This window comes from Ruegeria sp. AG1, assembly GCF_056541705.1.
In genome coordinates this window covers 336651-451143 of the sequence record NZ_JBQFYU010000001.1, presented here as the reverse complement: position 1 = coordinate 451143, position 114493 = coordinate 336651, and the positions used below count along the sequence as shown (strand labels likewise).

The window sequence follows — 114493 nt, the reverse complement described above, 5'->3', positions numbered from 1 at the left end:
GTAGGTGCCATCAATACGAGACGCGACCCCCCAAACTAAAAGTAACCAATTAAGATTGTTGACGAATAATCGGGGGTACGCCAGCAACGCCCTTCAAAACACACGCCTCAAGTAATCGCTTCAGAAAGAGCTGGACTGTTGCCGTCAACCACGCATCACTGAACCCACGCCCGAGCCATTCGGGCGCTCCTCGGTACCGGGGTTCGGCATCTAGCCAGCCCCAAATCAGAGGAGACAATACATGTCCAAGCGGAAGCAAACCAAAATTGACAAAGTGCAACACTTGTTGCGCCGCCCGAGCGGCGCCAGCCTTGAGGCGCTCTGCAAAGCAACGGGATGGCAGCCTCATTCGGTCCGAGCAGCTCTAAGCGGTCTGCGGAAAAAAGGCGTCACAATTGAACGGCGGACATCCGACAAACCAAATGGACCATCCACATATCATCTGGCGGCGGGAACTGGAGAAGCGTCATGACCAAGACGAGCGATGTCGCCGATCTCGCCGCCATGGGTCGATCGGATCTGGTCACGCTTTGGCAGCAACTGTTTGATCAACCAGCCCCCGCCATGCTCAGCCAACCCTTTCTGCGCCGCTTTATCGCCTTTGAGATGCAGTCCCGCCGTCATGGCAGGCTACCCCGCCAGGTCAAAGCCACGCTGGAAAAGGGCTCTGGGAAGAAACCCCGGCCTACATGCCCTGCCCTAAAACCCGGCGGGCGCCTGCTACGCGAGTGGAATAGTGTGACCCATGTAGTCGACGTTACAGAAGACGGCTTCACTTGGAACGGTCGGTCCTATCGCTCACTCTCGGCCATCGCCCGAGAGATTGCCGGCGCGCATTGGTCAGGGCCGCGTTTCTTTGGGCTCACCGGCAAGGCGGCCAAATGAGCCCGCGCCGTAAAATCCGATGCGCCATCTACACGCGCAAGTCCTCAGAAGATGGTCTGGATCAGGACTTCAATTCGCTGGATGCGCAATATGAGGCCTGCGCGGCCTATGTCGCAAGCCAGCGACATGAAGGCTGGACCCTGTTGTCCGGGCGCTACGATGACGGTGGCCTGTCGGGCGGCACCCTAGAGCGACCCGCCCTTCAGCGCCTTCTTGAAGAGATCGATGCCGGGCGTATTGACATGGTGGTGGTCTACAAGATTGACCGGCTGACCCGGTCGCTTGCCGACTTCTCTAAGCTGGTCGACCGGCTGGAACAGGCAAACTGTTCTTTTGTGTCCGTCACGCAGGCCTTCAATACCTCATCTTCCATGGGCCGGTTAACGCTGAATGTGCTGTTGTCCTTTGCTCAGTTTGAACGGGAAGTCACCGCCGAACGTATTCGCGACAAGATTGCAGCGTCGAAGAAGAAGGGGCTTTGGATGGGTGGCAACCTGCCTCTGGGCTATGATCGCCACCCCGATCCGAAGGCAAGAACGCTGGTGGTGAATGAAGAGGAGGCCAGAACGGTCCGGCATCTCTTTGGGCTTTATGACGAGCTTGGTTGCCTGCGCAAAGTAGAAGAACGGGCAACGGCAGAAGACCTGCGGTCAAAACGGGTTGTTCGGACAGATGGCAGTGTGAAGGGGGATTGTCCGCTGTCACGGGGTCAAATCTATTACCTGCTGCGCAATCCGGTCTATCTCGGAAAAATCCGCCACAAGGATAAGATCTGGGACGGACAACATCCGGCGATCATCGATCAGGACATCTGGGACCGGGTGCAGGAAAAAATGCGACAGGCCTCCAACCGCTCGCGGGCACGCGGCGACTCCGATGCGCGCCAACACTCCACTGACCCCGGGGCCTGGCTCACCGGTCTGCTGTATGACGAAACTGGTGATCGGTTGACGCCGACCCACACCACGCGCAAAGGCCGACGGTTGCGCTACTATATCTCCAATCGACTGATCTCAGGCGGCAAGGATATCTCTGGCTGGCGACTGCCCGGCCCGGCGCTGGAACACGCCGTCATGGATGTCATCGTCAGACATTTGCAAGACGCCGCCGCGGCGCACCAAGTACTGGCGCAACCGGAGGCCGGGTCAGCCGAGCCAGTTCAGACTTCAGTTGCAAATTTAGTAACCCGGCTTCAACGCCAATGCGGTCAGGTCGGCGCTGCTCTTCTAGCCAAAGCCAAACTTGCACGAGGACAGATCGACCTCGAATTTAACCCCAAAACTCTGGCAAGCGCACTTGGCGTCGCGGCCGATCATCTGCACCCGGATCTCACCCACGTCACTGCATCTTTCGATCTGCGCCGCCGCGGCGTCGAGGCCAAGGTCATCGCCGGAGACATGGCACCCCAACCTGATCCCCACCTCCGGTCCATGCTGATCCGCGCCCATGGCTGGGCCCGTGATCTGAAGGCCGGAGTTCAACTGATGGAGATTGCCCGCCGCGAAAGCGTCCCTGACGCCTTCATCCGCACCCGTGCTCAGCTCGCCTTTCTCTCACCAAAGATTCAAACGGCGATTCTCGACGGGAGCCAGCCGCCCGAACTCACACTCAAGCGTCTGGTCAGCGTGACCCACCCACTTGAATGGTCCGAACAGGAACGCCTGTTCGGCTTCTGACATCTCCAGCTCCTGCGTCCCTGATACAGACTTCGCCCTCCCTGATCCGGCGGAACAATTCCCTGTTCGCACGAGGAAATTCCCTGTTCCACCTTTTAGGGAATTTGCAACATAAACCTCTGAGAAACATACAGTTCTGATAGAAGAAATGACGGAAGTCAGTCCCGGTTTGCGAAAATTCCCTGTAAATTACAGGTTATCAGGGAAATCCAGCCCAAAGCGACCCCGCTAAAATGCGACACTGAGACTCGCGCCTGAATTGTCCTCTGAATGTACGGTTTGCTTCGTCTCTGATTGAAAGCGCATGCGCCAACGCGCGGGAATTGCGTAACAATTCCGGATCAGAAAATACAACTGAAGTGAGACAGGTATGAGTGGCGGGGAGACAGGGATTCGAACCCTGGGGACGCTCTCACGCCCAACGGTTTTCAAGACCGCCGCATTCGACCACTCTGCCACCTCCCCGTCGAGAGCAGGGTCTAAGGCCAACTGAAATCAGAGGCAAGTCGAAATCGGGAAATCTTGCCGAAGCCCAAGCAGCGGACTTTCCATAGAACCATACCCACGTTATGATCCGCATGAAAGACCGCAGCAGACTGGCGCGAAGAACCGGCTGGCTGACGGTGGGGCTCGGGGAACGAGGCCCCTTCAGGCAAGGGATGACAAAATGAAGCGAGCGACTGAGATCCGCCCAGGGCCAAAACGGCTGGCGTGCTTGGCTGTAGCCTTGGTGGTGTTGTCGGGTTGCGAGGAAACGCTGGCAACCGCAGAAAAACCCGACGAAAATACCAGCAAGAACGAACTTTTCCCTCAATCCTCCGGCGACACACAGCGCGATGTCGAAGCACCGGACGTGTTCCAATTGACCGAGGCCGGATTGTGGGACGGCCGCCCCTCGCTGGGCGGGATCTGGGTGGCCCACCCGGATGTGACTCAGCCCGAGCGGGTGATCATCAAGAATGCCTCAAACAACAAATCCGTAACCGGCGCTTTGTTCCGACGTGAACGCAACCTGCCCGGCCCCGCCTTGCAAGTGTCATCTGCAGCGGCGGAGCAGCTAGGTATCCTAGCTGGCGCGCCAACCAAGATCAACGTGGTGGCCTTGCGGCGAGAAACCGTTGAGGCGCCGCCCGAGCCCGAGGTCGCTGAGGCCGAGACCGCGCCCGAAGCAAGCACCGAGACCGCCGCCGCCAGTGACGTGGCCGAGGTCAATACATCCGAGGCCACCTCTGAGACGGGAAAACCGGCCAAGCGCAAATGGTGGCAGAAAAAAGCCCCTGCCGCAGCGGCGACTGCAGGCGTTGTGGGCGCAGCCGCTGTTGCCTCAGACGCAGCCGAAGATGGGGCCGAGGCCGCCATAACTAGTGACGTGGCCGAAGTTGATGCGCCCGAAGCTACCTCCGAGACGGAAAAACCGGCCAAGCGCAAATGGTGGCAGAAGAAAGAACCCACCGCCGCGGCGACCGCAGGCGCTGTAGGTGCAGCCGCTGTTGCCTCGGACGCAGCCGTGGATGGCGCCGAGGCCGCCGTCGAGGCCACCGCAGAGATATCGGCGGCCAGCACGTCTCCGGCTTTGACCGATGCACCGGTGGTTGCGCCTGCGGCAAAACCGACCAAGCGCAAGTGGTGGCAGAAAAAAGATCCCAACGCGATCACCGAAACTACGCTTGACCCGATCGAAGGGGCCGCAGCCGCTATCGACGCCGCAGAGCCGACGCCTGTCGCCGCGACGGCCGCCACGACATCTTCTCTTTCGAAACCCTTTGTTCAGGTTGGTACGTTTGGTGTTCAGTCCAATGCAAACAGCGCCGCCGCCAAGATCCGCAGAAACGGCATGTCGGCCGAGGTGCGAGAATTGAAGACAGAAAACAACACCGTCTGGCGCGTGCTGGTCGGACCCGCCGCCACCCGCGCCGAGCGCAAGGCCATCCAGAACGACGTGAAAGATCTGGGCTTTGGCGACGCGTTCACCGTGGCCAACTGAGAACAGGAGGCACCTTATGCTATCCGCATTGCGAACATCCGTTTTCACCCTCGGGATGGCTGTTCTGGCCCTGCCCGTCCACGCGTTCGACACCTCGGCGCGCGCGGCATATGTAATGGATCAGACCACAGGTACCGTGCTTCTTTCCAAAGACGCTGATCAGCCGCTTCCGCCCGCATCCATGTCCAAGCTCATGACGCTTTATGTCGCGTTCGAAGCCCTACGCGATGGGCGTCTGACTTTGCAGGAGACATTGCCTGTCTCGGAACATGCCATGAGCTATGGCGGATCGACCATGTTCTTGAACACGCAGGACCGTGTGACCGTCGAGGATCTGATACGGGGCATTATCGTACTGTCTGGCAATGACGCTTGCGTGGTGATCGCTGAGGCGCTCAGCCCCGATGGGACCGAGGCCGGATTTGCCCGCTATATGACCCAGCGCGCGCAGCAGATGGGGATGAAAAACTCAAACTTTGCCAACTCCAACGGCTGGCCTGCTGCCGGGCATATGATGTCCGTGCATGATCTCGCCGTCCTCGCAGATCGGCTGATCACGGATTTTCCCGAATATTACCCTCTGTTCGCTGAAGAAGAATTCGAGTTTGACGGGCGCGCGCCTTCGAACAAGCGCAACCGCAACCCGCTGCTACGGCTGAACATTGGGGCCGACGGCCTGAAAACCGGCCACACGCAAGAGGCCGGCTACGGCCTTGTCGGATCGGCCAAACAAGGCGACCGCCGGGTGATCTTTGTTCTCACCGGCTTAGACAGTACCGCTCAGCGGGCAGAGGAGGCTGAGTCCGTGGTTAACTGGTCGTTTCGAAATTTTGTCGAGAGGACAGTTGCCACCGAAGAAGCGCCGATAGCCGAAGCCAAGCTGTGGATGGGTGAGAAAAAGACCGTGGGTCTGGTGCCCGACGGCGACCTGAATGTTTTGTTCCCGGTTCTGGGCACCCAGAATATCGAAGCCGAGGTTGTCTATGACGGCCCCATCAACGCACCTGTTGCCAAAGGTCAGCAACTGGCCGAGCTCGTGATCAAGCCCGAAGGCTTGCCCGAAATCCGCCGCCCTCTGTTCGCGGCCGAGGATGTCCCTCTAGGCGGCTTCATGGTGCGCATGATGACGGTCGGTGGCATTGTTCTGAAAGACGTTATTAATAACCCGCTGGAGTCGATGTGACGCAACGCGGGTTATTCCTGAGCTTTGAAGGCATAGACGGATCAGGCAAATCAACTCAGGCCAGGATGCTGGCCGAGTCCCTCCGCAATGCGGGCCATCAGGTCGTGCTGACGCGTGAACCCGGCGGGTCACCGGGGGCCGAAGAAATCCGCCGCCTTGTACTCGAAGGCGACCCTGACCGATGGTCGGCGGAAACCGAGTTGTTGCTGTTCACCGCAGCCCGCCGCGATCATCTGGAACGGACAATCGAACCGGCCCTCGCCGCGGGCCAGGTGGTGATCTGCGACCGCTTTGCCGATAGCACAAGGATGTATCAGGGCCTGTCCCGTGGAGACCTGCGGGCGGTGGTCGATCAGCTCCATGACCTTATTATCGGTCGCGAGCCGGACATGACCCTGCTGATCGACATGGATCCGGAGACAGGCCTGTCTCGTGCCAAAGGGCGACAGGGCACCGAGGAGCGGTTCGAAGATTTCGGCCCTGCCCTACAAAAACAGATGCGCGCAGGGTTTCTGGCGCTGGCCGATGAGTTTTCCGACCGGTTTCGCGTCATCGATGGCAATCGCGACATGGACAGTGTCGCCCAGGATGTGAGAGATATCGTCGAGGCAGCCTTGCGATAGACGATGAGCGACGACACCCCAACCCCAGATCAAGCGCCCGGAGCGCCGCATCCGCGTGAGACCGCGCAGCTGTTCGGGCAGGACACGGCCGAGCAAGCGTTTCTGAGCGCCTACAACTCAGACCGGCTGCACCATGGTTGGCTTCTGACCGGCCCGCGCGGGGTCGGTAAGGCCACGCTGGCATGGCGGATCGCGCGATTTCTGCTCGCCACCCCTCCGGCGGATGACGGAGGGCTGTTTGGCGCGCCTCCGCCCCCGCAAACGCTGGAGATCGACCCTGACCATCCGGTTTCGCATCATATATCTGCTGGCGCAGAACCGGGGCTGGCGGCGATCACCCGGTCGTTGAACGATCAGGGGCGATTGCGGAATGAGATCGTGGTGGATGACATCCGCAAGCTGGGCAAGTTTTTCGGCCTGTCCTCGGCAGATGGCGGGCGACGTGTGGTCATTGTGGACGCGGCTGATGAGATGAATGTCAGTGCTGCGAATGCCCTTCTGAAAATGCTGGAGGAGCCACCGGCGCGCACCACGTTGCTGCTGATCTCGCACCAACCCTCGCGCCTGTTGCCGACCATCCGGTCCCGTTGCCGCACCTTGCGTCTCTCACCGCTGGGCCCTGAGGATATGCAGGCCGCTTTGGCGCAGACCGGGGCGGAGGTTCCCAGCCAAACCGATCACCTTGCCGCTCTGGCCGCTGGGTCGGTGGGCGACGCGGTTCGTCTCATCAATCTGGGCGGGCTTGAAATCTATGCCGAGTTGATCGCCATTCTGGGCACCTTGCCCCGAATGGACCGTCAGCGCGCCCTTAAGCTGGCCGAAGCCGCCGCCCAGCGCGGCGCGGCCGAACGTTTCGAGCTGTTGCTGACCCTGATCGACGTGGCACTATCTCGTCTGGCAATGACCGGCGCAACAGGCGCAGCCCCCTTACCGGAAGCCGCCCCCAACGAGGCGGAAACTCTGACCCGGCTTTCGGCCTCACCTCATCAGGCCCGCAACTGGGCCGAGGTGGCAGCAACGATCACCGCCCGAGCACGTCATGGTCAGGCGGTGAACCTTGACCCTGCCGCGTTGGTCCTAGATACGATGTTCAAGATACAAGAAACCTCCGGTCAGAGCAGATGAGCAACACCCCCCAGATCACCGATAGCCATTGCCATCTGGACTTCCCCGATTTCGAAGGGCAGCTGGACCAGATCATCGCCAACGCGGCCGAGGCCGGTGTGACCCGTATGGTCACCATCTGCACCCGCCTGCGCAACGAACCCGGCGTGCGCGCCATTGTCGAGGCCCACGCACCGATCTTCTATGCCGCCGGCACCCACCCGATGAGCGCGGCGGAAGAACCGATGGCGACGGTCGATGAACTGGTCGCACTGGCGCAGCACCCCAAGTTCGTGGGCATCGGCGAGACCGGGTTGGACTATCACTACACCGCCGACAGCGCCGAGGTACAAAAGCAATCGCTGCGCATTCATATCGAGGCGGCCCAGCGCACCGGCCTACCTCTGATCATTCACGCCCGCGCAGCCGATGACGACATGGCGCGCATTCTGACTGAGGAATACCGCAACGCGCCCTATTCCTGCGTGATGCACTGTTTCTCATCCTCGGCCGAGCTGGCAAAAGCTGCCCTTGACCTGGGGTTCTACCTGTCTATGTCCGGAATTGCGACTTTCCCCAAAAGTCAGGAGCTACGCGATATCTTCGCTATCGCCCCGGTAGACCGCATTCTGGTCGAAACCGACGCCCCTTATCTTGCCCCGCCCCCATACCGCGGCAAACGCAATGAACCAGCCTATTCCGCTCACACTGCCCGCAAGGGGGCTGAGGTGTTCGGCATGGACTACGCAGATTTCGCCGCACAGACACAGGTAAACTTTGACCGCCTGTTCTCAAAAGCGGCACAGTATAAGGCTGCCGCATGACACAGCTGCGCTGCACCATTCTGGGCTGCGGGTCCTCGGGCGGCGTACCGCGCCTTGGGGGGCATTGGGGCGATTGCGATCCCGATAATCCAAGAAATATCCGCCGTCGCTGCTCGATGCTGGTCGAAAGAGACGGGCCAGAAGGCACGACCTCGGTCCTGATCGACACCTCGCCAGATATGCGCAGCCAGCTTCTGGATACCGGAACCGGGCGGCTCGACGGGGTGGTTTATACTCATTCTCACGCCGATCATGTGCACGGCCTTGATGATCTGAGAATGATCGTCTTCAACATGAAAACCCGCGTGCCGGTCTGGGCGGATGGCGACACTCAGAACGCCCTGCTCGGAAGGTTCGGATATGCATTCATCCAGCCCGAAGGCTCCCCTTACCCGCCGATTCTGGAGCTGAAATCCATTGACGGCCCGTTCGAGATCGACGGGCCTGGAGGTCAGATCCCCTTGCGCCCGTTCCGCGTGAACCATGGGTCAATCGACTCGCTGGGGTTTCGGATGGGCAAGCTAGCCTATCTGCCCGATGTCGCCGAAATCTATGACGATGCCTGGGTTGAGATGGAAGGGCTGGATTGTCTGGTCATCGACGCCCTGCGCCGCGCGCCGCACCCTACCCATGCGCATCTGGAAAAAACGCTAGGGTGGATTGAGAAACTTCAGCCCAAACGCGCCGTTCTGACCAATATGCACATCGACCTGGACTATGCGACGGTCGAGGCCGAAACCGCCGATCACATCGCCCCCGCCTATGACGGGATGGTGATCGAGCAAGCGCTGTAAGGCCCTGCCGTTTGTGGCACACATATCGCCAGAACCGGGGGCGATATGCTTCAAAGCCTGATTGACGTTATCCTGCCGGTCTTTCTGGTGATTGGCGCAGGCTATGCTGCGACCCGTTCGGGCTATTTCAAAGAGGTGCATGTCGACGGGTTGATGCGCTTCACGCAGGGCTTTGCTATTCCCTGCCTTCTGTTTCTGGCTATCGCCCATCTGGATCTGAGCGCCAGTTTCGACCCTCGGCTTCTGGCCAGTTTCTATTCCGCAGCCGGACTGTGTTTTACTGCGGGACTGTTCGGGGCACGGCTGATCTTTGGTCGTGATTGGGAAGACTGCGTCGCCATCGGCTTTTGCTGCCTGTTTTCGAACTCGGTCCTTCTGGGCCTGCCTATTACCGAACGCGCCTATGGCCCAGAAAGCCTGACGGGCAATTACGCCATCATCGCCTTCCACTCACCGTTCTGCTACGGCGTCGGGATCACTGTGATGGAGATCGTGCGCAATCGCGGCCATGGTGGCACAAAAATGGTGCGATCGGTTCTGTCTGCGATGTTCAAGAACGCGTTGATCCTTGGTATCGCGCTTGGCTTTGTCGTCAATCTGTCCGGGCTGGTCATTCCACAAGTGGTGGATGAGGCGCTGGAACTGGTGACTCGTGCTGCCCTACCCGGAGCCTTGTTCGCGCTGGGCGGCGTGCTTGTGAAATACAAACCCGAAGGCGATCTGCGCACGATCGCATATGTTTGCGGGATTTCTCTGATGTTGCACCCAAGCCTCGTGTGGCTGTTCGGAACATCCACAGGGCTGCCGCAAGACCTGTTCCGCTCCGGAGTGCTGAACGCAGCGATGGCCCCAGGTTTCAACGCCTATATTTTCGCCAACATGTACGGGCGCGCCAAACGGGTCGCGGCCTCGTCGGTGCTGATCGGAACCGCCGCTTCAATCCTGACCGTCTGGCTTTGGCTGACAGTTTTGGGCTAACACGCGCCTTGAAATAGAGAACCCGCGACACACTTACCGCTTAGGAACAGGAGTCCGGAATGCCGCACGCCATCATCGTTGCCCATGGTCAGCCCTCAGATCCGGAACCAGCTGAGGCATCGCTGGCCACGTTCGCCGCTGAGGTGAACGCGCTTGCGGCCGATGTGTCGGTCCATTCTGCCACGCTGGCCAATCCCGACGCACTTGAAGAGATGATGGACAGCCTGCCCCACGACACGGTAATTTACCCTTTGTTCATGGCCAAGGGATGGTTTGTGACCAGCGCCTTGCCCAAACGTATCGGGGATCGCAACTTGCGAATTTTGAGCCCGTTGGGAACGGACCCCATGCTTCCCGATCTTGTCAGCGACGCGTTGAAATCGGCCCTGAAGGAAAACGACTGGAGCGCAACTGCTTCCGATCTGATCATCGCCGCGCACGGCTCAGGCCGCAGTAGAAATCCCTCGGCCGTCGCAAAAGATTTTGCCGAGCACCTGTCGCATAGAATGGCGTTCCGCTCGATCCGCGTCGGATTTGTCGAGGAACCTCCGTCAATTTCCGATGCTGCCAATGGAGCGTCAGAGCAGTCGCTTTGCCTGCCCTTCTTCGCCTGTCGCGGAGGACACGTTCTGGAAGATGTCCCAGAAGAGCTGGAAAAGGCTCATTTCCGCGGCACTGTCCTGCCAGTGATCGGCGAATTGCCCCCGATACAGCGCCAAATCGCGGACACTCTGCAAGCGGCGTTTTCCACGGCCTGATCTCAGGACTGCGCCTTGAGGAGCGTGGAATAGAGCCGGTGGCACGATCTCCCCTCTCGCTTGGCTTGATACAGCGCGAGGTCCGAGGCCTGCAAAACATCCTCGGACCTCGGATTGTCAAAATGCGTAGACAAGGCCGTGCCGACACTTGCGGAGATACGGCAATCCTTGTCCTGAAAACTCATCGGTTGGTTCAGCCTTTCGATCAACCGTTCTGCGATCGCCGAAAGCCTGTCCGTGTTGGACAGGCCTTGAAAGATGATAACGAACTCATCCCCACCGATTCGTGCCACCGTGTCATCGTCTCGGGTTTCTTCGATCATGATCCGGGCGGCCTGCTGCAAAACGAAATCCCCAGCAGCATGTCCTAAACGGTCATTCACGGATTTGAAGTAATCCAGATCAATATGCATCACTGCAAATGGCGCGTTAGACGCGATCATCTGTCCTAGAAGGCTGTCCATCGCGCGCCGGTTTTTCACTCCGGTCAGAGTATCGGTATAAGCCTGCTCCTCTGCTGCGAGCATTGCGCCCTGTAGCCTGAGGTTCAGCGACCGAGACGCATCCATCGCGGCCGATTTCGCCTCAACCAGATAGAGAAGTTCGATCGCCAGATCAGTGCCGGAAAAATCAGCGCTGGTCAGGGCATAGTCGCGCACCGCGTCGAGGATCGAGATACCAAATGACAGGTTGATAACCGCCCCTTCCCCGCCCGGCAGCGGTGCGACAAGACCCTTAAGGGCCGTGCGCGGCTCATCATGAAATCTTAGGTGTAGATTCGCCCCGGCCGCCGCCATAAGCGCCGGCATCGTTGTTACCGTGCGGGGACGAACCATTTCGAAAATATCTAAAAAACATTGCCCCTCCATAACGCAGTTCGGGCGCAGCTTCTGCAATGTCGGACCGACGCGGAGGATGCGACCATCCTGGTCAACCAGCAGAAACATTGGACATAGGGTTTTCAGCAGTTCTGCAAGATCATCCATCCGCGTCATGCGCCCCGTGCCCCCAGATCGAATTGCCGTCCCTCGGCAAACGAGCTTTCGACAAGCAGGATCGAGATCACCTCAGCCTCGCCCTTCTGCCCGTCATGCGACAACATCACCAAAGCACCGTAATCATCTGCCATCGCACGCAAAACACCGACCATTGCGCTGGCATATCCGGGCAGCCCGGGCCCACAGATAAGCTGGAATTCGGTCTGCGAAAGCTCTTGCAATTCGAGGGCCGGAAGAGACAGATCGGAAACAGCCAACCGCACCCGATCCGCCAGATCATCAAGGGAATGGAGGAATTCGACATAAGTCACGCCGCCAAATCGCAACAGGCGGCGCAGCCCTTCGGTATTGGGATGTGAGACCAGATAGGTTCCTACGTCTTCAAGAATCTCGGGTCGCGGCCGGGCGAGCTCCGTACTGAGCGCATCCAGCAGAGAGGCCGTGATCGCGTCATCGTAGGTCAACATGGCCTCAAACTCGGAAAACCCCAATCCGGCCGAATCTGTCACGCGCTGCCAGCACGGCCGCCCGTAGGTTGCGCATACAAACGACTGTATTGCCCGATTGATCAGACCATGCATCAGATGCCTCAGATTGGTTGCATCCGTACTGTGGCCTGACACTCCTTAACAAATAGCCAAGAACCGCCGCTGATCAGCGGAAAGACCCATTAGTATCAAAACGATATCAAAAGTCCGTCGGTGCCCCACCTTCGGCTTTGCGGCGGGTGACGAACTCAGCCAGCTCCTCGCGAATACCCTCATCCAGAGGGGGTGCTTCGAAACTTCCGATGATCTCTTTGAAGATGTGATGCGCGCGCTCAGCGGTCCAAATACCTCCTGCGATCTCCCAGCCTTCGTAGTTCTTCCAGTCGCTCAGAAACGGTTGATAGAAGGCGGTCGTGTAGCGGTCCTGAGTGTGCTGAATGCCAAAGAAATGCCCGTCATTCCCGACCGCACGGATAGCGTCCAGGGCGATTTCATCCGGGCCGGTCGCGGTGAGATCATGATTCATATATCTCTGAATTTGCTGAAGGATTTCACAATCCATAATGAACTTTTCAGGACTTGCAATCAGCCCGCCCTCAAGCCATCCCGCAGCGTGATAGACCATGTTGGTCCCCGATTGCACCGACGCCCAGAGCGAGTTTGACGTCTCCCACACCGACTGCCCATCCGGCACATTCGCCGCACAGACGCCTGACGATCGCATCGGCAGACCATAGAAGCGCGCCATCTGGCCCGTCATCTGAGTGGCCCGCATATACTCTGGCGTCCCGAAAGCCGGGGCCCCGGATTTCATATCCACGTTCGAGGTAAAGGTTCCAATCACGCAGGGAATCCCCGGCCGCACATATTGGAACAGAGCGACAGCACAGAGCGCTTCGGCCAGAGATTGCGCCACCGCGCCAGCGATGGTGACAGGGGCCATCGCTCCGGCCAGGGTAAACGGCGTGACAACGATCGCCTGACCGCGCCGTGCCAGACGCAGGCAACCATCAATCATCGGGTGGTCGTGCTTCAGCGGTGAGGTCGAGTTGATGTTAGTGTACATCCGCGGCGTGGCCTCGAACTCTTCATGACTCAGCCCGCCCGCGATGCGGACCATCTCCATCACATCCTCGACCCGCTCTTTACCCAGCGAGTAGGCGTGCATCGCCTTATCCGTCAGGGTCAGCTTGTCATAAAGCACATCCAGATGGCGGATGCTGGCGTGAATATCGACCGGCTCAACCGGGTAGCCGCCGGCAAAATGGATGCAGTTGAAATACTGTGTCAGCTTCAGCAGGTTACGGCACATCTCGCGGTTGCCGGGAACTTTGGTTCCGATCTCCATATCCCAGTAATTCGGAGGGGAGGAGACGTTGCCGAACAGGATGTTCCGTCCACCAATCTCAATCGTCCGGTCGGGATTGCGCGGCGTGATCGTGAAACGGCTCGGGGCTTTTGCCACCATCTCCATCACGAAATCACGGTCCATCCGTACGTTGTCACCGTCTATCTTACAGCCTGCCTCACGCAAGATTCCGATCGCTTCTTCGTTATAGAACTCGACCCCGATCTCTTCGAGAATTCGCATGGCACCGTCGTGGATTGCCTCGATCCCGTCCGGACCCAGAGGCTCGGTCGGCGCATCGATATTGACCGGAGGGTTCCACGGCATCTGATCAATAGCCGCACTTCCCCTGCGCTCGGCAGCGCCAGCGCGCCCTCCGCTACGACGTCTGCGCGATTTGGTTCCGGCCATGTTCGCCTCCGTGCCAGTTGCCTGCTCTCAAGCAAGCCCGGGAAAGCGGGAACAGGCCGTTCCATCTGCGACAGATTTTGTCGTTTACGAGCCTTGAACCGCCGGAAACGGGTTCTGCAGATCTAGTTATCCGCCAACCAAGCCGGGATATGACCAATATCGGGCAAGACAACATCCGCCATCGGCGCAAGAACGTCGGCTTTGGCGAGACCGGTGAGGACTCCGATCGTGGTCATCCCTGCCGCGCGCCCGGCCTGCAAGTCGTGCAGGCTGTCGCCAACCATAGCGATGCGATCCGGCTGCACGCCGATATGCGCAGCGAAGGCCAGCAATTGGCCTGGGCCAGGCTTGAACCCGTGACCACTGTCATAACCGGCAATGAAGTCGAAATGGTCTTTGACGCCAACCGACTCCAAATGCTGAAGCGCCGGGTGCTCGCTGTCATTTGTGGCGACCCCCAGCTTGAGGCCGGCTTGTTTCAACGCATCCAGGAACGGCCCCAAAGGCACCGCCTGAGCTTGGGGCGCGGCTGCGGCCTCGGCATTCATCAACTCGATCAAGGCGTCACGCGGCATGCCATCGACATGCGGCAACATGGCTTCTGCGATTTCCTCAACGGTTCCCGCAATCACGACGCTATCAGGAGAATAGGTCTCGGTCTCAAGGTTGAAGCCGATGATCCGACCCAGCTCCGCCGCATGGTTCGAGTCATTCTCGGCCAAGCGCAACAACATGGTCCGTCCGAATGTGCCCCAGGTGTTGGCGAAGTCAAACAGCGTGCCGTCCTTGTCGAACACGATCGCATCTATTGGCATGAAAAGCTCCTGCAGAGTCAGGTCCAGTGAACGTCGGAACCACCCGACAACACCGCTTGTGCCTGAGCGGGTTGATCATACGGCACCGCCGCCGCGTCACAAAATGCCATGATCCACGAATCGTCAAGCATCAGGAAATCCAGAACCGAGGCCAGAAACTCGGGCTCACCTGCCCTGTCGCGCAGATCATTCGCCGCGGCGCCGGTCGAGCCGAGGAAAATGGGCAAAAGCTCCTCATTGCCGACCAACCATCCGAGGGCATTCAGAGCAAGAGTTTGGGCGGAATCTTCGGAAATCGACATAAACTGGCCTCGGTCCCCTGTCTTGGAAAGGGTTTGTTAACCAGACTCATAAACACTTTGTTCACGCATGCAATCAATGGTGAGCAACTATGTCCGTGCAGGGAACCATCCTTGTTTTAGATGGGGTATCTACAAACCGCATCATGCTGAAGGTTCAGCTGACGGCGGCGTGGTACCACGTGGTGCAAGGTGAGAAATTGGAAGGCCTCACCGCGCTCTTGCGGCGTGTGCGGCCTGATCTCGTGTTGACCGCACAAACGCTGCCCGACGGCACAGCGGCGGATGTCAAAAGCCTGATCACGGAAAATCCGGCCTTGGGCGACGTGCCCGTCGTGGCCCTGACCGCCCAGAATGACAAGCAAGCTCGATTGCGGGCTTTGGCCGATGGTCTGGATGATGTTCTGACCCACCCGTTCAAGGATACACTGCTGCTGGCCCGTATCCGCAGCCTCTTGCGCGCGCGCGCCGACACGCAGGACCTGCAATTGCGCGAGGACCCCCAGTCTCTTGGCCTGGCCGAGCCGGAGACCCCGCACGTTGCAGCCCCCAAACGGGCCCGCGTTGCGGTATTGGCGCAAACGCCACGCAACAGCGCGCTTTGGCAAAAGGCGCTTTCCGGGCAATCCCGCTATGCCCTGACCTCACACCACCAATCGGATCTTCAGGCCTTGCTCTCAGGCCCCGTCCCGGATGCAATCGTGGTCGAGCTGGATGCAGACCGGTCCGCGCTAAATATCCTGGCCGACCTCAGATCACGCGGGGCCACGCGTCATACGGTTCTGATTGGGGTGTTGAGCGACAACAACGCCGCCCGCGCGTCCGAGGCGTTGGATCGAGGGGCAGATGCCGTCTGCCTCGGCGGGTTCTGCGCAGATGAGATCGTCTTGCGGCTGGACAACCAGATTGCCCGCAAAAGCCGGATGGACAGGATGCGGGATTCGCTGAAGAAAGGGATTGCCGAGTCTTGGATCGACCCTCTGACCGGGTTGCAGAACCGCCGCTATGCCATGCGCGCCATCCAGCAGATTGCACAGCAATCGGCACAGACGGGGCGGGGTTTTGCCCTGATGCTTGCCGATCTGGATCATTTCAAGGCGATCAATGACGAATACGGTCATGCCAGCGGTGATTGCGTGCTGACCCAAGCGGCGGCACGGATGCAACAGGTCGTCGGTAAGGCGGGATTTGTCGCGCGCATCGGCGGAGAGGAATTCATGATCGCCATTCCGAACATCTCGCGCGCCAAGGCACTGACAATGGCAAGCACCCTGTGCGAGGCGATTTGTGCAGTACCTTTCCGCCTGCCCGATCAGCGCACACCGATTGCCGTAACCATCAGTGTGGGCCTGAAAATGTCTGCTCCGGCCTATCTGTCACAAGACGAGGCCGAACCCGTCGAGCAGTTGATCAAATCCGCTGACAAAGCGCTATACGCGGCCAAACAGGCCGGGCGCAACCAAGTGCAGATCAGGCAAAGCGCGGCCTGATCGCCTCAGTGCTTTTTCTTGTGACCGCGCGGGCCGCGTTTAACGACTTCTTCCAGACGAGTCGCATAGGTCTGGCGTTCTTCGTCGCTCATTTGTGTGACCAGAACCAACCATTTCTCTTGAAGCGCCGCCTGCAAGTCCGCGGTCGCCTGCGCCTGCTGCTGCAGCAATCGTGTGACGGATTCGGGATCGAAGGGAACGGCCCGCAACGCCTCAGTCACAACCATGAAGTCCTGAGATCGCCCCTTGGCCCCTTTGCCGTGCAGGCCGGATAGCTCTCCCCTCAGGGATTTGCGGTCCTCTTTTGGCAAGGCACGGTACAATGCGGGCCCAAAGCCCGGCGGTGCCTTGGCGTGATCGCTATTCTTCAGCCGCAATACGCTGCCGACAGCGACCCCGATGATCAACAGGTTGATCGCCAGAGAGAGAGTCAGAACGATCGGCATCCAACGGCGCTTCGGTTTTGGATCAGTGCTCATTCCGTACTCTCCAGAAAACTGGTGTCAAATCCAAGGTCGGCCGCCAGAACGCTGCCATCCGTTGTGCCGAACAGGCCGACCGTATCCGGCAGAACGGCAGGTGCAAAAAACCCAATGAAAATCCCGGTGACGCTGGCGGCAGCCAGACCGCTAAAGCCCTGCCATCCACCGATATTCTCCAGAAGGCGTGACCACAGGGACCGTTCAGGGCGCGCGTGTTTCGCCAATCGCCTTAGCCGAGTGGTCTCAGCGTCTGTCTGGATACGCACGGCAAGATCATCCGGCAACTCGGGTCGGTCCTTGCGCGCCTGAGCAAACAGGTTTTCCAGTTCCATGTCGTCATCAGCCATCGTCATACCCCAGTTCTTCCCGCCGTCCGGCCAATATGGCCGACAAAGCCCGCTTTCCACGCGCAGTCAAGCTCTCAACCGCTTCTACCGACAGGCCCATGACCCCGGCAATCTCGGGGTTGGACAGTTCCTCAATATGCCTCAACACGACGGCTTGTCGCTGTCGGTCGGGCAATTGCATAAGCGCGACCTGCAACGCGTCATGGCGCGCCGTGTCCTGCATTTTCTCAACCACGCTGGCCGCGTTGTCGGGCGGCTCAACCTCCTCGGGCAGCTGCTCGAGCGTCTTTTTACGCTTACGGTCCAGACACAGGTTCAGCGTCACCCGATAGAGCCAGGTTGACACTTTGGCCGTGCCCGGCACCCATTTGGGGGCCATCTGCCACAGCCGCATCATGGCATCCTGCGTCACATCCTCGGCCTCGGCCCGATTCCCCAGCATGCGCAGAGAGACCGAGTAGCAACGCGGGCCCAGCCGGTCCGTCAGGATCCGCGCCGCCCCGGCATCGCCATCGGCAAACATCCTCAGCAACCTATCGTCACCAAGGTCGTCCGCGACGCACCCCGCGCCGCGAACGTCTTGAGGGTGGGAGGTCAGATCCTCCATCCTGCATCAGCTATCGTCAGCGTCCGATTTCTGGCGCTTCTTGTGATGCTTGCCCATCTTGTCTTTTGCATCGGCAAATTCCTGTTCCGAGATACCGCCGCTGCTATCCGCGTCGATCCGATCAAACATCTTGTCAGCCCGGCGCGGTTTGGGCAACTCATCGGTGCTGAGAACCCCATCGCCATTCGCGTCATGTTTCTCGAACATCTTGGTCACACGATCATTGGCCTTCTGCTGGGCCGCAGCCTGCATCTCCTCGACGCTCAACTGTCCATCGCCGTTAGTATCAGCCTTTGTGAAGCGCTGTGCGCGATGAGCCTGCATCTCTTCTTTCGTGATCTGACCATCCGCATTGGCGTCCAGTTCCTGAAACGAGACAGGCTCACGATCCTTTGGGCCTGCTGCCAGGGCCGACGTACCTGTGATCGCCACTGCCGACAGAACGATTGCCGGGATGAATTTCGAGTTCTTCATATCGGTTTCCCCATATTGGCGCGACCTGATTGCCGCTGCTCATATCCATTCAAACGCGGCACCAGCGGGTTTCCGTCGAAAAAAGTTTAGCGAAGGATCAGCAGGTCACGAACGCTTGCCCTACCCAAGCGATGCAAAGCGACGCACCCCCCTTTTCTATTCCGGCAAACAGGCCCATTATCCGCCAAAGATAGATGCGCGAGTTACATTATCATGGATCAAACGATCACCCCCGCAGTGGAAGAAGAGCGCGAAACATGGCCTGCTTTGATCAAAGGCTTTCGTTGCAAATGCCCGAAATGTGGTGAAGGCAAGCTGTTGCACAGCTACCTGAAGGTCAACGACAGCTGCTCAAATTGCGGGCAAGAGCTGTTTCACCACCGCGCAGATGATGGCCCCGCCTATCTGACGATTCTGCTGGTCGGGCACCTGTTGGCGCCTGCTTTGCACGTGTCATACGTGCATTGGCGCCCGGATCCGTGGACCATGGCCATCGGGTTTTCCATCGGCTGTATAGCGCTGTCGCTGTTCCTGTTGCCCCGCCTGAAAGGGGCGGTCGTAGCCTATCAATGGGCGCGGCGCATGCATGGGTTCGAGAAAGCCGCGTGACCGCAGCGGGCACCAGCATGAGCGTCGACAAGACCGCCATCCGCAACGCGGCAACCGTCATCGTATTGCGGGACCGTTTTACCGCGCCCTCGATCCTGATGGGGCAACGCGGGGCCAAAGCGGCGTTCATGCCGAACAAATTCGTGTTTCCAGGCGGCGCGGTCGACCCCGAGGATGCAAGCATCCCACTGGCCGCCCCGCTGCCTCAACTCTGCTATGATCGCTTGGCCGAGCAAGCCGATGCTGACCTACAGCAGGCGCTTGCCGTCGCAGCCATTCGAGAGTTGTGGGAGGAAACCGGGATGGTCCTCGGCCAGCCTGGTGAATGGGAGGGCGATGCTCCGTCGGATTGGACCAGCTTTGCGGCTTTGGGATTCAAACCCTCGGCCGAGGCGCTGCAGTTTGTGTTCCGCGCCGTTACCCCTCCGGGTCGGCCTAGACGGTTTGATGCGCGGTTCTTTCTGGTCGATGCACAGGCGATTCACGGAGATCTGGACGATTTCAGCCGCGCCTCGGATGAGTTGTCGCACCTGCAATGGGTAAAACTAGATGAGGTCCGCAACTTCGACCTGCCCTTCATCACCGAGGTCGTGCTGGCCGAGATCACGGCTCGGGTCACCGACCCGACACCGCCATCTTCTGTCCCGTTCTTTCTGAACAATGATGAGGCCAGCCTGTTCCAAAGGCTCAGGGGGTACCCCATGCCCGAGGTTGATTGACCCCAACCTTATTTCATGCGGCTGATCACAACCGTGACTTCAGGCTTTTTGCCGATCTCAGCTTTGGCCGTCTGACGCACGATCCGGCGCATGGCCTCTTCCAGCTTGTCATCGTCGCGCAGGGTCTTGGCCTCGGCCCGCATCAGAAACTGGTTCAGGTCTTCCTCAAGCACCTCAACAAGCGCCGCGCGAGAGGTTCCGATCTCCGGCAGGCCCATCGTATCGCACCATGGCTCACCCAGAGGCTCGTCCTCTTCATCCAGAATGACGGTCACAGTCACGTGGCCGTTCAGCGCCATGCGGATTCGGTCGCGCACAACCCCGTCCAGCGCCCCGACCTTGACCGTGCCATCCAGATAGGTCCGCCCGGTTTCGACATAGTCGACAACCTTCGGCGCGTTGCCGGTCAAATCCAGCATGGTCCCGTTGACGGCCAGAACACCCGTACGTCCACCAGCCTCGGCCAATTTGGCATGTTCACGCAGGTGGCGATGTTCGCCATGCATCGGGATCACCATCTGCGGGTCGATCAACTCATGCACCTTCTCTAGATCAGGCCGGTTGGCATGGCCCGATACGTGATAAAGGCCCGAGCTGTCATCCACCACATCCACGCCCTTTTCGCTGAGCTGATTGATGATGAAAATCACACCACGCTCATTGCCGGGAATGGTTTTCGAGGAGAACAGGAACAGATCGCCCTCTTTCAACTCGATGCCGCGGTATTTACCACGAGCCAGCTGCGCGCTGGCGGCACGGCGTTCGCCCTGACTGCCGGTCACAATCAGCATCAGGTTCTGACGCGGAAGCTCTACGGCCTCTTCGGCATTGATCACTTTGGGGAAATCCGACAAAATGCCGGTTTCCGTTGCAGCTTCGATCATCCGGCGCATGGCCCGGCCCAAAAGCACGACCGAACGCCCGGCCCGCTGGCCAGCCTCGGCCAAGGTCTTAACCCGCGCGACGTTCGAGGCGAATGTGGTCGCCACGACCATACCTTCAGCGCTTTCGACAAGCTTGGTGATCTCGGGTCCGACCTCGGACTCTGAGCGTCCGGGGTGGTTTGAGAACACATTTGTGCTGTCACAGACTAGGGCCTTCACGCCGGATTTGGCGACATCAGCCCAGAGATCGGGGGCAAACGGTTCGCCCACCACCGGGTTTGTGTCCAGCTTGAAGTCCCCCGAATGCACGATCCGCCCTTCGGGCGTGTCTATCACCAGCGCGGCGCTTTCGGGGATCGAGTGCGATACTGGCAGAAAGCCAACGGTGAATGGCCCGGCTGAGACCTGCTCGGGCCAAGCGGAGGCCGTGCGGACGGCGTCTTCAGGGTGGCCGTGTTCTTCCATCTTACGACGGGCAATATTGGCGGTGAAGGCGCGCGCATAGATCGGCGCCCCCAGCGCTTCATAGCAATGCGCCACGGCGCCCACGTGGTCTTCGTGCGCGTGGGTGACAAAAACCGCCTCAAGCCGGTCAGCGCGTTCCTGCAGCCATGAGATATCGGCATGGATGAGGTCTACACCCGGCGTCGTGTCCATGTCAGGGAAGGTCACACCCAGATCGACGAGGATCAGACGTTCCTTGCCCGGCGCGCCGTAGCCATACACATAGGCGTTCATGCCGATTTCACCGGCCCCGCCCAGTGGCAGGTAGATCAGTCTTTCGCTGCTCATTTTGAGCCATTTTCCTTGTTATAGCGATGGATCACGGTCAGCCCGTGCATCGTCAGATCATCTTCGATTGCGTCGAACCCCACGTCGGCCTGATCGAACAAGGGTGCGAGCCCTCCGGTTCCAACGACTTTCATCGGCATTCCGTATTCGGTCTTGATGCGGGCGATCAGCCCCTCGATCAGACCGGAATAGCCCCAATACACGCCCGATTGGATACAGCCAACCGTATTCGTACCAATCACCTTTTCCGGGCGGGTAATGTCGATATGTGGCAGGGCGGCGGCCCCTTGGTGCAGGGCCTCAAGGCTCAGGTTTACGCCCGGCGCGATGACGCCTCCGACATAGGCCCCATCAGAGGCGACGACGTCAAAGTTGGTCGCGGTTCCGAAATCGACAACCACAACGTCTCCGCCATGACGGTCAAAGGCCCCCACTGCATTGGCGAGGCGATCAGGCCCCGGCACCGTGCCTTCGTCAATGCGTGGGGCGACAGGCAAAAGGCAATCCGGTTTACCCACAACTAGCGGACGGCAACCAAAGAACCGATCCGCAAAGATGCGCAGATTGAAAACCACGCGCGGCACGGTCGAGGCGATGACAACATCGGTAATGTCAGCCTCGATCCCGTAGTGTTTCACCAGTGTGGAATACCAGGTGAAATAGGCATCCGCCGTGCGCGAATGATGGGTCGAGGTGCGCAGGGTACACAGAAATGTCTCACCATCCCAGATCGAGAAAACGGTATTTGTATTGCCGCAGTCGATGGCCAGAAGCATCTGAGCCCCCTTCAGAAAAACACGTCCGCCGCAGGAATGCTCACACGGCCTTTGGCGGTGTTTAGGACAAGGTTGCCCCCCGCGTCTACCGTTTCGAAGGTACCAACCGTTTCCGACGTGGCGGTACGGGCGGTAATGACCTCACCCAGCCGCGCTGCGCGGGCCAACCATGCCGTGCGGATCGGTTCAAAGCCGTAAGTGACGAATTGGGTTTCATAGCCGGCATAAGCGATGGCGAGTTCGGTCAAAAAATCCTCAGGCGTGACATGCGCACCGGTTTCCGAAAGCAGAGAAACCGGGCGAACGGCACCCGGCTCAACCGCGTCTGCGCCAGGGGCTTCGGTCAGATTGACGCCGATCCCAATCGACAGATGTGAAACTCCGCGCCCCTGCCCCGTGCTTTCCAGCAATATCCCCGCAAGCTTGCCGCCGTTCAGCAAAACATCATTGGGCCATTTTAGCGACAAACCTGACGCTCTGCCGGTCACAGCGACACAGGCATCGAACAAGGCCAAAGCCGCTACGAAGCTGCGCAGAGCCGCACTCTCCGGATCACCTTGAGGGCGCATCAGAAGGGTCGAGGCCAAATTGCCCTTGGGATTGGCCCAAGCCCGCCCTCGCCTGCCGCGCGCTGCGGTCTGGTGATGTGCCATGATCCACACGGGGCCTTGCGCCGTGGGTGCAAGACGCGCGGCTTCGTTCAGCGTGCTGTCCACCTCTTGCAAAATGTGCAGGCCGTACCCGTCAGGCCAACTGCTCATGTCAGTAAGGCCCGCTTGCGTGGGTGCGCAGTTGCATCGTGTTGGCGGCTTTCATCAATTGACAAGCGTGGCTGCAGCAGCGGACGCAGCGCCCTCGACACCGAACTGGTAGAACACGCCGATCAGCATCAAAGCCGCCGATCCCATCAAGGCCACCCACAATACAGGGTTTGAACGCGTTTCGATGGGTTCTTCATTCTCGGCACCGAAATACATAAAGAAGACGATCCGCAGATAGTAGAACGCACCGATGACCGAGGCGATGGCCGACACGATCACCAACCCGGTCAGACCCGCGCTGACACCCGCCTGCCATACACCGAACTTGGCAAAGAACCCAAGCATGGGCGGTACACCCGCCAAGCTAAACATCAGGATCAGAACGGCCAGAGCCTTTCCCGGATCGCGCTTGGAATACTGCCGCAAGGCGTCGATGTCGGTGACCGGTTTGCCGTCGCGCTCCATCATCAGGATGAAGGCGAAGGTGCCGATATTCATCGTCACGTAGATCGCCAGATACATCAGCATGGCTTTCACGCCCGGCTCGGTTCCCGCAGCCAGACCGATCAGCGCATAGCCCATATGGGCAATCGAGGAAAACGCCATCAGACGTTTGATGTCACGCTGGCCAATGGCGGCAACCGCGCCCAACAGCATGGACAGAACCGACAGCAACACGATCACCTGCTGCCAATCCTTCACGATGCCTCCAAACGCGTCATGCAGCAGGCGCGCGAACAGCGCCATCGCAGCCACTTTCGGAGCTGTTGCAAAGAAGGCTGTGATCGGGGTCGGAGACCCTTCGTACACATCCGGGGTCCACATGTGGAAGGGCACGGCCGAAACCTTGAAGGCCAGACCCGAGATCAGGAAGATCAGACCAAAGAGCAGACCGATCGAGACGTCTCCGGCTTGAACAGTGGCGATGATGCCCGAGAACAGCGTGGTGCCGGTGAACCCGTAAACCAACGACGCGCCATAGAGCAGCAGGCCAGAGCTAAGCGCACCTAGAACGAAATACTTCAGACCCGCTTCTGTGGATTTAGCACTGTCCCGGCGCAGCGCCGCCACGACATAGAGCGACAAGGATTGAAGCTCCAACCCCATGTAAAGCGACATCAGATCGCCCGCGCTGACCATCATCATCATCCCGACTGCAGCCAATGCGACCAGCACAGGGTACTCAAACCGCAGCAGGTTGCGGCGGGCCATGTAGTCCTGGCTCATGACCAGAACGGCAGCGGCGGAAAGTAAGATGGCAACCTTGGAAAACCGCGCAAAGCCGTCATCCACGAACATTCCATTGAACGCCACGTTGGTCCCGTCACCGTTGCTTGAGATCCAAATCGCCAGAAGCGTCATTAGACCTGCCGTGGACCAGACCAATGCCGGAGCCAGCTCGTCCTTCTTTGTGTAAACGGCACCGATCAGAGCAGCCATCGCATATACGGCCAGAACGATCTCTGGCAGGATTATCGTCAGATCAGCCTGGATCATGTCTCCAAAGCTCCCTTAATGCGAAGCGGCCGTCTGGGTCGCAGCTTCAGCCGCGGCCAGAGCCGTATCATAGTTCGAAATCAGTGCAGCGGTCGAGTTACCGATCACATCGGTCACCAGCGACGGGTAGACGCCCAGCAGGATGGTCATCACGATGAGCGGCGCAAAGATCAGCCGCTCACGCGAGCTCATGTCGGTCATCGCCTTGAGGCTTTCCTTGATCAGATCGCCGAACACGACCCGACGGTAAAGCCACAGCGCATACCCTGCCGAGAAGATCACGCCGGTCGCAGCCACTGCGGTTACCCAGGTGTTGACCTGGAATGCGCCCATCAGGGTCAGGAATTCGCCGATGAAGCCCGAGGTTCCCGGCAGGCCGACATTGGCCATGGTGAACAACATGAAGACCAACGCATAGGCGGGCATCCGGATCACCAGACCTCCGTACGCGTCAATATCACGGGTGTGCATCCGGTCGTAGATTACGCCGACGCACAGGAACAGCGCGGCCGAGATAAAACCGTGGCTCAGCATCTGGAAGATCGCGCCATCAATACCCTGCTGGTTCGCCGCGAAAATCCCCATGGTCACAAAGCCCATGTGCGCGACCGATGAATAGGCGATCAGCTTCTTCATATCCTCCTGCACCAGCGCCACGAGCGAGGTGTAGACAACGGCGATGGCTGACATCCACAGAACCAGATCGGTCATCACCGCCGAGCCAACCGGGAACATCGGCAGGCTGAAGCGTAGGAAGCCATAGCCGCCCATTTTCAACAGGATCGCCGCCAGCACGACCGAACCCGCCGTCGGGGCCTGCACGTGCGCGTCCGGCAACCAGGTATGCACCGGCCACATCGGCATCTTCACCGCGAAGGATGCAAAGAATGCCAGGAACATTAGCGTCTGCATCCCGCCGACGATGTAGACGCCCATCACGCTAAAGCTTTCGGACGAGAACTGATGGGTCATCAGCGCCTCGATATCCGTAGTGCCAGCATCCGCGTACATCGCAACCATCGCCACCAGCATCAGCACCGAGCCGAGAAAGGTATAGAGAAAGAACTTGAAGCTGGCGTAGATGCGATCCTTACCGCCCCAAATGCCGATGATCAGGAACATCGGGATCAGGCCTGCCTCGAAGAACAGGTAGAACAGCACCAGATCCAGCGCCATGAACACGCCCAGCATCAGCGTTTCCAGCAGTAGGAACGAGATCATGTATTCCTTGACCCGTTCGGTCACGTTCCAGCTGGCCAGAATGGTCAGGGGCATGATGAAGGTAGTCAGCAACACGAACAGCACGCTGATGCCATCGACGCCCATCTTGTACTTTAGACCCATCAGCCACTCACCCTCTTCCACCATCTGGAAGCCGGTGTTCGAAGGATCAAAGCCCGTGTAGATGCCAATCGACACAAGGAAGGTAACAGTGGTCGCCAACAGCGCCACCCACTTGGCATTCCGCTGCGCCGCCGCATCATTTCCGTGCAGGAACAGAGCCAGAATACCCGCAGCAATGGCCGGAATGAAGGTCACGATCGAGAGGATATTGTCCATTACTGCGCCCCTCCGCCGATCGACATCCAGGTCACAAGGGCCGCGATGCCCAGCACCATCCAGAAGGCATAGGTAAAGATGTACCCGGTCTGCGCCTTGCCTGCGAGGCGGGTGAAGAAGGGAACAACGCCCATTGCTACTCCGTTCAGGAAGCCATCAATTGTGTTGCCATCGCCGCGCTTCCACAGAAGGCGGCCAAGGGCCAGAGTGGGTTTGACGAAGACCGCATCATAGATCTCGTCAAAGTACCATTTGTTCAGCAGGAACAGGTAAAGCGGGCGCTGGTTTGCAGCCAGACGCGCGGGCAGCGACGTGTTTACGATATAGAACCAGTAGGCCACGACAAACCCAAGCAGCATCGCCACGAAAGGCGATACCTTAACCCATTTCGGGACGGCATGGGCGTCATCCAGCACGGTATTGTCCGGTGCGATATACAAAGCGCCCTCACCCGGTTCGCCCGCGAAGACATAGTGATGATCTCCGTGGCCGTCTTTCTTGCCATGCGCCTCATCTGCATGATCATCCCCGTGCGCCTCATCCGAGTGGGCATCGGCATGATCGTCACCGTGATGCTCTTCGGCGGTACCATCGGCAACATGCTCGGCATGGGTCGCTTCGTCATGACCTTCACCATGCGCTGAGGCCTCGGCCACCGGGATCCCGTAGAACTTCCCGACCTTGTCCGTGTGACCGAAGAAGTTGCTGTACCAGATCATCCCTGCAAAAACCGCGCCCAGCGACAGAACACCCAGAGGGATCAGCATCACCTTCGGGCTTTCATGCGCGTGTTCATGGGTATGTTTGTCCCCACGCGGCTCGCCATAGAAGGTCAGGAAAATCAGACGCCAGCTGTAGAACGAGGTGAAGACCGCAGCGATAACCAGCATCCAGAAGGCATAGCCCGTGCCGCCCGCAAAGGCGCTTTCAATGATTGCATCCTTTGACAGGAACCCGGCAAAGCCGAAGGTGGTCAGCGGGATACCGACACCCGTGATGGCCAGCGTTCCGATCATCATCGCCCAGAACGTATAGGGAATTTTCTTCCGCAGCCCGCCGTATTCGGTCATTTCCTGCTCGTGATGCATCGCATGGATCACCGAACCAGCCCCGAGGAACAAAAGCGCCTTGAAGAAAGCGTGCGTCAGCAGGTGGAACATCGCCGCCGAGTACATGCCGACGCCTGCGGCCACGAACATATAGCCCAGCTGCGAACAGGTCGAATAGGCGATGACGCGCTTGATGTCGGTCTGCACCAGACCCACGGTCGCCGCAAAAAACGCAGTCGAGGCCCCAAGGAAGGTGATGAAACCGGTCGCACCTGGCGCGAACTCCATCAGCGGCGACATGCGGCAGACAAGGAAGACACCCGCCGTAACCATCGTCGCGGCGTGGATCAAGGCCGATACAGGCGTCGGGCCTTCCATCGCGTCCGGCAACCATGTGTGCAGGATCAACTGCGCCGATTTCCCCATCGCGCCGATGAACAGAAGGACACAGATCACCTCAACCGCGTTCCACTCACCCCAGAGAAAGCTGAGTTGCATTTCCGACAGGTCTGAGGCCGAGGCAAAAATATCCGAGAAGTTGATGCTGTCAGTCAGCAGGAAGATCGCGAAAATCCCCAGCGCAAAGCCGAAATCGCCAACCCGGTTGACGATAAACGCCTTCATGGCCGCCGCATTGGCGCTGGACTTGCGATAATAGAAACCGATCAGCAGGTATGAGGCGACGCCCACGCCCTCCCAGCCGAAGAACATCTGTACCAGATTGTCGGCAGTCACCAGCATCAGCATCGCGAAGGTGAAGAAGGACAGATAGGCAAAGAAGCGCGGCTTATAGCTTTCGCCCTCGCGCCATTGCGGGTCGTGATCCATGTAGCCGAATGAATAGAGGTGCACGAGCGCCGAGACAGTCGTCACCACGATCAGCATGATCGCGGTCAGGCGGTCCAGACGAATGGCCCAGCTTGTTGAAAGCGAGCCGCTCTCGATCCAGCGCAGGATTTCGATCTGTTGGGTCTGACCATCGAAAGCCAGGAACACGATCCACGACAGCAGACAGGCCAGAAACAACAGGCCCGTCGCAGTCCACATGGCGGCTTTCTCACCGATGAACCGCCAGCCGAACCCGCAGATCAGAGCGCCCACGAGCGGGGCAAAGAGGATGGTGGTTTCCATAGTTCTCTCAGCCCTTCATCATATTGACGTCTTCAACCGCGATAGTGCCACGGTTGCGGAAGAAGCAGACCAGAATGGCCAGACCAATCGCCGCCTCTGCCGCCGCAACGGTCAGCACGAACAGCGTGAACACCTGCCCGACCAGATCGCCGAGGAAGCTGGAAAACGCCACAAGGTTGATATTCACCGCCAGCAGCATCAATTCGATGCTCATAAGCAGGATGATGACGTTCTTGCGGTTCAGGAAGAGACCGAAGATGCCGATGACAAACAGCGTCGCCGCGACCGTAAGATAGTGTTCAAGTCCGATCATCTTCTCAAAGTCCCTGCCCCGGTTTAACGTCCTTCAACTCCATCGCCTTGGCCGGGTCGCGCATCATCTGGCCGACGATATCCTGACGCTTGATGTCTTGACGGTGGCGCAGGGTCAGTACGATGGCACCGATCATGGCCACCAGCAGGATCAGGCCCGCCAGTTGGAACAGAAGGAAATATTGATCGTAAAGAATAACGCCCAGCGCTTCGGTGTTGTGGCGGTCGCTCGGGACAGGTTGCGCCAGATTGGCCTCAACGGCTTGCGCGCTGTCCCATGCCCCGAACGCCATGATGAACTGCATCAGAATGACCAGACCGATCAGCAAAGCCAATGGCATATAACGCGCCATCTCGGCCTTCAGCTCGGCAAAGTCCACGTCCAGCATCATCACCACGAAAAGGAATAGCACCGCGACCGCGCCCACGTAGACGATGATCAACAACATCGCCACAAACTCGGCCCCCAGCAGTACGAACAGCCCAGCCGAGGACAGGAAGGACAAGATCAGCCACAACACCGAGTGCACCGGCTGACGGCTGATCACCGTGAACAGTCCGCCGGTGATGGCGCTGATGGCAAACAGGTAGAAGGCAAAGACGGTCATTGATCCTCATCCTCGTTGTCGCCCATGACCTCCTGCGCCAGATCCAGCGCACGGGTCATGGCCGGAATGCCAGCAAAGACGGACATCTGACCGATCGTTTCCACGATCTCTTGTTTCTTTGCGCCCGCCTCAAGCGCATGGCGCACGGTCTGCCGTACGGCCGAGTCTGCCTGAGCGCCCTGACAGGTCAGCCCGGCCAGCGTCAGCAGCAGACGGGTCTTGGCATCCAGCCCGTCCTTGTTGACGGTGTTGCCGAACATCATTTCCATGACCTCTTTGGGCATGGTCGGCCATAGGTTCTCAAACCCCTTTGGCGAGAAATTCTCCATCGCCGGGTTCATTGCCTTGGCCATGTCCTGTGCTTGCTTCATCATCAGCTCAAACGGATTTGTCGGAGTGTCACTCATCTGTACGGCGCATCCATTTCCAGATTGCGGGCGATTTCGGCTTCCCAGCGTTCACCGTTGTCGAGCAGTTTTTCCTTGTCGTAAAACAGCTCTTCCCTTGTTTCTGTGGCGAATTCGAAGTTCGGACCTTCTACAATTGCATCGACCGGGCAGGCCTCCTGGCAGAAACCGCAATAGATGCATTTGGTCATGTCGATATCGTAGCGCGTGGTGCGACGGCTGCCGTCTTCGCGCGGTTCGGCGTCAATGGTGATGGCTTGCGCCGGGCAGATCGCCTCGCAAAGTTTGCAGGCGATGCAGCGTTCCTCGCCGTTAGGATATCGACGCAAGGCGTGCTCGCCGCGGAACCGAGGCGATAGAGGGCCTTTTTCATGCGGATAATTCACGGTGGCCTTGGGGGCGAAGAAGTATTTTAGCCCCAGCTTCATGCCGACCCAGAAGTCTTGCAGCAGGAAATACTTGGCAGCGCGGGTGTAGTCGATTTGGGTCATCAAGATGCCTCCACCTTGGATACGGCAGCAGTATGCGAAATGCGTAGCTTCGTAAACTGATCATCGTCGGCGTCACTTGCGACCTCGTGGTCGTGCCATCGCCGGACATAGTCCGTCTGCAAAGCGCGATTCCACGGGTGCGCCTGCGCTCCCTTGCGGACCTCGTAGTAAAGATACACTCGTTGGTTGGGAACTTTGCCGCGCATACGTGGTCGTTTACCGGTCAATGCCGGATCTGCGATCTCAAGTTCCTTGTCCCGTGGCATTTCAGGCAACATCACGCAGTCTAACACCTCGAACCCACAACCATGTTTCCAATAGCCGTACACGAGTTCCGGCCCGAACTGATAGAAACCGTGCGCGAACCAGTTGTTGCCGGGTGAACAGGCAGACAAAACTCCGACCGGAGCCAGCAGAGTGTTGAGGTTGTTCATGCAGGTGGCTACGTCGAAGATATGCTCGGTCGTACCGCCGTCATAGATTAGATCATATTGGCCAGCCCAACCCTCCGGTACCGGTGCATTGAGGTCGTGTATCAAACTCGCGCCTTCAAAGTCGGAAATGTCCAGAGATTCAACAGACGTTGCGCCCAATGCCCGAAAGAACGTCTCGGCATATCCATCTTCTTGCTCAAGGTCTGCAAAACGCAGATCGAACTTTGTCTCGCTAAGCACCCGGTCTAGGGCAGACTTGAGCCGATCCTTGACCTGAATACGGTGCCGACCCAGCATCAGAACGCGGTGGCCCACTCCATGTGTGTCCGCGTGGCGGATCAGCTTTTTGGCGGCGCTATAGTCAATACCCACGTGCTTAGCCTCCTACGCTCCAACGTGCGAATGCGCCCCAGAACCAGTCGAATTTTGCCGCGAAGGCCACGAACACTACCCAGGCCAACGAGAAAGGAAGGAATACTTTCCAACCCAGACGCATCAACTGGTCATAGCGGTAGCGGGGTGTGATCGCTTTTACCATCGCGAAGAGGAAGAAGAAGAACGCCATCTTCGCGACCATCCATAGCACACCGTCAGGCAGGCCCGGGATCGGCGACAGCCAGCCGCCGAAAAACAGCAGCGTGGTCAGCGCGCACATTAGAAAGATGGCGATGTACTCGCCCGCCATGAACAGCAGGAAGGGCGTGGCCGAGTATTCGACCTGATAGCCTGCGACCAGTTCTGATTCCGCTTCGGGCAAATCGAACGGGGGTCGGTTGGTTTCCGCCAGCGCCGAGATGAAGAACAGGAAGACCATCGGGAAATGCGGCAACCAGTACCAGCTGAAGAAACCGAACGAGCCATCCTGTGCACGGACGATGTCGCCAAAGTTCATCGAGCCCGTCGAGATAATCACGCCGATGATGATCAGGCCGATTGACACCTCGTAAGAGATCATCTGCGCCGCAGAGCGCAACGAACCAAGGAATGGGTACTTTGAGTTCGACGCCCAACCGCCCATAATCACGCCATAAACCTCAAGCGAGGATACGGCGAAGACATAGAGGATCGCCACATTCAGATCAGACAACACCCAGCCGTCGTTGAACGGGATCACGGCCCAGGCGATCATTGCCAGCACGAAAGAGGTCAGCGGGGCAAGGATGAACACGGTGCGGTCCGCGCCTGCCGGGATGACGACTTCTTTGACCACATATTTCAACGCGTCAGCGACTGTTTGCAACAGACCGTAAGCGCCCACCACATTGGGCCCCCGGCGCATCTGAACAGCCGCCCAGATCTTGCGGTCACCATAGACAAGGAACAACAGCGAGATCATCACAAAGGCCACAACGGCAAGCACCTGCGCCAGGACGATCAGGGCGATGCCGCCCGGTGTGTTAAAGAAATCAGCCATTGGTCCTCACACCGTGGGTCGTCGGGGAAATCTCTGCGGGACGCATCATTCTGCAGCCATCCTGTCTGTGTTTTTCGCCTGCGCCGACAGCTCGGCCATCAGTTGCGAGGCTCGCGCGATCGGGTTGGTCAGGTAGAAATCCTTAACCGCATTGTGGAAACTCGCCTTGCCCAGTGAACCAGCCTCAAGCGGCTGCACCTCGTTCTCGATCACCTCGTCGATACGCGCCAGATGCGGCACCGCCTCGATCAACGCGGTTCGCAATTGCGCCAAAGAGTCGAAGGGCAGAGTTGCCCCTAACTCGGCCGAGAGTGCACGCAGGATAGCCCAGTTTTCCTTGGCCTCACCCGGTGCGAAACCCGCACGCATAGCCAGCTGTGGGCGGCCTTCGGTGTTGACGAACAACCCGTTTTCCTCGGTATAGGCGGCGGCAGGCAGGATAACATCAGCTCGGTGCGCGCCACGGTCCCCATGGCTGCCCTGATAGATGACGAATGCGCCGTCTCCGATTTCGACCTCATCCGCGCCGAGGTTATAGATCACATCAGCCGCGCTGATCGCGTCCATACCGCCCGCGTTGGTGGCATCCAAATCCATCGCGCCCACGCGCGCGGCAGCAGTATGCAAGATGATCAACCCACTTTCGGTATTGCTTGCAATGGCTTGCGCGGCGGCCAGAACAGCGGCGCCATCTGCCTCTTGCAGCGCTCCTTGCCCTACAATGACCAAAGAGCGTTTTGCTTTGATCTCATCATTGCCGCCCATCTCGACGACCTTTTGCAACGCTCCGCGGTCGTCGCCCATGTGGTGGTATTCATAGGTCAGATCGGCCGCCGGACCAACCAGAGCCACCTCGGCCCCATGCGCCCAAGCCTTACGGATACGAGCGTTCAGAACCGGAGCCTCATCGCGCGGGTTGGTACCGATCAGCAGAATGCGCTCGGCCATGTCGATATCTTCAATCGCGGCGGTCCCGGCATAGGCTCCACGGTTGCCCGCAGGCAGCTTGGCCCCGTCTGTACGGCATTCGACAACACCGCCTTGTCCTTCGATCATCTGTTTCAGCGCAAAGATCGCCTCAACCGGGGCAATATCACCGACGAGACCCGCCGGTTTTTCGGCCCCTTTCAGCGCTTCAGCGGCTTTGGTCAGCGCCTCGGGCCACGAGGCCGGGCGCAGCTTGCCGTTTTCGCGCACGTAAGGACGGTCCAAGCGCTGACGGCGCAACCCGTCCCAGACGAAACGGGTTTTGTCGCTGATCCATTCCTCGTTCACGCCGTCATGGTTGCGCGGCAGGAACCGCATCACTTCACGCCCTTTGGTGTCCACGCGGATGTTCGACCCCAAGGCATCCATCACGTCAATGCTCTCGGTCTTGGTCAATTCCCACGGACGCGCGGTGAAGGCATAGGGCTTCGAAGTCAGCGCCCCCACGGGGCACAGATCAATGATGTTACCCTGCAGGTTCGAGTGCAGCGTCTGGTTCAGGTATGAGGTGATCTCGGCATCCTCGCCCCGCCCCGTCTGACCCATCTGAGTGATGCCGGCGACCTCGGTCGTGAAGCGTACGCAGCGCGTACAACTGATGCAGCGGGTCATCGCGGTGCCGACCAGCGGCCCCAGATCCAGATCGTCAACGGCGCGCTTGGCTTCTTTGAAGCGCGAACCCGAAACACCATAGGCCATCGCCTGATCCTGCAGGTCGCACTCCCCCCCCTGATCACAGATCGGGCAGTCCAGAGGATGGTTGATCAGCAAAAACTCCATCACCCCTTCGCGGGCCTTCTTGACCATGGGCGAGTTCGTCTTGACCTGAGGCGGTTGCCCTTCCGGCCCGGGACGCAGATCCCGCACCTGCATTGCGCAGGAGGCCGCAGGTTTCGGAGGGCCGCCCACGACCTCAACCAGACACATCCGGCAGTTCCCCGCAATCGAAAGACGTTCGTGGTAGCAGAAGCGCGGCACCTCGACCCCGGCCTCTTCACAGGCCTGGATCAGGGTCATGGCACCATCGACTTCGATTTCCTGCCCGTCGATATTGATCTTGCGGAGGTCAGACATCGTCAGTTCGCCCTCAAATAAACGCCGATGGCGCTGTTTCTGTCGATTTCCTTCCGTCCCAACGTGCAGAAGGAATTCGGGTTCTCGTAGGTCACGCCGTTGGAGGCCAGATAAGCCTCACCCTTGGCGCGCATCCGGTCTTTTTCGGCGTCAGACTCGACATAGGCCCGGATCTCTTGGTCCGAGTAGCCGAGGCTGTTCGCCTCGGACCGCAGTCCCCACATCACGTTGATCGCTTTCAGCTTCCGCCCGCTGATCGAGGGGCAATAGTCCGAAATCTCTTTCGCGACCGCAATGTAGTACAGTTCATTGTCAATCTGTTTCACCTCACGCAGAGGCGGCTTGGCCTCGGCGATCGCTGGGATCATCAGCGCAAGACCGATGGCAAGTGTTTTCGCATAAGACATGACAGGTCCTTTCATCTTGGATCGACCAAGATGGGTGTCGCCCTGTCTGCTATGCAATAACAGACCGCTGGCCCTGCCGTGATATGCGGAAAACAGCCTCATGGTCTTTGGCAGGTTCCCGCAAAAGTCAGTTTGTCGTCGCTGATGCGCAGGTTCTGCGGTTCGGTATCCGGGCCAACCTTCCAAACAATGCGCGACGAGCCGAAGTTCTGGATGCAGAATTTGGTGCCTTCGAACCGGCCCGCCTCACGCGCGCCGTCAAGCGAAGCTGACACGTTGTTCACGACCACAGTGAACTCGGTCGGGGTGCTGCGCTTGTCGACCGACTTGGCCTTGGCGCGGAAAAACTGCCCGTCAAACAGCACACGGTCCTTGGACGAGGAGACGGTGCAAGCCGAAATCAGCACAAGTCCCGCAAGGCCAGCCAAGGTTGAGAGTTTCATTGTCTTCACTTTTTTTATTCCCGTCAGATGGCTGGCATCTGGGCGGCTACGCGCGCGATCAGAATGGTGCGTCATCCCGTTCACTCCGCTGCGACCTGAGCGCAACGGTTGTCGCACCACTTGCTTGCTTGTTTCAAATCCGCCCATCCAAAGGCGTGTTCACTTGGACCTTCCTGGCGCAGACGCTCTAGCCGCGCCATGGCTTCATCCAGATCCGGCTGGTGCCCCGCGGGCACCCACCACATGACGAAATGCTGATCCCCCAGCAGTTCAAACCACTCCTGACGGCGGTCGTAGAACTGTTTATGTATGGTGCCCCAGACAAATGTCTCAAGGCTCGCGACGTCTTCCCAGACGGTCAGGTTGGCGACAAATTGAGGATCGTCCCCAATCGCGTTTTCTGTATTCCCGGTTCCCGGCTCGCCCGAGCCTTCCATCATCCAAACAAAGCCCGGCATCCGCTTGCCCAAGCCATTGACCTTGTCGAGATTGGCCATGAACTCAGCCACCCGAGGGTCATCCGTCAGGGCCAGCAGGCGGCCAATATTCAGTTCGGCCAGATGATATCCGTCGGGCTGCCTGATCATTCCGCTGCCATCGCCCCCATGCGGCCTGATTTCTGCGCCTTAATACGGTCCTCGATCTCTTCGCGGAAATTGCGGATCAGGCCCTGAATCGGCCAGGCCGCCGCATCGCCCAAGGCGCAGATCGTGTGGCCTTCGACCTGTTTGGTCACGTCAAACAGCATGTCGATCTCTTCCAACTCGGCCTCGCCGCGCGCAAGGCGGTCCATCACCCGCATCATCCAGCCGGTGCCTTCGCGGCAGGGTGTACACTGGCCGCAGCTTTCGTGCTTGTAGAATTTCGACAGCCGCCAGATCGCCTTGATGATGTCGGTGGACTTGTCCATCACGATCACCGCCGCCGTCCCAAGGCCCGAACCCAGCTCACCTCGCAGGTAGTCGAAATCCATGATCGCATCGCGCATATTCTCACCGCGCACGCAAGGAACGGACGATCCACCCGGAATGACGGCCAATAGGTTATCCCAGCCGCCACGAATGCCTCCGCAATGGGTTTCGATCAGCTGCTCGAACGGGATCGACATCGCCTCTTCGACGACGCAAGGGTTGTTCACATGGCCCGAGATTGCAAACAGCTTGGTGCCCGCGTTGTTCTGACGGCCAAAGCCTGCGAACCAGTCCGCGCCCCGGCGCAGGATGGTCGGCACAACGGCGATGGACTCCACGTTATTCACTGTGGTCGGGCAGCCATAGAGGCCCGCGCCAGCCGGGAATGGAGGCTTCATGCGCGGCATACCCTTTTTGCCCTCAAGGCTTTCGATCAGCGCTGTTTCTTCACCGCAGATGTAAGCGCCCGCGCCGTGATGCAGGAAGATGTCGAAATCCCATCCCGAACCAGCCGCGCTCCTGCCCAACAGCCCGGCGTCATAGGCCTCATCAATCGCGGCCTGTAGCGCCTCGCGTTCACGGATGTATTCGCCACGCAAGTAGATATAGCAGGTGTGCGCATTCATCGCGAAAGAGGCAATCAGGCAGCCTTCGATCAGGGTATGCGGATCATGGCGCATGATCTCGCGGTCTTTACAGGTACCCGGCTCAGATTCATCCGCATTCACGACCAGATAAGACGGGCGGCCATCGCTTTCCTTGGGCATGAACGACCATTTCAGACCGGTTGGGAAGCCCGCGCCACCGCGCCCACGCAGGCCCGAGTCTTTCATCGTCTGGATGATCCAATCCCGGCCCTTTTCGATCAGACCAGCGGTGCCATCCCAATGACCTCGGGCCTGCGCGCCGCGCAGAGTACGCTCGTGCATCCCGTAGATGTTGGTAAAGATCCGGTCCTGATCCTTCAGCATCGCGTGTTACCCTCAGCTGTCCTGACGCATGCGCCAGAGTTGAAATATGTTGACGCCCGCATAGATGAACCCAGCCAAAGCGGCGAAATCAAATAGCAGCGCATAGCGCCCCGGCATTCCAATCGCGGGGCCGATGAACAAGGTCATGCCAAGCCAAACCACCATCGTTACGGCGATGACGATGCCTATATGTCGACCCTTGCGGGCTATGGCTTGCTCTTTGTCCTTGTCCATCTCGTCCTTGAGCCCTTTCAGGGGCGTTTAGTCTTCATAAGTGCCGTCTTCCTTGGCACGTTTGGCGAATTCGGTCTCATCCCCAACGGCCAGCTTGGCCGCTTGTTCTATCCAGCCATCGCGTTCAATCCGGCCCTTGAACTTCAGGCGCGCGTCCACCCAGGCCACATGCTCGGGCGTCCAGGCCGCGATCTGATCATAATGGAAAAAGCCCAAGTCATTCAGCGTCTCTTCCAGTTTCGGCCCCACGCCTTTGAGCATCTTTAGGTCATCAGGAAGTCCCCCACGCGCCTCGGTCAGCGTTCGGGGTTTGTCTTCCTCGACCTCATTCGCTTTGGCCTCAACGGCCTGTTTGACGGCAGGCTTCGGTGGCTCAGGCGCTTTCGGCGGTTTCGCCGCCGCCGAGGCCCCGGCCTGTTTGCCGTCTTTCCCCAGCCAAGGCGTGAGGATCGGAACCTCAGTCCCATCAATCCGCTTGACGGTATCGCCCAGTTCGACCGCCAAGGCCACGCTGGCATTATGTTCCAGCTTTCCGGCCTCATGTTCTGTCAGGCTGCTGAGACCTTTCAAAGGCTCGGCCGCATATCGCCCGTTCTGAGGGCCGGGCGTAGGCACCTTCCCCGCTGCCAGATCGTCTATGATCTTGCCAAAACTCTCGGCGGTCAGGTCTTCGTAGTAATCCTTGCCAATTTGCGCCATCGGGGCATTCGTACAGGACCCGAGGCATTCCACCTCTTCCCAGCTCAACTTGCCATCGGCGGATAGCGCATGCGGCTTGGCGGCGATCTTTTCCTTGCAGACCGCAATAAGATCCTCGGCACCGCAAATCATGCAGGAGGTCGTGCCACACACCTGTATATGCGCCACCGAGCCGACTGGCTGCAGTTGGAACATGAAGTAGAACGAGGCGACCTCAAGCACTCGAATATAGGCCATGCCCAGCATGTCGGCGACGGATTCAATTGCCGGGCGAGACAGCCAGCCCTCCTGCTCTTGCGCGCGCCAAAGCAGAGGGATCACCGCACTGGCGTGGCGGCCCTCAGGGTATTTGGTGATCTGCGCTTCGGCCCATTTCTGGTTGGCAGCGGTGAAGGCAAAGCTATCAGGTTGTTCGGGATGAAGACGGCGGAGCATTAGCGGTCAATCTCTCCAAATACGACGTCCATGGTGCCGATAATGGCAGCGACGTCCGCCAGTTGGTGGCCCTTGGCGACGTGATCCATGGCTTGCAGATGCAGGAAACCTGGTGCGCGGAGTTTGGCGCGATAAGGCTTGTTGGTGCCGTCGGCGACCAGGTAGACGCCGAACTCGCCCTTCGGGGCCTCGACGGCGGCATAAACCTCACCCGCGGGGACGTGGAAACCTTCGGTGTAGAGCTTGAAGTGATGGATCAGGCTCTCCATCGAGGTCTTCATGTCCGAGCGTTTCGGCGGGGTGATCTTACCGCGAGCCAGAACGTCGCCTGGGCATTCGCGGATCTTAGCGATGGCCTGTCGGATGATCAGCAGGGATTGGCGCATCTCTTCCATGCGGCAGAGATAGCGGTCGTAGCAGTCGCCATTCTTGCCGACGGGGATCTGGAATTCGAACTCGTCGTAGCACTCATAGGGCTGCGCACGGCGCAGGTCCCATGCAAGGCCCGAGCCACGGACCATCACGCCCGAGAAGCCGTATTTCTGAATGTCATCCTCGGTCACCACGCCAATATCGGCGTTGCGCTGCTTGAAGATGCGGTTTTCTGTCAACAACCCGTCGATGTCGTCGAGAACAGCGGGGAATTCGTGGCTCCATGCCTCGATATCGTCCAGCAATTCCGGCGGCAGGTCCTGATGGACACCACCGGGGCGGAAATAGGCGGCATGCAGGCGGGCCCCGCAGGCGCGCTCATAGAACACCATCAGCTTTTCGCGTTCCTCAAAGCCCCACAGCGGCGGGGTCAGCGCGCCCACGTCCATCGCCTGCGTGGTGACGTTCAGCAGGTGGTTCAGGATGCGCCCGATCTCGGAATACAGAACCCGGATCAGCGAGCCACGGCGCGGCACCTCGACCCCGGTCAGCTTTTCGATCGCCAGACACCAGGCATGTTCCTGATTCATCGGCGCCACGTAATCCAGACGATCGAAATACGGCAGGTTTTGCAGATACGTCCGGCTTTCCATCAGCTTTTCGGTGCCACGGTGCAGCAGACCGATATGCGGATCGCAGCGTTCGACGATCTCTCCGTCCAACTCAAGCACAAGACGCAGAACCCCATGCGCCGCAGGGTGTTGCGGGCCGAAGTTGATGTTGAAGTTGCGGATCTTCTGTTCTCCGCTCAGCGCATCCGTGCTGCCGTCATCGTATCTTGAGCCGTCCATCACCGCCCCCGCTTTTTCTTCGCTTCAGCCCGCACCCGGACCTTCTCGGCCTCAGCCGCCTTGGCTGCGGCGCCGGCAAGCAGCACCCCAAGAGCGCCCAAAATGATCAGTTCCCCCAGCATCTCAGCGACGCTCCATCTCTTGCAGCTTCATAGCCATGATCCACAGTAGGATCAGCGTTCCAATCGGGATGACGCAGGCAAACGCCCAGAACTTCTCAATCCCGAAATGCGGCAGCAGTTTCAGCATCGGGATGATCGTGGCGATCGTGAAAGCGATCCAGATCAGGAACTCCATGGCTTACGACTCCTGTTTTTCATCCCCCGGAAGAATGTAGTTGGCACCTTCCCAAGGGGACATGAAATCAAACTGACGGTATTCCTGTACGAGGCTGACGGGTTCATAAACCACGCGTTTCTGCGCCTCGTCATAGCGGACCTCGGTATAGCCGGTGGTCGGGAAATCCTTGCGCAACGGATAGCCGCGGAACCCGTAGTCGGTCAGGATGCGCCGCAGGTCCGGGTGGCCCGAGAATAGGATGCCGAACATGTCGAAAACCTCACGCTCGAACCAGTTGGCCGAGGGATGCGTATCGACGATCGAGGGCACCATGTCTTCTTCACGGATGGAAACCCGCAGGCGAATGCGTTGGTTCTGGTACATCGACAAGAAGTGATAAACCACGTCGAACCGCTTGGCCCGTTCGGGGTAGTCCACGCCCGTGATATCGACCAGCGTAGAGAACTGGCAGGAGCGGTCGCTTTTGAGGAATTCGATGAATTCGACAAGGTTCGACGGCGCCACATCCACGTTCAGTTCACCATGGGTGACATCCCAGGACAACACACAGTCGGACCGTTTCAGTTCCAGATGCGTACCAAGTTCTTTGAGTGCTTCGCTCATCCGCCCTCCCCCTTAGCGCACGATCGTGCCGGTACGGCGGATTTTGCGTTGCAGCTGCATCAGACCGTAGAGCAGCGCCTCAGCGGTCGGAGGGCAGCCGGGGACGTAGATATCCACTGGAACGATACGGTCACAGCCGCGCACGACGGAATAGGAATAGTGGTAGTAGCCGCCTCCATTCGCGCAGGAGCCCATCGAGATCACATAGCGCGGCTCGGGCATCTGGTCGTAGACCTTGCGCAGCGCAGGGGCCATCTTGTTGGTCAGCGTCCCGGCCACAATCATCACATCGGACTGGCGCGGCGAGGCACGCGGCGCGATGCCAAACCGTTCCGCGTCATAGCGCGGCATCGAGGTGTGCATCATCTCGACCGCGCAACAGGCCAGACCAAAGGTCATCCAATGCAAAGACCCGGTCCGCGCCCAATTGATGATGTCTTCGGTCGAGGTCAGCAGAAAGCCTTTGTCCTGCAGCTCAGCATTGAGGGCCTGGGTGGCGACTTCTTTGTCGACGCCGGCGGTATTTGCACCCGTCATCACTCCCATTCCAAGGCCCCCTTCTTCCATTCATAGGCAAAGCCGATGGTCAAAACGCCTAGGAACACCATCATCGACCAGAACCCTACATCGCTGATGTCCTTGAAGCCCACGGCCCAGGGGAACAGGAACGCAATCTCGAGGTCGAAAATGATGAAAAGGATCGAAACCAGATAGAAGCGCACATCGAACTTCATCCGGGCGTCATCAAACGCGTTGAAGCCGCATTCATAGGCGCTGACTTTTTCGGGATCGGGGTTGCGAACTGCCAGAACAACAGCTGCCAGAATCAGGACAATTCCCAGGCCGATGGCTACGGCCAGAAACACCAGAATAGGGAGATACTCCCGCAGCAGGTCTTCCACGTCTAGCTCCTTTCCTGCGCATCCCCTTTCGGAGGGCGCCGTCAATTGGCGTGTTGACTCGACTTTCTCTAGCCCCACGCGGTCAGAGGGTCAACCGAACACAAGCGCGCACCACGTCATTCATCCCCTTGACAGACCTTCGGGAATCACCCCGATTTCGCCTCAGCGGACAATAGACGCCCAAAGTTAATCTTTGTTGTTCCACTTGGGTTTACGTTTTTCAAAGAATGCTTCGATGCCTTCGCGTGCTTCCGGCGTTTCCCATCGGGCGACCAACGCCTGGATGGTATGGTCAATCACACTGTCGTCAAGACGCGGACCGAGGTTTTGAACCAAGGCCTTAGCTGACGCCACAGCCCCCGGTGCACAGGACAGGTAGGGGGTGATTTCATCTTCGACGGCGCGCGTCAGTTCATCGCCTGGCACCACTTTCGCCAAAAGGCCAAGCTCCACAGCCTCGGCTGCATCAAACAGACGCGCCGACATGAACACGCGCCGCGCGCGGGCCTCACCCATCCGCGCGATCACGTATGGCCCAATCGTCGCTGGGATCAGGCCCAGCCGGGTTTCAGTCAGGCCCATTTTAAGGGTGTCAACGCCAACCGCCACATCGCAGACCGAGGCCAGCCCGACGCCACCGCCAAATGCGTTGCCTTGCAATGCACCAATCAGAGGTTTGGGCATCTCGTTCAGCGCCTTCAGCATTTCCGCCAGCTTGCGCGCCTCGGCAAATCGGGTCTCGGCATCCGCAGCCATCTGATCGCGCATCCACCCCAGATCGCCCCCGGCGCAAAAGCTTTTGCCGGACCCGGTCAACACAACAACGCGCACCGCCTCATCGCAGCCCAGCTGCGCCGCGGCCTGAGTCAATTCGCTGATCATCAGCGCCGACATGGCGTTGTGCTTTTCGGCGCGCGACAGGGTTAGTGTCGCAACACCTCGGTCATCTGTGACGACCGCAATCGTTTCAAACATGTCAGCCTCTCATTGCCTGCGCCATCTGCGCGGCTTCGTCCAAAACTGCTGCGTCCAGACCGGTCTCATATCCAAGCCGCTCCAGATGGGCAGCGACGGCCTCAGTCACGACATTGCCAGCCGCGCCGGGTGCATAAGGGCATCCGCCCAAGCCACCGACCGCAGCGTCAAACACCCGCACGCCCAGCGCCAGCGAGGCATCAATATTGTCCATGGCTCGCCCGTTGGTGTTGTGGAAGTGGCCCGCAAGCCGAGTAACGGGCACCCTATCGCGCACCGCCAGCAGCATATGCGCGATCTTGTCCGGGGTTCCCTGCCCGATCGTGTCGCCCAGCGAAATCTCATAGCACCCGTGCGCGAACAGAGCGTCCGCGACCTCAGCCACTTTTTCCGGCGGAGTTGGACCATCATATGGGCAATCGGTCACGCATGAGACATAGCCCCGGACCGGCAGGTCGATATGGCGCGCGGCCTCAAGGATCGGCGCGAACCGTTCAATGGATTCCGCGATGGTCGCGTTGATATTGGCTTTCGAGAACCCCTCGGAAGCTGATGCAAATACCGCGATCTCATCCGCTTTGGCCGCCAGCGCGTCTTCATAGCCGCGCATGTTCGGCGTCAACGCCGCATAACGCACGCCCTCAGCCCGTTTGATCCCAGCCAGAACCGCGCCGCTTCCTGCCATTTGGGGCACCCATTTGGGTGATACGAAACTGGCAACCTCAATTCGGTTGAACCCGGCGCCGCTAAGGCAATCGACCAGCGCCACTTTCTCGGCCACTGGAATCTCGCGCTTTTCGTTCTGAAGCCCGTCTCTTGGCCCGACCTCGAATATCTCGACCCGTTCTTTCATCAACGCATCCCTCCCCGGCTTCTTTTCGTTTTACATTCGGATGGCCCGACTGTGCCACGCAATGCACGGCCCGAACAGATCAATCCTCAGCTAAGCGAACCAGGGCCGCCCCTGCCTCTACCTGTGCACCAGCGTCAGCCAACACCTCGGCCACCACACCGTCGCGCGCCGCAAGCAGAGAATGTTCCATCTTCATGGCTTCCAGAATCGCCAGCCGGTCGCCCTCCTTCACCGCCTGCCCTGCCGAGGCAAAGACGGCCTTGACCAGTCCCGGCATCGGAGCCTCGATCACGTTGGTATCTCCAGCAGCGCTGGCATCGCGATCCAAGGGGTCAACGATTTCGAACACCTGCCCATAATCTTCAAACACGGTGATCCGAGGCCCAGCGACGGAGACATTGGGCATGCGCTGCCCATCAACGACCCAACCACCGTTGTGCTGCGCAGTCACCGGCGCGCCATTCACCGTCCAGAGCTGCCGGTGCGGGCTTTCGACCTGAACATCCAGATCAAGGATCTCTCCATCGCGCATCAGCTGCACGGTCCGGTGCAACGGTCCCCACAGGGTGAAGCCTGTCTCTGAGGTCGTCTCTGTCAACCCCAGCGCTGTCATCGCCGCGGCCACAACCGAGGCATTGGTCGTGCCTGGCGTCCTTACCAGATCCTCCAGATCGCGCCCGATCAGACCCGTATCCACATCGCCCGAGGCAAACCCACCATGGCGTGTCAGAGCGCCAAGGAAGGCCAGATTGGTCACCGTCCCGGCAACCTCGGTTTGACGCAGGGCGCGATGCAAGCCCTCAAGCGCGACCGCGCGGGTCGGGCCGTGCACGACGACCTTGGCGATCATCGGATCATACCAGGGGCTGATCGTATCCCCCGCCCGCACGCCACTGTCCGCGCGGCACTCAGGCGGAAACTGCAGATGGGTGAGGGTCCCCGTCGCCGGCAAAAAGCCCTTAGGCACATCCTCGGCATAGAGCCGCGCCTCAAACGCGTGACCATTGATCGACAGGTCATTCTGCTGCCTCGGCAGGCTTTCACCCGCTGCAACGCGCAGCTGCCATTCGACCAGATCAACGCCCGTAATCGCCTCGGTCACCGGGTGTTCAACTTGCAGGCGGGTGTTCATCTCCATGAACCAGAAGCGATCCGGCCGCAGCCCTTCGGATGCATCGACGATGAACTCAACTGTCCCGGCCCCTTTGTAGCCGATCGCTTCTGCCGCACGCACACCGGCCTGCCCCATCGCCTCGCGCATCTCAGGCGTCATGCCAGGGGCCGGCGCCTCTTCAATCACCTTCTGATGTCGCCGTTGCAGCGAGCAGTCCCGTTCAAACAGATGCACCGCATGGGTGCCATCGCCAAAGACCTGAACTTCGATATGCCGAGGTTTGGCTACGAATTTTTCAACCAGAACCGCATCATTACCAAAGGCAGTCTTTGCCTCACCGCGCGCGCTGTCCAGAGCGTCTGAGAAAGCTTCGGGCGTCTCGACCAACCGCATTCCTTTGCCGCCGCCGCCCGCAACCGCCTTGATCAGAACGGGGTAGCCGATGGTCGCGGCGGCCTCGGCCAGATGAGCGGGGTCCTGATTGTCACCGTGATATCCGGGCACAACGGGAACGCCTGCCTCCTCCATCAAAGCCTTGGCCGCATCCTTGAGACCCATCTTACGGATCGCATCCGCCGATGGGCCGATGAATGTCAGCCCTGCAGCCTCAACCGCATCCACGAAATCCGGGTTCTCGGACAAAAACCCATAGCCAGGATGGATCGCCTGCGCCCCGGTCTCGAGCGCCGCCTGGATGATCACCTCTCCCTTCAGATAGCTCTCCGCCGGAGCGGCCGCACCAATATGCACCGCCTCATCTGCCATCTGCACATGCTTGGCCGAGGCATCCGCATCCGAATAGACAGCTATACAGGACACACCCATTTTTTGAGCGGTCTCGACAACGCGACAGGCGATCTCGCCCCGGTTCGCAATCAAGATTTTGTTGAACATGGCCTACCCCTCAACCGTCAGATCTTCGACCAGCCGGAACCGCTCGCAGAGCAATTCCATTTCGGGATCAAACCCACCATTGCGCTCAAAGTAACAGCGATGATTTTCGCGCCATCCCTCAAGCGTCTCATTCTCACCCTCGGCAAGCGCGAAATCTTCGGTCACATCGCAATACCGACAGATCGAAACCTCAACTGTTTCGATCACCAGCGCGGGACGATCATGCCAGTCCAAAGCGATATCGCGTCGCCCCACGACGGGAGTGTCTGCACTACCTTCAGGATAGTCTCGCAAGGCACCGCAGGTCGCGGTTTTCCTACCCGCGCGCACCAACGACAGCAGTTCAGCACTCAACAAGGCACTGTCCCCAAACTTGAAGGTCTGTGCGCCGGGATAGCGGGCGATCACTTGCTTTAGATTGTGGCTCATACTTCGCCCTCAACGGTTTCAATAGTTGTCTTGCGGAGCGACGTTGCCTCGGGCATCGGCAAATCAGTCAGAATGCCTCCGTACGGAGGGACCTCTTTGCCAGTGAGGCAAGCGCGACTGCGAATCCCCGGCTTGCCGATTGCAAGAACCGTCGCCTCACCAATATCCGTTTCAAACCGATCGCCTTCTGCGGGCTTTCCCACCACTGCTGTTAGCCACAGTACGGTTCCCTTCCCTGAAATGGAGAACACATCCTCTATCGTAGCAGAGAACGCCATCGTCACATCCTGAACACGCCGAAACGCGTTTCCTCGATCGGGGCGTTCAAAGCGGCACCCAATGACAACGCCAAGACCTCTCGCGATTTGCGCGGGTCGATGATGCCATCGTCCCACAACCGAGCCGAGGCATAAAGCGGATGAGACTGTTCCTCGAACATGTCCAAGGTCGGGCGTTTGAATTCGGCCTCTTCCTCGGCGGACCATGTACCGCCCTGCCGCTCGATTCCGTCGCGCTTGACGGTAGCCAGAACGCCCGCCGCCTGCTCTCCGCCCATCACGGAAATCCGTGAGTTCGGCCAAGTCCACAGGAACCGAGGCTGATAGGCCCGACCGGCCATACCATAGTTTCCGGCCCCGAAGGACCCTCCGACAAGCATGGTGATCTTCGGCACCGAGGTGGTTGCCACCGCCGTCACCATCTTGGCCCCATGCCGCGCGATGCCCTCGTTCTCGTATTTGCGTCCGACCATAAAGCCGGTGATATTCTGCAGGAACACCAGCGGGATGCGACGCTGAGAACATAGCTCAACAAAATGCGCGCCCTTCTGTGCAGCCTCGGAGAACAGCACGCCGTTATTGGCGATGATTCCAACCGGGCAGCCTTTGACATGGGCAAAGCCAGTTACCAGCGTCTCGCCAAAGCGCGGCTTGAAATCATCGAACCGAGAGCCATCGACCAGACGCGCGATCACCTCGCGGATGTCATAGGGGGTGCGCAGATCAGCGGGAACAACGCCGAGGATCTCCTCGGGGTCATAAGCTGGGTCTTCTGGGCTGGCCCAATCTACCGTCTGCGATTTGCGCAGGTTCAACGACCCAACCGCCCGACGCGCCAAAGCCAGCGCGTGTGCGTCATCCTCGGCCAGATAATCCGCTACGCCGGACAAGCGCGTATGGACATCACCTCCGCCCAGATCTTCGGAACTCACAACCTCGCCGGTCGCCGCTTTCACCAGAGGTGGTCCAGCCAGAAAGATCGTGCCCTGTTCTTTCACGATGATCGTCACGTCCGACATTGCGGGCACATAGGCCCCACCCGCCGTACAAGAGCCCATCACCACAGCGATCTGAGCAATCCCCTTGGCGCTCATCCGCGCTTGGTTATAGAAGATGCGGCCAAAGTGGTCGCGGTCAGGGAAGACCTCATCCTGATTGGGCAGGTTCGCACCCCCGCTATCCACCAGATAGATACAGGGCAGATGGTTCTCTTCGGCAATCTCCTGCGCGCGGAGGTGTTTTTTGACGGTCATTGGATAGTATGTGCCGCCCTTCACGGTGGCATCGTTGCACACCACCATGACCTCGCGCCCCTGTACTCTGCCAATGCCAGCGATCACCCCGGCACAAGGCGCGGCATCGCCATACATTCCATGAGCCGCCGTCGCGCCGATCTCCAGAAACGGAGACCCCGGATCGAGCAGGTTCGCCACCCTACGTCGAGGCAGCATCTTACCCCGAGAGACGTGCCGCGCACGGGATTTTTCGCCGCCTCCCATCCGGGCCGCTTCCGCCGCGGTCGAGATTTGCGCCAGCGCGTCGAGATGGGCTGCGCGGTTGGCTTTGAAACCCTCGGAGGTTGCTATTGCCTTACTAGTGAGCTTCACTCGCTCTCCTCCCTCTGTTCTACCCAACCGGCCAAAGACACTGCTCCGAGGTATCGCCCGAAGGACACCAATGCAGCACATTCCGTTTCAAGGTTTGGTGTTTCACAACGACTGGCAACACTTGTTTCCTTCACAAGCGCCAATCGCTTCTCATAGAATTGTTTCTGAGTAGGCAGAGCATCCAAGCTTTCCGGAAGCGCATCAATGATGGCGCTGGACCGATGCGAGAAACCTTTCGCCAGGTCGACGTAGCAAGAATGGCTATCTGTAGAGAACCGGCAATAGGTGGTGATCACCGCTATGCAATCTTGCGTTTTTCCGGCCTGATCCAGTTTGCCTTCTGCGCTCGCAAGGCATCGTTCTGTCCATGCATAAGGGTTACCTTCGTCGGCCATGCTCTTGGCCGGCAATGCAGCGCAGGCAACGGCAACCAGCACCGCAAAATCTAGGTTCTTCATCATAGCCCGACCTCTTGAGCCGCCCACGCCTTCAATTCCTTCCGGATGACCTTTCCTGTCACCGTCATCGGAAGCTCCTCCAGAAATGCAACCTCTCGCGGATAGGAGTACTGCGCCAGACGGTTCTTGACCCAGTCCTGCAACTCCGGCCCTGAGGCCTCAGCGCCCGGTTTTAACACCACATAGGCCTTGACGATCTCGGTTCGCAGCGGGTCGGGCTTGCCGACCACGCCGACCGTTGCCACCGCCGGGTGGGTCAGCAGGCAATCCTCGATCTCAGCCGGGCCGATGCGATATCCGGCTGAGGTAATCACGTCATCATCGCGGCCCACGAAGCGCAGATAGTCGCCATCCCATACGCCTCGGTCTCCGGTAATCAGCCAATCACCCCGGAATTTCTCAGCAGTGGCATCAGGCCGGTTCCAGTATTCCAGCAGCATTGAGGCCGAACCGCGCCGGATGGCCACGTCACCCTCGTCCCTCGTGGGTGCACCATCCTCATCAATCACCGAGACCTCTTGGCCCGGAACTGGCTTGCCGATACAGCCGGGGCGCACCGGGAAATCCTCGGCGCAGGACGAGACGACCATGTTGCATTCGGTCTGGCCGTAGAACTCGTTGATCGTCAGTCCAAAGGCCTGTTGCCCCCACGCCAGCATCTCGGCGCCCAGAGGCTCGCCCCCTGACGCGACCGAACGCAGGCCGGGGATGCTCTGATCCGCAGCTTTCAGCATTCGCAGCGCGGTCGGAGGGAAGAACACATTGCGCACGCCGCCGCGCGCGATCACATCGGCGCAGGCCTCGGGAGTAAATTTGTCCAGCCGGCTGGCCACCACGGGTATGCCCAGCGCGAGGCCCGGCATCAGGACATCGAACAGCCCTCCGATCCAGGCCCAATCCGCCGGGGTCCAAAGGCAATCCCCCGCGCGCAAGTGGTTATGGCTGATCGAAACGCCGGGTAGATGGCCGGTCAACACGCGGTGCCCGTGCAAGGCCCCCTTGGGGCTGCCGGTTGTGCCCGACGTATAGATCAGCACGGCGGGGTCTTCGGGGCCGGTATCCGCGAAGGGCAGCTCTGGGCCGGGTTGGGCGACCTCGGCGGCGATCATAGGCTCGGCCAGATCACCCAGCAGCCCGGCGCCCTCGGCATCCGTCAGAACAATCCCTGCCCCGGCATCCGCCACGCGGGAGCGCAGCGCGTCCTGTTTGAACAGCTTGAACAGAGGCACCGAGATCGCACCGATCTTCCAGATCGCCAGATGCGCGGCCGCACACCAAGGAGACTGGCTGAGCAGAACGCCAACCCGGTCACCGGCCTGAACCTCGGGCAAGAGTGCCCGCGCAAGCCCATCGGCCATCTCGTGCAGCTGACCGTAAGTTATCGGCCGCTCATCGCCCTCTGTCAGATCGACCAAGGCGACCTGTTCGGGTGGATGGGTCAGACACTGGCGCGCCATGTTCAGCCGATCGGGGACATCCCAGCCACCCGCCGAGCGCAAACCCGGTATGCGCAGATCGCCTGACATCAAAATTTTCCTTTATTTTCGGGGCCTGCAGTTATGTCACACTTGCCGGGTGCGCTCACGCAAATTTGACTCAGATCAGAGAGCGCAGGCAGCGCCCGTGCAAAACAGCGGTCATCAACTGAACCAAAGGCAGAACAATGACCAATAAACTCGCCGCTTTGACCCTCTCCACCGCGCTGGTCGCGCTGGCTGGCCCCGCACTCGCCCAATCGCAAGGTGACTGGACCGTTGGTTTCGGTGTCGGCTACCTGGACCCTAAATCTGACAACGGAACGCTGGCCGGATTTGACGCGGAGGTCGACGACGACACCCGTCCGATCTTTACCGTCGAATACTTCATCCGAGACAACCTGGGTATCGAATTGCTGGCCTCCACGCCGTTCGAACACGATATCACCTTGGGTGGCAGCACCGACGCCGGCAGCACCAAGCACCTGCCCCCCACCTTGTCGCTGAACTACCACTTCCCGACCAACAGCGCGTGGAAGCCCTATGTCGGCGCGGGCCTCAACTACACTATCTTCTTCGAAGAAAGCTCTCCGCTGGGCGACCTGGAACTGGACAACTCGTTCGGTTTGTCGCTTCAGGCTGGTTTGGACTATCAGATCACTGAACAAGGCGCTGTCCGTTTGAATGTGCGTTGGTTCGATATCGACTCGGACGTCAAACTGAACGGTGCCGATATCGGTACCGCGGAAATCGATCCTTGGCTGGTCGGCGTATCCTACGTCCATCGCTTCTGATCCTTTGATCGAAACGCCCCGCAGTTCCCTCGGCTGCGGGGCGATTTCTTACCCCAGTATTTCGCCCATCAATTCCCGACCGATCAGCATGCGGCGGATTTCGCTGGTCCCGGCCCCGATCTCCATCAGCTTGGCATCCCGGAAGATCCGGCTGACCGGAGCGTCCGACAAGAACCCCGCCCCGCCCATCGCCTGCACGGCCTGATGCGCCTGCGTCATCGCCGCCTCAGAGGCATAGAGACAGCACGCAGCCGCGTCTTGACGAGTCACATCCCCACGGTCACACGCCTTGGCGACCTCATACACGTAAGCACGGGCCGAGTTCATCGCAGTGTACATATCTGCGATCTTGCCCTGCATCAGTTGGAACATGCCGATGGGTTTGCCGAACTGCTTGCGCTCGGCCAGATAGGGCATGATTTCATCCAGACAGGCGGCCATGATGCCGGTTCCGATCCCGGCCAGCACGACACGTTCGTAGTCGAGCCCGGACATCAGAACGGCAACACCCTTGCCCTCTTCGCCCAGAACATTCTCAAACGGTACTTCTACGTCTTCAAAGATCAGTTCTGCGGTGTTGGACCCACGCATCCCAAGCTTGTCGAAATGGGGTGAGGTCGAGAATCCCGTCATCTCTTTCTCGATCAGAAACGCGGTGATCCCTTTCGATCCCGCATCCGGGTCGGTCTTGGCATAGACGACCAGAGTATCCGCATCCGGCCCATTGGTGATCCAATACTTGTTCCCGTTCAGGCGGTAATGATCATTGCGCTTCTCGGCGCGCAGCTTCATCGAAACCACATCCGATCCAGCCGAGGGTTCGGACATCGCAAGCGCGCCCACATGTTCGCCCGAGATCAGGCGCGGCAGGTATTTCTGCTTTTGCTCTTCCGTGCCGTTCAGCTTGATCTGGTTCACGCAGAGGTTGGAATGCGCACCATAGGATAGCGAGACCGAGGCCGAGGCCCGCGCGATCTCCTCAATCGCGATGGTATGGGCCAGATAAGACATGCCAGCGCCACCATATTCCTCGGGCACGGTCACGCCCAACAGGCCCAGCGCGCCCATCTCGGTCCAAAGCTCATTGGGGAACGCGTTCGACGCATCGACCTCGGCCGCCATCGGCTTGACCCGCTCCTGCGCCCAACGATGCACCATCTCGCGCAGCGCATTCACGTCCTCGCCCAGATCGAATTGCATACTCGCCATGAACATTGACGCTCTCCTCTCAGCATTAATGAACAAGTGTTCAATAACTGGATACCAGCGAATCTGCGGCGGGTCAATCATTCCGGGCACGCCGAACCCAACACGCAAAACGCCGCCCGAACCGGGGCGGCGTTTCCCAAAAATCAAGCGTGCGCTGCAGGCGCACTCAATTGGATCACGATTGGTAGACGGCTCCGACCTCAGCCCGGATGATACGGGCGATCAGCTGGCAGTCTTCCAGCGAAAAGGTCAAAGGTACGCGCATATCCATTATCCCCGCCAGAACCCGGTCCGAGGCAGGCATCCGCTCACTCTCGGCATAGCGCCAACTGTCATAGCGTGAGGTAAACCCGGTGGGCTCCGCGCCACCGAACCATTTCAGCTCGACCCCGCGACTGGCGCAGCGGCTGATCACCTCAGCAATCCGCTCTGGCAGCCAGTCGAGCAACAGGAACTGGATCGAGGACCCAACATAGGTCTCCGCCTCGGGGCGCTCGACCATCGTCAGGCCGGGCGTTCCCCGCAGACCGTCTTCAATGGCCTGATACCGTTCGTTCCACCGGCCAACCTGCCGATCCAAATCCCGTAGCTGAGGGCGCAAAATCGCAGCGCGCAAATTATCCATACGGCCCGAAACGTTCGGCGTGGTGTACTTGATCCGCTCAAACACCTCTGGCCCCGGCGCAGCCAGATGCCGCTCGTAGAGCATGTAGGACCCCGACAGCATTGTGGCTTTGGCCGCAAGTTCCTCATCATCGGTAACCAGCAGACCACCCTCGCCCGAGTTCACATGCTTATAGGTCTGGCACGAATAACACCCGATGGCTCCTTGCCGACCCGAGAGTTGCCCGCGCCACGCGGCCCCCATCGTATGGGCGCAGTCCTCGATCACGACAACGCCTGCCGCATTGCAGAGCTGTATCAACCGGTCCATGTCGCACAGATGGCCACGCATATGGCTGAGCATCAGAACCCGCGCCTGATTCAGCTTGGCCTCCAGATCCTCCAGATCAATGGTCAGGTTTTCGGTCACGCCCACAAAAACCGGTTTGGCCCCGACCGAAGCAATCGCCCCCGGCACAGGGGCCAGTGTGAACGCGTTGGTCAAAACCGGCTCGCCGGGCTGCACACCCACGGCCCGCAAGGCAGTCGCCAAAGCATAGCCACCCGACGACACGGCAAGACAATATTTTGCCCCCGTCTGTGCCGCGAATTCCTGCTCCAGCAGCGCAGTCTCGCCCAATTCGCCAGGCACGACGTTGTAGCGATGCAAACGTCCGTGCCGCAGAACGGCCAGAGCGGCCTCGACCGCCTCGTCCGGGATGGGTTCTTGTTGGGTGAAGCTGCCGGTGAATGTCTCTGTCATAGGCTAGTTCTGGGGCTCCATCCGGTCCGGGTCAAGGGATCAAGCCGCCGCACCGATTAACTCAGCCACAAGATCGGGCAGATCGTCGAAATGATGCAGCAGCGCCTCGGGCTCCAAAGCGGCCATATCGTCGCCAGAGGGCCCGAAAGTAACCAGAACCGAAGGCACCCCGGCCGCTTTCGCGGTATTGCGGTCGGTATCGGAATCCCCGATCAGAACGCACAGGTCCGGATGCCCACCTGCACGCCGCGCGGCCTCGCGCAGCGGCTCGGGGTCAGGTTTGCGCACCGGCAGAGTGTCCGCCCCGACCAACGAGGCGAAGTGATCCATCACACCCATCTGGCTGAGTAATTGATACGCCAAACGCTCAGGCTTGTTGGTGCAGATCCCAACGCCATAGCCTGCGGCTTTCAGGGCCTCTACCGCCTCCAAAGCGCCGGGGTAGAACTGAGTGTGGGTGTCAATGTCCTGCGCGTAGGCCTCAAGCAACACCGGGTAATACGCATCGACCGTGCCTTCATCATAGGCCCCGACGCGCTTCAATCCGTGCGTCAGCATCATGCGCCCGCCACGCACGGCGATGCCCGCATCCTGGCCGTGAACCAGAACATCCCCATGCCCCATCACGCGAAAACAATGGTTTGCAGCGGCCAGCAAATCGCCTGAGGTATCCGCCAAAGTGCCGTCCAGATCGAAGATGACCGTGCGCATTGCGCCTCCTTGCTCGGCAGGTTTCCGCCATGTCCTGTTGCAATCGGCAATCTTGTTTGATGGCCGAACGGCTTGCGCCTTTGCCCTCAGCGGATAAAACGGACGGCAACAAAACACAAAGAGAAAACGATTTCATGACCACTGCCCTTGTCATCCTTGCCGCCGGGAAAGGCACCAGGATGAATTCGGACATCCCCAAAGTCCTGCACCCGATCGCTCAGGTTCCGATGCTGGTTCACGCAATGCGCGCCGGTTCGGTGCTGTCGCCCGAGCGCACCGTGATTGTCACGGGCCACAGGGCGGAGGCCGTCGCCAAGGTCGCACAGGCCGAGGATGCGGCCGCACAGATCGCAGTGCAAGAAGAGCAACTAGGCACCGCCCATGCCGTCGCGCAGGCGCGCGATGCGTTAGAGGGGTTCGATGGAGATGTCGTGGTCCTATACGGCGACACACCGTTCCTTCAATCCGACACACTCGAGCGGATGATCGAAGCGCGAGCGCAGAATGATTTGGTGATTCTAGGCTTTGAAGCAGCCGACCCGGCCCGCTATGGCCGACTGGTGATGAACGGGGATACTTTGGAGCGGATCGTCGAGTTCAAGGACGCCTCTGACGAAGAACGCGCGATCACCTTCTGCAATTCCGGCCTGCTGGCCTGCAACGCGGCCACCCTGATGTCCCTGATTGACGCCGTAAGCAACGACAACGCTTCAGGCGAATACTACCTGACGGATGTGGTCGAAATCGCCCGCTCCCGCGATCTGAGCGTGACCGCGGTTGCCTGTGACGAGGCGCAGACGCTGGGCGTGAACTCTCGCGCAGATCTGGCCGCAGCGGATGCGGTGTTTCAGACCCAAGCACGGGCCGAGTTGCTGGACTTGGGGGTCACGCTGATGGCCCCGGAAACGGTCTACCTTGCCGCCGATACGGTGATCGGGCGCGATACGGTGATCGAACCAAATGTGGTCTTCGGCCCCGGCGTGACCGTCGAAAGCGGCGCAACGATCCGGGCGTTTTCGCATCTGGAGGGCTGCCATGTCAGCCGAGGGGCCATCATCGGTCCCTACGCCCGCTTGCGCCCCGGCGCGGAACTGGCGGAAAACGCGCGCATCGGCAATTTCGTCGAGATCAAGAATGCCGAGATCGCCGAGGGCGCAAAGGTCAATCACCTCAGCTACATCGGGGATGCCTCGGTCGGGGCGGGTTCGAATATCGGTGCGGGGACGATTACCTGCAACTATGACGGCGTGATGAAACACAAGACCACGATTGGTGAGGGTGTCTTTATTGGCTCCAACACCATGCTCGTAGCCCCCGTTAGCGTAGGCGATGGTGCAATGACGGCAACCGGTACGGTCGTGACCAAAGACGTGGAAGCCGAGGCGCTGGCCGTCGCGCGCGCCAAGCAGGAGAACAAGCCCGGCTACGCCCGCAAATTGTTTGATATGTTAAAGGCGAAAAAGGCTCGCCGCGATAAAGAGGCCTGAGTTTATGTGCGGAATTGTAGGTGTATTGGGACAGCATGAGGCTGCCCCCATTTTGGTCGAAGCCCTGAAACGGCTGGAATATCGCGGCTATGACAGCGCCGGGATTGCGACTGTCAACGATGGCGCTTTGGGGCGCCGACGTGCTGTCGGCAAACTGGTGAACCTGAGCGACCTTCTGGTCCACGATCCCCTGCCCGGCAAATCTGGGATTGGGCACACCCGTTGGGCGACGCACGGCGCGCCCTCGGTCACCAACGCGCATCCGCACAAAGCTGGGCCTGTCGCAGTCGTCCATAACGGCATTGTCGAGAATTACCGCGAACTGCGCGCCGAGCTGGCCGAACATGGTGTGGATTTCGTGACTGAGACCGACACTGAAACCGTGGCCCTGATGGCCGCGCATTACCTGAATACTGGTCTGTCCCCAGTCGAAGCGGCCTTCAAGACCATCGACCAGCTGGAAGGCGCATTTGCGCTGGCCTTCCTGTTCGATGGTCAGGGCGACCTAATTGTGGCCGCGCGCAAAGGCTCTCCGCTGGCGATCGGCCATGGAGAGGGTGAGATGTATGTGGGTTCAGACGCGATTGCCCTGGCTCCGCTGACAAAAAAGATCACCTATCTTGAAGAAGGCGACCGCGCCGTTCTGACCCGCACTTCGCTGGAGATACGCACCGAGGCCGGTGAACTGGCCAATCGCGAGATGCGCAAGATCAAGCTGGATACGGCCCGCGCCGACAAGGGCGAACACAAGCACTTCATGGCCAAGGAAATCGCCGAGCAACCGGTGGTCGTGGCCGAGGCGATCCGCTCATACCTGCCCACCGGCGGTGACCGCGTGGTTCTACCCGAGACCGATCTGGATTTCACCAAGCTGGACCGCCTGACCATGGTCGCCTGCGGCACGGCCTTCTATGCCTGCCTGACGGCGAAATACTGGTTCGAGCAGTTGGCGAAAATGCCGGTCGAGGTCGATATCGCCAGTGAATTCCGCTATCGCGAACCTCCGATCACTGACCGCACGCTCGCCTTGTTCGTCAGCCAGTCGGGCGAAACCGCCGATACGCTGGCCGCGCTGCGCTATTGCGAGGGTAAGGCCGACAAGATCGTTTCGGTCGTCAATGTTCCAGAAAGCTCGATTGCGCGGGAAAGCGATATCGCCCTACCCATCCATGCGGGGGTTGAGATCGGCGTCGCCTCGACCAAGGCCTTCACTTGCCAGCTGAGCGTGCTGCTGATGCTGGCGCTGAAAGCTGCGGCAGATCGTGGAACCCTGAGCGATGAAGAATTGGCCGATCACGCCTCCGCCCTGCGCGGCTTGCCCTCGGTCCTGAACGCCGCTTTGGATCAGAACCGCGCCATCCGCAAATCCGCCCAGCGCCTGTCCGAGGCGCGTGACGTGCTGTTCCTGGGCCGTGGCCTAATGTACCCGCTGGCGATGGAAGGCGCGCTGAAACTGAAGGAAATCAGCTACATCCATGCCGAAGGTTATGCGTCGGGTGAGTTGAAACACGGCCCCATCGCGTTGATCGACAAGCATATGCCCGTGGTGGTCATGGCCCCGCGCGACGCCGTTTTCGACAAGACCGTCTCGAACATGCAAGAGGTGATGGCGCGCAAGGGCAAGGTGATCCTTGTCTCGGACGATGACGGCATCGTTGAGGCTGGCGATGATGTCTGGAGCACGATCCGCATGCCCCATATCCACACGAACCTAACCCCGATCCTCTACTCGGTTCCGGCGCAGTTGCTAGCCTATCACACAGCTGTCGCCAAGGGGACGGATGTGGACCAGCCGCGTAACCTCGCGAAATCTGTGACTGTGGAGTAAGGCATGGCCAAGCAATTCCCCCATCTGGACGATGCGCATCAGAAATTCATCAACGAGCAGCACATGTTTTTCGTGGGCAGCGCTGGGGTTGAGGGGCGGGTCAATATCTCACCCAAGGGCATGGATTCACTGCGTGTTCTGGGCCCAAACCGGATTGCTTGGATGAACCTGACCGGCAGCGGTAATGAGACCGCAGGACATTTGCTTGACGTCAACCGGATGACCCTGATGTGGTGTTCCTTCACCACCCGCCCGCTGATCCTGCGCACCTATGGCACCGCACGCACCCTGCATGCGGGGGATGATGGTTGGGACGAACTGGCAGGCCACTTCCCCAACCACCGCAGCGCGCGGCAGATCTATGACCTCAGCATTGATCTGGTGCAGACCTCTTGCGGCTATGCGGTTCCTTTCATGGAGTTCCAGTCGGATCGCGACACGATGAAAAAATGGGTCGACGGCAAATCGGATGACGATATCCGCGCCTATTGGGTCGAGAAGAACCAGCAAACGATTGACGGCAAGCCCACCGGCGTTCCGGTCTAGATCATGCTTGCCCCCTATCTGGATCAGATCAAGGCCCATGCCGACGCCGAGCGCGCGGAACAGGTCGCGGCCTATCACAAGGCCGAGCGTCCCTATCTGGGCGTCGCCGTCCCCGTTCTCAACGATCTGACCAAAGCCTGGCGCAAGGAATTGTCGGTTGCTGAGCGCGTCACCCTCGCGGATGCGCTCTGGCAGACCAACATTCACGAGGCGCGTGTCGCGGCCTCTAAACTGCTGACACAAGCCCGGATTCGCCCGGATGAAGATGTCTGGGCCTTGTTGCAAAGCTGGGTGCCCGATTTCGACGCATGGGCCATCGCCGACCACGCCTGCACCGCCATCCAGAAACGCCTGAGCGCCGATCCCACTCGGCTGGATCAGGTCGAAACATGGACCAGATCAGACCACATGTGGACCCGCCGCGCCGCTCTGGTCTCGACCCTGCCCTGGACCAAACAGAACCACCCCAAACCCGAAGATCTGGCGCGCCGAGATCACATCCTCGGATGGGCTGCAGGCTATGTGCCCGATCGGAACTGGTTCATCCAGAAATCCATTGCGTGGTGGCTGCGGGAACTCTCCAAACATGATCCGGATCGGGTCGTGGCTTTCCTGGACGCGCATGGCGGCGCGATGAAACCCTTTGCCCGGCGCGAGGCTGGCAAATACCTGAAAAGTTAGAGCGTTTCGGGTTAGCCTTGTGACACGAATACCCTGCCACGCTTTCAGCGTTCTCGGGACATTCGTGTCACTTGATCATTCAGGTAAAACCCGAGAACGCCTTAGTTCGCATAGACCTCGACCTCGACCAACTGATCGAACGGCACCAGCAATGCACGCATGGCATCCAGTGACAAACGGCTGCCACCCGTCTCGGGGCCCGAGGCCGGAACCAGTGTGATGTAAGCCTGCGCCCCGGTTTTCGGCACAACAACCCGCGCGGTCACCTCGGAATCGACCAAAGGCGTCTGCATCCAGCGGCCCGGAGTCGACGGATCGCCCAAACCGGCAATAGTGGTCTTGGCCCCGGTCCAGTTCGCTGTCGCGGTTGCGGGCTGGATATAGGCCGAGCTTTCCGCCTCGGCAGGTGCGGTCTCTATAGCAGCAGGTGTTACCTCAGCAGCCTCATCGCGCCCCAACAAACGATCCGTTGTCGAACGAACGGTATCGCACCCGACCAGCAAAACGCAGGATATCACAAGCAGTTCTCTCATACTCCGAACCTACTCCCCCTCAGGCAGCTGTACCAGACCAAAGCACAGTTCACTCTTGTCGTGGGACTGTTCCAGCTTTACCTATACCGCATGACTGCTCCGCTGATTGATCCTTTCGCCCGTGCCATCACGTATCTGCGCGTGTCGGTAACCGACCGCTGCGACTTTCGCTGCGTCTATTGCATGTCCGAGAACATGACCTTTCTGCCCAAGAAAGAGCTACTGACGCTGGAAGAGCTGGACCGCATGTGTTCCACCTTCGTGAATATGGGCGTTGAGAAACTGCGCATCACCGGTGGTGAGCCGCTCGTGCGTCGCAATATCATGACGTTCTTCAACTCCATGACCCGTCATCTGGAAAGCGGCGCGCTGAAAGAGCTGACGCTGACAACCAATGGCTCACAGCTGGCGCGTTTTGCCGATGACCTCTACGCGGCGGGTGTGCGGCGGGTGAATATCTCGCTGGACACGCTGGACGAGGACAAATTCGCAGCCGTTACGCGGTGGGGGCGTCTGAAACAGGTTCTGAACGGGATTGATGCGGCGCAAAAGGCGGGTTTGCGGGTCAAGATCAACGCGGTGGCGCTGAAGGGCTTCAACGAACCCGAATTGCCCCAGATCACCGAATGGTGCGCCGAGCGCGACATGGACCTGACCTGGATCGAGGTCATGCCGATGGGCGATATCGGCAACGAAGACCGTCTGGATCAGTACTGGTCGCTGAAAGATGTGCGCAAGGAATACGAACACCACTATAGCGTGACCGATCTTGCCGAACGCTCTGGCGGACCGGCGCGCTATGTCCGGCTTGAGGAAACGGGCCAGAAGATCGGCTTTATCACCCCGCTGTCCCATAACTTCTGCGAAAGCTGCAACCGCGTGCGCCTGACCTGCACCGGTGAGCTTTACATGTGCCTGGGTCAGGAGGACATGGCCGACCTGCGCGCCCCGCTGCGCGATTACCCGGACACGGAAAAACCCTTGGAAGAGGCGATCCGCGCCGCGATCAACCTCAAGCCCAAAGGCCATGACTTCGACTATTCCCGTCAGGCCGTCGATGGCCAGATGAGCCGCCACATGAGCCACACAGGCGGCTGACATGCCCGGCTCTGACGTTCGTCCGACGCTGCTGTACAAGCTGTACTGCGGCGTCACCTCTCTCGTGCAGCCCTTGGCCTGGCGGACCGTGCGCAAAAAGCTGCAGACGGCCGAGGTCTCGGACCAGCGCCAACAGGAGCGGTTGGGCTATGCCAGCCTCGACCGCCCCGCGGGACAATTGATCTGGTTTCACGCCGCGAGCGTCGGCGAAAGCCTTTCGGTGCTTAGCCTGATCCACCGGCTTGGCGAGCGCCTGCCTCAAGCCGAGTTCCTGATCACCTCCGGCACGCCCACCTCAGCGACTCTGATTGCCAAGCGACTTCCCCCTCGCACCCGACATCAGTTTCCACCCTTGGATAGCGCCGGGCCTGTGCGACGGTTTCTGGACCACTGGGCGCCAGATGCTGCCATACTTGTAGAAAGTGAAATCTGGCCCCGCCTGATCGTCGAGACGGCTGGACGCGGCACACCTTTGTGTCTCCTGAACGCACGCTTATCCGACAAGTCCGTGGCGGGGTGGCAAAAGCGGCCCGATACGGCGCGCTTCATCCTGGACCACTTCACGCTGTTTCTGACGCAGAATGACAAAACGGCCAAGAACCTGATCGCCATCGGAGCGGACCCACAGCGCGTCCAACCCGGCACAAACCTCAAGGCAATGTCCGACCCTCTGCCGGTGGATCAAACCACGCTGGCGGATGTCAAGGGCCATATCGGCGATCGACCCGTCTGGATCGCCAGTTCGACCCATGCAGGCGAAGAGGAAACGGTTTTGGCCGCCCACAAAGCTCTGTTGAAACAGTACCCGGACTTGCTGCTGCTGCTGATACCGCGACACCCGGAACGGCGCGAGGAGGTCGCGACCCTCCTGACCAAGGCCAAACTCACATCGGTTTTCCGAACCAAGATCGACCCGATCACCAATGAGACAAAGGTCTACGTAGCCGATACCCTTGGCGAAACCGGCATATGGTACGCGCTTTGTCCAATTGTCTTTCTCGGCGGGTCTTTGAGAGAGATCGGCGGCCACAACCCGTTCGAACCCGCCCAAGCCGGGGCTGCCGTCATAACCGGTCCGGGCTACTTCAATTTTGCCGAAACTTTCGCACCCCTGATCGAAACCGGCGGAGCCGTTCAGGTTGACACTGCCGAAGATCTGGAGAAGGCCGTAAACAACTGGCTATCCAACGACGCAGCCCTGACCCAAGCTCGCGCTGCCGCCCGCGCCTGCGTCTCAACCCAAAAAGACGCGTTGCAAAACGTGATCGAAACGCTCTGCACCACACTCAGCCTAGAGCCAAAGAATCCTTCTTCATCTGGCTGAAAATATCCCGGTGGTGTGGGGGCAGAGCCCACACCCTCTCCATCAGGCCGCAGGCATCCGCTGTTCGACAATCTCGGCCCACCAGCTGCACCCGGCTGGAATGGCCTCATCGTTGAAATTGTACTCAGGGTGATGGACCATGGCCGTGTCGCCATTGCCCACGAGGATATAGGCGCCCGGACGTTCTTCCAGCATAAAGGCAAAGTCCTCGCCGCCCATGACCAGAGGGGCCTCTTCGCAAGCACCAGACACCGATCGTGCGACGTCAGCCGCAAACTCGGTCTGCTCGTCGCTGTTCACCATAACCGGATAGCCGCGGATATAGGTGACCTCTGCCGTGCCACCAAAGGTCGCCGCTACACCGTTGCAGATCTCGTTGATCCGCTTCTCGGCCAGATCACGCATCTCCTTGCTCATGGTGCGCACGGTGCCTTTGATCTGAACCGACTGCGGGATCACGTTGAAGGCCTTCGACGAGGTCTCGAACGAGGTGACCGACACAACCACCTGATCAACCGGATCCGCATTGCGCGAGGCAATCGTCTGCAGCGCTAGCACCGCCTGCGCCGTCATCACGGTGGTATCAACCGTCTCCTGCGGTTTCGCCGCATGACCGCCGCGCCCTTCAAACGTGATGTCGAATTGATCGGTCGCTGCAAAGAACGACCCCGGACGGATCGAGAAGCTGCCGACCGGTTTGCCCGGCCAATTGTGCATCCCGTAGACCTCCTGAATATTCCAGCGGTCCATCATGCCGTCTTCACACATTTCGCGACCACCGCCGCCGCCTTCTTCGGCGGGCTGGAAGATTACAACCACGGTGCCATCGAAATTGCGGGTTTCCGACAGGTACTTTGCCGCCCCAAGCAGCATCGCGGTATGACCATCATGGCCACAGGCATGCATCGCGCCGGGCGTTTTCGAGGCATAGTCCAGACCCGTCGCCTCGAGGATCGGCAAAGCGTCCATATCCGCGCGCAGACCGATCACCTTGCCTTTGCTGTCCGACTTGCCCTTGATCACGCCGACAACGCCTGTGCGGCCAATACCGGTGACAACCTCATCGCAGCCGAACTCTGCCAGCTTTTCGGCCACCAGAGCGCTGGTGCGGTGGGTTTCAAAGAGGATTTCGGGGTTTTCGTGCAGGTCGCGTCGCCATGTGGTGATCTCGTCCTGCAATTCCGCAAAGCGGTTTTTGACTGGCATATCTTGTCTCTCCTAAATCATTCGGCCGGCATCCGGCGTTCCACCATCTCAGCGAACCAGCTACAACCGGCAGGTATGGCATCATCATCGAAATTGTATTCCGGGTGGTGACACATGGCAGTGTCTCCGTTCCCTAGAAAGATGTAGGCTCCGGGCCGTTCTTCAAGCATGTAGGCGAAATCTTCCGACGGCATGATCGGATCTGTGCCGTCATTCACCTTTCCGGCCACGGCTGCGGCGGCCTCGGCGGCATAGCTAGTCTCGGCCTCGGAGTTTACCGTCACCGGATAGCCCGGCGTCCATTCTACCTTGGCGGACGCGTCAAAGGCCGAGGCTGTATCTTCTGCAATTCGGCGAAGACGCTGTTCCGCGATCGCGCGGTACTCGGGGTCAAGCGTTCGTACCGTGCCTTTCAGACGGACCGTATGCGCAATCACGTTTGAGGCCACGCTGTCCGTCTCGAACGTACCCACCGTCAGAACAACTCGTTTGATCGGATCGACAGTGCGGGCCACAACGGATTGCAAAGACACAACAATATGTGATGCGACAAGCGTTGTATCCACCGCCTCATGCGGGGCTGCCGCGTGGCCACCCTTGCCGGTGACGGTAATTTCGAACTCGTCCGACGAGGCCAGCAGGGCTCCGGGCCGGATCGCAAATTCACCAACCGGCAGGCCGGGCATGTTGTGCATGCCGTAGACTTCCTGAATGCCCCAGCGCTCCATCAACCCGTCCTGACACATGGCGAGACCTCCGGCGCCGCCCTCCTCGGCCGGTTGAAAAATCAGCACGGCGGTGCCATCGAAATTCCGCGTCTCGGCCAGATACTGCGCAGCCCCAAGCAGCATCGAGGTGTGCCCGTCATGCCCACACGCATGCATCTTGCCCGGAACGGTCGAGGCATAGTCCAAACCCGTCGCCTCTTCGATCGGCAGAGCGTCCATATCTGCGCGCAATCCGATCACCCGACCCTTAGTGTCCGAGCGGCCCTTGATCACGGCCACAACACCTGTCTTGCCGACGCCTTCGGTAATCTCATCGACACCGAAGGCCTTCAGCCGCTCAACAACAAAGGCGGCGGTCTCGTGAACGTCATACATCAGTTCGGGATGAGCATGCAGATGTCGGCGCCACTTGGTGATCTCTGCCTGCATTTCGGCAAGTCTGTTTTTCACCGGCATTTTGGACCTCCTCGGGATCAGGTAGACAGTTTCTCGACCAGCCGCTGCATGAATGCATGGCCCGCTTCGAACTGCGCGACCGAGATGAACTCGTTCGGTTGATGTGCCTGCGCAATGTTACCGGGGCCGCAAATGACTGCGGAATAACCTGCTTCCTGAAACTGCCCCGCCTCGGTGCCATAGCTGACCACGTGGCTAGCATTGTCGCCGGTCAGGGCGCGTACCAGAGCTTCGGCCTCACCATCCTTTTCGGGAACCAAACCGGGAATCGAGAAATTCTCGGAGATTTCGATCCGCGCTTCGGGGTGGACGGCCTGCATCCGCGCCTCGACCGCGCGCACCTGTTCGAAATAGGCATCGCGCCATGCGGCTTTGCTTTCATCCGGAACGGTGCGGAAATCCAGCATGAAGTGGCAATCCTTGGCCGTGATGTTATGCGCAGTGCCGCCTTCGATCATGCCTACATGGACAGTAGTCCAAGGCGGATCGAACACCGCAGCGGTTCCGCTGGGCGTGGCCGCCTGATTGCGGGTGTTCTGTTCATTCGCCCAATTGATCAGCGGCGCGGCCTCCATGATGGCATTCACGCCTGTGTGCATGATCGAGCTATGAACCTCGAACCCGACCATATGCGTGTCATAGCCGAAACCGCCCTTGTGGCCGGTGACGGCCTGCATTGTCGAAGGCTCGCCCACGATTACGGCCGAGCCTTTTGGCAGCACTTTGTTCATCGCCTCGATCATTGGCGGAGCGCCCGTGCATCCGACCTCTTCATCGAAGCTCAGAGCCAGTTGCAAGGGGCGCTTGAGACCCGCATCGCGCGCCTCAATCAGTGCCCAGATCGCCAGCGCGTCAAAACCCTTCATGTCGCAGGTGCCGCGTCCGTAGTACTTGCCGTCCTTCTCGGTGACAATGAACGGATCCGTGTCCCAGGGCTGTCCGTCCACCGGAACGACATCGGTGTGACCCGAGAGGACAACGCCCCCCTCCTCCCACGGGCCGACATGCGCAAAAATCGCCGCCTTGTGCGGCTGATCCGGGTCCGGCCAGCGATGGGCCTCGATACCGTGTTCGTTCAGGTAACCTTCGACCCAGTCCACCAGCGGCAAGTTTGTGTCACGGCTTACAGTCGGGAATGAGATCAGTTTGGTCATGATCTCAAGCGGCGTCAGACGCTGTGGCATATGTGTTAGTACCCGCTATCCGTGGTCAGGATGAAATGGCCCGGCTCAACCTCGTTGTAATTCGACGGTTCTGGCGCGTATCCAATTGGATGAATGGGCGACGGGATCGGCTTGAAATTCAAGTCTTTTTCCGATTTTCGTTTGTTCGGGTCCGCGATTGGAACCGCCTTCATCAGCGCCTGCGTATACGGGTGCTGCGGGTTCTCAAATACTCTTGCGCGCGGTCCCAATTCGACAATCCGGCCCAGGTACATAACGCCCACATGGTGGCTGACCCGCTCGACAACGGCCATGTCGTGACTGATGAACAGGTAAGACAGGCTCAGCTCGGATTGCAGCTCCATCATCAGGTTCAGCACCTGCGCCTGCACCGACACGTCCAGCGCCGAGACCGCCTCATCCGCGATGATCAGTTTCGGGTTCAAGGCCAACGCGCGGGCGATTGCGATCCGTTGGCGCTGGCCGCCGGACATCTCATGTGGGAAACGGCGCATGAAGCTGCGCGGCAGTTGCACCTTGTCGAACAGCTGCGCAACGCGATCTTGCAGTTCCGACCCCGAGGCCACGCCGTAGTTGCGCATCGGTTCGGCCACTTGGTCGATCAACTGCATCTGCGGATTGAGCGAGGCAAACGGATCCTGAAAGATCATCTGCATATCCAGCCGCGCCTTGCGCAGACCGGATTGGTCCAGCTTCATGATATCAACGCCGTCCAGATTGACCTCACCCGCCATCGGCTCGACCAATCGCAGGATCGAGCGCCCGGCCGAAGACTTGCCGCACCCCGATTCGCCAACGAGGCTGAGCGTCTGCCCTTTGTTCAGCGTGAACGAGACATCCTCAACAGCATGAACGTTTGAGATCGTCCGGCGCAGCAAACCGCCTTTGACTGGGAAACGCGTGGTCAGGTTCTTGACCGTCAGCAACGTCTCTTCCGTGCCGGGAATCGGAGCGATATTTTGCCCCTCGACGCCAAGCAGCTTCATCGGTTCCGGCGCGGCCTTCCCCTGCATCTCACCCAGTTTCGGTACCGCAGCCAGCAGCGCCTTAGTGTAGTCATGCTGCGGGTTCTCGAAAATTTCGGTGACCGGGCCCTCTTCGACCTTGTTGCCACGGAACATGACTACAACGCGGTCAGCCATCTGTGCCACAACGGCCATGTCATGGGTAATGAACATCACCGCGGTGCCCGTTTCCCGTTTCAAGCGGTCCATCAGGGCCAGAATCTCAGCCTGAATCGTCACGTCCAATGCGGTCGTCGGTTCGTCCGCGATCAGCAGACGCGGCTCGCACGCCATCGCCATTGCGATCACCACGCGCTGGCGCATACCGCCTGAAAGCTCGTGCGGGTACTGCTTCAACCGGCGCTCGGGTTCGGGGATTCGCACCTGGCGCAGAAGCTCCAAAGCGCGCTCTTCGGCCTGCGTCTTGGACATGTCCTTGTGAATGCGCAGCCCTTCGGTCAGTTGCCGTCCGACGGTGAAAACCGGGTTCAGGGCCGTCATCGGCTCCTGAAAGATCATTCCGATCTCATTGCCGCGAATCTGTTTCATCAGATCTTGATCGGCATCAGCCAGGTCCATCTCGGCCCCGTCGCGGCGGTCAAACAGCAGCTCGCCACCGGCGATTTCGCCTCCGCCGAATTCGACAAGACGCATCAGAGACAGCGAGGAAACCGATTTGCCCGAGCCCGATTCGCCAACAATACAAACCGTTTCGCCCGGGTTTACCTCGAACGAGACGTTCTCAACGCCCACGACTGGGCCGTCTTTCGTCTGAAACTCCACCCTCAGTTTTTTGATCTGGGCAATTGGTTGATCCAGCACGCGCGCGCTCCCTTTTGGGTCGTTTTGTTTTTATGGATGCCGAACGCTAAGGCGGTGAGCCAGGAAAAGTCAAACGCAATGCACGATTTCGTGACGGCAAGGCTTGCAATTTTCCTAAGTTCTGTTTCGATACCCGCGTAACCGACAACCAGCGAAGGCAGAAATCGCGTTGCGCGAAATGCAATTGCTATTTCTAACAATGCCTTAGCCAATAGTCGGCAACGCCAAATCCGCAGGCATTGCGGAGATAATCGAGACACGCAAGTGTCCAATTCGGGAGTGACTTATGAAGATCAAAACCCTTTTGCTTGGTGCGATTGCAAGCACGGCGATGGCCCCAGCGGCCTTTGCCGAGCGCGGATCGGACGGCAATGTCAGCATCATTTATTGGCAGGCTCCGTCAATCATGAACCCGTTTCTGTCGGGTGGCACAAAAGATGTTGAGGCAGCCTCGCTGGTTATCGAACCGCTTGCACGCTACGACCAAGACGGGAACATGGTGCCGTATCTGGCTGCTGAAATCCCGACCGTTGAAAATGGCGGCGTCAGCGAAGACCTGACCACCATTACCTGGAAAATTGCGCCTGGCCTCACATGGTCGGACGGTACTCCGTTCACCTCGGCCGACGTGGTCTTTACCGCAAACTACTGCATGGACCCCGAAGGCGGTTGTGCTCAGGTGACCAAGTTTGAAGGCGTCACCGATGTCGAAGCTGTCGATGACCTAACCGTAAAGGTAACGTTCGACGCACCGACCCCCTTCCCCTACGGACCGTTTGTGGGTGGTGAAAGCCCTATCATTCAGGCCGCTCAGTTCGCTGACTGCATGGGCGCAAAAGCCCCTGAATGTACAGATCAGAACTTCAACCCAATCGGCACTGGCCCGTTTGTCGTCACCGAGTTCAAGCCGAACGACGTGATCACATTTGCCGCCAACGACAACTACCGTGACCCGGCCAAGCCGGCATTTGCCAGCGTGACCTTCAAAGGTGGCGGCGACGCAACTGCTGCTGGCCGTGCGGTTATGGAAACCGGCGAGTTTGACTATGCCTGGAACCTGCAGCTGGCCCCAGAGGTCATCGCGCAGATGCAGGAAGGTGGCAAAGGTACTCCGGTCGCAGGCTTTGGCCCGCTGGTCGAGCGTATCATGCTGAACCAGACCAACCCGTCGCCCGACCTGCCGGAAGGTGAGCGCTCGACAGCCGCGCATCCGCACCCATTCCTGCAGGATCCGGCCGTTTACAAAGCCATGTCCATGGCCATTGACCGCCCGCTGCTGGTGGAAATCGGCTACGGTCAGGCTGGCAAGGTGACCTGTAACTGGGTTCCGGCTCCGGCTGCGTTTAGCTCGACCTCGATGAGCTGTGACACGCAGGATATCGAAGGCGCTAAAAAGCTGCTGGATGACGCAGGCATCGTTGATACCGATGGCGACGGCATTCGTGAAAAAGACGGTGTGCCGCTGAAAATCGTCTACCAGACCTCGACCAACGCTGTGCGTCAGGACTTCCAGGCACTGATCAAGGAATGGTGGAGCCAGATCGGCATCGAATCCGAACTGCGCAACATCAACGCATCGGTCTTCTTCGGTGGTGACCCTGGTTCGCCTGACACCTTCCAGAAGTTCTATGCCGACGTTGAGATGTACGCCAACACCTTCAACGGCACCGACCCGCAGTCCTATCTGGGCAACGGTCTTTGCGACAAGGCACCGAAGCCAGAATCGCAGTGGCAGGGTGAGAACATCAGCCGCTTCTGCAACGAAGAGTTTGACGCCTTGCACGCCAAACTGGCTGAAACCGCGGGTCTGGAAGCCCGTGCGGAGATCGCCAAGCAGCTGAACGACATCATGGTTCAAAACGGCGGTATGATTCCGCTGGTGCACCGTGGCCGTCTGTCGGCGCATGCAAACACCCTGGGTGGTGTTGTCCTGAACGTTTGGGACAGCGAGCTGTGGAACATTGCGGACTGGTACCGCAAGACCGGTTCCTAAGCGTTAATCTTGCAATATCGCGCCCCGATCTTTATCGGGGCGCGGTCATTTGCAGACCACTCCAACAAAAAGACGCATCAACAAAGGCGCCTTTGAATGCTCAACTTTACCATCAGACGACTGGTGCTGGCCGTACCCACGCTGCTGTTCATCAGCCTCGTCATCTTCCTGCTGCTCGAGCTTGCCCCAGGCGACCCGATGGCACAGGTTCCCCTCACCGTCCCCCCCGAAGTCAAAGAGAAGATGCGCGAGGCGTTAGGCCTTGGCCAGCCGATGCATATCCGGTTCTGGAAATGGATCGTGCAATTCTTCTGGATCGAACCGCAGGTTCTGATCGACCATATGTTTGGCACCACCTTCTCAGAAGGTGACCTGCGTGTGATTTCGTGGCAGACCCGCTCGCCCGTCATGGACATCGTCGTTCAGCGTATCCCGCAGACCCTGTGGGTGGTTGGCACCGCCTATGTGGTTGCTATCCTGATCGCCCTGCCCATCGGCATCTATTCCGCATACCGCCAGTATTCCTGGTTCGACCAGATGGGTACCTTCGTGTCGATGGTCGGCTTCTCGGTCCCGCCCTTCTTCTCGGGCGTGCTGGTGATCGTGATCTTCTCGGTCCAGCTGGGCTGGTTCCCATCGATCTATGACACGACTCACGTGGTGAATAGCTGGGATAGCTTCGTCGTACAGCTGAAACAGATGATCATGCCGGTCATGGTGCTGGCGCTGCAGATCACGGCGCAGTTGAGCCGCTTCATGCGCGCTTCAATGCTGGACAACCTCAACCAAGATTACGTTCGTACCGCCCGCGCCAAAGGGCTGAGCGAATACACGGTTGTGATGGTCCATGTCCTACGCAACTCGATGATCCCGGTGGTTACCGTTATTGCGCTGGGTATTCCGGCCATCTTCGGCGGCGCAATCATCACCGAGCAGGTTTTCAAGGTGAACGGTATCGGCCAGTTGCTGATCGGCGCGATTCAAGCCAACGACCTGCCGATGGTGCAGACGCTGACCTTCATCTTTGCCGTGTTGATCGTTCTGTTCAACCTGATCGCTGACGTTCTGTACGGCATTCTGGACCCGAGGATTCGCTATGACTGATACCGACAAATCAGACACGCTGGTCCCCGACGAAGGACTGGCCCCCGCTTCAACCGCATTGCCGACTGCGGGCGTGATGGACGACCTGGCCACCCCACCCCGCAGCCAGTGGCGCGATGTGTGGGATCAGTTCAAAACGCACAAAGGCGCGATGATCGGAGCGATCCTGTTCATCTTCATCGTCGCAGGTGTGTATTTGGGGCCGTACCTCTGGAGCATCGACCCAACCCAAATCGACATCCGGTCGCGTAATCAGGGCCCCAGCTGGGCGCACCCTTTCGGCACAGATCAGCTGGGCCGGGATATTCTGGCGCGGATGATGTCGGGGGGGCAGACCTCGGTCTCGGTGGGCATCACGGCTATGTTGCTGGCGTTGTTTTTGGGGTCGTTCATTGGTGTGATCGCAGGCTTCTTCAAACGCCTCGACGGGCCGTTGATGCGACTGACCGACCTGTTCCTCGCACTCCCCCTGCTACCGCTGCTGCTGGTCATGATGCTGCTGTTCCGCGAGCCTCTGTCCGCCGCATTCGGGCTGGAGCGTGGAATTTTCATCCTGATCGTCTGCGCCATCGGCATCACCTCATGGATGCCCACGGCCCGGATCGTACGCGGCGACGTGTTGGCCATCAAAGAGCGTGAATTCGTTCTGGCCGCACGCTCCATCGGCACCAGCAACCGGCAGATCATCACGCGACACATCCTGCCAAACGTGCTGTCTCCGATCATGGTGTCGGCAACGCTGGGGATTGCGACGGCGATCATCACCGAAAGCGCGCTGTCCTTCCTCGGGCTCGGCTTCCCACCGGACTTCCCGACTTGGGGCCGCTTGTTGTTTGATGGCGTCGACTATCTGCAGCAATACCCCGAGCGTGTGTTCTGGCCCGGCCTTGCGATCTCGCTGACTGTTCTCAGCGTGAACTATCTGGGCGATGGCTTGCGTGATGCGCTGGATCCGCGCATTCGCGGCCGGTGACAAAACTCAGTCGGCGCGCTTCAGCGCGCCGGCACAGACCACGATAAGCACCGCAAGCGGCAGCAAGACACCAAACGCCATCCGCAGCGACAGCAACTCGGCCAGAAACCCGATCAGCGGCGGTCCGATCAACAGCCCCCCATATCCTAGCGTCGCGACACTGGCGATAGCCTGTCCCGGTGGGGTGTTTGGATCGTTGGCGGCCCGGCTGAACGCCAAGGGCATGATCACCGCATAACCGACCCCCATCAGCGTGAACCCAACCAGCGCCAATGGCGCAGCACCGGCAGACACCACGCAGAACACCCCTATCGCAGCAAAGACACCACCACCCCTCGCCGCTGCGACCGGGCCGACGCGCGCGATGAGGAAGCCGCCTGCCAAACGACACACCACCATTGCTACCGAAAAAACAGCATATCCCAAGGCTGCGACGCTCTCAGCGGCCCCAGTAACGTCGCGCAGGAAAAGGGCGCTCCAATCTGCGACCGCACCTTCCCCCAACGCACCGCATAGCGCGGTGAAACCAACGAGGATCAACACCCCGGACGGGAATGCAAACACGGCACCTTGAGACTGCTCCGCGCGGCGCGACGTCCATCGCACCCATGACATAGCCAGAGCCAAGGCGACAACAACACCCCCCGCAACCAGGAAATGCTGCAGAACAGTCGCATCCAACTGAACCGCTGCAAATCCACTGACCGCCCCGAGGCCGGCACCAAGGCTCCACATCGCATGAAACGAGGACATGAGCGGTTTGTCGAAGGCCTGCTCTACCTCGGCTGCCCAAGCGTTCATCGCCACGTCCATCGAGCCATGAAAGGCACCGAACAGAAACAGGAACGCCGCAAGCATGGTGAAGCTGTCGGCCAGCGCCAGCAAAACCAGCGAAAAGGTGTACAGCACCGCGATGATCCGCGTGATCGATACGGCCCCAAACCGGTCGGTCAATCGCCCGGTCACCGGGAAGGAGCAGACGGCACCCGCTGCCATGAACAAAAGACCATAGCCAAGCTCTTCATGGCTGAGGTTCAGATGATCGCGCACCGCCGGGATGCGAGAGGCCCAGATACCGAACAGGGCACCATTCAGCGCGAACATCGCGGTGACGGCGCGCCACGCAGCAACGACACTGATCATATTAAAGCTCCGCTTGTTTGATGCGCTTCGCCGGCTACTAGTACAACGCTACCAAACAGAGGCAAGCGCCGCTCACTCCAGCCGACGCCGAATTCTGCGGACGCCCACCCAAACGGCCAGAATGACCGGAACCGTGACCAAAGCCGTCAACATTCCCTTACTGATCCCCGCGGACGTCAGAGGATACAGCAGATAGCTGACCAGCGAGACGGCGTAGTAGCTGATGGCAACCACCGACAACCCCTCGACCGTGCGCTGCAGGCGCAGGGCCTGATCGGCGCGGCGGTCCATGCTTTCCAGCAAGGCCTGATTCTGCGCGCTGCGTTCAACGTCCACACGTGTTCGCAGAAGATCTCCGGCGCGGATGGCCCGGTCTGACAGGGCCTGCAGGCGCAGTTCAGTCGACTTCACGGTCCGCATCGCAGGGTCATAGCGGCGCATCATGAAATCGGCAAAGCTCTGCCCCCCCATAAACCGCTCTTCCCGCAAGACCTTGACGCGCTGGTTAACGATGGCCTCATAGGCGCCTGTGGCCCCAAACCGAAAGGTACAGCGTGCCGAGATCGTCTCCAACTCGGTCGAGGTTTTCAGCAGTTGCGGTAGCATATCATCGGGATGCTTGCCGCCATCGGTCATTTCGCCCATCAGCGCGGTCAGCTTCTGATCCAACTCGCCAATGCGCGTTGTCAGAGATTTGACCCGCGCAAACCCCAGCATGGACATGGCCTTGTAGGTCTCGATCTCGCACAGGCGCTGGATGATCCGCCCAACCCGGCGCTCTCCGGTTCCATCCGAGACGAACAGCGCAAACCGCATATGCCCTGCCGGGTCGATACGAAAATCGCTGGCGCAGATCGCGGCATCGTCCAAAACGCGGGACACAGCAAGGCTTTCGGGTTCGAACCAATCCGGTAGCAGGTTCTGGACGACGTCATCCTCTGGGCGCGGAACAACTCGTAGCAAAGCCGACGTGATCCTTTGGCCGGGACTGGCCATCATCCAATCCGGGGGGAAGACTTCGAAGTCGGCAGGGTTGAACGCCCGCTCACTCACGTTCTGAGAGATCGCAGTAAAGGTTACGAACTCAGTGTGTTGCTCCCACTTGAGCCAATGGCGTCCGATCTGCCCCGCATAGTGGGTCGCGTCGGGTTGAGGGTGCGGCGCGCCGTGACGATCCAGCAGATTTATCAAATGCGCAATGTCGTCCTGCCGGTCCCCACTTTGCGACGTGCCGGGCTTTTTGATCGCCAGAAAGGCAACCGTGCATGGAACCTGCGCCACCGGAAAAGGTCGGGCGTGCAGTTCATTGGCAAGCCGATAGCGTAAAGGGTGGTCATCGATTGGCGTCATGCGGGGCTCCGATTCATCCGACACACTATACGGCACACCCAAAATACATCAATTCCCATTTTATTTCAGATACTTACAAGAATGCGACGGTATACATTCCAGCCAATTCATTGATTTGGCTGCCATAGCTCGATGGGATTGCCTTCGGGATCATGAATACGGGCGAATTTACCCACCTCGCTATCCCAATCCGGATTGGTTTCGACGGTGATCCCTGCGTCCTGTAGCTGGCGTGTCAAAGCGGCCAAATCATCAACCCTGAAATTGATCATCCACTGCTGCTCGCTTCGGCCAAAATACGCGGTATCCTGGGCGAAGGGTGCAAAGACCGTATAGCCTTCGGCCTGCTTCCAAGGGACCGGATCATAGTGATTTACCCCCAGGTGTCTTTCATACCATTCACTCAAGGCCTTGGGGTTCTTGGCGCGAAAAAAGACCCCGCCGATTCCGTTTACTTTCTCCATGACCTTGCTCCCACAAAGTACCCTTCAGACGTAAAATAGCATATCAAGCTTGCTTCATCTGGCTGCAATACTCTGGAGGCGCGAAGGCCAAGCCCGCTTCAAAGTAGAAAAGAAAAGGGCGCCCGCAGGCGCCCTTTGCAATTGAATTGTGCGTTTTGATCACTCGATCATCGGCAGCAGCTTGTCTAGCGACTGCTTGGCGTCGCCATAGAACATGCGCGTGTTCTCTTTGAAGAACAGCGGGTTCTCGATGCCCGAATAGCCAGTGCCCTGACCACGCTTGGACACAAAGACCTGCTTGGCCTTCCAGCACTCCAGAACCGGCATACCGGCGATGGGGCTGTTGGGATCCTCCTGCGCCGCAGGGTTCACGATGTCGTTCGAGCCGATGACGATGGCCACATCCGTGTCCGGGAAATCGTCGTTGATCTCATCCATCTCAAGCACGATGTCATATGGCACTTTCGCCTCGGCCAGCAGAACATTCATGTGGCCCGGCAGACGTCCGGCAACGGGGTGGATCGCAAAGCGCACCTCTTTGCCCTTGGCGCGCAGCTTGCGGACCAACTCGGACACCGACTGCTGTGCCTGAGCAACAGCCATGCCGTAACCCGGGATGATGACAATGCTGTCCGCATCGTTCAGCGCGGCGGCCACGCCGTCCGCCTCAATCGCGATCTGTTCGCCCTCAACGGCCATCTGCTCACCCTGCGGGCCACCGAAGCCGCCCAGGATCACGCTGACAAAGTGACGGTTCATCGCCTTGCACATGATGTAAGACAGGATCGCACCCGACGAGCCGACCAGAGCACCAACAACGATCAGCAGGTCGTTGCCAAGGCTAAAGCCAATCGCCGCAGCCGCCCAACCCGAATACGAGTTCAGCATCGACACAACCACCGGCATGTCCGCACCACCGATGCCCATGATCAGGTGATAGCCGATGAACAACGCCGCCAGTGTCATCAGGAACAGCGGGAACAGACCGCCCGAGCTGGTGTACCAGATCAGACAGATCAGCGAGAGACCCGCCGCCGCCGCGTTCAGCATATGACCACCAGGCAGTTTGGTCGCCGCCGAGGTCACTTTGCCTGCCAGCTTGCCATAGGCCACAACCGAGCCGGTAAAGGTGATCGCACCGATGAAGATGCCCAGGAACAGCTCAACATGTAGGATCGCCAGTTCCGCCGGAGTCTTCTTGGCGATCAACTTGGCAAAGGCGCCAAGGTCGGACAGGTCCGCCTGACCCGCGCTATCTTTGATCGCCATGACCTGAGCCACGTTTCCGATCTCGAAATGCGCATTGAAGCCGACGAACACGGCCGCCAGACCGACCAGCGAGTGCATCGCAGCGACCAGCTGCGGCATCTCGGTCATCTGGACGCGCTGCGCCACGTATTGACCGATCAGACCACCGCCGATGATCAGCAGGATGGACAGCAGCCACAGGCCCGAACCCGGACCGACAAGCGTGGCAAAAACCGCCAGCGCCATACCGACGATACCGTACCAGACTGCGCGCTTGGCGCTTTCCTGGTTCGAAAGGCCGCCGAGCGACAGAATGAAAAGGACAGCCGCAACAATATAAGCGGCAGAAGTGAAGCCAATCATATGCCCGACCTCCTTAGGATTTCTGGAACATGGCGAGCATGCGCCGGGTTACGAGGAAGCCGCCGAAGATATTGATACCGGCCATGAAAACGGACAGTGCCGCCAGCAGAATAACCAGGAACGACCCGGACCCGATCTGCATCAAAGCCCCGACGATAATGATCGACGAGATCGCGTTGGTGATCGCCATAAGCGGTGTGTGTAAGCTGTGCGCAACGCCCCAGATCACCTGGAAGCCCACAAAAATCGCCAACACAAAGACGATGAAGTGCTGCATGAAGCTGGCCGGAGCGATCAGCCCCACCAACAGCATCAACGCACCACCGACACCCAGCAAGGTGAACTGCTGCTTGGTCTGCGCCTTGAAGGCTGCGATTTCCTGCGCCTTCTTCTCTTCCGGGGTCAGTTCCTTGACCTCGGGCTTTTTCTGCGCCGCAATCGCCTGCACCTTGGGCGGCGGCGGCGGGAAGGTGATCTCACCCTCATGGGTCACGGTCGCGCCGCGGATCACGTCATCTTCCATGTCGTGATTGATCTGACCGTCCTTCTCGGGCGTCAGGTCAGCCATCATGTGACGGATGTTGGTCGCGTACAGAGACGACGCCTGCGCCGCCATCCGGCTGGGGAAGTCGGTATAGCCGATGATGGTCACGCCATTGTCGGTCACGATCTTCTCGTCCGCGACGGTAAGCTTACAGTTGCCGCCCTTCTCCGCCGCCAAATCGACGATGACCGAGCCCGGCTTCATCGCTTCGACCATATCCTTGGTCCAAAGCTCGGGCGCTTCGCGGTTCGGGATCAACGCAGTGGTGATCACGATGTCCATCTCGGGCGCCAACTCACGGAACTTGGCCAGCTGCGCTTCGCGGAATTCATCCGACTGGACGCTGGCATAGCCGCCAGTGGCCGCGCCGTCCTGCTGGTCTTCTTCAAAGTCCAAGTAGACAAACTCGGCACCCATCGACTCGACCTGTTCGGCCACTTCGGGGCGCACGTCGAACGCATAGGTGATCGCACCCAGCGACGTGGACGTACCAATCGCCGCCAGACCGGCAACACCGGCACCCACGATAAGCACCTTCGCAGGCGGTACCTTTCCGGCCGCCGTCACCTGACCGGTGAAGAAGCGGCCAAAGTTGTTGCCCGCCTCAATTACCGCACGGTAACCCGCGATATTCGCCATCGAGGACAGCGCGTCCATCTTTTGTGCACGGGAAATACGCGGAACCATCTCCATCGCGATGACATTTGCGCCTTTGGACTTGGCAGCCTCCATCCCCTCTTCATTCCCTGCCGGGTTGAAGAATGAGATCAACGTCTTGCCTTTGGTCAGACGCTTCAGCTCGGTCTCATTCGGCTGGCGCACCTTGGCAACGATATCTGCAGCTTTCCAAAGCGACGCCGCGGTTTTCATAACCTCGACACCGGCCTCTTCGTAGGCCGCATCAGAAAAGCCCGCCGCAGCACCGGCACCCTTTTCGATCAGGCAGTCATAGCCCAGTTTTTGCAGCTGGCGCGCCGAGTCCGGCGTCATCGCCACCCGGTTCTCACCGTCAAAAACTTCTTTTGGCGTTCCTATCTTCAACGGAGAGCCTCCTTTACTTTCGATATGTTCGCGCGAGTTCTTTGCATCTTTCGTTCAATCCTCACCTACATTGCGAAAGATTATTTCGCAACTGCAGCATTCGTTACGTTGTGTCATTGGCAGCACACCTTCAAATCCAGCGTCGTGTCTTTTGCGCATAACGGGCGAAGTCAGCGCGAAATTTGCGGCGCAAGCGATCCTCTTCCGGCTCGATAAAGCGGCGTTCCAGGATCCAGACGAAAATCGGCACGAGAACCAGCGACAGGACCGCATCGAAGCGTAGGATCAAACCGGTCAGAATAAGGACGTCCCCCAGATAGATTGGGTTCCGGCTGCGTTTGAAAATTCCGCTTTGCACCATGCTGGATGGGGTCTGGTGTGGCATTACCGTCGTCTGATGGCGGCGGAATTCGACAACCGCCAGAACAGCCAGAACAATACCGCCACCGATGAGCACGCCGCTGGCAAGATCAGTCAACCACCCTTCAAGGGACAGCCCAAAGGACAGGTGTTGCGCTTGAAACCACGCGAGGCAAGCCGCCCCCAGCAACCAGATCGGAGGGATGTCGATTTTCTGCATTCGCGCTGATTACCTGTCGATATCTCTCAAAGAAAGTGCCGTTTTCGACAGTTTGTCTACCGCTTTCCGACCTTAAGATCAAAACATCAAAAGGTCGCGGCAATTTATTTCGAAGATATGCATCGGTAGACAGCGCTTAGCGCATCCGATAGCCAACGGATACAACCAAAATAAACAACAGGGCCCAGCCGGAATGACCGACTTCAAAGCAACCAAAGCCATGTTCGAACTGCCCGAAGGCATTCTCTATCTCGACGGCAACTCTCTGGGTCCGTTGCCAAAGGCGGTTGATGCGCGTCTGCACCAGACGGCGACGCAGGAATGGGGACAGATGCTGATCACCGGCTGGAACAAGGCCGGATGGATGGGATTGCCCACGGGCTTGGGGGATCGGATCGGACGTCTGATCGGGGCCGAGGCAGGCAGCGTTGTGGTCGGCGACACTCTGTCGATCAAGGTTTATCAGGGCGTGGCTTCGGCGCTGGAGTTGAACCCGAACCGCAAGGTTGTACTGTCGGACAACGGCAATTTCCCATCTGATCTCTATATGGCGGACGGGCTGCTCCGCTCTCTGGGCGCGGAGTACGAATTGCGCGTCGTCGCCCCGGAAGAGGTCGCCGAAAACATCACCGAAGAGGTCGCGGTTTTGATGCTGACCGAAGTCGACTATCGCACCGGCCGTATGCACGACATGAAAGCTCTGACCGAATTGGCCCATGCAAACGGTGTGGTGACGGTTTGGGATCTGGCCCATTCCGCCGGTGCAATTCCGGTCGACCTGGCCGGGTGCAATGCTGATTTCGCGGTCGGGTGCACATACAAATACCTCAATGGCGGTCCAGGTGCGCCAGCGTTCATCTACGTTGCTCCGCGCCTGTCCGAACGTGTCCGCCCCGCGCTTTCGGGATGGCTTGGGCACGAAGCACCCTTTGCCTTCGATCTCGACTATCGTCCCGGTTCGGGGATTGAGAGGATGCGAGTCGGCACCCCTCCGGTCTTGCAAATGGCCGCGCTGTCTGCGGCGATGGATGTCTGGGACATGGCCGAGATGGCCGATGTCCGGGCGAAATCCATCGAACTGACCGAGTTGTTCATCGCAAAAGTCGAGGCCACCTGCCCCGGTCTGACCCTCGCCAGCCCACGCGATCCGGCGCGGCGCGGCAGTCAGGTCTCATTCCACTTTGACGAAGGCTACGCCGCCATGCAGGCGCTGATTGCCCGCGGCGTGATCGGAGATTTCCGCGCACCGGATATCATGCGCTTTGGCTTCACGCCGCTTTATGTTGACGAAAGCGACGTGGAACAGGCCGCAGAGATTCTGGCGGATATCATCACGAACAACCTGTGGGACCAACCCGAGTACAAAATCCGCCAGCGGGTTACCTGACCTCAAGCCCGGCACCCAGCAATTCCGCCAATTGCGAGATGCGTTGCTCGAATTCAGCCGCGTTGGTTGCGGTCATCTTAACGCCCATCAGTGTCGCGTTGATGGTTTTCGCCGTCTCTTCCGGACCGTTAGGCAGGCGGACGCGTCCGGCGCTGTCCTCTTGCCGCAGCCAATCGGCGTAAAGAGCGGTCATCTCCTCCTCCCCCTCGGCCAGAATGTCCGAGGCGGTCGATTTGCTGGTATCCAGCATCTCGCGCCCGTGGGGAGAGGTCAGTATCTCAGCCAATCCCTTGATCTGCCCGTCGATCGCGCGCGCCAAACGCTGGGACACGCTGCCATTGCCCGTCAAGGCCTGCGATACGTTTGCGGTCTTCTCGGCATAATGCGCGCGCGTCAGGCTGCGCACGATCGCCTCTTTGTTCTTGTAGTGCAAATACACGGCTGGGCGCGACATGCCCGCCCCTTTGGCGATGTCGTCCATCGAGGTTTTGCGAAACCCGTAGGCCGCGAACGCCTCAAGCGCCGACGCAAGAATGGCCTGTTGTCGCGGATCGTCCTGTTTTTCCGTCATGAAACCGATCTGACAGTTTTCGTTTAATTTGTCAATTGACACACTGACACTTTCAGACAATTATGTCAGAAACCGCCACAGCTACGAGAGGTGTGCCATGGCAACCGCGCTGAAGATCAACGGCAAGCAACATCAGGTTGACCTGCCCGACGACGTCCCCCTGCTTTGGGTCCTCCGGGATGAGGTCGGCCTGACCGGAACCAAATTCGGCTGCGGCGTGGCCGCCTGCGGCGCCTGCACCGTGCATATCGATGGTGAGGCCGTGCGATCGTGTCAGGTGTCGCTTTCGGATGTCTGGGGCGATGTGACTACGATCGAAGGCATCGGCTCGCCCGAGGCTATGGCCGTGATCCAGCAGGCCTGGGTCGATCATCAGGTGGCGCAATGTGGTTATTGCCAGTCCGGGCAGATCATGCAGGCGGCGGCTTTGCTGGCCGAAAACCCCGCCCCGACGGACGCGGACATAGACGACGCGATGCAGGGCAACCTGTGCCGCTGTGGCACCTACCCTCGTATCCGCGCCGCGATCCAAGACGCCGCTGGCAAGTTGCAGGAGGCGTAAGAGATGGGAAAAGTTGGAAAAATTCTGCGCCGCACTTTCCTGATCGGTTCGGCCGCGATTGTCGGCGGTGTGGCCTTTGGTGCCTACTACGTCACCCGTCCTGCCCCGAACCCGCTGAAACCCGGCGAGGGTGAGGCCGCGCTGAACCCGTTCATTCTGATCGACCAGAATGGCGTGACCCTGTTCGCCCCGCGTGCCGAAATGGGACAGGGCGTAAAGACAACCTGGGCTGCTTTGATCGCCGAGGAGTTGGACGTCGATCTTGACCAGATCAACGTGCTGCATGGCCCTGCTGCGGCGGCGTATTACAATTCCGCATTGGTTGGCGAAGGGCTGCCAAACAAGGGCTACGACATCTCGAACTTCCAGCACAATCTGGGTGAGGCGCTGGGTGTCCTCGGCAAAGCGCTGAGCCTTCAGGTCACCGGTGGCTCGACCTCGATGAAGGACGGGTTCGAGCGGATGCGGCAGGCCGGCGCGTCGGCCCGCGAGACCCTGAAACGGGCCGCTGCCGACCGTCTGGGGGTTGATCCATCGCAACTACAGACGGCCTCTGGGCATGTCATCGCGCCCAATGGCGACAAGATCGCCTATCCCGACCTCGCGATGGATGCGGCCGGTCTTGAGCTGGTCGAGGTGCCTCTGCGTGACCCGTCCGAATGGCGGTATCTGGGCCAGACCCAACCGCGTCTGGACATGGTTGGCAAAGCGACAGGCACCGCTGAATTCGGCGTCGATGTCCGCCTGCCCGGTATGAAATTTGCGGCTGTGCGCATGAACCCCAAGCTGGGCGGTGCAATGAACGGCTATGACGACAGCGCCGCAAAAGACATGCCGGGGGTCGACCAGATCGTCGATCTGGGCACTGGCGTTGCGGTCATCGCCAACAACACATGGCTTGCCAATCAAGCGGTTGAGGCGATCGACGTGGACTGGGGGGATGCCCCCTACCCGCCGGAAACCGACGGCATCTTCGCCAAGATCGCCGAAGCATTTGATGATGCTCCGAACTCGACCATGCGCGATGACGGCGACGTGAGCGTCACACCCGAGGGCGCAACCGAAATCACCGCCGAATACCACCTGCCCTATCTGGCCCACGCCACGATGGAGCCGATGAACGCCACCGCGCTCTACACCGGCGACGCGCTGGAGCTGTGGTGCGGCAATCAGGCCCCCACCCTGATCCAATTCCGAGTCGCCAATACCGCCGGTCTGGATACGGATGCGGTGCAGATCCACACCACCTATCTGGGCGGCGGGTTTGGTCGCCGTGGGGAACTGGATTTCGGCGATATCGCCACCAAGGTCGCCATGGCGATGCCCGGCACTCCGGTCCAGACGGCGTGGAGCCGGGAAGAAGACATGCGACACGACTACTACCGCCCTGGCGCGATCGCTCGGCTGCGCGGTGCTGTGAAGGATGGCAAAGCGGTGCTGGTCGACGGCGCGGTTGCTTCGCAATCCTGCACGCAGCAAGCGGTTGAGCGCTATACGGGTATGCCCGGTGCAGGGCCCGACAAGGTGCTGGTTGAAGGCTTCTTTAACCAACCCTATGCTGTTCCGAACTACCGGATGAGCGGCCACATCGCGAAGCTCGACGTGCCTGTTGGCTTCTGGCGCTCGGTCGGCAACAGCCATAACGGCTTTTTCCATGAGACCTTCATGGATGAGATGGCCCATGCCGCAGGCCGTGACCCGCTGGAATTCCGGCTGGAGTTGATGAAGACCGAACACGCCCCCTCGGCAGGTTGCCTTGAGGCCGTGAAAGAGATGTCGGGCTGGACCGGCCAAACCCTGGCTGGCGTCGGTCGAGGTGTCGCCTTTACCTACAGCTTTGGCACTCCGGTCGCGCAGGTGATCGAGGTGGTCGACGAAGACGGCACGATCCGCATCAACAAGGCGTGGATCGCTTGTGACATGGGTCTCGCGTTGGATCCAGAAAACGTCAAAGCGCAGATGTTTGGCGGGATGATGTACGGCCTGAGTGCCGCTTGCTACGGCGAAATCACCTTTGCCGAGGGCGAAGTAGAGCAGTTCAACTTTCCCGACTATGACGCACTTCGCATGCACACGGCTCCGCAGGTCGAAGTGCGCGTTCTCGAGACCAACCGCCATATGGGCGGCGCAGGTGAGCCCGGTACACCCCCCTCGATGCCGGCCTTAGGTAATGCGCTGTTTGATCTGACCGGAGAACGCGCACGAACCCTGCCGCTGATCAATCAGTTCGACCTGCTGATTTGATCGCGACGCACCGGTCCGGCATCCCCTCCCGGCCGGACCGGTGCCAAAACTTACGCTGTTTGTTGCAGGAACCGCGTGCTTGATCCAGCGGACCAGGCTTTGACCGCCGCGCCAAACGCCTCAAACAACGGGCGAGATACCGGGTCATTTGCAGCATCCCATTCCGGGTGCCATTGGACCGAGAGGGTAAAGCCCGGCGCATCTTTGACATAAATCGCCTCAGGTGTGCCATCCGGTGCATGACCGTCGATCACGACATTCTGGCCCACGGCTTTGATCCCCTGACCGTGCAGCGTATTGGTCATCACCTCTCGCGCACCAAACAGCCGATGGAACACGCCGCCTTCGTTCAGAGTTACGACATGACGAAGGGCGAATTTTTCCTCAAGCGTTCCTTCCGGAGGCATCCGGTGGTTCTGCCGTCCCGGAAGGTCGCGAATCTCGGGATAGAGCGTCCCGCCCATCGCAACATTAACTTCTTGAAAACCTCTGCAAATTCCAAAGAACGGTTGGCCGCGCTCAACGCAAGCGCGTACCAGCGGCAAGGTAATCGCATCGCGCGCCCGGTCGAAATCACCATGCGCTTCGGTCGGCGGCTCACCGTATTCCTCGGGGTGAACATTGGGTCGACCGCCCGTCAGAAGAAACCCGTCGCACGCGTCCAGCAATTCCTCGACCGAGACGTAACGTGGATCAGCCGGGATCAGCAGCGGCAAACACCCTGAAACATTCGCAACGGCATCCGAGTTCATCGTGCCACCGGCATGCGTCGGGTAGTTGTCATTCATCAAGTAAGAGTTGCCGATGATACCGACGACGGGTCGAGACATTCTGCTTTCCCAATTTGTTTCCTAAACGTGTGGAAAAGCTATCGGCAGGGACAACAGCGCGCAATAGCACAGGCCCTGTGTGTCAGCGCAAGTACGTGTTCAATGCCGCACATCTATTCAAACGATAGGACAGTGTGACAATCGGGCTCCCATTGCCCGCTAAACGTGCAATGCAAAAAGTCCAATTTGGGTGAGAGAGCCAGCGCAGGCTCTCCACTTCTTCAAGGAAATCAGCTTTCGCCAACAAGGTTCGCGGCTTCGATCCCTGCCATCGCAGCAAGCACGTCGTTGTCCGAGGTGTCGCCTGTCACGCCAACGGCACCGATCACGGCCCCTTTCTTGTCTCGCAACAGCACACCACCCGGCACCGGAACAACCTGTCCGCCGTAGACGCCGTTCACCGCAGCCATAAAATAGGCCTGCGCTTCGGCCCGCTGCATCTGCGCCGTCCCGGCCATACCCAGCATGACCGAACCATAGGCCTTGCCCTGCGCAATTCCAAACCGTCCGGGGGCCGCGCCATCTTCACGCTCAAACGCAATAACATGACCGCCTGCATCCAGTACAACGACCGAAAGCGGTTTCAACTCCAACCGACGCCCCTCTTCCAGAGCTTTACGAATGATGGTGCGCGCCTTGCGCAAGGAAATTGCCATCCCTGATCCCTTTCATCTGGTCAAAAATATCCTCGGGGGAGCGTGAGGGGGCGGAGAGCCCTCTCGTTCCCGCCCTATCCACTTAACCTAAGCTGGCTTTCAACTCCAAACGACGGGCATGCAGAACCGGCTCGGTATAGCCCGACGGTTGAACGCGCCCCTTGAACACCAGATCGCAGGCCGCTTGGAAAGCAATGCCATCAAAGCCAGGTGCCATCGGATGATACGCTGCGTCACCTTCGTTCTGACGATCCACAACGGCCGCCATCTTCTGCATCGCCGCCATCACCTGTTCTTCGGTGACAACACCATGGTGCAACCAGTTGGCCAACGCCTGGCTGGAAATCCGACATGTCGCTCGGTCTTCCATCAAGCCAATGTCGTTCAGGTCCGGCACTTTCGAACATCCAACACCCTGATCGACCCAGCGCACGACATATCCTAGAATACCCTGGGCGCTGTTCTCGATCTCTCGGGTGATCTCATCATCGCTGAGGTTGCGGCCACCCAGCAGCGGAACGGTCAGCAGGTCCTCCAACGTGCCGCGTGCGCCACCGGCGGTCAGCTCATTCTGACGGGCCAGAACGTCGACCTTATGGTAGTGCGTGGCATGCAAAGTCGCAGCAGTTGGCGAGGGAACCCACGCGCAAGTAGCACCGGATTGCGGATGGCCGATCTTGGCCTCCAGCATATCGCCCATGCGATCGGGCATGGCCCACATACCTTTGCCGATCTGCGCCTTGCCTTTCAGGCCACAGGCCAGACCGATATCGACGTTTCGATCCTCGTAGGACGCAATCCACGGTGTGTTCTTGATATCGCCCTTGGGCAGCATCGGGCCTGCCTCCATCGAAGTGTGGATCTCATCCCCAGTCCGGTCAAGGAAGCCAGTGTTGATGAAGGCCACGCGCGATTTCGCGGCCCGGATGCACTCTTTGAGGTTGGCCGAGGTCCGGCGTTCCTCATCCATGATGCCCAGCTTCACGGTGTTACGCGGCAAGCCCAGGATGTCTTCGACAATATCGAAAATCTCGACCGAGAAGGCGACCTCTTCCGGGCCGTGCATCTTTGGCTTCACCACATAGACCGACCCGTTGACCGAGTTGCCGCCATCGCGCGCCAGATCATGCATGGCGATCAACGTGGTGCAAAGAGCGTCCATGAGGCCCTCGCCGATCTCGTTGCCCTCGGCATCCAGCACGGCCGGGTTGGTCATCAGATGGCCAACATTGCGCACCAGCATCAGCGAGCGGCCTTTCAAACGCGCCTCTGCTCCGTTGACGTCCGTGAAGTCCAGATCAGCCGCCAACCGGCGGGTAAAAGTCTTGCCGGATTTGCTGACCTCTTCAGTCAGGTCACCCTTCATCAGACCCAGCCAGTTTCCATAGGCAACAACCTTGTCGGCTGCATCCACACAGGCCACGGAGTCCTCGCAATCCATGATCGTCGACAACGCGGACTCGAGCCGCAAGTCCGAGATGTTGGCCGGATCAGCGGCGCCAATCGCGCTGATTGGGTCGATCATGATCTGAATGTGAAGACCGTTGTTTTTCAACAGGATGAATTCGGGCTTTTCGGCCGCGCCGCCATGCCCCACAAAGCTGGAGGCGTCCTCCAGAGCAGGAACCAAAGCGCCAGCCTCAACGCTCAGCTTTGTGACGTCCGCCCAAGATCCGCTGGCCAACGGCACGGCATCGTCGAGAAACGCTTTAGCCCATGCAATAACACGCGCGCCGCGGGCAGCATCGTAGCCTCCGCCTGCAGGTAGATCGCCCATCGCATCCGTGCCATACAGGGCGTCATACAAGCTGCCCCAACGGGCATTCGCGGCGTTCAGAGCAAAGCGCGCATTGGTGATTGGCACAACCAGCTGAGGACCTGGCGTTGCGGCGATCTCGGGGTCGACATTGGCGGTTTCGATCTGGAAGTCTTCGCCTTCTTCCACCAGATACCCGATCTCGTGCAGGAACGCTTGATAAGCCTCGGCGTCGTGGTCCTGGCCTTTGTGCTCCAGGTGCCACGCATCCAATTGGTCCTGAATCTCTTTTCGTTTGACAAGGAAGGCGCGGTTCTTGGGACCCAATTCGGATACGATGCGCGACAGGCCATTCCAGAAGGTCTCGGCGGTGACACCGGTGCCGGGCAAAGCCTGACCTTCGATGAATGCGACCAGAACCGGATCGACCTGAAGTCCGCTGCGTGTCTGTCTGCTGGCCATTTTCTTCCTCTCCCACGAATGTACGCCACTGTATGCCGTCAGCATTTAGAGCGAAAGTTTCCGATAGGCAACGTATGCCGCTACGTTCTGGTAAGAAAATCTTACCAAATGCGAAATCAACGCCGCAAACAGCGGATACAGGCGGCTTGCAGCCCTGCCGCGATGCCCCTAACGTCGCCCTCGACCCAAGTTTTGCGAGGCCCCCGATGCGCGACGCCGCCCCCACCACAATCTATCTGAAAGACTACACCCCGTTCGGGTATCTGGTGGACAACGTGCATCTGACGTTTGATCTGGCAGCAAATGCCACCCGCGTCACATCCCGCATCGCCTTTCGTCCCAATCCGGAGGCCAGCGATCGCACCTTTTTCCTGCATGGAGAGCAACTGAAGCTGATCCGCGCCTCCATCGACGGTGCCGACGTATCCCCCTCCCTCACGCCTGAGGGGCTGACGGTTGCCGCCCCCGACGCCCCCTTTGTCTGGGAGGCGGAGGTTGAGATCGACCCCGGCAATAACACCGCGCTTGAAGGGCTCTATATGTCGAACGGCATGTATTGCACCCAGTGCGAGGCCGAGGGATTCCGCAAGATCACCTACTACCCGGACCGCCCCGACGTGATGTCGACCTTCACGGTGCGTGTCAATGGCGACCTTCCGGTGCTGCTGTCCAACGGCAACCCGTCCGGCAAGGGCGAAGGCTGGGCCGAGTGGACGGACCCATGGCCCAAACCCGCCTATCTGTTTGCTCTGGTCGCCGGAGACCTGATCGCGCATCCGGGCCAGTTCACCACCATGTCCGGTCGCGATGTCGAACTGAACCTATGGGTTCGCCCCGGCGATGAAGGCAAATGTGCCTTCGGGATGGAGGCGCTCAAGAAGTCCATGAAATGGGATGAGGACGTCTACGGCCGCGAATACGATCTGGACGTGTTCAACATCGTAGCCGTGGACGATTTCAACATGGGCGCGATGGAGAACAAGGGGCTGAACATCTTCAATTCTTCAGCCGTTCTGGCCAGCCCGGAAACCTCGACCGACGTAAACTTCGAACGGATCGAGGCGATCATCGCGCATGAGTATTTCCACAACTGGACCGGCAACCGCATCACCTGCCGCGACTGGTTTCAGCTGTGCCTCAAAGAGGGCCTGACCGTTTTCCGCGATGCGCAGTTCACCTCGGATATGCGCTCGGCGCCAGTCAAGCGCATCCACGACGCCATCGACCTGCGCGCGCGGCAGTTCCCCGAGGACAATGGCCCGCTATCGCACCCTGTTCGACCCGAGAGTTTTCAAGAAATCAACAACTTCTACACCTCAACCGTCTATGAGAAAGGTGCCGAGGTCATCGGCATGTTGAAACGTCTGGTCGGGGATGAGGCCTATGGTAAGGCACTGGATCTCTATTTTGACCGCCATGACGGGCAGGCCTGTACGATCGAGGATTGGCTGCAAGTCTTCGAGGACACAACAGGCCGCGACCTGAGCCAGTTCAAACGTTGGTACAGCCAGTCCGGTACTCCGCGCGTATCCGTGGCCGAGGATTGGGCGGATGGTACCTACACGCTGACGCTGAGCCAACGCACCGACCCGACTCCGGGACAAGAGGATAAGCAGCCTCAGGTCATTCCCGTCGCTGTCGGCTTGCTGGGCCCGAAAGGCGACGAGGTTCACGCAACCCAAGTGCTGGAGCTGACCGAGGCCGAGCAGAGCTTTTCCTTCGCCGGACTGGCGGCCAAACCCGTGCCCTCAATCCTACGCGATTTCTCGGCCCCTGTGATCCTTGAACATGACACTTCGAATGCTGAGCGCGCCTTTCTGCTGGCTCAAGACACCGATCCGTTCAACCGCTGGCAGGCGGGTCGCTCGCTGGCCGAGGACACTCTGCTGCGCATGATCACCGAAGAGGCGACGCCGGATTCCGACTATCTGGATGGCCTGTTGGCCGTGCTGCGGGACGAAACACTGGACCCGGCCTATCGGGCCCTGATGCTGGGCCTTCCGGCCCAATCCGAACTGGCCGCCGCCCTGCATGACAAGGGTGTCACGCCCGACCCGATGGCCATCTGGACTGCGGTCGAGACCCTCAGACAAGCCACTGCGCAACACGTGCAGGACCTGCTTCCCAAACTGCACAGCGAAACACTTGTGGACGCCTCCTACCAACCGGATGCGGCGCAATCCGGCAAACGTGCACTGGGCGGAGCGGCGCTGGCTCTCACCTCGCGGCTGGACAGCGGCAGCAAGGCGGCAGACGCGTACCAAACTGCCGACAATATGACCCTGCAACTGGCCGCCCTGTCCTGCCTACTGCGCGCGGGCAAAGGTGAGACGGAACTGAGCGCCTTCTACGACCAGTGGCAGCATGACCGGCTTGTGGTCGACAAATGGTTTGGTCTGCAGGTCTCGATGGCCGCCCCTCAGACCACGGTCGAGGCCGCACGCACTCTGACAGAGCATCCTGATTTCAATTGGAAAAACCCCAACCGGTTCCGTGCCTTGATGGGATCGCTGGCCATGAACCATGCGGGCTTCCATAAGGCGGACGGAGCGGGCTATGCCCTACTTGCCGACTGGCTGATCCGGCTGGACCCGGTGAACCCGCAGACCACGGCGCGTATGTGTTCAGCATTCCAGACGTGGAAACGATATGACGCCGACCGTCAGGCGCTGATGCGCGCGCAGCTGCGCCGGATCGCAGATACGTCCGAGCTGTCACGCGACACGACCGAGATGGTCTCGCGCATCCTCGGCGCATGACCTCGTTCAGCTTTACACGGCAAAACCGGAACCCGCGCGTGGTGGTCTTGCTGATCTGCATCTACGCGGTGCTAGTCGGCCTGGTCCTTTTCGTAGAAGCGGCCTGGTGGTTGATGGCGTTGCTGGCGCTGGCGACACTGCCGGCCGTCTGGGATATTGTGAAAGACACCAGCGCCGGGGTCGAACTGACCGGCGAGAAACTACGCTGGTTCACCGGCCAACGCAGCGGCGAACTGGACCTGTCCGAGGTTGACCGATTCCGATTTGACACCCGCTGGGATTTCTCGATTCGCGTTTCAGCGGTGCTGAAATCGGACAAGCGCGTCCGCCTACCGGATGAGTCGCTACCCCCAAACAAAGAGTTCGAAGACGTGTTGCAGCAGGCGGGATTTACCGTTGAACGTCATCATTTTAGGGTTTTTTGAAACAATCCCAAGCCCAAGGGCTAATTGATCACATCTCGAACTAAAGCGCGCAACGACTCCTTGAAATAGACACAGTTTTTGGCAAACTGGATGCGTTACAAGTTTGTTACAGTTCGAGTTTTGCCATGTTTCGGTCTTTTAGGGCGGCTGCCGCCCGTCTTTTCGGCTCTTCCAGTCCCACCTCTACGCCTTTGCCAGCGTCTGTCGCGGACGCAACCGCGTGGCTTGTCGCCTCGGGGCAGTTGAACATCCCGATCGCGGAAACAGATGACACCGCCGGATATAAGGTGATCGAACGCGGGCGCCATCTGGCGCGTCAGGATATGTGGGTCGAACTCTCGCAAGAGATGCAGGCCGCGGATGACGCACGCGAAACAACACCTTGCGGCCAGCCGATTGCCGACCTGTTAGGTTTTGGGGCACGCGCGGATGTTGTGCTGGCCGCGGAACATGCCCTGTCTGATGGCAGAACTCAGTCAGACTATGATTTTCTGGCAGGCATCTCTGAACTGGAGGGTGAAATTCAGAACCACCCCGATGACCCGATGATCGCCCTTGTGGTGGCATTGGCTCATATTGATTTGGCCTGGGCATGGCGCGGAACAGCAGACCCCAAAGACCTGCCCGCACTGCATCAATCTCGTTGCGCCGCGCATTTCGACCGCGCTGCCGATTTGCTGAAGGACTGCCGCTCTGCCATGCCGAACAGCCCAGCGATTGCCGCTGCGGATTGTGCCCTTTTGGCGGGCCATGTCAGCCCACGCACCCGTGTAGCAGACAAATACGAAGAGCTGATCACGCTTGACCCGCAAAACCATCGCCACATGCGCGCCATGGGCAGCCATTTGTTGCCACGCAGGTTCGGGACCTACGACCAGCTGGAAGTTCAGGCCCTACGCAACGCCGCGCGCACTCAGAAAACATGGGGTGCTGGCGGATATACCTGGGTCCAGTTCGATGCCATCGCACTGGATGACGAAGCCTGCGCGCGGGTGGACGTCGAGTTTTTTCTGGAAGGGTTGCATGACATCGTCGAACGCCGCCCCGACCAGCAGACGATCAACCTGTTGGCCGCTTATTGCTCGGTCACGTTGCAGAACGGGATGGGCCGCAACCCAAAGGCCGACATCGCCCGCAAACAGATTTGCGAGGCTGCAAACTGGCTGATCCGCGATCACCTGACCGAGCTGCACCCCCTGATCTGGGCTCATGCGGCGAACGGGTTCAGCAACAGCCTGCACATCAACTCGACCGAGCGCTTCGCCGCCCGTGGCCGCCGGGATGCGCTACGCGCGATCGCCAATCAACTGCGCGAGGAACTGCGCAATGGTCAAAGCGTGACCTTCACGCCGACGGGGTTGCAAGTCTCCGGGAACTAACCCCTTGCCCCTTTGGCGCGCCGGGCCTAATACGCAAGCCTAGACTTCTGCGGAAATTAGAGGCGCGCCATGCTCGACCTGACATACGAAATGCCGAAAATCAAAACCATTGCCGGGGCCAAGCACGATTGGGAACTGGTGATCGGGATGGAGGTGCACGCTCAGGTCTCGTCCAATGCCAAGCTGTTTTCCGGCGCGTCGACCCAATTCGGGGCCGAGCCGAACTCGAACGTGGCCTTCGTGGACGCGGCGATGCCGGGCATGCTGCCGGTGATCAACGAATATTGTGTGGAACAGGCCGTGCGCACGGGTCTGGGCCTGAAGGCGGATATCAACCTGAAATCGGCTTTTGACCGCAAGAACTATTTCTACCCTGACCTGCCGCAGGGCTACCAGATCTCGCAGCTTTATCACCCCATCGTGGGCGAAGGTGAAGTGCTGGTTGAGATGGGCGACGGCACCGCGCGTATGGTGCGCATCGAACGTATTCACATGGAGCAGGACGCGGGCAAGTCGATCCATGACATGGACCCGCATATGTCCTTCGTGGACCTGAACCGGACCGGCGTCTGCCTGATGGAGATCGTCTCGCGCCCCGACATCCGTGGCCCCGAAGAAGCCGCCGCCTATATCGCCAAGCTGCGTCAGATCATGCGCTATCTGGGCACCTGTGATGGCAACATGCAGAACGGCAACCTGCGGGCGGACGTGAATGTCTCGATCTGTTTGCCGGGTGCTTATGAGAAGTACCAGGAAACGCAGGACTTCTCGCATCTGGGCACCCGCTGCGAGATCAAGAACATGAACTCGATGCGCTTTATCCAGCAGGCGATTGAAGTCGAAGCCCGCCGTCAGATCGCGATCGTCGAAGGCGGTGGCAAAGTCGATCAAGAAACCCGCCTGTACGACCCGGATAAGGGTGAGACGCGGTCCATGCGGTCCAAGGAAGAAGCGCACGACTACCGCTATTTCCCAGACCCTGACCTGCTGCCTTTGGAAATCGAACAGGCATGGGTCGACGACATCGCCTCCAAGCTGCCTGAGCTGCCCGACGAGAAAAAGGCGCGGTTCATCGAAGCGTTCGGCCTGACCGACTATGACGCCTCAGTCCTGACTGCCGAGGTCGAAAGCGCTGCCTATTTCGAAGAAGTCGCGAAAGGCCGCAACGGCAAACTGGCCGCGAACTGGGTCATCAACGAACTGTTTGGCCGCCTCAAAAAAGAAGATCATGACATCACCGACTCGCCTGTATCTCCGGCGCAGTTGGGTGGAATCATTGATCTGATCTCGTCCGATGCCATCTCGGGCAAGATCGCCAAGGACCTGTTCGAGATCGTCTATACCGAAGGCGGCGACCCGGCGCAGATAGTCGAAGAGCGCGGCATGAAGCAGGTCACCGACACCGGCGCCATCGAGGCTGCTTTGGACGAGATCATCGCTGCCAACCCGGCGCAGGTTGAAAAGGCCAAGGTGAACCCGAAACTGGCTGGCTGGTTTGTCGGTCAGGTGATGAAAGCCACCGGCGGCAAAGCCAACCCCAAGGCCGTCAACGAGTTGGTTGCACAAAAGCTGGGTTCGTAAGCCCGTTTTCAAAGTTCTGCGACGGAGTCAGGCCACCCGCTTGACTCCGTTTTCTTTTGCGCCCTTTCTTCCGCGCAGGAGAGGTGCCATGACCAGAAAATTCGATCAGGAACTTGAAGACCGTCTGATGCGCTACGCGGCTATCGACAGCCAAAGCGATGAGACATCACCTTCGACCCCAAGTACGCCCATTCAGTTCGACATGCTGAACCTGCTGCAGCAGGAGCTGACCGAGATCGGCGCGCAGGATGTCGAGATGACCGGCGACAGCGTCGTTGTGGCGACCATTCCCGGCACCGCCGAAGGGCCGACCGTGGGGTTCCTCGCCCATGTCGACACCGCCCCGCAATTCAACGCAACCGGAGTCAAACCGCGCGTCATCAAGGGCTTTAACGGCGGTGAGATCAGTTTTCCCGATGATCCCGATCTGGTTCTGTCCCCGGACGAACACTCTTATCTAGCCGAAAAGATCGGCCATGATCTGATCACCGCTTCGGGCACCACCCTGTTGGGCGCTGATGACAAGGCAGGCGTATCCATCCTGATGACCATGGCGCGGCATCTGATCGAAAATCCAGACATTCCACACGGCCCCATCCGCATTGCTTTCACCCCGGACGAAGAGATCGGGCGCGGTGTGACCGAGCAACTGCCCAAGGACCTCAAGGCCGATTTCGCCTATACACTCGACGGGCAAGAGGTGGGGGAGATCGAATATGAAAGCTTCTCGGCCGACCGCGCGGTGATTAAGATCACCGGCGTGTCGATCCATCCCGGTCTGGCCAAAGAAAAGATGGTCAATGCCACCCATCTGGCCGCAAAGATCGTACAGACCCTGCCGCAGGCCACACTGACCCCCGAGGTCACCGACGGGCGCGAAGGCTTCATCCATGTCACCGACATGAATGGCGGCTCTTCCGAGATGGAGATCAAGCTGATCCTGCGGGATTTCGAGATGGAGGGGCTTGAGGCCCAGCGCGACCTGGTGCGCAAGGTCTGCGACGCCGTTCAGGCCTCCGAGCCGCGCGCGACCATCACCTGCGACATCAGCCACCAATACCGCAACATGCGCTATTGGCTCGAGAATGACATGACCCCCGTCGATCTGGCGCGCGAAGCCTGTCAGGAACTGGGGATCGAGCCCCTCTCGGTTCCGATCCGCGGCGGCACCGATGGCTCTCGCCTGACCGAATTTGGCACACCCTGCCCCAACCTGTTCACCGGCATGCAGTGCATTCACGGACCATTGGAGTGGATTTCGGTGCAGGACATGGCACTGGCGACCGAGCTTTGCCTGTCGGTTGTGGCCAAGGCGGTGCAGAAGACCGGCTGATTTGCGCCGGATGCGCAACGTCTCTTTCACCCGGCGACCTGCGTGTTAAGTTGACCGTCAAAGGTACAAGGGAACAGTCGATGCCGCGCTACGAATACAAAGTCATTCCGGCCCCGCAAAAGGGCGCGAAGGCCAAAGGCGTCAAAACGCCCGAGGGCCGCTTTGCCACCTCGGTCGAGCAGGTGCTGAACGAGATGGGCCAACAGGGATGGGAATACCAGCGCGCCGAGTTGCTGCCCAGCGAGGAACGCTCGGGCCTGACCGGATCGACCACGAACTGGCGCAACGTGTTGGTTTTTCGTCGGGTGATTGAGGCCGAGTCCACCGAGGTAGTGGCCCCTGTGGCCACACCATCGCCAACCGAAACGCCCGAGGGCGTGCCCTTGGCTCAGCCCGTCCCCGGGCCGGATGTGGTTCAGGCCCCGGAACCAATTTCAGCCGAAGTAGATGAGCCGCCATTGACTTTGAAGCCGAGCGAGGAGGCCAAGTAAAACTCAACAGAACTACATGGGCCAGAGGGTGTGGTCTAGAAAACACGGATTGAGCCAACGAGACTCAGGCGGTCATCCGTTACTGGGTTCTGCTCGTATCGTCCCAAGATACACTTTGTCACAAAACAGGGCCCCGGCCGCGATGAAACCTTGCACCGCTTTTCTTTGTTTCCTCACCGCAATCGCCTGCCAGATCGCGCTGCCGGCCGCCGCACAACAACGGCTGGGATGGGTCAGCCAGATCGACGGGCTCGCCGCTTACCAGGGAAGCGCCGATCTAGATCAGGGCGGAGACTTCAGCGCGACGCGATCGTTCCTGCGGGCCACCGGACTGTACCGATTTGAGAGCGAAACGTCACTTGGCATCTCGGTCAGCTACGGGCAGCTGGACTATGACTTCAGCGCGGCGGACAACCAGCCCTGGAACGACATTCGTGACATCCGAATATCGGCTCCTCTGCGGTTTCAGGCTGGCCAGCGGGCCAGTGTGTTCGTGTCGCCTCAGGTCAGGTGGGACTATCAGAAAGGCGCGGCATCTTCGGATGGTCGTACCTATGGTGTATTTGCGGGCGTCGCGTGGCGGATCAGCGAAAGCCTGACGATAGGACCAGCTTTTGGAGCCTTCACGCAATTGGAAGATAGTGGTGTCGATCTCTTTCCGGCGCTTTTGGTGGATTGGGACATCAATGATCGCTGGAACCTGAACACTGGCTCCGGAATCGGTGCGACTCGCGGGCCGGGGCTGACTCTCAGCTACGCACTGAACGACGATTTCAGCCTCTCGCTGTCGGCCCGATCCGAAAAAATTCGCTTCCGGCTAGACGACGCGGGGTTGGCTCCGAGCGGGATCGGCGAAGACAAAAGCCTCCCTGTGGTTGCGTCGCTCAGCTATGATCCGAATCCGGGCGTGTCTTTAACCGTCTTTGCCGGGGCCGAATTCGATGGCCGACTGACACTGGAGGACGAAAACGGCAACGAAATCAGCCGCCAGAGCTATGACACAGCTCCTCTGGTCGGCCTCGCCTTTCGGCTCCGGTTTTGAACTAGATTAAACGCCAATATCCAACGCCAAAGCATGGATACGCGGCACAATGTCGCCCAGTGCCTTGTGAACCGCACGATGTCGGGCCACGCGAGATTGGCCCTCGAATGCGGCGGCGCGGATGCGGACGTTGAAATGGCTCTCGCCACCTTCCTGAAACCCTGCGTGGCCCCGGTGGCTTTCGCTGTCATCCACCACCTCAAGCTCACGCGGATCAAAGGCGGCCTGCAGTCGGGTTCGGATTTCGTCAGTCACAGTCATTTTTATGCTCAACGGCAAAAAACTTGCCGCCCCCCTCTTCTACTTTCGGCTGCTTAGACTAAACTGCTGCCTCCGAGTCGAGAAGATGCGTTCTTAAGGATCACAGCATGACGAAATCAGACCCTTTCGGATTCGATATGTCCGTCTCCAGCGCCAAGAAAAAGAACCCGCGCGGGCGTCGGGGCATGTCGGGCGCATCTGAGACCTCGGTGCGAATCTGTGATCACCCAGGCTGTGAAGAACCCGGCAAGTACCGCGCGCCCAAGGCCCCGGACGTTCTTGATGACTTCTACTGGTTCTGCCAGCAGCATGTGCGCGAGTATAATCAGAGGTGGAACTTCTTCGATGGCACGACCGAAGCCGAACTGAACGCACAACGCACGAAGGACAAAGTCTGGGAGCGTGAAACCAAGCCCATGGGCGACCCCGAGGCACGTGCCTGGGCGCGTCTGGGCATCGAAGACCCACACCAGGTTCTGGGCGCAAACAGCACTCAGAACAAAGGCCGCACCTCGGGTGGCGGTGGCCGTCGCCTTCCGCCCACCGAACGGCGCGCCATCGAGATTCTGGAGGCCAATGACAGCTGGTCCAAGGCCGAGGTTCGCAAGGCCTACAAGAAGCTGATCAAAGTGCTGCACCCGGATATGAACGGCGGCGACCGGTCTCAGGAAGAGCAACTGCAAGAGGTCGTCTGGGCCTGGGATCAGATAAAGGACAGCCGGAACTTCAAGTAGGCTGCTCTTACCCTGGCAACAAATCCCGCAATACTTCTGCTTCGAGTCGCTTCAGACAACGCAAGTGTGTCCGCTGTCGTTGCGCCGAAGCCGGATTACTAAGCTCGGGAAACAAGGCACGCAATTCCTCGACGTCTTCGCGTTGGAATGATTTCAACGCAAGATCACCGAGAAACAAGCTTTCGCTTTGCAAACCATGTGACGATAGGACCACATGTCGACTACAGACAATGTGGAAATAAGTTACAGGTGCCACAGGCGGCATTTGACGGATCAAACCATCGTTCACCAAGTGTATTGCGGCACAAAAAACCCGAGGCTCGCCAAAAAGAAGCTCGGCCCGCCAACCTTCCAGCACAATCCGATGCTGGGGGGAAACAAATAAGTCTTGGCTGGGCAGGTCATCACCCAAAGCGCCGCGCTGAATCCGGACGGGCCTGAACTTTGGATTTTTGCGCAACGCGTTCGCGCTGAGAGTTCTTTTGCCTATCCAGATGATCGGCAATGTTTGCCCGCCTGCCACACAGACCCGATCCCCAGCCATCAAAGACTCTACAGGTCGTGGCCCACTTTCTGTGTCAATCAGCGTTCCGGTTGCAAAACAAGGCGGGTTGACCGGGTCGAGGTCACTCACGGTGATCTCCCAATTCCCGGTGCTGAGAGACCCGGTCGGATCGACACTATTGAAAGCGTAAATCTGCCCACCTACTTGGATAAAATCCGCGGTTTCAATTGTACCGCGATAGTTCCCCTGACCGAGATAGGTGTAGGGTACGAAGGTCGTGCCGCCATCGAAAGAAACCGTTTGCCCTGAGATTATCGCAGGTGTCGTTGATCCCTGAACTATGAGGTTACCAGTGCCGCCGGTCTCAGTCACCGTGTAGAGGAGCGCGTCAAAAGGCATTCACTGCACCTTGCCGGTCGCCAACAGGTAACAATTGAAGCCACCCTGACTCAACAAAGGATGTCGCGAACACCTTAACCCCCTACATATAGCCCATTAAACATGCAGACTTTGCTCATTTTACCGTTCAGTTAGGCTCATTCAAAGAAATATTTAATTTCTTGAATTTAAATCCCTGTCCGTCTCGGAGTGAGGCGTCCTCTTAACGATGATTGAATGAACGGGTTCTCAAACTTGTCCTTGAGTAGGAACTCAAGCCTGCGCTCGGACCGCGACTTGCCGTAGCAGCCGCGCGAATAGAGACATCAGGTTTTCCTAAGGTTGACGATTTATTGAAGAACCCAACCAGAGCCGCTTGCTCATCGCCACTCTAACGTAACCCCGCCCTTCCCGCAGATAAGGCCAGTTGATAAGAAACATCCTGTCAGCGTTTTTAGCGAGCGGCTTTCCCTTGCCCTTGGTCGGAATATGTTGCACCACACACGGGTTCAAACCCGGCAAGACGGGCCTAAGGATAAGGACAAGGCGAATGGCTGACGGATCGATTGATATCAACGCAAAACCCACCGAAGAGATCTCGGTCCGTGACGTGTTCGGCATTGATACCGACATGGCGGTCAAAGGTTTTGCGGAACGTAGCGACCGGGTGCCCGCGATTGACCCGACCTACAAGTTCGACCCAGAGACGACTTTGGCGATTCTGGCAGGGTTTGCGCATAACCGTCGCGTGATGATCCAGGGCTATCACGGCACCGGTAAGTCGACCCATATCGAACAGGTTGCCGCCCGTCTGAACTGGCCCGCCGTGCGTGTAAACCTGGATAGCCACATCAGCCGGATCGACTTGATCGGTAAGGATGCGATCAAGCTGCGCGATGGCAAGCAGGTGACCGAGTTCCACGAAGGCATCCTTCCCTGGGCCCTGCGCAACCCTGTCGCCATCGTGTTCGACGAATACGACGCAGGCCGTGCGGACGTGATGTTCGTGATCCAACGCGTGCTGGAGCATGATGGTAAGCTGACCCTGCTGGACCAGAACGAGATCATCACCCCGAACCCGAATTTCCGCCTGTTCGCCACCGCAAACACCGTGGGTTTGGGCGATACGACCGGCCTCTATCACGGCACGCAGCAGATCAACCAGGCACAGATGGACCGCTGGTCTCTGGTCTCGACGCTGAACTACCTCAGCCACGATGCCGAGACGATGATCGTGCTGTCGAAAGCACCGCTGTACAACACGGCTGAGGGCCGTAAGACCGTCAGCCAGATGGTCACCGTTGCCGACCTCACCCGCACCGCTTTCATGAATGGCGACCTGTCGACCGTGATGAGCCCAAGGACCGTGATCAACTGGGCCCAAAACGCTGAGATTTTCCGCAATGTGGGCTATGCGTTCCGCCTGTCCTTCCTGAACAAGTGCGATGAGCTTGAGCGCCAGACCGTGGCCGAGTTCTATCAGCGCTGCTTTGACGAAGAACTGCCGGAAAGCGCGGCAAGCGTGAGCTTGGGCTAACGCCGAATTGCGCCCGGTTTCGGGCGCAATGCCTCCGGCGGAGGTATTTTTAGCCAGATGAAGGCGGATCCGGCTTCCTGTTTGGTGGAAATCGGGACGGCACTGTGAAAGGCTTGGGGACATGGCACAAAAGAACGACAACCCTGCTGATCCGTTCAAGAAAGCTCTCGCTGAGGCCACCAAAGTCATGGCCGATGATCCGGAGCTTTCCGTAAGTTACACCGTCGATCCCTCGGGCCTTTCTGGTGAGGCAATGCGGTTGCCTCAGGTGTCGCGCCGGATGACGCGCGAAGAGGTTTTGCTGGCGCGCGGAACTGCCGATGCCTTGGCCTTGCAGCGCCGCTATCACGATGACGCGACCCATATGCGCTATGCCCCGCCCGGAGATATGGCGCGGGACCTCTATGAAGCGATGGAAACCGCCCGATGCGAGGCGATGGGCGCGCGGGATATGCCCGGTACGGCTTCCAACATTGATGTTAAGATTAGCCATGAGGCCCTACGGCGCGGCTATGACCAGTGCAAGCAGCCCGCCGATGCCCCTTTGTCGGTTGCTGCGGGCTATCTGATCCGGCATCTGGCCACCGGGCGTGACCTGCCGCCGGCGGCCAACAATGTCATGAACCTCTGGCGTGGATACATTGAGGAGCAGGCTGGCGGCACGCTTGAGAAGCTCGACGAAATCCTCTCGGATCAGGCAGAGTTTGCCAAGTTCACCCGTCAGGTGATCAAGGATTTGGGCTATGGCGACCAGCTGGGTGATGATCCTGATGAGCTGGACGAAGAGCAGGAAGATCAGGCCGAGGAAAACGCCGAAGAGCAGCCCGATCCCGACAGCACCGGGCAAGATGATCAGGAGGAACAGGATCCTGACGCCACGCCCGAGCAGTCGCAAGAAGAACAGCAGGATCAATCTCAGGCCCAAGTCTCGATGGACGAGATGGCCGAGGATGAGATGGGCGATGAGGCTGAGATGCCAGAGGGCGAGGCGCCGCTGGAGCCACCTGCCCCTCCGCCTGCGTCCGAGGCTGACCCGGAATACAAGGTCTATCTGAACACCCATGATGAGGAGATCGCCGCCGAGGATTTGGCAGAGCCTGCTGAACTGGAGCGGTTGCGTGCCTATCTGGATCAGCAACTTGAGCCGTTGAAGGGTGCGGTCAGCCGCTTGGCCAACAAATTGCAGCGCCGCTTGCAGGCACAGCAGAACCGGTCGTGGGAATTCGATCGCGAGGAAGGTATCCTCGATGCCGGTCGTCTGGCACGCGTGGTTGCCAACCCGACCACACCGCTGAGCTTCAAGGTCGAAAAGGACACCGAGTTTCGCGATACCGTAGTGACCCTGCTTCTGGATAACTCTGGCTCGATGCGGGGGCGTCCGATTTCGATTGCGGCCATCTGCGCGGATGTTCTGGCCCGGACGCTGGAACGTTGCAATGTGAAGGTTGAAATTCTGGGCTTTACGACCCGCGCCTGGAAAGGCGGTCAGGCCCGTGAAGCTTGGTTGAATGCAGGCCGCCCGCAACAGCCGGGACGTCTGAACGATCTGCGTCACATCATCTACAAAGGTGCCGATGCACCATGGCGCCGGGCGCGGCCCAATCTTGGTCTGATGATGAAGGAAGGGCTGCTGAAGGAAAACATCGACGGTGAGGCGCTGGAATGGGCCCATCGCCGGATGCTGGCGCGGCGCGAGGCGCGTAAGATCCTGATGGTAATTTCCGACGGTGCTCCGGTCGATGATTCCACGCTCAGTGTGAACCCGGCGAACTATCTGGAGAAACACCTGCGCGACGTGATCGCCATGGTCGAAAAGCGCAAGATGGTGGAATTGTTGGCCATTGGGATCGGGCATGACGTGACCCGGTACTATGATCGTGCGGTTACGATCACCGATGTGGAGCAATTGGCTGGCGCCATGACCGAACAGTTGGCGGCTTTGTTCGACAGCGACCCGCGCGCGCGGGCCCGAGTGATGGGGATGAAAAGGGCCAGCTGAGGCTGGCCTTGCCTCCGCCGGGTATTTTTTCAAAAAGATAAAGAGGTGGCTTGAAACCACACTTTGGCTTGAGGGAGGCAGGTATGTTTCAGTCTTTTGAGGTGACAGCACGGCCCGAACAAGGACCTCCGCGATTGGCTGCTTTGCGGCAGGAACTGGAGCGCGAAGGCTTGGACGGTTTTCTGGTGCCGCGCGCGGATGCGCATCAGGGTGAGTATGTGGCCCCTCGGGACGAACGACTGGCCTGGCTGACCGGGTTCACTGGCTCGGCCGGGTTTTGCGCCGCCCTGCGGGACGTGGCCGGGGTGTTCATAGACGGGCGCTATCGGACGCAGGTCAAGGCGCAGGTGGCGGAGGACTACACTCCGGTGCCCTGGCCCGATGTGAGCCTGAGCAGTTGGTTGAAACAGCAGTTGCCGAACGGGGGATCGGTCGGATTTGATCCATGGCTTCATTCCGCAGGTCAGATCAAAGCCGCGCAGACGGACCTTGAGGGAAGCGGGATCGAGTTGGTGCGCTGTGCCAATCTAGTGGACCGGATATGGCAGGATCAGCCTGCCCCACCGATGAACCCTGTCAAGGTACATCCGATTGAGTTTGCAGGGGAAACCGCTGAGAGCAAAATCACCCGACTGGCTGAAAGCCTGCGTGACGGCGGGCGGAGTGCGGCGGTGATCACTTTGCCCGACTCGATCATGTGGGTGTTGAACATTCGCGGCTCGGACATTGCTTACAACCCGGTCGCCCATGGCTTTGCCATTCTACATGCGGACGGTCGTGTTGATCTGTTCATGGCTGCAGCAAAACTAGGCGAACTGGGAGAACATCTGAGCCCTCAGGTTTCGGTTCACCAGCCTGATGGATTTCTGGACGCCGTTGCTGCCCTAGAAGGTAAGGTTCAGGTCGATCCGGGCACAGTGCCTCAAATTGTAGCGGATGCGCTTGGGGACCGGATGGTTGATGGAGGCGACCCTTGCGCCCTGCCCAAGGCTCGCAAAAACCCGGCCGAGATTGCAGGCAGCGCCGAGGCCCACCTGCGCGACGCCGTTGCCGTCGTCGAAACGCTGTTCTGGCTGGATCAGCAAACGCCGGGGCAGATCAGCGAAACGCAGGTCGTGACCCGGCTGGAAGAAGCCCGTCGGCGGGACAATGCGCTACAGGATATCTCATTCGACACGATCGCCGGAACCGGCGCCAACGGGGCGATCATGCATTACCGCGTGACGGAAGAGACCGACAGCACCTTGCAGGAAGGTCATTTGTTGGTGCTGGACAGCGGCGGGCAGTATCTGGACGGCACCACCGACATCACGCGCACCATCGCAATAGGTGAGGTCGGAGAGACCGAAAAGGTCTGCTTTACCCGCGTGTTGAAAGGCATGATCGCCATGTCGATGTTGCGCTGGCCAATTGGACTGGCCGGGCGCGATATCGAATGCGTGGCGCGCGCGCCTCTGTGGCAGGCGGGGCAGGACTTCAACCACGGCGTCGGTCACGGTGTCGGCGCGTATCTGAGCGTGCATGAAGGCCCGCAACGCCTGTCGCGCGTCAGCCACGTACCCTTTGAGCCCGGTATGATCCTGTCGAACGAACCCGGCTATTACCGCGAGGGCGCGTTTGGCATCCGGATCGAAAACCTGATTGTCGTAGAGGAAGCACCGTCGCTGCCCGACGGCGATGCGGAACGGGCCATGTTACAATGGCGCACGCTGACCTATGTGCCCATAGACCGCCGCCTGATTCTGGTTGACATGCTGACCGCACAAGAACGGGATTGGCTGAATAGCTATCACCGCGACGTTGCGGAAAAAATCAGGCCAAGGCTGGGCGGGGACGCTCAACTGTGGTTGGATGCCGCAACCGCGCCAGTTTGACATCAGACTGTCACATAAAATGGGCAAAGGAGAAGCCCTGACAAGAACGAGGGAAAAGACATGGTTGAAATCACGATCACCGAAGCACCCGGCAAATGGAGCGTCCGCTCTGGTGGGGCCATTCTGGGCGAAAGCTCAAACGCGCTTGAGTTGCGCGAAGGTGATCTGGAACCCGTGATCTATTTCCCCCGTTCTGACATTGCGATGGCCTTCCTGGACCGTACGGACAAGGTGATTCACTGCCCGCACAAAGGCGATGCCACGCATTTCTCGATCGTGAACAAATCCTCGGTCACCGAAAACGCGGCCTGGAGCTTTGAGACCCCCGGTAAGGATACGGCCGGCCTCAAAGACTATCTGGCTTTCTACCCGGTGGACTCGATCAAGGTCGAACAGATTTGAGGGGCGGAAGTACTTAGTTACGTCTGTCAGAAACTGTAGCTGTACCCAAGAATGAGCGAGTGCGACGAGTAGCGGCCATCCGTGAGATCTGTTGGGATGAACACTTGGGTCGTGGTGAAATCAAGATCGCCGGTCGTCTTGTAACGGTACCCGATGTCGATGTTTCCGCGTTCCCCTACTTGGAAGCGGCCACCAAACCCCAATTGCCCTGCAATAGCCGTGTCACTGTCATCGACCAATGTGACGCCAGCACCGGACTGACCGTCGTGGGAAACCCGCGCAAACCCAAGTCCCCCGCCAATATAGGGCTTGAACCTGCCCTGCACCGGGATGTCATACCAGAGGTTTACCATCCCGAATGTCGCATCAAAGCTTCCGTCGTACTGGGTAAACGGGCGGCCGATTTCCTTTGTATCATTCGAGGCGTGTGAAAGTTCGAATTCGGCCCGCAGATTAGGCGCGACCTTCATTCCGACGGCCAGTCCGTAGGAGATTCCAGTGTCGGTTGTGATGGTGCCTTGACCGACCACGATTGAAGGAACCGTTTGAAAGAAATCAAAATCATAGTCGCCCATATCGGTAGCACCGAGAAAGCCAGTGACATAGGGCGCCTCCTGCGCGCGAGATTGGGCAGCACCAATCATCGAGATCGCAACCGCCGCTATCAGCCAAGAAAATCGTTCGTAAGACATGTCCAAACCTCAATCAGAGTGACTTTCATGAGAAGTTCGTCAATTAGGCTAGGAGACACCGCACTTTCAGACAACGTGTTCAATTCAAAGAGAAGCCCATAGTGGCCCGGCCGCCACCAAAACCTCATGAGTGTTCCTCAGCCGCTGTCCCCGCCAGTAAAGAGGTCGCGATCAAAATCGAGCGCATAGCCAGGAAGTCCGACCTATTGCACATAGAAAATGGGCAAAGCGGTGAAGGCAAGGCAATGCGCAAAGGCAGGCAAGACACAAAACCCGCCGCCGGCCAGAGCGCGCGGGATGCGGCTGACCACCCAGCATCGCATTGGTCATGGGAAATCTGCTCTGAAAATACCCTCTCTGTTTTTCAGACCTAACCCCTCAAATCAACGATCGCGGGTGATCACGCGCCAATCACGCAGCTGTTTCATGCAAGGCGGTGCATTTGCCCTCATACTAAGCGCGAAAAAGGATCGGAGGGTGCCATGTCTGTTTCTCGTCGCCAATTTGTCGGAATGGTCGGAGCCAGCGCGCTGGCACCTGCCGCAAGTTGGGCGCAGGAAGAACCTGTGTTGGACGCGCTGCACAGTACGCTGCGCGGCGGTCGAACGGATTTCGAGGCTAAGATGGCCTTTCTGGCTCAGCGCGGAAACCCGGATGTGGTCCCTGCTCTGTTGACCGCCATGCGCTTCACCGACCGGCGGCGGGACGACATCGTCGAGGTGATGGAGACTCTGACCGGCGAGCAACTTGGCACCGACTGGTTCGACTGGATGCTGTGGCAAGAGCAGAACCCTCAGATCGTCCCACACCCTTCTTTGATCCCGTTCAAACGCGAGGTCTTGCTGCGGATCGACGACAATTTCGACCTGTTCCTGCGTCCCGAATACCTGCAGCGCGAGCGGATGAAGATCCGGCTGGAGGAGATCACCTGGGGCGGCGTGCGCAAGGATGGCATCCCTTCGCTGGACAATCCGAAGCTGATCTCGGCCTCCGACGCCGACTATCTGAAAGAGGATGATCTGGTCTTTGGGGTCTCGATCAACGGTGACGTGCGTGCTTACCCGCTTAGGATCATGGGCTGGCACGAGATGTTCAACGAGGTGATCGGCGGCGTGCCGGTGGCATTGGCCTATTGCACCCTCTGCGGGTCGGGCATCTTGTTTGAGACGCAAGTGCCGGGGCGGCGGAAACCGTTTGTCTTCGGCTCCTCGGGGTTCCTGTATCGCTCGAACAAGCTGATGTTCGACCGCGAGACGCACTCGCTGTGGAACCAATATACCGGCAAACCCGTCGTGGGCCCCCTGGTCGACAGCGGGATCGAGCTGAAGCAGCGCCCGGTGGTGATCACGACCTGGGACAGCTGGAAGAACTCTCACCCGGGCACGCGCGTCTTGTCGCTCAGCACCGGGCATCGTCGCAACTATGGCTCAGGTGTGGTGTATCGCGAGTATTTCGCCTCGCCCGAGTTGATGTTCCCGGCTTTGGTAGATCAGTCCGAGCATCGCCAGAAGGACTACATCTTCACCATCCGCCAGTTCGGCGCCGCGCGGGCCTGGCCGCTGGACGCCTTCGACCGGACCCGTGTGATCAACGACGCGATTGCGGATCGGCCTTTGGTTCTGATCGGCAACTCAGACCGCCGGACAGTGCGCGCCTACGAGCGTGCAGGCCACCGGTTCAAAGCATCAGGCGGAGGTCTGGTCGATGAGAGCGGTCGCAAATGGACCTTGTCTGAAGAGATGCTGATCGGACCGGATGGCACACAATTGCCGCGCGTGGCCGGGCATATCTCTTATTGGTTCGCGTGGGACAACTACCTGGGCGACGCGGCGAGCGTGTATAACGGCTAGGAGTGTTCCTCGGCCGCTGTCGCAGCCAGCGCCCGGTTGTAGGCCTTTAGAACGTCGATGTGATAGAGCGCGCCAACCGGCGTCTCTGTCCCGTTTTCGTCCATGACGATCACCGGGATACAGGGAATATCATCGCGGTCAAAATAAGGCATAGCCGCCTCCAGCGTCGCGCTTGCTTTGACGCAGAGGCCTTTTTCGATCAGCGACCGCGCTTCCTCCTTGGTGATCGAGCGCGCATCGCCGATCGGTCGCATCACCGCCCCAGCGCGCAGCATGGCCAAAAGATAGGCCTGTGGTCCCGCCGCCAGATGCACATTGCGACGCTCAAGCTGTGTCAGGAAGAAAGACCGGTCCACAAGGCGCGAGGCCAAGGCGGTGGACATCGACACCGACACCATCACCGCTAGACCGATCTGCCAGTCTCCGGTCAATTCGAACACAATCAAAGTGGTCGAGATCGGAGCGCCCAGAACCGCTGCAGCCACGGCGCCCATGCCAGCAAAAGCGTAAAGGGTATGGGTGCCAGATACATCTGGCAGCAATCCGGTGGCGATCAGCCCAAAGGCCAGCCCAGTCAGCGCTCCAATCATCAGCGAAGGCGAAAACACGCCTCCCCCCATGCGCCCGCCCATGGTGATCGCCACAGCCACTGTCTTGAGGACCGCAAACAGGATCGCTGTGGTCAGCACCAGATCGCCGGTCAGGGCACGGATCGTCGTTTCATACCCAACGCCAATAATGTGCGGGAACCAGATCGCCAGAAGGCCCAGCATTGCACCCGAAACCGCCGGGCGTAGCCATCCCGGCAAAGACAGTCGGGCTTGAACATGATTGCCGATGTCCTCGGCAAAAAAGATCGAGCGCATCAGAAGCAAGGATACCAACCCACAGATCAGCCCGAGGATTAGGAAGGCAGGTAGTTCGACGTAGAATTGCAGTGAACCGGGCGTATCCAACGTGAACTCGGTAACGTCGCCATATTCCAGCCGGTTGATCACCGTCCCCGCAACCGAGGCAATGACGATGGGCGCAAAGGCGTGGACGGCGAAGTGGCGCAAAACGACCTCAAGCGCGAACAGCGCGCCTGCGATGGGCGCGTTGAAGCTGGCCGAAACCGCAGCGGCCACAGCGCATCCAAGCAGGTCGCGCCCGGTGATTCCGTCCGCATGAATGCGGTCGCTGACCCAGGTCGAGATGACCCCGGCCATATGCACCACGGGCCCTTCCCGCCCTGTGGAGCCACCTGTACTGAGTGTGATCAGCGAGGCAAACAACGAAGCGACGCCAGCCTTGGTCTCAACCCGCCCATCGCTGACCGCCGCTCCTTCGATCACATCCGCGACCGAGCGGACACGGCCATCGTCGGTAAAGCGCGTGAGGATCAGCCCAACGATCACCCCGCCGATGATCGGAATGATCAGCACGATGAACCAAGGCAGCTTCTCGGCATGACTGTGCAACAGCAGGATATCCTCGGTATCGTAGATATAGGCCTGCAAGCCGCGGATCGCCTTGCGGAACCCTAGCGCCATGAACCCCGCCGCAATCCCGATCGCCAGAGCGATAAACCAGAACTGGATTTGGCTTGGTCCTCGGCGACGCATCACCCGCAACGCATCCTTGATCGCGGCCAGAGCCTGATTGAGCTGGTTGCGCAGAACGGTGCGGGTTGATTGAGTCATTGGCTCTCGGGGATCATATCTTAACCCTTAGTAAGCCACGGCGAGGTCTGAGAAAAGTAAGATAGCGACGGTCAGGCCAGCAGATTGCGCCAAAGACGCATTAAGCCTCCAACAAAGCGCGCGCAGCCGCGCGCGCTTCTTCTGTAATCGTATCGCCCGAGACCATGCGGGCAATTTCGTCAACGCGATCTATTGCGGCCAGCGGCACAACGGTCGAAAGCGTTTGGCCATCGGTGACCTGCTTCTGCACACGCCAGTGATGGGCCGCGCGCGCCGCGACCTGAGGGGAATGCGTGACGACCAGAACCTGCCCGCCCTGCGCCAGAGACGCCAGCCTGCGACCCACCGCATCGGCCGTCGCGCCGCCCACACCCCGGTCGATCTCATCAAAGATCATGGTCCGGGCGCTGTCATCGCCGGACAGGCAAACCTTCAACGCCAATAGAAAGCGGCTGAGTTCCCCGCCTGAGGCGATCTTGTTCAGCGGTCCCGATGGTGCGCCCGGGTTGGTGGCGACGGTAAAGGCCACCGCGTCGGTGCCCTCGGGTCCAGGATCGGAGGTGGTAAGTTCTGTCCGAAAAACCGCGCGTTCCATTTTCAGCGGTGCAAGCTCCGCCATGACGGCCTGATCCAATTGTCCAGCCGCAGCTAGACGCGCAGCGCTAAGATCTGCCGCAGCCGCATCATAGGTCGCCTGGGCCGCCTCAACCGCAGCACGTTGGCCGGCAAGATCGGCGTCGCCTGCATCCAGCTTACCCAAGCGATCACGCAGCGTATCAGCAAATGCGCCCAAATCATCCGGGGCCACATCATGTTTTCGCGCCAGTGCTCGGATGGCGAACAAACGTTCCTCGGCGGCTTCCAGTTCGGCGGGGTTAAAGTCCAACGCCTGAAGGCAGGCGTTCACACCGTCCTGCGCCTCGCCCAATTCGATCATGGCCCGGCCAAGCGCTGCAATCGGCTCTTCCAACTGGCCACCTGCCGAGTCCGACGCGCCTTCGAGCCAACGTGTCGCATCCGACATCGCGCCTTCGGCCCCGTCACCTCCCAGCAGGTCAAATGCGCGAGCAACGTCGTCGCGGATACGCTCTGCCCCCTGCATCATGCGGCGGCGGGCATCGAGGTCTGCGTCCTCGCCGGGTTGCGGATCGAGCTTGTCCAACTCGGCCACGGAATGGCGCAGGAATTCCTCTTCAGCGCGCATGGCTGCCAAAGCGGCCTCGGTCTCGGCCAGCGCTTTGCGGCTGCGCGACATCTCCGACCACGCCTGACGTACCTTGGCCAATAGTTCCGAGACCTGAGCGTAGTCATCCAGCAGCACACGGTGCCCACGAGGGTTCAACAGTCCCCGGTCATCATGCTGCCCATGCAATTCGATCAGCGTTTCCGACAAAGCGCGGAGGACTTCACCTGAACAGCGGCGATCATTGACCCAAGCGGTTTTTCGGCCCTCTGCCGTGTTAACCCGGCGCAGAATCAGTTCTTCGCCACCTGGCAAACCGGCCTCAGACAGAACAGCATGGGCGGGGTGGCCTTCAGGCAGTTCGAACTCGGCAACAACCTCGCCCTGTGCAGCGCCTTGGCGAACCAGCTCGGCCCGCCCACGCCAGCCTAAAACAAAGCCCAGTGAGTCCAGAAGGATCGACTTGCCCGCGCCAGTTTCACCGGTCAACGCGTTCAAGCCCGGCTGAAAACTCAATTCCAGCCGGTCAATGATCAGCATGTCGCGAATATCGAGGGCGCGCAGCATCGGGTCTTTAACGTCCCAAGCCTGATGACATGGCGATTACAACCACTCACCTTTGATCGTCTGGCGATAGATCGTGCTGAGCCAGTTGTTACCACGGCTCTTTAGATCCAACCCACGCGAGGTCAGCAGCTTGTACCCGTCATCATACCATTCCGAGGACTGGTAGTTGTACCCGAGGATCGCACCTGCTGTCTGCGCCTCATCAAATAGGCCTAGAGACAGATACGCCTCGATCAGGCGATAAAGCGCCTCTGCGGTGTGAGAGGTGGTCTGAAAATCCTCAACCACGACACGGAACCGGTTGATGGCCGCGACGTAGTGATCCTGACGTAGGTAATAGCGCCCGATCTCCATCTCCTTGCCCGCCAGATGGTCAAAGGCTAGATCGAATTTCAGCACGGCAGAGGTGGTATATTCGCTGTCCGGATAAACCTCGATCACGGTGCGCAGCGCTTGCAGGGCCTGAAAGGTCAGGCCCTGATCGCGGCCGACTTCGTCGATCTGGTCATAATAACTGAGCGCCAGAAGATACTGCGCGTAGGCCGCATCTTCGTCGGTTGGGTAAAAATCGATATAGCGCTGTGCCGCAGCACGGCTTTCTTCGTAATTCTTGTCGGCATGGAATGAAAACGCCTGCATGATCAGCGCGCGTTTGGCCCAATCGGAATAGGGATAAAGACGCTCAACTTCCGAGAAATACCACGCCGCGTCGTCCGAGCGATTCTGCGACAGCTCATACTCACCGCGTGTGTAGATCTGTTCCGGCGTGAACCCTTCAAGGTTCTGATCCCGATCCGCGCCTTTGCTACCGAACAGGCCTCCCCCGTTGCCGCAGGCGCTCAAAACTGCTGCCAGAAGAATCGCACTTGCGAATCTGACTGCCGCCTTGTTGCCAACCATACCGCTCATCCTTAGTCGTCTTACTTACAGGATCCCAACCGGATCGAGCCTCGGTCTAGCACAGAAAATTCTGGTGCAAAACGCATTATCCACTTCCTGGCGGAAATGTCGTCAGAGTTGATCAGATCAGGCGACAGCAGGGATTTCGGCGGCAATAAGGCCCTGACCCGGCAGACGGGCGGCCTGCTCGGGGGTGCACAGGATCGGACGAACAGCGCCGGGCGTTTCGAACAATGTACGCAACAGAGTGTTGGTCATGGAATGGCCCGACTTGTCGCCGGTGAAGTGACCCAGAATCGGACCACCAGCCAGATAGAGATCACCCAGCGCGTCCAGCATCTTGTGGCGCACAGCTTCATCCGCGTGGCGGAAACCGCCCGGTGTAAGAATCTCGGTGCCTTGAACGACCACAGCGTTTTCCAGCGTCCCGCCTAAAGCCAAGCCATTCTCACGCATGGTTTCCACGTCGATCCGGCGGCAGAAGGTGCGGCTATCGCTGAGTTCGCGCACGAAGGACCCATTTCGCAAATCCAGCGTTTTCGCTTGGCTCCCGATGGCCGCATCCTCGAAATCGATGTGGAAGTCGATGATCAGCCCGTCCGCAGGCTTGATTGAGGCACTGGCCCCTTCACGAGACGCGGTCACAGGCTTCAGCACTTCGTAGGCCAGAACCGGGCTGGCCTGGCGGCGAACGCCCTTCGCCATGATGCCACGCACAAAGTCGATCGAGGAACCATCCATGATCGGAACTTCGGGTCCGTCAATCTCGATCAGGGCATTATGAACGCCGCACCCGGCAAGCGCTGCCATGATGTGTTCAACGGTCGAGACGGAAACACCGGCGTCATTCACCAGACGGGTGCAAAGCGGTGTACGCTCGACCATCTCGTAGACTGCAGGGATCAACGCATTTCCCAGCTCAATATCCGTCCGTTTGAACCAGATCCCGTGACCGGCGGCTGCCGGTTTCAGAGTCATGATTGCAGGCTGACCGCCATGCAGTCCAACGCCTTTAAACGTAACCGGAGATTTGAACGTATGTTGCAAAATGGGCCTCAGCGCGTGGTGTCCAGCCTATACGGGCTGTGTTGGGCACTGAGTTAAGGAAGAGGCCCCTCAGGCTCAACTCACTCTTTGCAACTGAATGAAACATGAATGTGACAGATCGGCAAAACCCTGCTCAGGGCTATTTAAGATCTTGTAAATCATGAAAAAAGGGCCGCCTTCTGGCGACCCTTTACGATGATTTTGTTACCGCGATCAGTTGGCTTGACGCCGCAGGAAGGCCGGAATTTCGATGCGATCCTGATCCGGATCAGCCTCGTCCTGGACAGGTGCCGTAGCGTCAGCCTGGCGCATTTGCGGCTGATGACGCGGCGGTTGCGCAGGCGTATCTGCCGCGTGGCCGGTCATCCGGTCGATCAGACGATTGAACCCGAAGCGGGGGCGCTCTTCGTGTTCCGCCTGCGGCTGAGGGGCCGGTTCCTGAGGCCGGGTCGCCGTCAGGCGTTGCGCCGCTGAGGGGACATTCTGAACGGCGGCCTGTAGGCGCTGCAGCGCCTCGGGCGAGGGGGTGCCGGCAGAATGCTGATGTGGCGCGGTATAGGTTTCGGGGGTCTCTTCAATGGGTTCCGGCTGCGGCTCGAATTCGGCCACGCGCGGTTGGTAGGCCGGGGGCGGAAGACCATCATCATCCTGCTCAACCTGCGGCTGGAACTGGCTTGGGGCCGGCTCTTCCGCCGCTTCGAACAACGACGGTTCGCGGTTTTCGGTCTGAACCGGCGCGGCCTCGGCTGCGACGGGTGCCTCTTCTTGGACCGGCTCTTCAGCGGAAACAGTCCGCGTCAAAGGCTCGGACATCGAGCGGCGCGCGACCGGAACTTCCGAGGTCTTCTCGCTGGCGTCGATGCCGGTTGCGACGACCGAAACGCGCATGCCGCCTTCCATTGCGGTATCCAGCGTCGAGCCAACAATGATGTTCGCCTCGGGATCCACTTCTTCGCGAATGCGGTTGGCGGCTTCGTCCAGTTCGAACAGGGTCAAGTCGTGCGAACCGGTGATGTTGATCAACACACCCTTCGCGCCCTTGAGGCTGATTTCGTCCAGCAGCGGGTTGGCAATAGCTTTCTCGGCCGCCTGGATCGCGCGATCTTCACCGGTTGCCTCGCCTGTGCCCATCATCGCCTTGCCCATCTCGTCCATCACGGCGCGCACGTCCGCGAAGTCAAGGTTGATCAGGCCCGGACGGACCATCAGATCGGTCACACCCTTTACACCCTGATACAGAACGTCGTCCGCCATCGAGAACGCCTCGGTGAAGGTGGTCTTTTCATTGGCCAGACGGAACAGGTTTTGGTTGGGGATGATGATCAGCGTGTCGACAACCTTTTGAAGCGACTCAACGCCGTCTTCGGCCTGACGCATGCGCTTGGCACCTTCGAACTGGAAGGGTTTGGTGACAACGCCCACGGTCAGAACGCCCAGCTCACGCGCGGCCTGCGCGATGATCGGAGCCGCGCCCGTACCGGTACCACCGCCCATACCGGCGGTGATGAAGCACATATGTGCGCCCGCGAGATGGTCGACAATCTGTTCAATGCTTTCTTCTGCGGCAGCGGCGCCAACGGTTGGACGGGCCCCTGCCCCCAAACCTTCGGTGACCTTCACACCCAGCTGCACCCGCGCCGAGGACTGGCTTTGCTGCAGCGCCTGCGCGTCGGTGTTCGCGACGACGAAATCCACGCCGTCCAGCTGCTTCTCAATCATGTTGTTGACTGCGTTACCGCCCGCGCCGCCAACGCCAAATACTGTAATCCGAGGCTTCAGTTCGTCGTGCCCGGGCATCGAAAGATTCAATGTCATGCTCTGTCCGCCTGTATTTTTGTTCCGCCAAAGCGGTGTTTTTCTCTACCTATCCATCTTCGATTCTAGCGATGTGATGCGTAAAGGTCACGTCAAAAATCACGCGATTCCACAAAATATGGACGAAATAAGGCAGCAACCGGCGGCATTTCGCAGGCTTTGCCAAATATAGCGGAAACAACGCGGAACACCACAAGACATAGAGCATCCGAGCAGTGAACGACCTATGCGTCACGCCTCGGATTCGAACCAAAACTACTGCGGAAAACTGCTCAATGTCCTGCCGCAAGACCTCTGACGGGTCCTGTGGATATCTTGAGGGATAAATCAGGCTTCCGCAAGGTGTTTTTCAACTGATTGGGGCACTTGGACAATTCAGGCTGTGATTGGTCATGCTGCGCACTTCCTGGATTTCACCATTGCCCAGCTCTGCCAGCCGGACCATCAAACGGCCCTGATGTTCGAATGGCCACCAGCAGACGGGAATGCCGTCTGTATCATCGTCATAGAGAAAACAGACCTGCCCATTCGGTGTTGTGATCTGACCGTAGACGCATCCCCCACCCTCGACCCGCCAGACCGAGGTCTTGCGGTTCAGGAACTGCTCGGTTCCCACCAGATCACCGCTGCGGATTTCGTGGAATTGCACCGTTTTGCCCAGCACTGCGTCCAGAAACGTCTCAGGTGAGATGACGGACTGCGCCGAAGCGAGGCCGGGCGCAAGCGCCGCGCACAAGGCGCAGCGCAGGGCTCTACCAATTGTCACGGAACCACCGAACGGCGCGCTTGAACGGGCGTGCAGCATAGGTGTCGACGGGGATCTCGAAATCCCACCATTCATCCTGCGGATGCGCCGCAAACAGGCTGAGACCAACGGCCGAGGAAAAGCCCGGACCCGTCGCAGACTGAGGCAGGCCATGAACACGCAGCGGGCGACCCAGACGGACGCGCTGACCAAGGATACGGGTCGCGAGGCCGTCGAGCCCCATGATCTGACTGCCCCCACCAGTCAACACGATCTGCTGGCTGGGCATATGTTCGAACCCGGCCGCATCCAGGCGGACGCGCACCTCCTCCAGAATCTCTTCGACCCGAGGGCGCATGATCCCGATCAGCTCAGCCCGGCTGACGGTGCGGCGATCATGCTCCCAATCGCCGGTATCGCCGCCAATGTCGATCAGGTCGCGATCGTCGGCTCCGGTCGCGTGGACACCGCCATTGAAGGTCTTGATCCGCTCGGCCACGGCGGTTGGCACGCCAAGGCCCATCGAGATATCCTGTGTGACGTGATCCCCACCCATGCGCACGCAATCGGCGTAGATCATGTGCTTCTTCATGAAGATTGACACGCTGGTGGTACCGCCACCCATGTCAATACAGGCCGCGCCCAGCTCCTGCTCATCCTCGACAAGCGCCGAGATACCCGAGACGTAGGCTGAATTCGCAATCCCTGCGAGTTCCAGATCGCACCGCTTGATGCAACGAACGATATTCTGGATCGCAATCGCGTCCACGGTCAGCATATGCATGTCGACGGCCAGCGACTGCCCCATCTGCCCCCGCGGGTCGATCAGGCCCGAGCGGTTGTCCAAGGCGAAATTCACCGGCTGGGCATGCAGAACCTCTCGCCCTGCCCCGTAGTCCGGCACATCGCAGGCATTCAGAACGCGGCCAACCTCGGCCTCGGTCACAAGCTGACCTTCCAGATCGACTTGAGCGTCCAACCCATAGGAACGCGGGTTCGCACCCGAGAAACAGGCAATCACGTGATCGACACGGATATCGGCCATCTTTTGCGCCGCCTGAAGCGCGGTGCGAATGGCGCGCTCGGTTTCCTGCATGGCCGTCACTTCGCCAAACTGCACCCCGCGCGAGCGGGTGGTCGCCGCGCCAATGACCCGGAACCCGGTCTGCCCGGCCATCGAGCCGATGGTGTTATCCTCACTCAGCCGTCCGGTGCCATCAAAGCGCAGCACGAGGCACGAGATTTTCGCGCTACCCACATCCAGAATGGCGATAACGCCCCGCTGCATCGCTTGTCTGCGCATTTGCCGCATGGCACGTTGGGACTGATAAAGATCGGTCATCATGGTCGTTACTGCCCGTTACCCACTGTCACTTTTGTATTCCACCAGTCTTCGCTGGCGGCTTTGGTCATTCTGATTGTTGGCCGCTGTCCGAGGCGCATATCCACCACGGCCACGTCACGCTCTAACAGGTCCTGCACTTCGTTTACGGCCAACACCCGTTCGAGCGCACGCACTGGGCGGTCCGTCGGCAGCATGATGCGCTGGCCGCGATCCAGCACCAGATCCCAGCGCCGTTCGCCAATACGCACAAGGCCCCGAACACGGTTGCCAAGGCTGCGCGAGGTGCGGAAAATCTCAAGCGCTTCGGCAACATGCTCATCTGCGCCCTTGCCCGCGATCAAAGGCAGATCGCTGTGATCCTTACGTGAGGCGATCAGGTCGACATGAACGCCGGTCTCATCCAAAAGCTCGATAGATTCTCGGGTGCGCCACACG

The 114493-nt window shown here is 59.3% G+C and carries 111 protein-coding genes and 1 tRNA gene (1 of these 112 running past the window's edge); 40 read left to right on the top strand and 72 right to left on the bottom strand.

What is annotated here, in order from left to right; all coding sequences use genetic code 11:
• Positions 1–241 precede the first annotated feature (241 nt).
• Genes ACR0B5_RS02250 through ACR0B5_RS02240 form a run of 3 tightly spaced genes read left to right on the top strand, consistent with a single transcriptional unit; the run spans position 242 to position 2561 of the window.
• A complete protein-coding gene (locus ACR0B5_RS02250; RefSeq protein WP_093964945.1) occupies positions 242–472 on the top strand; it encodes a DUF3489 domain-containing protein in 231 nt (76 codons plus the stop codon).
• The gene (locus ACR0B5_RS02245; protein WP_480538135.1) at positions 469–885 is read left to right on the top strand and encodes a DUF2924 domain-containing protein; all 417 of its coding nucleotides are present in this window, start codon (positions 469–471) and stop codon (positions 883–885) included. Before ACR0B5_RS02250 ends, ACR0B5_RS02245 begins: the two co-directional genes overlap by 4 nt.
• A complete protein-coding gene (locus ACR0B5_RS02240) occupies positions 882–2561 on the top strand; it encodes a recombinase family protein (protein ID WP_480538133.1) in 1680 nt (559 codons plus the stop codon). Before ACR0B5_RS02245 ends, ACR0B5_RS02240 begins: the two co-directional genes overlap by 4 nt.
• A 375-nt stretch (positions 2562–2936) precedes the next feature.
• On the opposite strand, the gene ACR0B5_RS02235 is transcribed toward ACR0B5_RS02240, so the two are convergent.
• A tRNA-Ser gene (locus ACR0B5_RS02235) sits at positions 2937–3026 on the bottom strand.
• Between the two features lie 202 nt (positions 3027–3228).
• Here ACR0B5_RS02235 and ACR0B5_RS02230 point away from each other — a divergent pair.
• The 8 genes from ACR0B5_RS02230 to ACR0B5_RS02195 are packed head-to-tail and all read left to right on the top strand — an operon-like array spanning position 3229 to position 10809.
• On the top strand, positions 3229–4545 hold the full coding sequence (locus tag ACR0B5_RS02230) for an SPOR domain-containing protein (RefSeq protein ID WP_480538131.1): 1317 nt from the start codon (positions 3229–3231) through the stop codon (positions 4543–4545).
• A gap of 16 nt (positions 4546–4561) precedes the next feature.
• On the top strand, positions 4562–5728 hold the full coding sequence (locus ACR0B5_RS02225; RefSeq protein ID WP_480538129.1) for a D-alanyl-D-alanine carboxypeptidase family protein: 1167 nt from the start codon (positions 4562–4564) through the stop codon (positions 5726–5728).
• Entirely contained in the window at positions 5725–6351 is a 627-nt protein-coding gene (gene tmk, locus ACR0B5_RS02220; protein WP_480538127.1) for a dTMP kinase, read from the top strand. Before ACR0B5_RS02225 ends, tmk begins: the two co-directional genes overlap by 4 nt.
• Positions 6352–6354: 3 nt before the next feature.
• On the top strand, positions 6355–7476 hold the full coding sequence (locus ACR0B5_RS02215; protein ID WP_480538125.1) for a DNA polymerase III subunit delta': 1122 nt from the start codon (positions 6355–6357) through the stop codon (positions 7474–7476).
• Positions 7473–8279, top strand: coding sequence for a TatD family hydrolase (locus tag ACR0B5_RS02210; RefSeq protein WP_480538123.1), 807 nt, complete (start codon positions 7473–7475; stop codon positions 8277–8279). Before ACR0B5_RS02215 ends, ACR0B5_RS02210 begins: the two co-directional genes overlap by 4 nt.
• Positions 8276–9073 carry an MBL fold metallo-hydrolase gene (locus tag ACR0B5_RS02205; protein ID WP_480538121.1) on the top strand — a complete coding sequence of 266 codons (798 nt, stop codon included), beginning with the start codon at positions 8276–8278 and terminating at the stop codon, positions 9071–9073. The genes ACR0B5_RS02210 and ACR0B5_RS02205 overlap by 4 nt, the downstream gene beginning before the upstream one ends.
• A 45-nt stretch (positions 9074–9118) precedes the next feature.
• A complete protein-coding gene (locus ACR0B5_RS02200; RefSeq protein WP_480538119.1) occupies positions 9119–10051 on the top strand; it encodes an AEC family transporter in 933 nt (310 codons plus the stop codon).
• Between the two features lie 59 nt (positions 10052–10110).
• Positions 10111–10809, top strand: a complete 699-nt coding sequence (locus ACR0B5_RS02195) for a CbiX/SirB N-terminal domain-containing protein (protein WP_480538117.1) — start codon at positions 10111–10113, stop codon at positions 10807–10809.
• A 2-nt stretch (positions 10810–10811) separates the two neighbouring features.
• Here the strand turns inward: ACR0B5_RS02195 and ACR0B5_RS02190 are convergent, their stop codons facing one another.
• The 5 genes from ACR0B5_RS02190 to ACR0B5_RS02170 all read right to left on the bottom strand — a co-directional run bounded on the left by ACR0B5_RS02190 (position 10812) and on the right by ACR0B5_RS02170 (position 15171).
• Complete coding sequence (locus ACR0B5_RS02190) at positions 10812–11804, bottom strand: diguanylate cyclase domain-containing protein (RefSeq protein WP_480538115.1); 993 nt, start codon at positions 11802–11804, stop codon at positions 10812–10814.
• Positions 11801–12388 (bottom strand): heme NO-binding domain-containing protein, encoded by a 588-nt coding sequence (locus ACR0B5_RS02185; RefSeq protein WP_170642979.1) that lies wholly within the window; start codon positions 12386–12388, stop codon positions 11801–11803. The genes ACR0B5_RS02190 and ACR0B5_RS02185 overlap by 4 nt, the downstream gene beginning before the upstream one ends.
• A gap of 106 nt (positions 12389–12494) precedes the next feature.
• Entirely contained in the window at positions 12495–14054 is a 1560-nt protein-coding gene (locus tag ACR0B5_RS02180) for a trimethylamine methyltransferase family protein (RefSeq protein WP_480538113.1), read from the bottom strand.
• Between the two features lie 122 nt (positions 14055–14176).
• A complete protein-coding gene (locus ACR0B5_RS02175; protein ID WP_480538111.1) occupies positions 14177–14869 on the bottom strand; it encodes an HAD family hydrolase in 693 nt (230 codons plus the stop codon).
• Between the two features lie 17 nt (positions 14870–14886).
• Entirely contained in the window at positions 14887–15171 is a 285-nt protein-coding gene (locus tag ACR0B5_RS02170; protein ID WP_170375177.1) for a DUF3572 domain-containing protein, read from the bottom strand.
• A gap of 89 nt (positions 15172–15260) precedes the next feature.
• On the opposite strand from ACR0B5_RS02170, the gene ACR0B5_RS02165 reads away from it, so the two are divergent.
• On the top strand, positions 15261–16658 hold the full coding sequence (locus ACR0B5_RS02165) for a diguanylate cyclase (RefSeq protein ID WP_480538109.1): 1398 nt from the start codon (positions 15261–15263) through the stop codon (positions 16656–16658).
• 5 nt (positions 16659–16663) lie between these two features.
• On the opposite strand, the gene ACR0B5_RS02160 is transcribed toward ACR0B5_RS02165, so the two are convergent.
• From ACR0B5_RS02160 to ACR0B5_RS02145, 4 genes are read right to left on the bottom strand one after another with little or no spacing between them, the layout of a single operon-like run.
• The gene (locus ACR0B5_RS02160; RefSeq protein WP_170554359.1) at positions 16664–17137 is read right to left on the bottom strand and encodes a periplasmic heavy metal sensor; all 474 of its coding nucleotides are present in this window, start codon (positions 17135–17137) and stop codon (positions 16664–16666) included.
• Entirely contained in the window at positions 17134–17487 is a 354-nt protein-coding gene (locus ACR0B5_RS02155) for a hypothetical protein (protein WP_170554357.1), read from the bottom strand. Before ACR0B5_RS02155 ends, ACR0B5_RS02160 begins: the two co-directional genes overlap by 4 nt.
• Entirely contained in the window at positions 17480–18094 is a 615-nt protein-coding gene (locus ACR0B5_RS02150; RefSeq protein WP_480538107.1) for an RNA polymerase sigma factor, read from the bottom strand. Before ACR0B5_RS02150 ends, ACR0B5_RS02155 begins: the two co-directional genes overlap by 8 nt.
• Before the next feature lie 6 nt (positions 18095–18100).
• Positions 18101–18568, bottom strand: a complete 468-nt coding sequence (locus tag ACR0B5_RS02145; RefSeq protein WP_170467857.1) for an EF-hand domain-containing protein — start codon at positions 18566–18568, stop codon at positions 18101–18103.
• 213 nt (positions 18569–18781) lie between these two features.
• On the opposite strand from ACR0B5_RS02145, the gene ACR0B5_RS02140 reads away from it, so the two are divergent.
• Together ACR0B5_RS02140 and ACR0B5_RS02135 are read left to right on the top strand one after the other, a co-directional pair.
• Positions 18782–19177 (top strand): DUF983 domain-containing protein, encoded by a 396-nt coding sequence (locus ACR0B5_RS02140; RefSeq protein WP_480538105.1) that lies wholly within the window; start codon positions 18782–18784, stop codon positions 19175–19177.
• A gap of 17 nt (positions 19178–19194) precedes the next feature.
• Positions 19195–19896: an NUDIX hydrolase gene (locus tag ACR0B5_RS02135; protein WP_480538103.1), complete on the top strand. Its 702-nt coding sequence runs from the start codon at positions 19195–19197 to the stop codon at positions 19894–19896.
• 8 nt (positions 19897–19904) lie between these two features.
• On the opposite strand, the gene ACR0B5_RS02130 is transcribed toward ACR0B5_RS02135, so the two are convergent.
• From ACR0B5_RS02130 to ACR0B5_RS01970, 33 genes are all read right to left on the bottom strand, one after another.
• Positions 19905–21572, bottom strand: a complete 1668-nt coding sequence (locus tag ACR0B5_RS02130) for a ribonuclease J (RefSeq protein ID WP_480538101.1) — start codon at positions 21570–21572, stop codon at positions 19905–19907.
• Positions 21569–22348 carry a type III pantothenate kinase gene (locus tag ACR0B5_RS02125; RefSeq protein ID WP_170554347.1) on the bottom strand — a complete coding sequence of 260 codons (780 nt, stop codon included), beginning with the start codon at positions 22346–22348 and terminating at the stop codon, positions 21569–21571. Before ACR0B5_RS02125 ends, ACR0B5_RS02130 begins: the two co-directional genes overlap by 4 nt.
• Positions 22349–22359: 11 nt before the next feature.
• Entirely contained in the window at positions 22360–23109 is a 750-nt protein-coding gene (locus tag ACR0B5_RS02120) for a biotin--[acetyl-CoA-carboxylase] ligase (RefSeq protein ID WP_170691963.1), read from the bottom strand.
• 54 nt (positions 23110–23163) lie between these two features.
• On the bottom strand, positions 23164–24606 hold the full coding sequence (gene nuoN / locus ACR0B5_RS02115; RefSeq protein ID WP_480538098.1) for an NADH-quinone oxidoreductase subunit NuoN: 1443 nt from the start codon (positions 24604–24606) through the stop codon (positions 23164–23166).
• Positions 24607–24621: 15 nt separating this feature from the next.
• A complete protein-coding gene (locus ACR0B5_RS02110; RefSeq protein ID WP_170554341.1) occupies positions 24622–26166 on the bottom strand; it encodes an NADH-quinone oxidoreductase subunit M in 1545 nt (514 codons plus the stop codon).
• The gene (gene nuoL / locus ACR0B5_RS02105) at positions 26166–28346 is read right to left on the bottom strand and encodes an NADH-quinone oxidoreductase subunit L (protein WP_170554339.1); all 2181 of its coding nucleotides are present in this window, start codon (positions 28344–28346) and stop codon (positions 26166–26168) included. The genes ACR0B5_RS02110 and nuoL overlap by 1 nt, the downstream gene beginning before the upstream one ends.
• A 7-nt stretch (positions 28347–28353) precedes the next feature.
• Positions 28354–28659: an NADH-quinone oxidoreductase subunit NuoK gene (nuoK, locus tag ACR0B5_RS02100; protein WP_005984024.1), complete on the bottom strand. Its 306-nt coding sequence runs from the start codon at positions 28657–28659 to the stop codon at positions 28354–28356.
• Between the two features lie 4 nt (positions 28660–28663).
• On the bottom strand, positions 28664–29266 hold the full coding sequence (locus ACR0B5_RS02095; protein WP_170467877.1) for an NADH-quinone oxidoreductase subunit J: 603 nt from the start codon (positions 29264–29266) through the stop codon (positions 28664–28666).
• On the bottom strand, positions 29263–29673 hold the full coding sequence (locus ACR0B5_RS02090; protein ID WP_170375147.1) for a carboxymuconolactone decarboxylase family protein: 411 nt from the start codon (positions 29671–29673) through the stop codon (positions 29263–29265). The genes ACR0B5_RS02095 and ACR0B5_RS02090 overlap by 4 nt, the downstream gene beginning before the upstream one ends.
• Positions 29670–30164, bottom strand: coding sequence for an NADH-quinone oxidoreductase subunit NuoI (gene nuoI / locus ACR0B5_RS02085; RefSeq protein WP_039524264.1), 495 nt, complete (start codon positions 30162–30164; stop codon positions 29670–29672). Before nuoI ends, ACR0B5_RS02090 begins: the two co-directional genes overlap by 4 nt.
• Positions 30164–30970 carry a class I SAM-dependent methyltransferase gene (locus ACR0B5_RS02080; RefSeq protein WP_480538095.1) on the bottom strand — a complete coding sequence of 269 codons (807 nt, stop codon included), beginning with the start codon at positions 30968–30970 and terminating at the stop codon, positions 30164–30166. The genes nuoI and ACR0B5_RS02080 overlap by 1 nt, the downstream gene beginning before the upstream one ends.
• A 4-nt stretch (positions 30971–30974) precedes the next feature.
• Complete coding sequence (gene nuoH / locus ACR0B5_RS02075) at positions 30975–32012, bottom strand: NADH-quinone oxidoreductase subunit NuoH (RefSeq protein WP_170467881.1); 1038 nt, start codon at positions 32010–32012, stop codon at positions 30975–30977.
• A 45-nt stretch (positions 32013–32057) separates the two neighbouring features.
• The gene (nuoG, locus tag ACR0B5_RS02070; protein WP_480538093.1) at positions 32058–34073 is read right to left on the bottom strand and encodes an NADH-quinone oxidoreductase subunit NuoG; all 2016 of its coding nucleotides are present in this window, start codon (positions 34071–34073) and stop codon (positions 32058–32060) included.
• Positions 34074–34075: 2 nt separating this feature from the next.
• Positions 34076–34495 (bottom strand): DUF5333 domain-containing protein, encoded by a 420-nt coding sequence (locus ACR0B5_RS02065; protein WP_480538091.1) that lies wholly within the window; start codon positions 34493–34495, stop codon positions 34076–34078.
• 83 nt (positions 34496–34578) lie between these two features.
• A complete protein-coding gene (locus ACR0B5_RS02060; RefSeq protein WP_480538089.1) occupies positions 34579–34923 on the bottom strand; it encodes a hypothetical protein in 345 nt (114 codons plus the stop codon).
• 80 nt (positions 34924–35003) lie between these two features.
• Positions 35004–35510 (bottom strand): DUF3291 domain-containing protein, encoded by a 507-nt coding sequence (locus tag ACR0B5_RS02055; RefSeq protein WP_480538087.1) that lies wholly within the window; start codon positions 35508–35510, stop codon positions 35004–35006.
• On the bottom strand, positions 35507–36805 hold the full coding sequence (nuoF, locus tag ACR0B5_RS02050) for an NADH-quinone oxidoreductase subunit NuoF (protein WP_480538085.1): 1299 nt from the start codon (positions 36803–36805) through the stop codon (positions 35507–35509). Before nuoF ends, ACR0B5_RS02055 begins: the two co-directional genes overlap by 4 nt.
• A gap of 12 nt (positions 36806–36817) precedes the next feature.
• Positions 36818–37039 (bottom strand): DUF5337 domain-containing protein, encoded by a 222-nt coding sequence (locus ACR0B5_RS02045; RefSeq protein WP_170467891.1) that lies wholly within the window; start codon positions 37037–37039, stop codon positions 36818–36820.
• Between the two features lie 27 nt (positions 37040–37066).
• Positions 37067–38173 (bottom strand): NADH-quinone oxidoreductase subunit NuoE, encoded by a 1107-nt coding sequence (gene nuoE / locus ACR0B5_RS02040; protein ID WP_480538083.1) that lies wholly within the window; start codon positions 38171–38173, stop codon positions 37067–37069.
• Positions 38173–39396 (bottom strand): NADH-quinone oxidoreductase subunit D, encoded by a 1224-nt coding sequence (locus tag ACR0B5_RS02035; RefSeq protein ID WP_170375130.1) that lies wholly within the window; start codon positions 39394–39396, stop codon positions 38173–38175. The genes nuoE and ACR0B5_RS02035 overlap by 1 nt, the downstream gene beginning before the upstream one ends.
• Positions 39396–39518, bottom strand: coding sequence for a hypothetical protein (locus ACR0B5_RS02030; protein WP_480538081.1), 123 nt, complete (start codon positions 39516–39518; stop codon positions 39396–39398). The genes ACR0B5_RS02035 and ACR0B5_RS02030 overlap by 1 nt, the downstream gene beginning before the upstream one ends.
• Position 39519: 1 nt before the next feature.
• A complete protein-coding gene (locus ACR0B5_RS02025; RefSeq protein ID WP_170461080.1) occupies positions 39520–39693 on the bottom strand; it encodes a hypothetical protein in 174 nt (57 codons plus the stop codon).
• 3 nt (positions 39694–39696) lie between these two features.
• Complete coding sequence (locus ACR0B5_RS02020; protein ID WP_170375126.1) at positions 39697–40299, bottom strand: NADH-quinone oxidoreductase subunit C; 603 nt, start codon at positions 40297–40299, stop codon at positions 39697–39699.
• A gap of 12 nt (positions 40300–40311) precedes the next feature.
• On the bottom strand, positions 40312–40845 hold the full coding sequence (locus ACR0B5_RS02015) for a NuoB/complex I 20 kDa subunit family protein (protein WP_037307875.1): 534 nt from the start codon (positions 40843–40845) through the stop codon (positions 40312–40314).
• Entirely contained in the window at positions 40836–41201 is a 366-nt protein-coding gene (locus tag ACR0B5_RS02010) for an NADH-quinone oxidoreductase subunit A (RefSeq protein ID WP_170375125.1), read from the bottom strand. Before ACR0B5_RS02010 ends, ACR0B5_RS02015 begins: the two co-directional genes overlap by 10 nt.
• Positions 41202–41387: 186 nt before the next feature.
• The gene (locus ACR0B5_RS02005) at positions 41388–42176 is read right to left on the bottom strand and encodes a crotonase/enoyl-CoA hydratase family protein (protein ID WP_480538079.1); all 789 of its coding nucleotides are present in this window, start codon (positions 42174–42176) and stop codon (positions 41388–41390) included.
• Between the two features lies 1 nt (position 42177).
• Positions 42178–43029 carry a hydroxymethylglutaryl-CoA lyase gene (locus ACR0B5_RS02000; protein ID WP_480538077.1) on the bottom strand — a complete coding sequence of 284 codons (852 nt, stop codon included), beginning with the start codon at positions 43027–43029 and terminating at the stop codon, positions 42178–42180.
• Positions 43030–43108: 79 nt separating this feature from the next.
• Positions 43109–45037 carry an acetyl/propionyl/methylcrotonyl-CoA carboxylase subunit alpha gene (locus ACR0B5_RS01995; RefSeq protein ID WP_480538075.1) on the bottom strand — a complete coding sequence of 643 codons (1929 nt, stop codon included), beginning with the start codon at positions 45035–45037 and terminating at the stop codon, positions 43109–43111.
• A gap of 3 nt (positions 45038–45040) precedes the next feature.
• Entirely contained in the window at positions 45041–45466 is a 426-nt protein-coding gene (locus tag ACR0B5_RS01990; protein WP_480538073.1) for an ASCH domain-containing protein, read from the bottom strand.
• Positions 45463–45744: a hypothetical protein gene (locus ACR0B5_RS01985; RefSeq protein WP_480538071.1), complete on the bottom strand. Its 282-nt coding sequence runs from the start codon at positions 45742–45744 to the stop codon at positions 45463–45465. The genes ACR0B5_RS01990 and ACR0B5_RS01985 overlap by 4 nt, the downstream gene beginning before the upstream one ends.
• 2 nt (positions 45745–45746) lie before the next feature.
• Entirely contained in the window at positions 45747–47351 is a 1605-nt protein-coding gene (locus tag ACR0B5_RS01980) for a carboxyl transferase domain-containing protein (RefSeq protein WP_480538069.1), read from the bottom strand.
• Positions 47348–47812 (bottom strand): hypothetical protein, encoded by a 465-nt coding sequence (locus ACR0B5_RS01975; RefSeq protein WP_480538067.1) that lies wholly within the window; start codon positions 47810–47812, stop codon positions 47348–47350. Before ACR0B5_RS01975 ends, ACR0B5_RS01980 begins: the two co-directional genes overlap by 4 nt.
• Entirely contained in the window at positions 47809–49335 is a 1527-nt protein-coding gene (locus tag ACR0B5_RS01970) for an AMP-binding protein (RefSeq protein ID WP_480538065.1), read from the bottom strand. The genes ACR0B5_RS01975 and ACR0B5_RS01970 overlap by 4 nt, the downstream gene beginning before the upstream one ends.
• Positions 49336–49472: 137 nt before the next feature.
• On the opposite strand from ACR0B5_RS01970, the gene ACR0B5_RS01965 reads away from it, so the two are divergent.
• Entirely contained in the window at positions 49473–50078 is a 606-nt protein-coding gene (locus ACR0B5_RS01965) for an OmpW/AlkL family protein (RefSeq protein ID WP_170375109.1), read from the top strand.
• Between the two features lie 48 nt (positions 50079–50126).
• Here ACR0B5_RS01965 and ACR0B5_RS01960 read toward each other — a convergent pair whose 3' ends face one another.
• The 3 genes from ACR0B5_RS01960 to ACR0B5_RS01950 all read right to left on the bottom strand — a co-directional run bounded on the left by ACR0B5_RS01960 (position 50127) and on the right by ACR0B5_RS01950 (position 53364).
• Positions 50127–51293 (bottom strand): isovaleryl-CoA dehydrogenase, encoded by a 1167-nt coding sequence (locus ACR0B5_RS01960; RefSeq protein ID WP_480538063.1) that lies wholly within the window; start codon positions 51291–51293, stop codon positions 50127–50129.
• Positions 51294–51462: 169 nt separating this feature from the next.
• Positions 51463–52653: a DegT/DnrJ/EryC1/StrS family aminotransferase gene (locus ACR0B5_RS01955; protein WP_480538061.1), complete on the bottom strand. Its 1191-nt coding sequence runs from the start codon at positions 52651–52653 to the stop codon at positions 51463–51465.
• Positions 52654–52692: 39 nt separating this feature from the next.
• A complete protein-coding gene (locus tag ACR0B5_RS01950) occupies positions 52693–53364 on the bottom strand; it encodes an HAD-IA family hydrolase (RefSeq protein WP_480538059.1) in 672 nt (223 codons plus the stop codon).
• A 134-nt stretch (positions 53365–53498) separates the two neighbouring features.
• Between ACR0B5_RS01950 and glmU the strand changes: the two genes are divergently transcribed.
• Genes glmU through ACR0B5_RS01930 form a run of 4 tightly spaced genes read left to right on the top strand, consistent with a single transcriptional unit; the run spans position 53499 to position 57906 of the window.
• Positions 53499–54851, top strand: coding sequence for a bifunctional UDP-N-acetylglucosamine diphosphorylase/glucosamine-1-phosphate N-acetyltransferase GlmU (glmU, locus tag ACR0B5_RS01945; RefSeq protein WP_480538057.1), 1353 nt, complete (start codon positions 53499–53501; stop codon positions 54849–54851).
• A 4-nt stretch (positions 54852–54855) separates the two neighbouring features.
• Complete coding sequence (gene glmS, locus ACR0B5_RS01940; RefSeq protein ID WP_480538055.1) at positions 54856–56679, top strand: glutamine--fructose-6-phosphate transaminase (isomerizing); 1824 nt, start codon at positions 54856–54858, stop codon at positions 56677–56679.
• Positions 56680–56682: 3 nt separating this feature from the next.
• Positions 56683–57225 carry a pyridoxamine 5'-phosphate oxidase family protein gene (locus ACR0B5_RS01935; RefSeq protein WP_480538053.1) on the top strand — a complete coding sequence of 181 codons (543 nt, stop codon included), beginning with the start codon at positions 56683–56685 and terminating at the stop codon, positions 57223–57225.
• 3 nt (positions 57226–57228) lie between these two features.
• On the top strand, positions 57229–57906 hold the full coding sequence (locus tag ACR0B5_RS01930) for a DNA alkylation repair protein (protein ID WP_480538051.1): 678 nt from the start codon (positions 57229–57231) through the stop codon (positions 57904–57906).
• Positions 57907–58007: 101 nt separating this feature from the next.
• On the opposite strand, the gene ACR0B5_RS01925 is transcribed toward ACR0B5_RS01930, so the two are convergent.
• On the bottom strand, positions 58008–58439 hold the full coding sequence (locus ACR0B5_RS01925) for a hypothetical protein (protein WP_480538049.1): 432 nt from the start codon (positions 58437–58439) through the stop codon (positions 58008–58010).
• Between the two features lie 90 nt (positions 58440–58529).
• On the opposite strand from ACR0B5_RS01925, the gene moaA reads away from it, so the two are divergent.
• A complete protein-coding gene (gene moaA / locus ACR0B5_RS01920; protein ID WP_480538047.1) occupies positions 58530–59537 on the top strand; it encodes a GTP 3',8-cyclase MoaA in 1008 nt (335 codons plus the stop codon).
• 1 nt (position 59538) lies between these two features.
• Entirely contained in the window at positions 59539–60861 is a 1323-nt protein-coding gene (locus ACR0B5_RS01915; RefSeq protein ID WP_480538045.1) for a 3-deoxy-D-manno-octulosonic acid transferase, read from the top strand.
• Positions 60862–60903: 42 nt separating this feature from the next.
• Here ACR0B5_RS01915 and ACR0B5_RS01910 read toward each other — a convergent pair whose 3' ends face one another.
• Genes ACR0B5_RS01910 through ACR0B5_RS01895 form a run of 4 tightly spaced genes read right to left on the bottom strand, consistent with a single transcriptional unit; the run spans position 60904 to position 66261 of the window.
• Complete coding sequence (locus tag ACR0B5_RS01910; protein WP_480538043.1) at positions 60904–62067, bottom strand: M20 aminoacylase family protein; 1164 nt, start codon at positions 62065–62067, stop codon at positions 60904–60906.
• Positions 62068–62084: 17 nt separating this feature from the next.
• Complete coding sequence (locus ACR0B5_RS01905) at positions 62085–63251, bottom strand: M20 aminoacylase family protein (RefSeq protein ID WP_480538041.1); 1167 nt, start codon at positions 63249–63251, stop codon at positions 62085–62087.
• A gap of 17 nt (positions 63252–63268) precedes the next feature.
• Positions 63269–64435, bottom strand: a complete 1167-nt coding sequence (gene argE, locus ACR0B5_RS01900) for an acetylornithine deacetylase (RefSeq protein WP_480538039.1) — start codon at positions 64433–64435, stop codon at positions 63269–63271.
• Positions 64436–64440: 5 nt separating this feature from the next.
• Complete coding sequence (locus tag ACR0B5_RS01895) at positions 64441–66261, bottom strand: ABC transporter ATP-binding protein (protein WP_480538037.1); 1821 nt, start codon at positions 66259–66261, stop codon at positions 64441–64443.
• Between the two features lie 286 nt (positions 66262–66547).
• Between ACR0B5_RS01895 and ACR0B5_RS01890 the strand changes: the two genes are divergently transcribed.
• The 3 genes from ACR0B5_RS01890 to ACR0B5_RS01880 all read left to right on the top strand — a co-directional run bounded on the left by ACR0B5_RS01890 (position 66548) and on the right by ACR0B5_RS01880 (position 70331).
• Entirely contained in the window at positions 66548–68254 is a 1707-nt protein-coding gene (locus ACR0B5_RS01890; protein ID WP_170375081.1) for a peptide ABC transporter substrate-binding protein, read from the top strand.
• A 96-nt stretch (positions 68255–68350) separates the two neighbouring features.
• Positions 68351–69358 carry an ABC transporter permease gene (locus ACR0B5_RS01885; RefSeq protein WP_170375080.1) on the top strand — a complete coding sequence of 336 codons (1008 nt, stop codon included), beginning with the start codon at positions 68351–68353 and terminating at the stop codon, positions 69356–69358.
• Entirely contained in the window at positions 69351–70331 is a 981-nt protein-coding gene (locus ACR0B5_RS01880) for an ABC transporter permease (RefSeq protein ID WP_170375078.1), read from the top strand. Before ACR0B5_RS01885 ends, ACR0B5_RS01880 begins: the two co-directional genes overlap by 8 nt.
• Before the next feature lie 6 nt (positions 70332–70337).
• Here the strand turns inward: ACR0B5_RS01880 and ACR0B5_RS01875 are convergent, their stop codons facing one another.
• The 6 genes from ACR0B5_RS01875 to ACR0B5_RS01850 all read right to left on the bottom strand — a co-directional run bounded on the left by ACR0B5_RS01875 (position 70338) and on the right by ACR0B5_RS01850 (position 77064).
• A complete protein-coding gene (locus tag ACR0B5_RS01875; protein ID WP_170719084.1) occupies positions 70338–71474 on the bottom strand; it encodes an MFS transporter in 1137 nt (378 codons plus the stop codon).
• A 72-nt stretch (positions 71475–71546) separates the two neighbouring features.
• Complete coding sequence (locus ACR0B5_RS01870; RefSeq protein ID WP_170691900.1) at positions 71547–72824, bottom strand: DUF3422 domain-containing protein; 1278 nt, start codon at positions 72822–72824, stop codon at positions 71547–71549.
• Between the two features lie 107 nt (positions 72825–72931).
• Positions 72932–73288, bottom strand: coding sequence for a VOC family protein (locus ACR0B5_RS01865; protein WP_480538034.1), 357 nt, complete (start codon positions 73286–73288; stop codon positions 72932–72934).
• A gap of 159 nt (positions 73289–73447) precedes the next feature.
• Positions 73448–74899 (bottom strand): NAD(P)(+) transhydrogenase (Re/Si-specific) subunit beta, encoded by a 1452-nt coding sequence (locus tag ACR0B5_RS01860; protein ID WP_480538032.1) that lies wholly within the window; start codon positions 74897–74899, stop codon positions 73448–73450.
• A gap of 13 nt (positions 74900–74912) precedes the next feature.
• Entirely contained in the window at positions 74913–76484 is a 1572-nt protein-coding gene (locus ACR0B5_RS01855; RefSeq protein ID WP_170483725.1) for a Re/Si-specific NAD(P)(+) transhydrogenase subunit alpha, read from the bottom strand.
• Positions 76485–76614: 130 nt separating this feature from the next.
• On the bottom strand, positions 76615–77064 hold the full coding sequence (locus ACR0B5_RS01850; RefSeq protein WP_480538030.1) for a methyltransferase family protein: 450 nt from the start codon (positions 77062–77064) through the stop codon (positions 76615–76617).
• Positions 77065–77257: 193 nt separating this feature from the next.
• On the opposite strand from ACR0B5_RS01850, the gene kynU reads away from it, so the two are divergent.
• Entirely contained in the window at positions 77258–78451 is a 1194-nt protein-coding gene (kynU, locus tag ACR0B5_RS01845) for a kynureninase (protein ID WP_480538028.1), read from the top strand.
• On the opposite strand, the gene ACR0B5_RS01840 is transcribed toward kynU, so the two are convergent.
• Entirely contained in the window at positions 78444–79022 is a 579-nt protein-coding gene (locus ACR0B5_RS01840) for a TetR/AcrR family transcriptional regulator (protein WP_480538026.1), read from the bottom strand. The genes kynU and ACR0B5_RS01840 overlap by 8 nt on opposite strands.
• A 97-nt stretch (positions 79023–79119) precedes the next feature.
• Between ACR0B5_RS01840 and ACR0B5_RS01835 the strand changes: the two genes are divergently transcribed.
• Together ACR0B5_RS01835 and ACR0B5_RS01830 are read left to right on the top strand one after the other, a co-directional pair.
• The gene (locus tag ACR0B5_RS01835) at positions 79120–79584 is read left to right on the top strand and encodes a (2Fe-2S)-binding protein (protein ID WP_170375059.1); all 465 of its coding nucleotides are present in this window, start codon (positions 79120–79122) and stop codon (positions 79582–79584) included.
• Positions 79585–79587: 3 nt separating this feature from the next.
• A complete protein-coding gene (locus ACR0B5_RS01830) occupies positions 79588–81828 on the top strand; it encodes a xanthine dehydrogenase family protein molybdopterin-binding subunit (RefSeq protein ID WP_480538024.1) in 2241 nt (746 codons plus the stop codon).
• A gap of 50 nt (positions 81829–81878) precedes the next feature.
• Here ACR0B5_RS01830 and ACR0B5_RS01825 read toward each other — a convergent pair whose 3' ends face one another.
• The 3 genes from ACR0B5_RS01825 to ACR0B5_RS01815 form a co-directional block, all read right to left on the bottom strand.
• Positions 81879–82658 carry a gamma-glutamyl-gamma-aminobutyrate hydrolase family protein gene (locus tag ACR0B5_RS01825; protein WP_480538023.1) on the bottom strand — a complete coding sequence of 260 codons (780 nt, stop codon included), beginning with the start codon at positions 82656–82658 and terminating at the stop codon, positions 81879–81881.
• 230 nt (positions 82659–82888) lie between these two features.
• Positions 82889–83314, bottom strand: a complete 426-nt coding sequence (locus tag ACR0B5_RS01820; RefSeq protein WP_170483737.1) for a GlcG/HbpS family heme-binding protein — start codon at positions 83312–83314, stop codon at positions 82889–82891.
• A gap of 82 nt (positions 83315–83396) precedes the next feature.
• Positions 83397–85532 carry a malate synthase G gene (locus ACR0B5_RS01815; protein WP_480538021.1) on the bottom strand — a complete coding sequence of 712 codons (2136 nt, stop codon included), beginning with the start codon at positions 85530–85532 and terminating at the stop codon, positions 83397–83399.
• A 206-nt stretch (positions 85533–85738) separates the two neighbouring features.
• Here ACR0B5_RS01815 and pepN point away from each other — a divergent pair, with 206 nt between their 5' ends.
• The 7 genes from pepN to ACR0B5_RS01780 all read left to right on the top strand — a co-directional run bounded on the left by pepN (position 85739) and on the right by ACR0B5_RS01780 (position 94542).
• Complete coding sequence (gene pepN, locus ACR0B5_RS01810) at positions 85739–88291, top strand: aminopeptidase N (RefSeq protein ID WP_480538019.1); 2553 nt, start codon at positions 85739–85741, stop codon at positions 88289–88291.
• A complete protein-coding gene (locus ACR0B5_RS01805; protein WP_480538017.1) occupies positions 88288–88716 on the top strand; it encodes a hypothetical protein in 429 nt (142 codons plus the stop codon). Before pepN ends, ACR0B5_RS01805 begins: the two co-directional genes overlap by 4 nt.
• Before the next feature lie 125 nt (positions 88717–88841).
• Positions 88842–90095, top strand: coding sequence for a hypothetical protein (locus tag ACR0B5_RS01800; RefSeq protein WP_480538015.1), 1254 nt, complete (start codon positions 88842–88844; stop codon positions 90093–90095).
• Between the two features lie 69 nt (positions 90096–90164).
• Positions 90165–91676: an Asp-tRNA(Asn)/Glu-tRNA(Gln) amidotransferase subunit GatB gene (gene gatB, locus ACR0B5_RS01795; RefSeq protein ID WP_170375043.1), complete on the top strand. Its 1512-nt coding sequence runs from the start codon at positions 90165–90167 to the stop codon at positions 91674–91676.
• Positions 91677–91764: 88 nt separating this feature from the next.
• Positions 91765–93009 (top strand): peptidase T, encoded by a 1245-nt coding sequence (gene pepT / locus ACR0B5_RS01790; RefSeq protein WP_480538013.1) that lies wholly within the window; start codon positions 91765–91767, stop codon positions 93007–93009.
• 80 nt (positions 93010–93089) lie between these two features.
• Positions 93090–93500, top strand: coding sequence for a DUF4177 domain-containing protein (locus ACR0B5_RS01785; protein WP_480538011.1), 411 nt, complete (start codon positions 93090–93092; stop codon positions 93498–93500).
• Positions 93501–93642: 142 nt separating this feature from the next.
• Positions 93643–94542: a hypothetical protein gene (locus tag ACR0B5_RS01780; protein WP_480538009.1), complete on the top strand. Its 900-nt coding sequence runs from the start codon at positions 93643–93645 to the stop codon at positions 94540–94542.
• A 6-nt stretch (positions 94543–94548) separates the two neighbouring features.
• Here ACR0B5_RS01780 and ACR0B5_RS01775 read toward each other — a convergent pair whose 3' ends face one another.
• A complete protein-coding gene (locus ACR0B5_RS01775) occupies positions 94549–94803 on the bottom strand; it encodes a BolA family protein (protein ID WP_170660665.1) in 255 nt (84 codons plus the stop codon).
• Positions 94804–94910: 107 nt separating this feature from the next.
• Between ACR0B5_RS01775 and ACR0B5_RS01770 the strand changes: the two genes are divergently transcribed.
• A complete protein-coding gene (locus ACR0B5_RS01770; RefSeq protein WP_480538007.1) occupies positions 94911–95537 on the top strand; it encodes a J domain-containing protein in 627 nt (208 codons plus the stop codon).
• A gap of 7 nt (positions 95538–95544) precedes the next feature.
• Here ACR0B5_RS01770 and ACR0B5_RS01765 read toward each other — a convergent pair whose 3' ends face one another.
• A complete protein-coding gene (locus ACR0B5_RS01765) occupies positions 95545–96441 on the bottom strand; it encodes a Hint domain-containing protein (protein ID WP_480538005.1) in 897 nt (298 codons plus the stop codon).
• Positions 96442–96970: 529 nt separating this feature from the next.
• On the opposite strand from ACR0B5_RS01765, the gene cobS reads away from it, so the two are divergent.
• The 4 genes from cobS (at position 96971) to ACR0B5_RS01745 (ending at position 102232) form a co-directional block, all read left to right on the top strand.
• Complete coding sequence (gene cobS, locus ACR0B5_RS01760; protein ID WP_170375030.1) at positions 96971–97957, top strand: cobaltochelatase subunit CobS; 987 nt, start codon at positions 96971–96973, stop codon at positions 97955–97957.
• A 121-nt stretch (positions 97958–98078) separates the two neighbouring features.
• Positions 98079–99956 (top strand): cobaltochelatase subunit CobT, encoded by a 1878-nt coding sequence (cobT, locus tag ACR0B5_RS01755; protein WP_170643028.1) that lies wholly within the window; start codon positions 98079–98081, stop codon positions 99954–99956.
• 83 nt (positions 99957–100039) lie between these two features.
• A complete protein-coding gene (locus tag ACR0B5_RS01750) occupies positions 100040–101830 on the top strand; it encodes an aminopeptidase P family protein (RefSeq protein ID WP_480538003.1) in 1791 nt (596 codons plus the stop codon).
• Positions 101831–101890: 60 nt separating this feature from the next.
• A complete protein-coding gene (locus ACR0B5_RS01745; protein ID WP_480538001.1) occupies positions 101891–102232 on the top strand; it encodes a DUF427 domain-containing protein in 342 nt (113 codons plus the stop codon).
• 26 nt (positions 102233–102258) lie between these two features.
• On the opposite strand, the gene ACR0B5_RS01740 is transcribed toward ACR0B5_RS01745, so the two are convergent.
• Complete coding sequence (locus ACR0B5_RS01740) at positions 102259–102924, bottom strand: outer membrane protein (RefSeq protein ID WP_480537999.1); 666 nt, start codon at positions 102922–102924, stop codon at positions 102259–102261.
• Between the two features lie 482 nt (positions 102925–103406).
• Here ACR0B5_RS01740 and ACR0B5_RS01735 point away from each other — a divergent pair, with 482 nt between their 5' ends.
• Positions 103407–104774: a DUF3179 domain-containing protein gene (locus ACR0B5_RS01735; RefSeq protein ID WP_480537997.1), complete on the top strand. Its 1368-nt coding sequence runs from the start codon at positions 103407–103409 to the stop codon at positions 104772–104774.
• Here ACR0B5_RS01735 and ACR0B5_RS01730 read toward each other — a convergent pair.
• The 8 genes from ACR0B5_RS01730 to ACR0B5_RS01695 all read right to left on the bottom strand — a co-directional run.
• Entirely contained in the window at positions 104771–106456 is a 1686-nt protein-coding gene (locus ACR0B5_RS01730; RefSeq protein WP_170664856.1) for a chloride channel protein, read from the bottom strand. The two genes, ACR0B5_RS01735 and ACR0B5_RS01730, sit on opposite strands and share 4 nt — an antisense overlap.
• A 100-nt stretch (positions 106457–106556) precedes the next feature.
• Positions 106557–108206, bottom strand: coding sequence for a DNA repair protein RecN (gene recN, locus ACR0B5_RS01725; RefSeq protein WP_480537995.1), 1650 nt, complete (start codon positions 108204–108206; stop codon positions 106557–106559).
• A gap of 36 nt (positions 108207–108242) precedes the next feature.
• A complete protein-coding gene (locus ACR0B5_RS01720) occupies positions 108243–109106 on the bottom strand; it encodes an outer membrane protein assembly factor BamD (protein ID WP_170468611.1) in 864 nt (287 codons plus the stop codon).
• A gap of 126 nt (positions 109107–109232) precedes the next feature.
• Positions 109233–110153, bottom strand: coding sequence for a UDP-3-O-acyl-N-acetylglucosamine deacetylase (lpxC, locus tag ACR0B5_RS01715; RefSeq protein WP_480537993.1), 921 nt, complete (start codon positions 110151–110153; stop codon positions 109233–109235).
• 213 nt (positions 110154–110366) lie between these two features.
• Entirely contained in the window at positions 110367–111968 is a 1602-nt protein-coding gene (ftsZ, locus tag ACR0B5_RS01710) for a cell division protein FtsZ (protein ID WP_480537991.1), read from the bottom strand.
• 349 nt (positions 111969–112317) lie between these two features.
• Positions 112318–112734, bottom strand: coding sequence for a hypothetical protein (locus ACR0B5_RS01705; protein WP_480537989.1), 417 nt, complete (start codon positions 112732–112734; stop codon positions 112318–112320).
• Entirely contained in the window at positions 112721–114055 is a 1335-nt protein-coding gene (gene ftsA, locus ACR0B5_RS01700; protein WP_480538156.1) for a cell division protein FtsA, read from the bottom strand. The genes ACR0B5_RS01705 and ftsA overlap by 14 nt, the downstream gene beginning before the upstream one ends.
• An 8-nt stretch (positions 114056–114063) precedes the next feature.
• Positions 114064–114493 carry the final stretch of a cell division protein FtsQ/DivIB gene (locus ACR0B5_RS01695; RefSeq protein ID WP_480537987.1) on the bottom strand. It continues 578 nt past the right edge of the window, so only the last 430 of its 1008 coding nucleotides appear in the window; the start codon falls outside the window, past its right edge — the gene reads right to left on this strand; its stop codon occupies positions 114064–114066.

Excerpts from the sequence above, each read along its gene's own strand:
- nuoG (WP_480538093.1), bottom strand. The coding sequence starts at position 34,073 with ATGTCTGACCTCCGCAAGATCAATATCGACGGGCAGGAAATCGAAGTC.
- cobT (WP_170643028.1), top strand. The coding sequence starts at position 98,079 with ATGGCACAAAAGAACGACAACCCTGCTGATCCGTTCAAGAAAGCTCTC.
- ACR0B5_RS02130 (WP_480538101.1), bottom strand. The coding sequence starts at position 21,572 with ATGAGCAGCGAAAGACTGATCTACCTGCCACTGGGCGGGGCCGGTGAA.
- ACR0B5_RS02000 (WP_480538077.1), bottom strand. The coding sequence starts at position 43,029 with ATGAAAGAACGGGTCGAGATATTCGAGGTCGGGCCAAGAGACGGGCTT.
- ACR0B5_RS01830 (WP_480538024.1), top strand. The coding sequence starts at position 79,588 with ATGGGAAAAGTTGGAAAAATTCTGCGCCGCACTTTCCTGATCGGTTCG.
- ACR0B5_RS01775 (WP_170660665.1), bottom strand. The coding sequence starts at position 94,803 with ATGACTGTGACTGACGAAATCCGAACCCGACTGCAGGCCGCCTTTGAT.
- ACR0B5_RS02090 (WP_170375147.1), bottom strand. The coding sequence starts at position 29,673 with ATGAGTGACACTCCGACAAATCCGTTTGAGCTGATGATGAAGCAAGCA.
- ACR0B5_RS01925 (WP_480538049.1), bottom strand. The coding sequence starts at position 58,439 with ATGAGAGAACTGCTTGTGATATCCTGCGTTTTGCTGGTCGGGTGCGAT.
- ACR0B5_RS02175 (WP_480538111.1), bottom strand. The coding sequence starts at position 14,869 with ATGCCAATAGATGCGATCGTGTTCGACAAGGACGGCACGCTGTTTGAC.
- ACR0B5_RS02095 (WP_170467877.1), bottom strand. The coding sequence starts at position 29,266 with ATGACCGTCTTTGCCTTCTACCTGTTTGCCATCAGCGCCATCACCGGC.
- ACR0B5_RS02135 (WP_480538103.1), top strand. The coding sequence starts at position 19,195 with ATGAGCGTCGACAAGACCGCCATCCGCAACGCGGCAACCGTCATCGTA.
- ACR0B5_RS02140 (WP_480538105.1), top strand. The coding sequence starts at position 18,782 with ATGGATCAAACGATCACCCCCGCAGTGGAAGAAGAGCGCGAAACATGG.
- ACR0B5_RS01955 (WP_480538061.1), bottom strand. The coding sequence starts at position 52,653 with ATGACAGAGACATTCACCGGCAGCTTCACCCAACAAGAACCCATCCCG.
- nuoK (WP_005984024.1), bottom strand. The coding sequence starts at position 28,659 with ATGATCGGACTTGAACACTATCTTACGGTCGCGGCGACGCTGTTTGTC.
- ACR0B5_RS01800 (WP_480538015.1), top strand. The coding sequence starts at position 88,842 with ATGTTTCGGTCTTTTAGGGCGGCTGCCGCCCGTCTTTTCGGCTCTTCC.
- ACR0B5_RS02225 (WP_480538129.1), top strand. The coding sequence starts at position 4,562 with ATGCTATCCGCATTGCGAACATCCGTTTTCACCCTCGGGATGGCTGTT.
- ACR0B5_RS02190 (WP_480538115.1), bottom strand. The coding sequence starts at position 11,804 with ATGACGCGGATGGATGATCTTGCAGAACTGCTGAAAACCCTATGTCCA.
- kynU (WP_480538028.1), top strand. The coding sequence starts at position 77,258 with ATGACCGACTTCAAAGCAACCAAAGCCATGTTCGAACTGCCCGAAGGC.
- ACR0B5_RS02230 (WP_480538131.1), top strand. The coding sequence starts at position 3,229 with ATGAAGCGAGCGACTGAGATCCGCCCAGGGCCAAAACGGCTGGCGTGC.
- ACR0B5_RS02060 (WP_480538089.1), bottom strand. The coding sequence starts at position 34,923 with ATGAAACTCTCAACCTTGGCTGGCCTTGCGGGACTTGTGCTGATTTCG.
- ACR0B5_RS01950 (WP_480538059.1), bottom strand. The coding sequence starts at position 53,364 with ATGCGCACGGTCATCTTCGATCTGGACGGCACTTTGGCGGATACCTCA.
- ACR0B5_RS01995 (WP_480538075.1), bottom strand. The coding sequence starts at position 45,037 with ATGTTCAACAAAATCTTGATTGCGAACCGGGGCGAGATCGCCTGTCGC.
- ACR0B5_RS02125 (WP_170554347.1), bottom strand. The coding sequence starts at position 22,348 with ATGCTTCTGGCCATCGACTGCGGCAATACAAATACCGTTTTCTCGATC.
- ACR0B5_RS02205 (WP_480538121.1), top strand. The coding sequence starts at position 8,276 with ATGACACAGCTGCGCTGCACCATTCTGGGCTGCGGGTCCTCGGGCGGC.
- ACR0B5_RS02120 (WP_170691963.1), bottom strand. The coding sequence starts at position 23,109 with ATGAGCAGTTGGCCTGACGGGTACGGCCTGCACATTTTGCAAGAGGTG.
- pepT (WP_480538013.1), top strand. The coding sequence starts at position 91,765 with ATGACCAGAAAATTCGATCAGGAACTTGAAGACCGTCTGATGCGCTAC.
- ACR0B5_RS02020 (WP_170375126.1), bottom strand. The coding sequence starts at position 40,299 with ATGAGCGAAGCACTCAAAGAACTTGGTACGCATCTGGAACTGAAACGG.
- ACR0B5_RS01785 (WP_480538011.1), top strand. The coding sequence starts at position 93,090 with ATGCCGCGCTACGAATACAAAGTCATTCCGGCCCCGCAAAAGGGCGCG.
- ACR0B5_RS01990 (WP_480538073.1), bottom strand. The coding sequence starts at position 45,466 with ATGAGCCACAATCTAAAGCAAGTGATCGCCCGCTATCCCGGCGCACAG.
- ACR0B5_RS02015 (WP_037307875.1), bottom strand. The coding sequence starts at position 40,845 with ATGGGAGTGATGACGGGTGCAAATACCGCCGGCGTCGACAAAGAAGTC.
- ACR0B5_RS01930 (WP_480538051.1), top strand. The coding sequence starts at position 57,229 with ATGCTTGCCCCCTATCTGGATCAGATCAAGGCCCATGCCGACGCCGAG.
- nuoF (WP_480538085.1), bottom strand. The coding sequence starts at position 36,805 with ATGCTGAAGGATCAGGACCGGATCTTTACCAACATCTACGGGATGCAC.
- ftsA (WP_480538156.1), bottom strand. The coding sequence starts at position 114,055 with ATGACCGATCTTTATCAGTCCCAACGTGCCATGCGGCAAATGCGCAGA.
- ACR0B5_RS01970 (WP_480538065.1), bottom strand. The coding sequence starts at position 49,335 with ATGTCAGGCGATCTGCGCATACCGGGTTTGCGCTCGGCGGGTGGCTGG.
- ACR0B5_RS01850 (WP_480538030.1), bottom strand. The coding sequence starts at position 77,064 with ATGCAGAAAATCGACATCCCTCCGATCTGGTTGCTGGGGGCGGCTTGC.
- ACR0B5_RS02170 (WP_170375177.1), bottom strand. The coding sequence starts at position 15,171 with ATGTCGATTTCCGAAGATTCCGCCCAAACTCTTGCTCTGAATGCCCTC.
- ACR0B5_RS01880 (WP_170375078.1), top strand. The coding sequence starts at position 69,351 with ATGACTGATACCGACAAATCAGACACGCTGGTCCCCGACGAAGGACTG.
- ACR0B5_RS01770 (WP_480538007.1), top strand. The coding sequence starts at position 94,911 with ATGACGAAATCAGACCCTTTCGGATTCGATATGTCCGTCTCCAGCGCC.
- ACR0B5_RS02055 (WP_480538087.1), bottom strand. The coding sequence starts at position 35,510 with ATGATCAGGCAGCCCGACGGATATCATCTGGCCGAACTGAATATTGGC.
- ACR0B5_RS02030 (WP_480538081.1), bottom strand. The coding sequence starts at position 39,518 with ATGCTGGGGGAACTGATCATTTTGGGCGCTCTTGGGGTGCTGCTTGCC.
- recN (WP_480537995.1), bottom strand. The coding sequence starts at position 108,206 with ATGCTGCGCGCCCTCGATATTCGCGACATGCTGATCATTGACCGGCTG.
- ACR0B5_RS01905 (WP_480538041.1), bottom strand. The coding sequence starts at position 63,251 with ATGCCGGTGAAAAACAGACTTGCCGAAATGCAGGCAGAGATCACCAAG.
- ACR0B5_RS02110 (WP_170554341.1), bottom strand. The coding sequence starts at position 26,166 with ATGGACAATATCCTCTCGATCGTGACCTTCATTCCGGCCATTGCTGCG.
- ACR0B5_RS02145 (WP_170467857.1), bottom strand. The coding sequence starts at position 18,568 with ATGAAGAACTCGAAATTCATCCCGGCAATCGTTCTGTCGGCAGTGGCG.
- ACR0B5_RS02155 (WP_170554357.1), bottom strand. The coding sequence starts at position 17,487 with ATGGCTGATGACGACATGGAACTGGAAAACCTGTTTGCTCAGGCGCGC.
- nuoN (WP_480538098.1), bottom strand. The coding sequence starts at position 24,606 with ATGATCCAGGCTGATCTGACGATAATCCTGCCAGAGATCGTTCTGGCC.
- ACR0B5_RS02005 (WP_480538079.1), bottom strand. The coding sequence starts at position 42,176 with ATGTTTGAAACGATTGCGGTCGTCACAGATGACCGAGGTGTTGCGACA.
- pepN (WP_480538019.1), top strand. The coding sequence starts at position 85,739 with ATGCGCGACGCCGCCCCCACCACAATCTATCTGAAAGACTACACCCCG.
- ACR0B5_RS02210 (WP_480538123.1), top strand. The coding sequence starts at position 7,473 with ATGAGCAACACCCCCCAGATCACCGATAGCCATTGCCATCTGGACTTC.
- nuoE (WP_480538083.1), bottom strand. The coding sequence starts at position 38,173 with ATGCTCCGCCGTCTTCATCCCGAACAACCTGATAGCTTTGCCTTCACC.
- ACR0B5_RS01885 (WP_170375080.1), top strand. The coding sequence starts at position 68,351 with ATGCTCAACTTTACCATCAGACGACTGGTGCTGGCCGTACCCACGCTG.
- ACR0B5_RS01815 (WP_480538021.1), bottom strand. The coding sequence starts at position 85,532 with ATGGCCAGCAGACAGACACGCAGCGGACTTCAGGTCGATCCGGTTCTG.
- glmU (WP_480538057.1), top strand. The coding sequence starts at position 53,499 with ATGACCACTGCCCTTGTCATCCTTGCCGCCGGGAAAGGCACCAGGATG.
- ACR0B5_RS01765 (WP_480538005.1), bottom strand. The coding sequence starts at position 96,441 with ATGCCTTTTGACGCGCTCCTCTACACGGTGACTGAGACCGGCGGCACT.
- ACR0B5_RS01965 (WP_170375109.1), top strand. The coding sequence starts at position 49,473 with ATGACCAATAAACTCGCCGCTTTGACCCTCTCCACCGCGCTGGTCGCG.
- glmS (WP_480538055.1), top strand. The coding sequence starts at position 54,856 with ATGTGCGGAATTGTAGGTGTATTGGGACAGCATGAGGCTGCCCCCATT.
- ACR0B5_RS02180 (WP_480538113.1), bottom strand. The coding sequence starts at position 14,054 with ATGGCCGGAACCAAATCGCGCAGACGTCGTAGCGGAGGGCGCGCTGGC.
- ACR0B5_RS02035 (WP_170375130.1), bottom strand. The coding sequence starts at position 39,396 with ATGGACGGCTCAAGATACGATGACGGCAGCACGGATGCGCTGAGCGGA.
- ACR0B5_RS01840 (WP_480538026.1), bottom strand. The coding sequence starts at position 79,022 with ATGACGGAAAAACAGGACGATCCGCGACAACAGGCCATTCTTGCGTCG.
- ACR0B5_RS01860 (WP_480538032.1), bottom strand. The coding sequence starts at position 74,899 with ATGATTGGCTTCACTTCTGCCGCTTATATTGTTGCGGCTGTCCTTTTC.
- ACR0B5_RS02240 (WP_480538133.1), top strand. The coding sequence starts at position 882 with ATGAGCCCGCGCCGTAAAATCCGATGCGCCATCTACACGCGCAAGTCC.
- ACR0B5_RS01825 (WP_480538023.1), bottom strand. The coding sequence starts at position 82,658 with ATGTCTCGACCCGTCGTCGGTATCATCGGCAACTCTTACTTGATGAAT.
- ACR0B5_RS01915 (WP_480538045.1), top strand. The coding sequence starts at position 59,539 with ATGCCCGGCTCTGACGTTCGTCCGACGCTGCTGTACAAGCTGTACTGC.
- ACR0B5_RS02250 (WP_093964945.1), top strand. The coding sequence starts at position 242 with ATGTCCAAGCGGAAGCAAACCAAAATTGACAAAGTGCAACACTTGTTG.
- ACR0B5_RS02160 (WP_170554359.1), bottom strand. The coding sequence starts at position 17,137 with ATGAGCACTGATCCAAAACCGAAGCGCCGTTGGATGCCGATCGTTCTG.
- ACR0B5_RS01730 (WP_170664856.1), bottom strand. The coding sequence starts at position 106,456 with ATGACTCAATCAACCCGCACCGTTCTGCGCAACCAGCTCAATCAGGCT.
- ACR0B5_RS01875 (WP_170719084.1), bottom strand. The coding sequence starts at position 71,474 with ATGATCAGTGTCGTTGCTGCGTGGCGCGCCGTCACCGCGATGTTCGCG.
- ACR0B5_RS02025 (WP_170461080.1), bottom strand. The coding sequence starts at position 39,693 with ATGGAGTTCCTGATCTGGATCGCTTTCACGATCGCCACGATCATCCCG.
- ACR0B5_RS01820 (WP_170483737.1), bottom strand. The coding sequence starts at position 83,314 with ATGGCAATTTCCTTGCGCAAGGCGCGCACCATCATTCGTAAAGCTCTG.
- ACR0B5_RS01865 (WP_480538034.1), bottom strand. The coding sequence starts at position 73,288 with ATGGAGAAAGTAAACGGAATCGGCGGGGTCTTTTTTCGCGCCAAGAAC.
- moaA (WP_480538047.1), top strand. The coding sequence starts at position 58,530 with ATGACTGCTCCGCTGATTGATCCTTTCGCCCGTGCCATCACGTATCTG.
- nuoL (WP_170554339.1), bottom strand. The coding sequence starts at position 28,346 with ATGGAAACCACCATCCTCTTTGCCCCGCTCGTGGGCGCTCTGATCTGC.
- ACR0B5_RS01835 (WP_170375059.1), top strand. The coding sequence starts at position 79,120 with ATGGCAACCGCGCTGAAGATCAACGGCAAGCAACATCAGGTTGACCTG.
- ACR0B5_RS02200 (WP_480538119.1), top strand. The coding sequence starts at position 9,119 with ATGCTTCAAAGCCTGATTGACGTTATCCTGCCGGTCTTTCTGGTGATT.
- ACR0B5_RS01750 (WP_480538003.1), top strand. The coding sequence starts at position 100,040 with ATGTTTCAGTCTTTTGAGGTGACAGCACGGCCCGAACAAGGACCTCCG.
- ACR0B5_RS02045 (WP_170467891.1), bottom strand. The coding sequence starts at position 37,039 with ATGGACAAGGACAAAGAGCAAGCCATAGCCCGCAAGGGTCGACATATA.
- ACR0B5_RS01975 (WP_480538067.1), bottom strand. The coding sequence starts at position 47,812 with ATGATGAAGAACCTAGATTTTGCGGTGCTGGTTGCCGTTGCCTGCGCT.
- ACR0B5_RS01870 (WP_170691900.1), bottom strand. The coding sequence starts at position 72,824 with ATGACGCCAATCGATGACCACCCTTTACGCTATCGGCTTGCCAATGAA.
- ACR0B5_RS02165 (WP_480538109.1), top strand. The coding sequence starts at position 15,261 with ATGTCCGTGCAGGGAACCATCCTTGTTTTAGATGGGGTATCTACAAAC.
- ACR0B5_RS01740 (WP_480537999.1), bottom strand. The coding sequence starts at position 102,924 with ATGTCTTACGAACGATTTTCTTGGCTGATAGCGGCGGTTGCGATCTCG.
- ACR0B5_RS02245 (WP_480538135.1), top strand. The coding sequence starts at position 469 with ATGACCAAGACGAGCGATGTCGCCGATCTCGCCGCCATGGGTCGATCG.
- ACR0B5_RS02195 (WP_480538117.1), top strand. The coding sequence starts at position 10,111 with ATGCCGCACGCCATCATCGTTGCCCATGGTCAGCCCTCAGATCCGGAA.
- ACR0B5_RS01735 (WP_480537997.1), top strand. The coding sequence starts at position 103,407 with ATGTCTGTTTCTCGTCGCCAATTTGTCGGAATGGTCGGAGCCAGCGCG.
- ACR0B5_RS01745 (WP_480538001.1), top strand. The coding sequence starts at position 101,891 with ATGGTTGAAATCACGATCACCGAAGCACCCGGCAAATGGAGCGTCCGC.
- nuoI (WP_039524264.1), bottom strand. The coding sequence starts at position 30,164 with ATGACCCAAATCGACTACACCCGCGCTGCCAAGTATTTCCTGCTGCAA.
- ACR0B5_RS01960 (WP_480538063.1), bottom strand. The coding sequence starts at position 51,293 with ATGTTCATGGCGAGTATGCAATTCGATCTGGGCGAGGACGTGAATGCG.
- ACR0B5_RS01780 (WP_480538009.1), top strand. The coding sequence starts at position 93,643 with ATGAAACCTTGCACCGCTTTTCTTTGTTTCCTCACCGCAATCGCCTGC.
- nuoH (WP_170467881.1), bottom strand. The coding sequence starts at position 32,012 with ATGGCTGATTTCTTTAACACACCGGGCGGCATCGCCCTGATCGTCCTG.
- gatB (WP_170375043.1), top strand. The coding sequence starts at position 90,165 with ATGCTCGACCTGACATACGAAATGCCGAAAATCAAAACCATTGCCGGG.
- argE (WP_480538039.1), bottom strand. The coding sequence starts at position 64,435 with ATGCCACAGCGTCTGACGCCGCTTGAGATCATGACCAAACTGATCTCA.
- cobS (WP_170375030.1), top strand. The coding sequence starts at position 96,971 with ATGGCTGACGGATCGATTGATATCAACGCAAAACCCACCGAAGAGATC.
- ACR0B5_RS02150 (WP_480538107.1), bottom strand. The coding sequence starts at position 18,094 with ATGGAGGATCTGACCTCCCACCCTCAAGACGTTCGCGGCGCGGGGTGC.
- ACR0B5_RS02065 (WP_480538091.1), bottom strand. The coding sequence starts at position 34,495 with ATGAAAGGACCTGTCATGTCTTATGCGAAAACACTTGCCATCGGTCTT.
- ACR0B5_RS01910 (WP_480538043.1), bottom strand. The coding sequence starts at position 62,067 with ATGCCAGTCAAAAACCGCTTTGCGGAATTGCAGGACGAGATCACCACA.
- ACR0B5_RS01935 (WP_480538053.1), top strand. The coding sequence starts at position 56,683 with ATGGCCAAGCAATTCCCCCATCTGGACGATGCGCATCAGAAATTCATC.
- ACR0B5_RS01720 (WP_170468611.1), bottom strand. The coding sequence starts at position 109,106 with ATGGTTGGCAACAAGGCGGCAGTCAGATTCGCAAGTGCGATTCTTCTG.
- ACR0B5_RS02215 (WP_480538125.1), top strand. The coding sequence starts at position 6,355 with ATGAGCGACGACACCCCAACCCCAGATCAAGCGCCCGGAGCGCCGCAT.
- ACR0B5_RS01805 (WP_480538017.1), top strand. The coding sequence starts at position 88,288 with ATGACCTCGTTCAGCTTTACACGGCAAAACCGGAACCCGCGCGTGGTG.
- ACR0B5_RS01985 (WP_480538071.1), bottom strand. The coding sequence starts at position 45,744 with ATGGCGTTCTCTGCTACGATAGAGGATGTGTTCTCCATTTCAGGGAAG.
- ACR0B5_RS02185 (WP_170642979.1), bottom strand. The coding sequence starts at position 12,388 with ATGCATGGTCTGATCAATCGGGCAATACAGTCGTTTGTATGCGCAACC.
- ftsZ (WP_480537991.1), bottom strand. The coding sequence starts at position 111,968 with ATGACATTGAATCTTTCGATGCCCGGGCACGACGAACTGAAGCCTCGG.
- ACR0B5_RS01890 (WP_170375081.1), top strand. The coding sequence starts at position 66,548 with ATGAAGATCAAAACCCTTTTGCTTGGTGCGATTGCAAGCACGGCGATG.